We start from the raw sequence: 115,343 nt of genomic DNA, 5'->3' as shown, positions 1-115,343 counted from the left end.
CAAGGTGCCGCGGTTCGCCTTCGAGAAGTTCCCGGCCGCCGACGCCACGCTGACCACCACCATGAAGTCGGTCGGCGAGGCCATGGCCATCGGCCGCAACTTCCCCGAGGCGCTGCAGAAGGCGCTGCGCTCCCTGGAGAAGAAGGGCAGCCAGTTCGACTTCGCCGGCGAGCCCGGTGACAAGGCCGCCCTCCTGGAGAAGGCCAAGGTCCCCACCGACGGCCGGATCAACACCGTCATGCAGGCGATCCGCGCCGGCGCCACCCCGGAGGAGGTCTTCGACGCCACGAAGATCGACCCCTGGTTCGTCGACCAGCTCTTCCTGGTCAAGGAGATCGCCGACGAGATCGCCGGCGCCGAGAAGCTCGGCCCGGAGATCCTCGCGGACGCAAAGCGCTACGGCTTCTCCGACGCCCAGATCGCCGCGGTCCGGGGCCTGCGCGAGGACGTCGTGCGCGAGGTCCGGCACGCCCTCGGCGTCCGCCCGGTCTACAAGACCGTCGACACCTGCGCCGCCGAGTTCGCCGCGAAGACCCCGTACTTCTACTCGTCCTACGACGAGGAGAGCGAGGTCGCCCCGCGCGAGAAGCCGGCCGTGATCATCCTCGGTTCCGGGCCCAACCGCATCGGCCAGGGCATCGAGTTCGACTACTCCTGCGTCCACGCCTCGTTCGCGCTGTCCGAGGCCGGCTACGAGACCGTCATGGTCAACTGCAACCCGGAGACCGTCTCGACGGACTACGACACCTCCGACCGCCTGTACTTCGAGCCGCTGACGCTGGAAGACGTGCTGGAGATCGTGCACGCCGAGACCCAGGCCGGGCCGGTCGCCGGCGTCATCGTCCAGCTCGGCGGGCAGACCCCGCTGGGCCTGGCGCAGGCGCTCAAGGACAACGGCGTGCCGATCGTCGGCACCTCGCCCGAGGCCATCGACCTCGCCGAGGAGCGCGGCGCCTTCGGCCGGGTGCTCACCGAGGCCGGCCTGCCCGCCCCCAAGTACGGCACCGCCTTCTCCTTCGACGAGGCCAAGCGGATCGCCACCGAGATCGGCTACCCGGTCATGGTCCGGCCGTCCTACGTCCTCGGCGGCCGCGGCATGGAGATCGTCTACGACGAGCCGTCGCTCGGCGAGTACCTCACCCGCCACGCCGGCCTGATCGACCGCCACCCGGTCCTCATCGACCGGTTCCTCGACGACGCCATAGAGATCGACGTCGACGCGCTCTACGACGGCCACGAGCTCTACCTCGGCGGCGTCATGGAGCACATCGAGGAGGCCGGCATCCACTCCGGCGACTCCGCCTGTGCGCTGCCCCCGATCACCCTCGGCGGCTTCGACATCAAGCGGCTGCGCGCCTCCACCGAGGCCATCGCCAAGGGCGTGGGCGTCCGCGGACTGATCAACATCCAGTTCGCGATGGCCGGCGACATCCTCTACGTCCTGGAGGCCAACCCCCGCGCGTCCCGCACCGTCCCCTTCACCTCGAAGGCGACCGCGGTGCCGCTGGCCAAGGCCGCCGCCCGGATCTCGCTCGGCGCCACCATCGCCGAACTGCGCGCCGAGGGCCTGCTGCCGAAGACCGGCGACGGCGGCACCCTGCCGCTGGACGCGCCGATCTCCGTCAAGGAGGCCGTGATGCCGTGGAGCCGGTTCCGCGATGTCCACGGCCGCGGCGTGGACACCGTCCTCGGCCCGGAGATGCGCTCCACCGGCGAGGTCATGGGCATCGACTCGGTCTTCGGCACCGCCTACGCCAAGTCGCAGGCCGGGGCGTACGGCGCACTGCCCACCAAGGGCCGGGCGTTCGTCTCCGTCGCCAACCGCGACAAGCGCTCGATGATCTTCCCGGCGCGCGAGCTGGTCGCGCACGGCTTCGAGCTGCTCGCCACCTCCGGCACGGCCGAGGTGCTGCGCCGCAACGGCATCAACGCCACCGTCGTGCGCAAGCAGTCCGAGGGCGAGGGCCCGAACGGCGAGAAGACCATCGTCCAGCTGATCCACGCCGGCGAGGTCGACCTGATCGTCAACACCCCGTACGGCACCGGCGGCCGCCTCGACGGCTACGACATCCGTACGGCGGCGGTGGCCCGCTCCGTGCCGTGCCTGACCACGGTCCAGGCCCTCGCGGCCGCCGTCCAGGGCATCGAGGCGATGAACCGCGGCGACGTGGGCGTCAGGTCACTCCAGGAACACGCGGAACACCTGACCGCGGCCCGCGACTAGCAGCCCGTGAGGGGGACACAGCGAACCGCCGCTGTGTCCCCCTCTTCGTGAGGACACACCACCATGTACCAGCTCTTCTTCCGGCTCTTCTTCACGCGCATGGATCCCGAGCGGGCCCACCACCTGGCCTTCGGGTGGATCCGGCGGGCCGCGCAGGTCCCCGTGCTGCGCACCTTCCTCGCCGCCGCCCTCGCCCCGCGCTACAAGGAACTGCGCGTCGAGGCCTTCGGCCGCCGGATGCACGGCCCGTTCGGCCTGGCCGCCGGCTTCGACAAGAACGCGGTCGTCATCGACGGCATGACCATGCTCGGCTTCGACCACGTCGAGATCGGCACGGTCACCGCCCAGCCGCAGCCCGGCAACCCCAAGAAGCGCCTGTTCCGGCTCGTACCGGACCGCGCGCTGATCAACCGCATGGGCTTCAACAACGACGGTTCCGCGTCCGTCGCGGCCCGCCTGGCGGCCCGCAACCCGGTCTTCCCGACCACCCTCGGCGTCAACATCGGCAAGACCAAGATCGTCCCGGAGTCCGAGGCGATCGGCGACTACGTCACCTCCACCGAGCGGCTGGCCCGCCACGCCGACTACCTGGTCGTCAACGTCTCGTCGCCGAACACCCCCGGGCTGCGCAACCTCCAGGCCGTCGACCATCTGCGGCCGCTGCTGACCGCGGTCCGCGAGGCCGCCGACCGCACGGTCACCGACCGCCGGGTCCCCCTCCTGGTCAAGATCGCCCCCGACCTGGCCGACGAGGACGTCGACGCGGTCGCCGACCTCGCCGTCGAACTCGGCCTGGACGGCATCATCGCCACCAACACCACCATCGCCCGCGAGGGCCTGGGCCTCACGTCCGACCCGGCCGTGGTCAAGGAGACCGGCGGCCTCTCCGGCGCGCCCGTCAAGCAGCGCTCCCTGGAGGTGCTGCGCCGCCTCTACGCCCGCGTCGGCGACAAGATCACCCTGATCGGCGTCGGCGGCATCGAGACCGCCGAGGACGCCTGGCAGCGCATCCTCGCCGGCGCCACCCTCGTCCAGGGCTACAGCGCGTTCATCTACCAGGGCCCGTTCTGGTGCCGCTCGATCCACAAGGGCCTGGCCGCGCGCCTGCGCACCAGCCCGTACGCCACCCTCGCCGACGCCGTCGGCGCCGAGCACAAGAAGGTGACCGCATGACGGCCGGCCCCTCGCCCGACCACCACCCCTCGACGAGGCCCTCCGGGCCGCTGGCCCCCTTCGGCGCGCGGCTGCGCCGCGCCATGGACGAGCGCGGCCCGCTCTGCGTCGGCATCGACCCGCACGCCTCGCTGCTGGCCGACTGGGGCCTGAACGACGACGTCGCGGGCCTGGCCCGGTTCACCCGCACCGTCGTCGAGGTGCTCGGCGAGCACGTCGCCGTCTTCAAGCCGCAGTCCGCGTTCTTCGAGCGGTTCGGCTCGCGCGGCCTGGCCGTGCTGGAGACCGCCGTCGTCGAGGCCCGTGAGCGCGGCGCACTGGTGCTCATGGACGCCAAGCGCGGCGACATCGGCTCCACCATGGCCGCCTACGCCGAGACGTACCTGCACCCGGACTCGCCGCTGTTCTCGGACGCCCTGACGGTCTCGCCGTACCTGGGCTACGGCTCGCTGAAGCCGGCCGCCGACCTGGCCCGGGAGAGCGGCGCGGGCCTGTTCGTGCTGGCGCTGACCTCCAACCCGGAGGGCGCGGAGGTCCAGCGCGCGGTCCGCGAGGACGGCCGCACCCTCGCGGCGACCATGCTCGGCCACCTCGCCGCCGAGAACGCCGGCGCCGAGCCGCTGGGCTCCTTCGGCGCGGTGGTCGGTGCCACCCTCGGCGATCTCTCCACGTTCGACCTGGCGATCAACGGCCCGCTGCTGGCCCCCGGCATCGGCGCGCAGGGCGCCACCCCGGCCGACCTGCCGACCGTCTTCGGCGCCGCGGCCGAAAACGTCCTCCCGAGTGTCAGCCGGGGGGTGCTGAAGCACGGTCCGGACGCCGCCGGACTGCGCGCGGCGGCGGACCGATTCACCGAGGAAGTGCGCACCGCGCTCGATCAGGCACCGTAAGACGGGGAGTTTGGTCCCGAATTGTCCTGGTCAGCAGAGTCTGACCAGGACTTTTCGTCTGTTCTCGCTGACTCCGGCGCCCTCGGCCGCTAGTCTCCGTCGAGAGCAGTGCACGTAAGCGCGTTGCTCGTTGCTCCGCAAGTGCGGGGCGACTAGGTTCCACACCGGTCCGTATCCGACAGTTCGACATCCGAGGTGACGTAGGCGTGGCTCTTCCGCCCCTTACCCCTGAACAGCGCGCAGCCGCGCTCGAGAAGGCCGCCGCGGCTCGCCGGGAGCGCGCCGAGGTCAAGAATCGGCTCAAGCACTCCGGTGCTTCTCTCCACGAGGTCATCCAGCAGGGCCAGAAGAACGACGTCATCGGCAAGATGAAGGTCTCCGCTCTCCTGGAGTCCCTGCCCGGCGTCGGCAAGGTCCGCGCCAAGCAGCTCATGGAGCGGCTCGGGATCTCCGAGAGCCGCCGCGTCCGGGGCCTTGGCTCCAACCAGATCGCGGCACTGGAGCGCGAATTCGGCGGCAGCGCTTCCGGCTGAATTTTCCGGCATCGCCGGGAAGCTGGAATAATCGCTGCATGAGTTCTGCAGTCTCCCGGGGGACGACCCCCGCCGGCCCCCCGGCCAGACAACCGCGACTGACCGTGCTCTCCGGCCCCTCGGGGGTCGGCAAGAGCACGGTCGTCGCGCATATGCGCAAGGTCCACCCCGAGGTATGGCTCTCGGTCTCGGCCACCACCCGCACCCCGCGACCCGGGGAGCAGCACGGCGTCCAGTACTTCTTCGTCGACGACGAGGAGTTCGACAAGCTGATCGCCAACGGTGAGCTGCTCGAATGGGCCGAGTTCGCCGGCAACCGCTACGGCACTCCGCGCAAGGCGGTCCTGGACCGCCTGGAGGCCGGCGAACCGGTCCTGCTGGAGATCGACCTGCAGGGCGCCCGCCAGGTCCGGGAGTCCATGCCCGAGGCCCAGCTGGTCTTCCTCGCCCCGCCGAGCTGGGAGGAGCTGGTCCGCCGGCTCACCGGCCGGGGCACGGAGGCGCCCGAGGTCATCGAGCGCCGCCTGGAGGCGGCCCGGGTCGAGCTGGCCGCGGAGAAGGAGTTCGACGTGACGTGCGTCAACACCTCCGTCGAGGACGTGAGCCGTGAGCTGCTAGCCTTGATGCTGCATCGATCCGGGGACAAGAGCACCAGCGGCTGACCCCGCGGAGCCGCTCCGGCTCCGGACGCACAGACTTTGCGCCGGCCCGTACGACGGCCGGGTGCATGCCACCCAGGCTTCATCCCCTTTCGGAAGGTAGAGAGTGTCCTCTTCCATCACCGCTCCCGAGGGCATCATCAACCCGCCCATTGATGAGCTTCTCGAGGCCACCGACTCGAAGTACAGCCTCGTGATCTACGCCGCCAAGCGCGCGCGCCAGATCAACGCGTACTACTCCCAGCTCGGCGAGGGCCTGCTGGAGTACGTCGGCCCGCTCGTGGACACCCACGTCCACGAGAAGCCCCTGTCGATCGCGCTGCGCGAGATCAACGCGGGTCTGCTGACCTCCGAGTCCATCGAGGGCCCGGCCCAGTAAGCAGCGTCAGTTCATCCAGGGCCCGGCGGCACGTCCGCCGGGCCTTTGGTGTGTCATAGGGGCATACAGACGCTACGGACGTAGCGCGGACCGGGAGCTCGGGGAGCGGCGAAGCGATGGACAAGCGGGAGCGGGAGCGGCCCAGGGTGGTCCTGGGGGTCAGCGGCGGGATCGCCGCGTACAAGGCGTGCGAGCTGCTGCGCCGGCTGACCGAGTCCGGGCACGACGTCCGGGTGGTGCCGACCGCCTCGGCGCTGCACTTCGTCGGCGAGGCCACCTGGTCCGCGCTGTCCGGCCACCCGGCCACCACCGAGGTCTGGGAGTCCGTCCACGAGGTCCCGCACGTCCGCATCGGCCAGGCCGCGGACCTCGTCGTGGTCGCCCCGGCCACCGCCGACATGCTGGCCAAGGCCGCCCACGGCCTCGCCGACGACCTGCTGACCAACACGCTGCTGACCGCCCGCTGTCCGGTGATCTTCGCCCCCGCGATGCACACCGAGATGTGGGAGAACCCGGCCACCCAGGAGAACGTCGCCACGCTGCGCCGCCGCGGTGCGATCGTCGTCGAGCCCGCGGTCGGCCGGCTGACCGGCGTCGACACCGGCAAGGGCCGCTTCCCCGACCCGGTGGAGATCTTCGCCCTCTGCCGGCGGGTACTGGCCCGCGGGGCCCAGGGGGCCGCCGTGGCGGACCTCACCGGGCGCCACGTCGTGGTCAGCGCCGGCGGCACCCGCGAGCCCCTGGACCCCGTCCGCTATCTGGGCAACCGTTCCTCCGGGAAGCAGGGCTACGCGCTCGCGGCCACGGCGGCGGCGCGCGGCGCCCGGGTCACCCTCGTCGCCGGCAACGCCGAGCTGCCCGACCCCGTGGGCGTGGACGTGGTCCCGGTCGGCACCGCCCGGCAGATGCGGGAGGCCGTGCTGAAGGCCGCCGCGGACGCCGACGCCGTGGTCATGGCGGCCGCGGTCGCCGACTTCCGGCCCGCCGTCTACACCACCGCCAAGATCAAGAAGGTGGAGGACCAGGAGCCGGAGCCGATCGTGCTGGTCCGGAATCCGGACATCCTCGCCGAGCTGTCCGCCGACCGCGCCCGGCCCGGCCAGGTGGTGGTGGGATTCGCCGCGGAGACCGACGACGTGCTCGCCAACGGGCGCGCCAAGCTCGCCCGCAAGGGCTGTGACCTGCTCGTCGTCAACGAGGTCGGCGAGCACAAGACGTTCGGCTCGGCCGAGAACGAGGCGGTGATCCTGGCGGCCGACGGCACCGAGACCCCGGTCCCGTACGGCCCGAAGGAAGCCCTCGCGGACACGGTGTGGGACCTGGTCGCCCCCCGGCTGGCCGAGAATCGCCGCTGAATCCGCGCACCCTCTCCTCTTTCACCCCATCGGCCCCACAAAATCGGGCGTGTTCCCTTGACCATGTCGCCCCCGCGCGGTGATCGTCCTACCGTGAGGTGTGGTGTCCCAGGTCACGAGGGGTCCAGAAATCGAGACCGCGTGCCCGAACGCCACATACGACCGATAAACTGGCGAGTGGATCGGGCCGAGCGCAGCTCTCGGCCCTTCCGCCAATGATCAGCCAGCAGCCGCTGCAACCCCAGGGAGCGATGTGTCCCGCCGCCTGTTCACCTCGGAGTCCGTCACCGAGGGCCACCCCGACAAGATCGCTGACCAGATCAGCGACACGATCCTCGACGCGCTCCTGAAGGAGGACCCGACCTCCCGGGTCGCCGTCGAGACGCTGATCACCACCGGCTTGGTCCACGTGGCCGGCGAGGTGACGACCAAGGCGTACGCCGACATCCCCAACCTCGTCCGCAACAAGATCCTCGAGATCGGTTACGACTCGTCCAAGAAGGGCTTCGACGGCGCGTCCTGCGGCGTCTCGGTCTCCATCGGCGCGCAGTCCCCGGACATCGCGCAGGGCGTCGACACCGCGTACGAGAACCGCGTCGAGGGCGACGACGACGAGCTGGACCGGCAGGGCGCGGGCGACCAGGGCCTGATGTTCGGCTACGCCTGCGACGAGACCCCGGAGCTGATGCCGCTCCCGATCTACCTCGCGCACCGCCTCTCGCGCCGGCTGTCCGAGGTCCGGAAGAACGGCACCATCCCCTACCTCCGCCCCGACGGCAAGACCCAGGTCACCATCGAGTACGACGGCCACAAGGCCGTCCGCCTCGACACCGTCGTGGTCTCCTCGCAGCACGCCAGCGACATCGACCTCGACTCGCTGCTCGCTCCCGACATCCGCGAGTTCGTCGTCGAGCACGTCCTCAACCAGCTCGTCGAGGACGGCATCAAGCTGGACACCGACGGCTACCGCCTGCTGGTCAACCCCACCGGCCGCTTCGAGATCGGCGGTCCCATGGGCGACGCCGGCCTGACCGGCCGCAAGATCATCATCGACACCTACGGCGGTATGGCCCGCCACGGCGGCGGTGCCTTCTCCGGCAAGGACCCGTCCAAGGTCGACCGCTCGGCCGCCTACGCCATGCGCTGGGTCGCCAAGAACGTGGTCGCGGCCGGCCTCGCCGCCCGCTGCGAGGTCCAGGTCGCCTACGCCATCGGCAAGGCCGAGCCGGTCGGTCTCTTCGTCGAGACCTTCGGCACCGCCACCATCGACACGGACAAGATCGAGCAGGCCATCACCGAGGTCTTCGACCTCCGCCCGGCCGCGATCATCCGCGACCTCGACCTGCTCCGCCCGATCTACTCGCAGACCGCCGCCTACGGCCACTTCGGCCGTGAGCTGGAGGACTTCACCTGGGAGCGGACCGACCGCGTCGAGGCGCTCAAGAAGGCCGCGGGCCTGTAAGCAGCTTCACCGTCCCGGCCCCGGCCCCGTACCGCCCCGCGGTACGGGGCCGGCGGCGTTCCCGGCCCGGCGGCGGCCGCGCCCGGGCCCGGGCCCGTTGTCGGTGCGGTCTGCTAAGACTGGTGCTGTGAGCAGTGAGAACGGGCGGGATCCGGGGGAGCGGGGCGAGCAGCTGGCCCTCATCAGGGAGACCGTCCGGGAGACCAGGGCGGAGCGCGCCAAGCCGCGGACGTGGCGGGGCGCGCAGCTCGCCGATGCCCTGCCGGTGGCCCGGGTCCTGGTCGACAAGGGCCCGGTCCATCTCGACAAGCTGTGGGACTACGCCGTCCCCGCCGCCATGGACGCCGACGCCCGCCCCGGCGTCCGGGTCCGGGTGCGGTTCGGCGCGGGGACCGGCCGGGTGCGCGAGGGCCGGCGCGAGGGCGGCGGACTGCTCGACGGCTATCTCGTCGAGCGGATCGCGGAGTCCGACTACCGCGGCCCGCTGGCCGCGCTCGCCCAGGTCGTCTCGCCCGAGCCGGTGCTCAGCCCGGAGCTGCTGGCGCTCTGCCGGGCGGTGGCCGACCGGTACGCCGGTTCGCTCGCCGACGTCCTCCAGCTGGCCGTTCCACCGCGCCACGCCAAGGCGGAGGCGGAGTGCTTCCCCGAGCCGCCGCCCCCGCCCGCGCCGCCCGCCCCGGGCAGTTGGGCGCGCTATCCGGACGGCCCGGCGTTCCTGGACGCCCTCGCGCGCGGTGGCGCGCCGCGGGCCGTGTGGAGCGCGCTCCCCGGGCCGCGGTGGCCCGGGGAGCTGGCCGCGGTGGTGGCGGCGACCCTGGCGTCCGGCCGTGGCGCCCTGGTCGTGATGCCCGACGGACGGTCGGCGGCGCGGGTGGACGCGGCGCTGACCGAGCTCGTGGGGCAGGGGCTGCACACGCTCCTGGTGGCCGATTCCGGCCCCGAGGAGCGGTACCGCCGCTGGCTGGCCATACGCCGCGGCGCGGTCCGGGCCGTCATCGGCACCCGTGCCGCGATGTACGCCCCGGTCGCCGACCTCGGCCTCGTCGCCATCTGGGACGACGGCAACTCCAGCCACAGCGACACCAACGCCCCGCATCCGCACGCCCGGGACGTCCTCCTGCTCCGCGCGGTGCACGAGAAGGCCGCCTGCCTGGTCGGCGACCTGGGCCGCACGGTCGAGGCCACCCAGCTCGTCGAGAACGGCTGGGCCCGGCCGCTGGAGGCCGGCCGCGAACAGCTCCGCACGGCCGCCCCGTTGATCCGTACCGTCGACGACGTGCAGGCCGCGCGCGACGAAGCGGCACGGGTGGCCCGGCTGCCGACGCTCGCCTGGCAGACGGCCCGCGCCGGGCTGGCCCGCGGCCCGGTGCTGGTGCAGGTGCCCCGGAGGGGCTACGTCCCCCGGCTGGCCTGCGAGCGCTGCCGGGAGCCGGCCCGCTGCCGGCACTGCGCCGGACCACTGGAGGCGCGGAGCAACGACACCGCGCTGTGCTGCGGTTGGTGCGGCCAAGAGACCCCGGACTGGCACTGCGCCGAGTGCGGTGGCACCCGGCTGCGGGCGCAGATCGTCGGCGCCCGCCGTACGGCCGAGGAGCTGGGCCGGGCCTTCCCGGAGGTGCCGGTGCGCACCTCCGGCCGGGACCACGTCCTGGATTCGGTCCCGGACCGCCCCGCCCTCGTCGTCTCCACCCCCGGTGCCGAGCCGGTCGCCGAGGGCGCCGGGTACGCGGCGGCGCTGCTGCTCGACGGCTGGGCGCTGCTGGGGCGGGCGGACCTGCGGGCCGGGGAGGAGGCGCTGCGCCGCTGGCTGGGCGCCGCGGCGCTGGTGCGCGGCCAGGCGGAGGGCGGCACGGTCGCGGTGATCGCGGAGCCGACGCTGCGGCCGGTGCAGGCGCTGGTGCGCTGGGACCCGGCCGGGCACGCGCTGCGCGAGCTGGCCGAGCGGGCCGAGCTGGGGTTCCCGCCGGTGTCCCGGATGGCGTCGGTGACCGGCCGGCCCGAGGACGTCGCCGAGCTGCTGCGGGCGGCCGAACTCCCTTCGGGCGCCGAGGTGTTGGGGCCGGTGCCGCTGCCGGTGCCGGACCCCGGGCGGCCGCGTCGGCCGGGCGATCCGCAGCCCGGCGAGCAGTGGGAGCGGGCGCTGGTCCGGGTCCGGCCGGGCCAGGGCGCGGCGCTCGCCGCGGCGCTCAAGGCGGCGCGGGCGGCCAGGCTGGTCAAGCGGGAGGGGGCGGCGGTGCGGGTCCGGATCGATCCGCCGGACCTGGGGTGATCGCGCGCGGGGCGCCGTAGTTGAGGGGCCCGTGCCTGCGCTGCGGGGTGCCGGGGCCCGCGGTACGGAGGCGGGCATGACGCCGCCCCGGAACCGAGGTCGGCGGGCGGTCCCGGGGCGCTGGCGAGGATGCCGGGCGGCCGGCGTGGGGGAGGGTTTCAGCCGTTGCGCGGGCCGGGGAAGGCGCCCGGACGGGTCGGCTCTTCGCGGGCGGCCGCGGAGGACTGGCCGGGCATGGAGCGAGCGGCGGGCACGGACGGCGCGCCGGACAGCCCGCTGGTCACGCTCACCGCGCGGGTCGCGGAGGACTCCGGCGTACGCACCGCGGGCTCGGCCGCGCCGTCCGCGGCGGGCTGGGCGGCGGCCCGGCGGGCGCCGTAACGGCGGTGCACCGCCTGCTTGGTGACGCCGAGCGCGGAGCCCACCGCGTCCCACGAGAACCCCAGCGAACGGTCGAAGTCGACCGCGGCCGTGACGAGCGTCTCGACGCTGTCCCGCAGTTCCTGGGCAAGGCGCACGGTCGGCGCCGGCGCGCGTCCGTAGACGACGAAGCCCGCGGACGGACCCGTGCGCCGCGGCCGGTAGACGTTGCCCAGCTGAGCGGTCAGCGTGCGCAGTGCGTCCACCTGCCGGCGGACCCGCTCGATGTCCCGCACCAGGAGATGCAGGCTGGCGCGTGCCTGGGCGTCGTGGGTTGCGTGGTCGGCCATGAGCAAGCCTCTCGAACCGGCGTGGAATGAAGAAAAGGAAAACGATCGGGCCGCCTCGGCGGCCCGCTTCGGGTCAATGCTGTTTGACCAACGCGACAGGAGCGGCTCTGGTCACGGTATGGGGGCGTACGAGCTTCCGTGCGAGGCGCGGGAAATGTCGTACGCCCCCTGAAGCGGCGCTCCCGGGCCGGGGCAAGGCCCCTAGACTGGTGCGTCGTTCCGCTGCGTGTGAGAGGTAGTCCGCCACCCATGAGGCTTGTCTTCGCCGGCACCCCCGAGGTCGCCGTCCCCTCCCTCGATGCCCTGATCGCCTCCGACCGGCACGAGGTCGTGGCCGTCGTGACCAGGCCCGACGCGCCCGCGGGACGCGGCCGGAAGCTGGTCGCCAGCCCGGTCGCGGAGCGTGCGGAGGAGGCCGGCATCGAGGTGCTCAAGCCCGCCCGCCCGCGGGACGAGGACTTCCTGGCCCGGCTGCGGGAGATCGCCCCGGACTGCTGCCCGGTGGTCGCCTACGGCGCCCTGCTGCCCAAGGTGGCGCTCGACGTTCCCGCCAGGGGGTGGGTGAATCTGCACTTCTCGCTGCTGCCGGCCTGGCGCGGCGCGGCACCGGTGCAGCACGCGGTGCTGGCCGGTGACGAGGTCACCGGCGCCTCGACCTTCCAGATCGAGGAGGGGCTCGACTCCGGCCCGGTCTACGGGGTGTTGACCGAGGAGGTCCGGCCGACCGACACCAGCGGTGATCTGCTCACCCGGCTCGCGTTCGCCGGCTCCGGTCTGCTCGTCGCGACCATGGACGGCATCGAGGACGGCAGCCTGACGCCGGTGCCGCAGCCCGCCGAGGGCGTCTCCCTCGCGCCGAAGATCGAGGTCGAGGACGCCAAGGTGGACTGGGCGGCGCCGGCCCTGCGGGTCGACCGGGTGATCCGCGGCTGTGCGCCGGCGCCCGGCGCCTGGACGGTCTTCCGCGGCGAGCGCCTGAAGCTGATGTCCGCCACCTCCGCCGCGGGCCACGCCGAACTCTCCCTCGCACCCGGCGCGCTCGCCGTCACCAAGAAGGCGGTGTACGTCGGCACCGGCAGCCACCCGGTCGAACTGGTCTGGGTGCAGCCGCAGGGCAAGAAGCCGATGCGGGCCGCGGACTGGGCGCGCGGCGTACGCATCGAGGCGGGCGAACGGCTCGGCGGCTGACGCCCACGGGGCCCGGCGTGGCCCCGTGGATCCCAGTGGGTGGAATTCCCGGGCCGGTCGTCCGGGGCGGTTTGTATCCTCGGCGGCGCCACCTGAACGACGCGCCGCCCCCGCGGTGCGGCCCCTGGGAAAGGAAGCACCATGACCACCGAGCTGAGCCCCGACGCGCCGGCCGGTCTCGTCGAGCGGGCCCGCCAGGACTACCAGGAACTCGCCGGACGGGGGCTCTCGCTCAACCTCACCCGCGGCAAGCCGGCCCCGGAACAGCTCGACCTCGCCACGGACCTGCTGAGCCTGCCCGGCGGACGGCACACCTCCGCCGACGGCACGGACGTGCGCAACTACGGCGGGCTGCAGGGCCTGCCCGAGCTCCGGGAGATATTCGCCGGGCTGCTCCAGGTCCCGGCCGGGCAGCTGCTCGCGGCCGGCAACTCCAGCCTGGAGCTGATGCACGACTGTCTGGTGCACGCCCTGCTGGGCGTGCTGCCGGGCGCCGCGTCGCGCTGGGCGGACCAGGAGCGGATCGCGTTCCTGTGTCCGGTGCCCGGCTACGACCGGCACTTCGCGCTCTGCGAGCGGTTCGGGATCGAGATGATCCCGGTGCCGATGACCGACGAGGGCCCGGACATGGAGACCGTGGAGCGGCTGGTCGCCGAGGACTCCGCGATCAAGGGCATCTGGTGCGTACCGAAGTACAGCAACCCGACCGGCGTCAGCTACAGCGACGCGACCGTGGCGCGGCTCGCCGCCATGCCCACCGCCGCCCCCGACTTCCGGATCTTCTGGGACAACGCGTACGCCGCCCACCACCTCACCGACGAGCCGGTCGAGATCGCCGACCTGCTCGTCGCCTGCGCCGAGGCCGGCCACCCGGACCGGGCGTTCGTCTTCGGTTCCACTTCGAAGATCACCGCGGCCGGCGCCGGTGTCGCCTTCTTCGGCTCCTCGCCCGCGAACGTGACGTGGCTGCTCGGCCACAACGCCAAGCGGTCGATAGGCCCCGACAAGGTCAACCAGCTGCGGCACGTGATGTTCCTGCGCGACGCCGACGGGGTGCGCGCCCACATGGAGCGCCAGCGCGCCCTGCTCCGGCCCAAGTTCGAGGCGGTGGGCCGGATCCTGCAGAAGGAGCTCGGCGGCACCGGGCTCGCGACCTGGACCACGCCCCGGGGCGGGTACTTCGTGACCCTGGAGGTGCCGGACGGCTGCGCCAAGGAGGTCGTCCGCAAGGCCGCCGAGGCGGGCATCGTGCTCACCCCGGCCGGCGCCACCCACCCGTACGGCGACGACCCGCGCGACGCGGTCATCCGGATCGCGCCCAGCTACCCCGGCCTCGCGGAGCTGGAGCAGGCGATCGAGGGGCTCGCCGTCTGCGTCCGGCTCGTGGGCTACGAGCGGCGGGCCGCGTAGCGAAGGCGTACCGCCGGGGTCCCGGGGCCGCGCAGGGAGGCGTGCTGCGCGGCCCGGGCCCGGGCAGGGAGGCGTTCTGCGGCAGCCCCGGGCCCGCGTAGGCTGGGACGGATCCCTCATCCGGGACCCCCAGACCGCATGTCGTATCCGGAGCACCTTTTCTGTGAGCCAGCCCCAGCCCCGCCGCCGTCCCGGCAAGCCGCACCGCCGTCCGAAGAAGGACCCGGTCAGGATCCTCGCGTTCGAGGCGCTGCGGGCCGTCGACGAGCGGGACGCCTACGCGAACCTCGTCCTGCCGCCGCTGCTGCGCAAGGCGCGCGAGGGCGGGGACTTCGACGCCCGGGACGCGGCGCTGGCGACCGAGCTGGTCTACGGCTCGCTGCGGCGGCAGGGCACGTACGACGCGATCATCGCCCAATGCGTGGACCGGCCGTTGCGCGAGGTCGACCCGCCGGTCCTGGACGTGCTCACGCTCGGCGCCCACCAGCTGCTCGGCACCCGCATCCCCACGCACGCCGCGGTCAGCGCGAGCGTCGAGCTGGCACGGGTGGTGCTGGGTGACGGGCGCGCCAAGTTCGTCAACGCGGTGCTGCGCAAGGTCGCGGCGGACGACCTGGACGGCTGGCTGGCGCGGATCGCCCCGGACTACGACGAGGACCCCGAGGACCACCTCGGCCTGGTGCACGCGCACCCCCGCTGGATCGTCTCGGCGCTGTGGGACGCCCTCGGCGGCGGCCGCGCCGGCATCGAGGACCTGCTGGAGGCGGACAACGAGCGCCCCGAGGTGACGCTGGTGGCGCGGCCCGGCCGGGCCACCGCCGAGGAGCTGCTGGCCGCGGCCGGCGAGCGGGGCGCGCTGCCGGGCCGCTGGTCGCCGTACGCGGTCCGGCTCGCCGAGGGCGGTGAGCCCGGCGCGCTGGACGCGGTGCGCGAGAACCGTGCCGGCGTGCAGGACGAGGGCAGCCAGCTGGTCGCCCTGGCCCTGGCGAACGCGCCCGTCGAGGGCACCGACCGGGCCTGGCTGGACGGCTGCGCCGGCCCCGGCGGCAAGGCCGCGCTGCTGGCCGCGCTGGCAGCCGAGCGCGGCGCCGCCCTGCTGGCGTCGGAGAAGCAGCCGCACCGCGCCCGCCTGGTCGCCCGGGCCCTGGCCGGCAACCCCGGCCCGTACGCGGTCGTCACCGCCGACGGCACCCGCCCCGCCTGGCGCCCCGGCAGCTTCGACCGGGTCCTGATGGACGTCCCGTGCACCGGCCTGGGCGCGCTCCGCCGGCGCCCGGAGGCCCGCTGGCGCCGTAGCCCCGAGGACCTCGACGGCTTCGCCCCGCTCCAGCGCGAGCTGCTGCGCCAGGCGCTCGCCGCGGTGCGCGTCGGCGGCGTGGTCGGCTATGCGACCTGCTCGCCGCACCCGGCCGAGACCCGGGCCGTGGTGGACGACGTCATCAAGGGCCGCGGCGGCCCGGCCGTGGCGGTCGAATGGGTCGACGCCCGCCCGCTGATGCCCGGCGTCCCCGCCCTCGGCGACGGCCCGGACGTCCAGCTCTGGCCCCACCTGCACGGCACCGACGCGATGTACCTGGCCCTGCTGCGCCGCACCGGCTGACCCGGTCGCGCCTGCTGCGGCGTCCCATCGTGGACTAAGGAGAGGTGGCAGCGGGACGAGCGGGGAGTCCGGACGGCGCGAACGCGCCGAGGAACTGCGGAACTCCCTTGCCGGCGGGGCGCGTTGAGAGATCCATCCGCTGGACAGCGAGGAGGCGCGCCCGCCGGTACGGAGCGGAGGGTTCGAGTCCACCGCCGGGATCCGGGGAGCGGGGTGGGCCGGGGGCCGGCCGGCCCCCGGCGCCGCCCGCCTCCGCCCGCTCCGGGGCGGGGCGCCATACTGGGGGCATGGCCTTGATCAACCCCAGCATCCTGTCCGCAGACTTCGCCCGGCTCGCCGAGGAGGCGAAGGCCGTCGAGGGCGCCGACTGGCTGCACGTCGACGTGATGGACAACCACTTCGTGCCGAACCTCACGCTCGGTGTGCCGGTCGTCGAGTCGCTGCGCAAGGCGACGGAGACCCCGCTCGACCTGCACCTGATGATCGAGGACCCGGACCGCTGGGCGCCGCAGTACGTCGAGGCCGGGGCCGGGTCGGTGACCTTCCATGCCGAGGCGGCCGCCGCGCCGGTGCGGCTGGCGCGGGAGATCCGGGCCAAGGGGGCGCGGGCGTCGATGGCGCTCAAGCCGGCCACCCCGATCGAGCCGTACGAGGACCTGCTCCCCGAGCTCGACATGCTGCTGATCATGACCGTGGAGCCCGGCTTCGGCGGCCAGGCGTTCCTGGACATCATGCTGCCCAAGATCCGCCGCACCCGTGAGCTGATCTCCCGGCACGGCCTCGAACTGTGGCTCCAGGTGGACGGCGGGGTCTCCGACGCCACCATCGAGCGGTGCGCGGAGGCCGGCGCCGACGTCTTCGTGGCCGGTTCCGCGGTCTACGGCGCGGACGACCCCGCCAAGGCGGTGCGGGATCTGCGTGAGAAGGCCGAGGCGGCGGCCGCGGGGGCCGGCTGGGCCTGCGCCCACTGAATTCCGGCCAACGGGGGCGGGCGGCAAGGCCGTTGCCGGCCACGGGAAGGGCCCCGTGGCGTGGCCGAGCCGCCAATTGTCCGTGGCGCCACCGAGCGTTCACGAGGGTCGCGGCGGTCAAGGTCCCCGTTGCCGCCGGGTTTCTGAAAGGATGAGCAAAGACTCGATCAGATGCGCAAAAGGGGAGAATTTCGTGGTAGCCAGCCGCCCACAGTCCGGAATGGGCCCTGCCGAGCTGGTGCAGGCCGCGGCCATGGCCCGCCGTTTCTATCTCGAGGGCAAGTCGAAGATCCAGATCGCGGAGGAGTTCGGCGTCAGCCGGTTCAAGGTCGCCCGGGTGCTGGAGACCGCACTGGAGCGTGATCTCGTACGGATCGAGATCCGGGTGCCCTCCGAGCTGGACGCCGAGCGCTCCGACGCGCTGCGGGCCCGCTACGGCCTGCGGCACGCGGTGGTCGTCGAGTCGCCCGCGGACGCTCCCCCCGCCTTCGGTGGCCAGACCGCGCCCGAGGACGCCGCGGACCCGGAGAACCTCGGTGAGGTCGCCGCCGACCTGCTCGGCGAGCTGGTCACCGAGGGCGATGTGCTCGGGCTCGCCTGGGGCCGTTCGACCATCCACATGGCGGCCGCGCTGCACCGGCTGCCGCCCTGCACGGTCGTCCAGCTGACCGGCGTCTACGACGCGGGCACCGCCGACCGCGGCTCGGTCGAGGCGGTGCGCCGCGCGGCCGACGTCGCCGGCGGCGAGGCGCACCCGATCTACGCGCCGATGCTGCTGCCCGACTCGGCGACCGCCGAGGCGCTGCGCCGGCAGACCGGCATCGCCCGCGCCTTCGACTACTTCGACAAGGTCACCGTGGCCTGCGTCTCCATCGGCTCCTGGGAGCCGGGCGTCTCCACGGTCTACGACATGCTGTCCGAGGAGGAGCGCGAGCACTACGCCTCGCTGGGCGCGGCCGCCGAGATGTCCGCGCACCTCTTCGACGCCGAGGGCCGGCGGATCGGCCGGGACCTGGGCGAGCGGTGCATCACCGTCGAGGCGGACCGGCTGCGCCGCATCCCGGAGGTCGTGGCCATCGCGGGCGGCCGGCGCAAGGCCGCGGCGATCGGCGCCGTGCTGCGCTCCGGGCTCGTGACGAGCCTGGTCACGGACACCGCGGCGGCCGACCACCTGCTGCTGGAGACCGGCCCCGGCCCGCGCCCCGCGCTGGACCGGGCGGATCCCGACGGGACCTGAGCCCGGCCGCCGCCGGGCGGCCGTACCACCCGGCGGTCACCGGCGGGCGGCCCGGGCGGGCCTGTGACAGCATCGGCCCATGGTGATCCGCCCCGCCCCGCGCCGTGCCGCCGCCGTCCTCGGCGCGCTGCTCGCCGGGCTGCTGCTCGTGCTCACCGGATGTACCACCGGCCGGGCCGGGCAGGGGAGTTCGGCCGGCCCGCCGCACTCCACCACCGCCGGCACCTCCCGCGGGGCCGCGCCGTCCCGCGTACCGGCCCGGGCGTCCGGCATGCCGGTCGTCACGGGCGCCGGGCTCCCCGCCCAGGCGCGTGACACGCTGCGGCTCGTCGACGCCGGCGGGCCGTTCCCGTACCCGCAGGACGGGACCGTCTTCGGCAACCGCGAACGGCGGCTGCCGCCGCACCCGCGCGGCTACTACCACGAGTACACGGTCCGCACCCCGGGCTCGCCGGACCGCGGTGCCCGCCGGCTGATCACCGGCCGCGGCCACGAGACGTACTACACGGCCGACCACTACCGGACCTTCGAGGCGGTGCTGCGATGACCGGGCCGGAGCCGGCGGCCGTGCCGCGGCCGCTCGCGGCGGTGCTCGACGGGCGGACGCCGCCCGGGGTGCTGCCCTGGCCCGCCGACCGGCCGGTGGCCGAGGCGCTGGCCGCCGCGCGGGAGGCCGGCTGGACCGGTGCCGTGCTGGACCTGGAGGGCGTCGCGGACAAGGCCGCCTTCATGGACCGGTGCGCCGGCGCGCTGCGGCTGCCCGGCTGGTTCGGCCGCAACTGGGACGCGCTCGCCGACTGCCTGACCGACCTGTCCTGGTGCCCGGCCGACCGCGGCCGGCTGCTGGCCCTCACCGGCTGGCAGGGCTACGCCGCCGCCGTGCCCGAGGACTGGGCCGTGGTGGAGTCCGTCCTGGCCGACGCGGTGGGCTTCTGGCGCGACAGCGGCACCGGGCTGGCGGTGGTCCTGGCCAGGGGCCGCGGCCGCCGGCAGGCGCCCTGAGGCCGGACCCGGGCGGTCCCTCCGCGGCCCTCTTGGCGGATCGCACACATGGCCCAGCAGGGGCTAGGACAATCGTATGAGCCCTGGTCAGGGCCCGTATCCTGGGCTATATGCGATTCCTGAATCCGAAGAACGGCGCGCTCGAAGAGAGTTCTTCGGTGCCTTACGACCTGACCTACGACGATGTGTTCATGGTGCCCGGCCGCTCCGCCGTGGGCTCCCGCCAGGGCGTCGACCTGGCCACGCCCGACGGGACGGGAACCACCATCCCGCTGGTGGTCGCCAACATGACGGCGATCGCCGGCCGCCGGATGGCCGAGACCGTCGCCCGCCGTGGTGGCCTGGTCGTCATCCCGCAGGACATCCCGATCGACGTCGTCACCGACGTCGTGACCTGGGTCAAGCGCCGTCATCTGGTACTGGACACGCCGATCGTGCTGTCCCCGGTGGCGACCGTCGCGGACGCCCTGGCGCTGCTGCCCAAGCGGGCGCACGGCGCGGGCGTCGTCGTCGAGGGCGGCCGCCCGGTCGGCATCGTCACCGAGCACGACCTGGCCGGGGTGGACCGCTTCACCCAGGTCGCCGAGGTCATGACCAAGGACCTGCTGGTCTTCGACGCGGACATCGACCCGCGGGAGGCCTTCAACCGCCTCGACGCCGCCAACCGCAAGCTCGCGCCCGCGGTCGACGCCGACGGCATGCTGGTCGGCGTGCTGACCCGCAAGGGCGCGCTGCGCGCCACGCTGTACACCCCCGCCACCGACGCCGACGGCAAGCTGCGGATCGCGGCCGCGGTCGGCATCAACGGCGACGTGGCCGGCAAGGCCAAGGCGCTGCTGGAGGCCGGTGTGGACACGCTCGTCGTGGACACCGCGCACGGCCACCAGGAGAGCATGATCAGCGCGATCAAGGCCGTCCGGGCGCTGGACCCGCAGGTCCCGATCGTGGCGGGCAACATCGTCGCCGCCGAGGGCGTGCGCGACCTGATCGAGGCCGGCGCGGACATCATCAAGGTCGGGGTCGGCCCCGGCGCGATGTGCACCACCCGGATGATGACCGGTGTCGGCCGGCCGCAGTTCTCCGCGGTGCTGGAGTGTGCCGCCGAGGCGAAGAAGTACGGCAAGCACGTCTGGGCCGACGGCGGTGTGCGGCACCCCCGCGACGTCGCCATGGCGCTGGCCGCCGGTGCCTCCAACGTCATGATCGGCTCCTGGTTCGCCGGCACGCTGGAGTCGCCCGGCGACCTCCAGCACACCGCCGACGGCCGTCCGTACAAGGAGAGCTTCGGCATGGCCTCCGCCCGTGCGGTGCAGCGCCGGACGAGCGAGGAGTCGTCCTACGACCGGGCCCGCAAGGCGCTCTTCGAGGAGGGCATCTCGCACTCCCGGATGTTCATCGACCAGGCCCGGCCGGGCGTCGAGGACCTGATCGACTCGATCATCGCGGGCGTCCGCAGCTCCTGCACGTACGCGGGCGCGGCCACGCTGGAGGAGTTCGCCGAGAAGGCCGTGGTCGGCGTGCAGAGCGCCGCCGGCTACGCCGAGGGCAAGCCGCTGCACGACAGCTGGAGCTGACCCGCCACGGGCCGTTCACGGCCCTGGGGAGCGCCTGACCGGCCCCGCACCGACCGGTGCGGGGCCGGTTTGCGTTTCCGGGGTCTCGCGGGGTTTCCTGGCGCAACGGCGCAACGATCCACCGCACGGGTCGCCGGTGCGCAACGATCAGCCGTGGTTGCGCAAGGAACCTGCATTACGGCAGCTCAGCGGCGCCCCGTAAGGTCTGCGTCAGTACGTGGAGTGGCGGAGACCGCCTGCTCGGCGGTCTCCCGCACGGGACGCTTCGGCATGCCCGTTTCCTGACCGCCGTCGGTCGCCGTCACCTGACAGGCAGCGATGAAGGAGCCTCCCCAGTGTTGGAGCACGGCGCAGCCCCGCCCGCAGGGGCCAGCGACACCCGGCCGCCCTCTCCCGGCGGCCCCGGCGGCCTCGGCACCCGGCTGATGCGGCGCAAGCCGGTCGAGCGGCTGGTCGCCGAGGGCGGCAAGGGGCAGGGCGGTGAGCTCCGCCGCTCGATGGGCGTCTGGCAGCTGACCATGATCAGCATCGGTGCCACCCTCGGCACCGGCATCTTCGTGGTGCTCGGCAACGCGGTCCCGGCCGCCGGCCCCGCCGTCGTGATCTCCTTCGTGATCGCCGGCATCACCGCGCTGTTCTCGGCGCTGTCCTACGCGGAGCTGGCCGGCACCATCCCGGTCTCCGGCTCCTCGTACTCCTACGCCTACGCCACCCTCGGCGAGCTGGTCGCCTGGGTCTGCGGCTGGTGCCTGATCCTGGAGTACGGCGTCTCGGTCGCGGCCGTCGCGGTGGGCTGGGGGCAGTACCTCAACGAGCTGCTCGCCGGCACGATCGGCTTCACCCTCCCCGACGCGCTGTCCCAGCCGCCCGGCGACGGCGGCTACTTCAACCTGCCGGCGCTGCTGGTGGTCCTGCTGGCCATGGCGTTCCTGCTGGGCGGTGCCAAGGAGAGCGCCCGGGCCAACACCATCATGGTGCTGGTCAAGATAGCCGCGCTGCTGCTGTTCTGCGGCGTCGCCTTCCAGGGCATCAAGTCCGGCAACTACGCCAACTTCATGCCGATGGGCATGGCCGGTGTGAGCGCCGCGGGCGCCACCCTGTTCTTCTCGTACATCGGCTTCGACGCCGCCTCCACGGCCGGCGAGGAGGCCAAGAACCCGCAGCGCGACCTGCCCCGCGCGATCATGCTCTCGCTGGTGATCGTCACCGCGCTGTACTGCCTGGTCGCGGCGATCGCCGTGGGCGCCATGCCGTGGCAGAAGTTCAAGGGCTCCGAGGCCGCGCTGGCCGGGATCATGAAGGCGGTCACCGGGCAGAGCTGGTGGGCCGTGCTGCTCGCGTTCGGCGCGGTCATCGCCATCGCCAGCGTCGTGCTGACCGTGCTCTACGGCCAGACCCGCATCCTGTTCGCGATGTCCCGCGACGGCCTGGTGCCGAAGGCGTTCGCCAAGGTGCACGCCAAGACCGGGGTGCCGCGGGTCAACACCGTGATCGTCTCGCTGTTCTGCGGCGTGCTCGCCGCCGCGGTGCCGCTGGGCCAGCTGGCCGACGCCACCAGCATCGGCACGCTGTTCGCCTTCGCGCTGGTCAACGTGGCGGTGATCGTGCTGCGCCGGACCCGCCCGGAGATGAAGCGCACCTTCCGTACGCCGCTCTCCCCGCTGTTCCCGGCGATCGGCTTCCTGCTCTGCCTCTGGATGATGTACAGCCTGGAGCCGGTGACCTGGGTGGTCTTCGGTGTCTGGATGGTCGTGGGCCTTGTGGTCTACTTCGGTTACGGCTTGCGCCGCTCCCGATTGGCCACGTCAGAGAAGTGATCCACCCGCAGTGCGACTGAACGATCTCGACGAACGCATCGTCCACGCCCTCGCCGAGGACGCCCGCCGCAGCTTTGCCGACATCGGCCAGGAGGTCGGGCTGTCCGCCCCGGCCGTCAAGCGCCGGGTGGACCGGCTGCGGGCCGACGGCGCGATCACCGGCTTCACCGTACGGGTGGACCCGGCCGCGCTCGGCTGGGAGACCGAGGGGTTCATCGAGATCTACTGCCGCCGGAACACCTCGCCCGAGGCGATCCACCGCGGTCTGTCGCGCTACCCGGAAGTGGCGTCCGCCTCCACCGTCACCGGTGAGGCGGACGCCTTGGTCCAGGTCTTCGCCTCCGACATGCGCCACTTCGAGCGGGTGCTGGAGCGGATCGCCGGCGAGCCGTTCGTGGAACGGACCAAGTCCGTCCTGGTGCTCTCCCCGCTGCTCCGCCGGTACGGCTCGGGCGCACCCCGCTAGCGCCGGTCCGACGGATCGGGGTCGGGACGGCCCTGGCCCTCCCGGACCGCTGCGCCCGGGTCCGCCGGCACCCGCGGCGGGGTGCCGCGGGTCCGGACGATCCGCTGTGCCGAGGCGGCGATCCGCCAGCCGTCCGCGGTCCGCACCAGGGTGCTGTCGGTGTGACCCGCGGAGACGAACACCTCCTTGGAGCCGTCGGCAAGGACATGGGTGCTCAGCCGAGCCTGCTACCTCTGGCGGACTTGAGGTCAAACGCCGGGGTGAGCGGAGCGCGCCCGGGTCCGCAGACCGGCCACCGCGGCGATCCCCGCCACCAGCACCACGCCCGCCGCGATCCGGTACCCCAGCGCGGTGGCCTCGGTGAACGCGGTGGTCACCGCCGCGCCGTGCCCGGTGCCCGCGGCGAACCGCACCGACAGCACGGTCCCGACCACGGCGATCCCCAGCGCCGCCCCCAACTCCCGTGCCGCGCCCTGGAGTCCGGAGCCCATCCCCGACCGGTGGGCCGGCACCGACGCCACGATCGCATGCGACAGCGTCGGCATCGCCAGCCCCGCACCCACCGACATCACCAGCAGGAACACCAGGTACAGCGGATACGGGGTGCCGGCGCCCGCGGTGGACAGCAGCAGCAGGCCCACCACGATCAGGCCCAGCCCCGTACCCACCGCCGTGGCCTCACCGGCCTGTTGCGCCCAGCGCATGCCGTACCGCGTCACCGCCATCATCCCGAAGGCCAGCGGCACGATCGCGAACCCGGTCTGCAGCGGCGAGTAGCCCTTCACGTACTGCAGGAACTGGGCGTTGACGTAGAACAGCGCGAACATCCCGAAGAACGTCACCGCGATGCCGAGGGTGCCGGCCCGCAGCCGGGGCAGCCGGAACAGCCGGGGGTCCAGCACCGGGTGCGCGGCCCGCAGACCGTGCCGGACGAACACCGCGAACACCACCAGCGCCAGGGCGAAGGCCCCCGTCACCGCGGCCGAACCCCAGCCCAGCCCCGGGCCCTCGATGATGCCGAAGAGCAGCGCGGCCGCCCCGAGGACCAGCAGCACCGAGCCCGGCAGGTCCAGCGCGGCGGTCTGCCTCGGGACCCGCGGCGCGGCCGCGGCGACCCAGACCAGCAGGCCCAGCCCGAGCGGCACATACGCCCAGAACAGCCCCTGCCAGGGCAGGTACTCGAGGATCAGCGCGCCGCCCGCGTTGCCCGCCATGCCGCCGATGCCGAGCGCCGCGCTCCAGGCGGCGACCGCCCCGGACCGGCGGTCCGGCGGTGTCGCGTGCAGCAGGACGGACATGGTCGCCGGGACCAGCAGCGCGGCGCCCGCACCCGAGACGGCCCGGCCGGCCAGCAGCACCGGCAGGGAGCCCGCCAGCGCGCTGAGCAGCGCGCCCGTCGCGAAGACACCGAGCCCGGTCAGCAGCACGCCCTTGCGGCCGTAGCGGTCGCCCAGCGCCCCGGCGGGGATCAGCAGCCCCGCGAAGACCAGCACGTAGGTGTCGACGATCCACAGCAGCTGGGCGGCGGACGGATGCAGTCCGCTCGCCGCGATCCGGGGGATCGCGAGGTTCATCGCGGCCACCAGCGACTGCGCGACCAGCACGCAGACGCACATCGCGGCCGTCACCGACCGCCGCCGGGAGGACCTGCCGGGCGGCGTGCGAAGGGAATCGGACGGCGGGGACGGAGACAGGGTCGAGGTCATGGGCGGGACGCTAGGGTCCCCGTGGATTAACCTCAACTGCAAGGTGTGCACTCCATGATTGCGCGAAACGCAAATGTCGACCTCAACCTGCTGACGGCCCTCGACGCGCTGCTCGAGGAGGAGAGCGTGACCGCGGCCGCCGACCGCCTCGGGCTCTCCGGACCGGCCATGAGCCGCGCCCTCGGCCGGATCCGCCGCACCCTCGGCGACCCGGTCCTGGTCCGCGCCGGCCGCCACATGGTCCCCACCCCGCGCGCCCTGGAGATCAGGGCCGAGGTGCGCCGGCTGGTGGAGGGCGCCCACGGCGTGCTCACCCCGGCCACCCCCGCCGACCCGGCGCAGCTGGCCCGGGCCTTCACCATCAGCGCCAACGACCTCTTCGTGACCGCCGTCGGCCCGCGCCTCGTCGCCCGGGTCGCCGAGGAGGCCCCGCAGGTCGTGCTGCGCTTCCTCGGGGAGAGCCACGTGGACCTGCCGCTGCTCCGGGACGGCGCCGTGGACCTGGAACTCGGGGTGATCGACAGCACCGAACCGGAGATCCGTACCGAGGAGCTGTTCACCGACCGCGGGATGGCGGTGGTCCGCGACGGCCACCCGCTCACCGAGGGCCGGCTCACCGCCCGCCGCTACGCCGACGCCCCGCACCTCAACTTCACCCGCCGCGGCCGGCTCACCGGCCCCATCGACACCGCGCTGGCCGCCCTCGGGCTGCGCCGCAAGGTGATCGCCACCGTCCCCACCTTCGCCGCCTCGCTGATGATGGTCCGCGACACCGACGCGGTCGGCTTCGCCAACGAGGTGATCGCCGCCTCGACGGTCCGCGCCCTGGGCCTGCGCACCCTCCCCATCCCGCTGGACCTCCCCGACATGACCATGGAAATGGCCTGGCACCCCCGCCAGGAGGCGGACGCCGGCCACGTCTGGCTGCGCGGACTCGTCCGCCGGGTGGTCAGGGAAACCATCGCCGCCGGGCCCCCGCCGGAGGCCCGGTGACCTCCGGCGCAATGAATCGCCGCGGAGGCGCTTGAACGCGCAATGAATCGTCCGGCCGCACGCAACGGTGGCGCCTTGTCCGGAATCGTCACCGCCCCGTACCGTCAATGCGTCCCGCCCGAACCGTCCGCCGAGGGGTCCCATGACATCGCTGCACACCGCCCTGCTCCAGAGTTCGGGCCGGCCCGGCGATGTCGCCCACAATCTGCAGGTGCTGGCGGACGCGGCCCGCGCGGCCGCCGCGCAGGGCGCCGGGCTGCTCGCCGCGCCCGAGATGTTCCTCACCGGCTACGCCATCGGCGCCGACGTGCCCAAGCTCGCCGAGCCCGCCGACGGCCCGTCCGCTGAGGCCGTCGCCCGGATCGCCGCCGACCACGGTCTGGCGATCGCCTACGGCTTCCCCGAGCGGGACGGCGACACGGTCTACAACGCGGTCCAGCTGATCGACGCCGGGGGCGAGCGCCTCGCCACGTACCGCAAGACCCACCTCTTCGGCTGCTTCGAGCGCGAGTGGTTCACGCCGGGCGACCGGCCGGTCGTCCAGGCCGAGCTCGGCGGCCTCCGCGTCGGCCTGATGATCTGCTACGACGTGGAGTTCCCGGAGAACGTCCGGGCGCACGCGCTGGCCGGCACCGATCTGCTGCTGGTGCCCACCGCGCAGATGCACCCGTTCCAGTTCGTCGCGGAATCGCTGGTCCCGGTCCGCGCCTTCGAGAACCAGATGTACATCGCGTACGTCAACCGCACCGGTGCGGAGGGGGAGTTCGAGTTCGTCGGGCTCTCCACGCTCGCCGGCCCGGACGGCGTCGCCCGGGCCCGCGCCGGCCGCGGCGAGGAGCTGGTCTCCGCCGACGTCGACCCGGCGTTCCTCGCCGCCTCCCGCGAGACCAACCCCTACCTGCGCGACCGGCGCCCGGAGCTGTACGCGTCCCTGGTCTGACCCTCCCCCCACCGCCCCGCCCACGCCGCATCGTCAGCTTTTCCCTGCAAGGAGTCCGTACCCCATGACGTCCACGGTGCCCCCCGCCGTCCCGCACACCGAAGCGCAGCCGCCGATCACCATGTTCGGCCCGGACTTCCCGTACGCGTACGACGACTTCCTCGCCCACCCGGCGGGCCTCGGCCAGATACCGGCGACCGAGCACGGCACCGAGGTCGCGATCATCGGCGGCGGCCTCTCCGGCATCGTCACCGCCTACGAGCTGATGAAGATGGGCCTCAAGCCCGTCGTCTACGAGGCGGACCAGATCGGCGGGCGGCTGCGGACCGTCGGCTTCGACGGCTGCGACGAGAGCCTGAACTGCGAGCTGGGCGCGATGCGGTTCCCGCCGTCCTCGACGGCGCTGCAGCACTACATCGACCTGGTGGGCCTGACCACCAAGCCGTTCCCCAACCCGCTGGCCGAGTCGACCCCGTCGACCGTCGTCGACCTCAAGGGCGAGTCGCACTACGCCGAGACCCTGGACGACCTGCCCCCGGTCTACCGCCAGGTCGCCGAGGCGTGGAACGCCTGCCTGGACGAGGGCGCCGACTTCTCCGACATGAACCAGGCCATGCGCGAGCGCGACGTGCCGCGCATCCGCGAGATCTGGGCGAAGCTCGTCGAGAAGCTCGACAACCAGACCTTCTACGGCTTCCTCTGCGACTCCGACGCCTTCAAGTCCTTCCGCCACCGCGAGATCTTCGGTCAGGTCGGCTTCGGCACCGGCGGCTGGGACACCGACTTCCCGAACTCCATCCTGGAGATCCTGCGCGTCGTCTACACCGAGGCCGACGACCACCACCGCGGCATCGTCGGCGGCTCCCAGCAGCTGCCGCTGCGCCTCTGGGAGCGCGAGCCGGCCAAGATCGTGCACTGGGCGCCGGGCACCTCGCTGTCCACCCTGCACGACGGCACGCCGCGCCCGGCCGTGACCCGGCTGCACCGCACCGCCGGCAACCGCGTCACCGTCACCGACGCCTCCGGCGACATCCGCTCCTACAAGGCGGTCGTCTTCACCGCCCAGTCGTGGATGCTGCTCTCCAAGATCGCCTGTGACGACGAGCTGTTCCCGATCGACCACTGGACGGCGATCGAGCGCACCCACTACATGGAGTCGTCCAAGCTCTTCGTCCCCGTCGACCGGCCGTTCTGGCTGGACAAGGACGAGGACACCGGCCGCGACGTGATGTCCATGACGCTGACCGACCGGATGACCCGCGGGACCTACCTGCTGGACAACGGCCCGGACCAGCCGGCCGTCATCTGCCTCTCGTACACCTGGTGTGACGACAGCCTCAAGTGGCTGCCGCTGGACGCCAACGAGCGGATGGAGGTCATGCTGAAGTCGCTCGGCGAGATCTACCCGAAGGTCGACATCCGCAAGCACATCATCGGCAACCCGGTCACCGTCTCCTGGGAGAACGAGCCCTACTTCATGGGCGCGTTCAAGGCCAACCTGCCCGGCCACTACCGCTACCAGCGGCGGCTGTTCACCCACTTCATGCAGGACCGCCTCCCCGAGGACAAGCGCGGCATCTTCCTCGCCGGCGACGACATCTCCTGGACCGCCGGCTGGGCCGAGGGCGCGATCCAGACCGCGCTGAACGCGGTGTGGGGCGTGATGCACCACCTCGGCGGCACGACCGACGCCACCAACCCGGGCCCGGGCGACGTCTACGACGAGATCGCCCCGGTCGAACTGCCGGAGGACTGACCCCCGGTTCCTCCCCCGGGGGCTTCCCCCGCCACGAGCCCGCGCGGGCGGCCGGTCAGACCCCGGCCGCCCGCGCAGCCGCGTAGACCTCCGCCGCGAGGTCCTTGAGCTCCTCGGCGTCCCGGGCGTGGCCCTGCAGATCGATCAGGATCTCCTCCACGCCCACCGCGGCGTGCGCGGCCAGGTCCTCCACGATCTGCGCCACGCTGCCCTGGAACGGCCTGCGGTCCGGGCCCTCGTACGGAGCGCCGGTGTGCGTGGTGTTCACCCGCAGCACGCTCTGCACCGGCTCCTTGCGGCCCCGTTCGGCGGCCACCTCCTGCAGCCGCTTCCACTGCCCGGCGAGCTGCTCCGCGCCCATGCCGACCGGCATCCAGCCGTCCGCCCGGTCCACCAGCCGGCGCAGCGCCCGCGGGCTGTTGGCGGGCAGCAGGATCGGCAGCGGCCCCTTCGGCTTGGGCCCGACCTCGGACGGGGCGATGGTGGTCAGCTCGCCGTCGTACGCCACCGGGTCCGGGCCCCACACCGCGCGGCAGACGTCGATCAGCTCGTCGAGGACCTTTCCGCGCTTCTCGAACGGGGCGACCGCGGCGGCCGCGTACTCGTCCAGCGACCAGCCGGTCCCCAGGCCCGCGACCACCCGGCCGCCGCTCGCCGCGTCCAGCGAGGCCAGCCCGCGGGCCAGCTGGAACGGCACGTGCAGCGGGGCGATCAGCACGCTCGTGCCCAGCCGGGCCCGCCGGGTGGCGCCCGCGGCCAGGGCCAGCGTCACCAGCGGGTCGGCGACCGAGCGGTACTGCTCGGGCCAGGGCAGCCCCGGGATGTTGTACAGGCCCTGGGTGGCGGGCTCCGGGAACAGGATCCGCTCGAAGACCCACAGGCTCTCGTAGCCGGTCTCCTCCGCGGCCCGGGCCACGTCGGGCACGTCCCGTCCGATGTCGTACTGCCGCATCTGCGGAAGGCTCAGACCGAGTCGGATGGCCATGCAGCGCACTCCTTCGTGGGGGTGTCAGGTGTCGCGTCGTTCCGTTCCGCTGTCCCTCTGCACCGTCAACCTACCTTCCAGGCAAGGGAGTTCACAGGCGTTGACCAGGGGGACGGCGGGCGGGGTCAGCCGGGCAGCGGGGTCAGCAGCATCCGGCCCACCAGGCCGACGCCGGCGTCCAGCCGCTCGGTGAACTCCTCCGCCACCTCCGGCAGCCGGCGCACGCCCCACAGGGCCCGGGCCGCCACCCAGGCGCCGTCCCGGGCCTTGTCCAGGCTCCAGGATCCGATCAGATGGGTCAGCGGATCGGCGATGTCGAGCAGGTCGGGGCCGGGCATCAGCTGCTCGCGGATCCGCTCCTCCAGGCTCGTCAGCACTCCGCCCACCCGGTCGAAGTCGCCCTCCAAGGCCGCCGGTTCGCACTCCAGCGCCCGGCAGGTGTCCAGCACGGCGAGCGCGAGGTCGTGGCCGATGTGCGCGTTGATCCCGGCCAGGGCGAACTGCAGCGGGTGGACATCGGGGTGGCGGCGCAGCTGGAGGAGCGGACGCCAGCAGGCCGGTGGCCGCAGCCCGGCGGCCGCGGCGTCCACCGCGGCGAAGTAGCGCCGGGCGAACCGGACGTCGAGCTCCCCGGCGGCCGCCGGGTCCCGGAAACCGCCGTCACCGAGGCGCCGCGCCACCGCCTCGGTGACGGTCAGGTACACACCGTTGAAGACGGCCACCCCGTCCCCGTCGGGCAGCGCCGCGTCCAGCGCCCGCATCCGCGCCAGCACCCCGGCCACGTCGCCGGGCGGCGCCTGGCGGGGCGCCGCGGAGCCGATCCGCCCCGGTTCGCCGGATTCCTGAATCGTCGTCATCCGCCCAGCGTGGCAGCTGCCTTGCGGATATCCGCGTTTCCCGGGCGGCGTTGACCGGAACGGGGTAATAATCGGCGCGCCCTCTTGTGGCTCTCCGGAGAGCCACAAGAGCGGCAACGGCCTTTGAGAAACCCATATCTTTCGCGATCCAGGAAGCGCCGCGGTGAACGTGGTGCAGAATTCCGGAGGTTGGCGCATGTCCCGAAGACGTTCCGCAGTACTCACCGCCCCGCTCCTGGCGATAGCGGCGCTGCTGACCGCAGCCGCCCCCGCCCCGGCCGCGCCGGCCGTGCCCGCCGACAAGTCCCGGGTACTGGCGAACTGGACCCAGACCAGCGCGGCCAGCTACACGCAGTGGTCCGCCGCCCGGGACCACCGGTCGAAATGGTCCGCCTACCGCTTCGACTGGAACACGGATTACTGCTCCAAGTCGCCCGACAACCCCCTCGGCTTTCCCTTCCACCTCCGCTGTGCGCGCCATGACTTCGGCTATCGCAACTACAAGCGGATGGGCACCTTCAAGGCGAACAAGGCGCGACTGGACAAGGCGCTCTACGAGGACCTGAAGCGGGTCTGCGGGGGCTACTCGGGCGCCCGCAAGGCCTCCTGCAAGGCGCTGGCCTGGACCTACTACCAGGCGGTCAAGAAGTACGGCCGCTGAGGCCCGGGGTGCCCGGGGACCTCGTGGTACGGCGCAGCGCGGCTCCCGGGGGCGTTCTTCCCCCCGGTCCTCGCCGTGCGGCGAGGTCCCCTCGCCCGGCAGCGGTGGCCCGGTCGGCAGACGCGGTTTGTCCTGACGCAGCCGTTCGACTATGAATCACCTCGGCTCTGTGACGTGCAGGGCGTCGCGGAAGTGGAGAGTGATCATGGCCGGCTTCGGGTGGAAGCTTCACGGGGACGGGCGGCACCTGAAGCCGGGGGAGGTGGTCCGGCCCGACGAGCGCCTGACCTGGGGCCGCACCATCGCGCTCGGCGCCCAGCACGTCGTCTCGATGATCGGCGCGTGTTTCGTCGCACCCGTGCTCATGGGGCTGGACCCCGGCCTCGCCCTCATGGCGTCGGGCGTGGCCACGGTGCTCTTCCTGGTGATGACCCGCGGACGCATTCCGAGCTACCTGGGTTCGTCGCTCTCCTTCGTCGGGGTGTCCGCCGTGATCGCCGGTCAGGGCGGAAACGCCGGCACGCTGACGGGCGCGATGCTCGTGGTGGGTGCCTGTCTGGCGGGCTGCGGAATCGTCATTCACCTCCTCGGCGCCCGGGTGATCCACGCGGTGCTGCCGCCCGTGGTGACCGGCGCGGTCGTGATGCTCATCGGCTTCAATCTCGCCCCGGTGACGGCGTCCACGTATTGGCCGCAGGATCAATGGACGGCTCTGGCGACCATGCTGTTCACTGGTCTCGCCCTCGTCGTCCTGCGGGGGTTCTGGTCGCGCATTGCCATTTTCCTGGGCCTGGTTTTCGGATACGTCCTGTCCTGGGTTCTCGACCGCACCGCGGGAATGATTCATTCCGCGAACGGCGCGGGGAAGGTGACCGATCACTGGCGCATTGATTTCTCCGGTGTGCAGAAGGCCGACTGGATCGGCCTCCCGACCTTCCACGCCCCGAATTTCTCGGCCTCCGCAATTCTCGTGGCGCTGCCCGTCCTGGTGGCACTGGTCGCGGAGAATGCCGGACACGTCAAGGCGGTCGGGGAAATGACCGGCGACCCCCTCGAGGACAAGATGGGCATGGCCATCGTCGCCGACGGCACGGCCACCGTTCTCTCCACCGCGGTCGGCGGCCCCGCCACCACGACGTACGCCGAGAACATCGGCGTGATGGCGGCCACCCGGGTCTATTCCACCGCGGCCTATTCCGCGGCCGCGGCCTTCGCGGTGCTGTTCGGCCTCTGCCCGAAGTTCGGCGCCGTGGTGGTCGCGATCCCCGGCGGGGTGCTGGGCGGCATCACGGTCATCCTCTACGGCATGATCGGCCTGCTGGGCGCCCAGATCTGGATCCGGAACGGGGTGGACTTCACGGTGCCGCTGAACCTCATCCCCGCGGCAACCGGCGTCATCATCGCCATCGGCGGCGTCTCGCTGAAGTTCACCGAGCACTTCGAACTCGGCGGCATCGCCCTCGGGACGCTCATCGTGCTGACCGGCTACCACTCCCTGCGCTGGCTCTCCCGGGCCGCCGGTCAGGGCCGCATGCCGCTCCTCGACGCGGGGACCAGCGGCTACGACGGGTCCGCCGACCGGAACGACGGGTCCGCCGACCGGAACGACGGACAGGCGCCCTGACCGTCCGGGGGCCGGCCGGCGTCGAACGGAGATCCGGAAGCGTAAGAGGTGCCGGAAGAGGTGCCGAAAGAGGGGAGTTAGCTCCCCTGTGTCCGCGGTGTGCCTCAGGGGATGCTTGATCCTCCTACCGCTGACAGGAAACGAGGCGACGATGAACGAGCTTGCTGCCGAGGCGGGCCCGCGGCCCGGATGGGGCGGGTCCGCCGCCCTGTTAGGGCGAGGCGTGGTGCTGACCGGACTGGCGCTGACCGAGGCCCTGCTCCTGGTCTGGGTCACCCTCGTGGTCTGTCTGGCCTGCGTCGGCGTCGGGATCCCGCTGCTGCCGGGGGCGTTGGACACCGTGCGCGCCGACGCGCGGCTCCAGCGCAGGCTCGCGCTGGGGTGGACGGGGGTGCGGGTGCCCGAGCCGTACGCGCCCGAACCGCCGGTTCAGGCCCGGCTGTCGGGCCTGCGCCGGGTGCACCGGATGATCGGCGATCCGGCCACCTGGCGTGATCTGCTCTGGCTGCTGATCAACCCCTGCATCGGGCCGGTGCTGGCGCTGCTGCCCGCGGTGGCCCTGGCGCACGGACTGTTCGGGCTGATCCTGCCGTTCATCTGGCAGCCGGTGGTGGCGAGTTGGGACAACACCTGGTTCCTCTTCCTGCCGGTCGCGAGCCTGCCCGCGGCGATCGGGGCGGCCGCCCTGGGCGTGGTGGAGATCGTGGTCTCGCTGCGGTACCTGCCCCGGCTGATGCTGCCGCTGCACGGCCGCTGGGTGCGTGCCGTACTCGGCACCTCCCGGACGGTGTTATCGGCCCGCGTCGACCACCTGACGCACTCACGGTCGGACGCGATGCGCATGCAGGCCGGGGAGATCCGCCGCATCGAACGGGACCTGCACGACGGGGCGCAGGTGCGGCTGGTCGCCCTCGGCATGACGCTCTCGGCGGCCGAGTCCCTGCTGGAGGAGAACCCGCAGGCGGCGCGCGCCCTGCTCCTGGCGGCCAAGCAGGATTCCACCAAGACGCTCAACGAGATCAGGGACCTGGTCAACGGCGTCCACCCGCCGGTGCTCGCCGACCGCGGGCTGGTCGACGCGGTGCGCACCCTCGCCCTCGGCATCCCGCTGAAGATCCAGGTCGCCGGTTCCCTGCCGGGACGGCTGCCGGAACCGGTCGAGTCCGCCGCGTACTTCTCCATCGCCGAACTCCTCGCCAACGTCACCAAGCACGCGGGGGCCCGTGAGGCGCACGTCGACATCCGGCACGCCGACGGTGCGCTGCGCGTCGCGGTGCACGACAACGGCGGGGGCGGGGCCGACCTGAGGAAGGGCAACGGTCTGAAGGGGGTCGAGCGCCGGCTGGCGGTCTTCGACGGCCCCCTCGCGATCACCAGCCCCGACGGCGGACCCACCACGGTGGCCTTCGAGATCCCCTGCGACATCGCCGACCCGACCGACGACCGAGCGGCGACGATGTGACGGTCGCGCCGCGGGGAGCGGCCCCTGCGTACCGCGGGGGGTGCTCCCCGCCGGCCCGAGGGAAGGGTGGCATGCACATGGCGTTACCTTGGCGGGGATCCGTCCGTGCGGCGCGGTGGGCCGCGGGGGATCCGGCACGGGCGGTCCGCGGCTGGCTGGTCGTCATCGGTCTGGCGGTCTCCTTCGGCACCCTGGTCCGGCCGTTCGGGGTGGCCGGCAGGTTCGGGCCCCCGGTGGCGCTGCTGGCCCTGGTCACCGGTGCCCTCGCCACCGCCGGCGGTGCGCGCCCGCGGCACCTGGCGACGCTCGGCTGGGGCGGGGGACTGGCGGCGCTCGGCTGTCTGGTGACGCCGGGCGGCGCCCCGGCCGCCGCGGTGGTGGCCCTGGTCGGCCTGGTGCTGGGCCTGGACCTGGTCCCCGCCCACATCCGCCGGTACCGGGAGGAGACCGCCCGCGGATACCGTCCCACCGCGGCGCTCACCATCGCGGCCGGCACCTCCGGGCGGGCCGTGGTGCGCTGCGCCGCACTGGTGCTGCTGACCGCGGCCGGGCTCGCGGTGACCGGAGCGCCGGTGCCGCCCGGCGTCGCGGTCGGGACGGCGGTGGTGGCCGTGGTGGCGACGGTGACGGTGACCGTCGCGGTGCCCGCCGTCGTCGTGCTCGGCGAACAGTCCCGCCGTGCCGCCCCGCGCCGCCCGTCCCGCCGGGCCGGGTCCTCCCGGGTGTCCCGGCTGCGCCGTGCGGTGATCGGCCGGGTGACGGACCGCGCGCCGGCCGCCCTCGGCCTCACCGCCGGTGTGTTCGCCGTCCTCGCCGGGGCGTTGCCCCACGCGGCCGCCGGGCCGCCGTGGCCCTGGTCGGCCGGGGGAGCGGTCCTGCTGGCCCTCACCGCGGCCGGCGCCGCGCTCGCCCTGCGCTCCTGGGTTCTCGGTCCGCTGGTCGTCCTCTCCCAGGCCCTGCTGTTCTCCGTGACGTGGGCGGTGCTCGGCGAGTCGGCGCCCGCGCTCGTCGCACCGGTCGGTCAGGGCGCACCGGCGGACCGGTGGGCACCGGTGGCCGGTTGGCTGGTGCTGTCGGCGCTCGCCCTGCCCCGGTACGTCCGGGCGGCGGGACGGATCCGGGAGAACCGGCGCCTGGGCATGCCGGCCGGCGCCGCCGCCCAGGACGGCTGCTGCCGCGCCGGGTTCCCCCTCGCCCCGGTGGCCGCCGTCCTGATGGCGGCCGGGTGCCTCCCGGGTGACGGGCCGCTGGCCCCGATGCGGTCGGCGGCCGTGGTGGCCGCGGTCTCCGCCGTCGCCGTCGAACTGCTCGTCGGCATGGTCGCCCTGCCCGCCTGGTGCGCCTGGCGCGGGGAGTACGGCGATTGCGGGGAGTCGGGCGGCGGCCCGGCGGGCTTCCTCGGACGGATCACGGGCCGGCCCACCGCGACGCGCCCCGACCGGCTGTTCTCCGGGCGGACCCGGCCCGCGTACCCGGTGAGCGGACCGACGGCCGTGCTCAGCCGTTCGTCAGTCCCGCGTCAGCGCGCTTGAGCATAGTGAGGAGGACCACGCCGGCAGGCGAGAGAACGAGGGGCGGCTCATGAGTAACCCGTTCGACGACGCAGAAGGCACCTTCCACGTGCTGGTCAACGACGAGAACCAGCACAGCTTCTGGCCGGCGTTCGCCGAGGTCCCGGAGGGCTGGCGGCCGGTGCTCTCCTCGGTGACCCGGCAGGAGGCCGCCGGTTACGTGGAGGAGCACTGGACGGACCTGGACCCCGCCCGCCTCGGTTCCCGGGGAGCCTGACGACGTGCCGGACACGACGGCGGCCATCGAGGTCGAGGGGCTGCGCAAGAGCTACAAGGACGTCGAGGTGCTGCGCGGGGTGGACCTGCGGGTGCCGGCCGGCACCGTACTGGGGCTCCTCGGTCCCAACGGCGCGGGGAAGACCACCACCGTGCGCGTGCTCAGCACCCTCGTGCGGCACGACGCCGGCACCGTCCGGGTCGCCGGGTACGACGTGGCGGGCGAGGCCCGGCAGGTGCGGCGCCGGATCGGGCTGTCCGGCCAATACGCCGCGGTGGACGAGCAGTTGACCGGCTGGGAGAACCTGACGCTGCTCGGGCGGCTGCTCGGGATGGGCCGCCGGGACGCCCGGGCCCGGGCCGGGGAACTGCTGGAACGCTTCGGCCTCGGCGCCGCGGCCGGGCGGGCGCTCGGCACCTACTCCGGCGGTATGCGCCGGCGCCTGGACCTGGCCAGCACCCTGGTGGGCCACCCGGAGGTCATCTTCCTCGACGAACCCAGCACCGGCCTCGACCCGGCCAGCCGGATCGCCCTGTGGGAGGTGGTCAGGGAACTCGTGGCGCAGGGCGTCACCGTCCTGCTGACCACGCAGTACCTGGAGGAGGCCGACCAACTGGCCGACCACATCTCGGTGATCGCGGACGGCGTGGTGGTGGCCGAGGGCACCGCCGACGCGCTCAAGCGCAAGGTCGGCCAGGAGCGGCTGGAGATCACCCTCGCCGACGCGGCGGGCCTGGCCGCGGCCCGCCGGACCCTGCGCACGGTGGTGACCGGCGAACTGACACAGGACGCGCAGCGCGGCGTGCTCGGGTGGCAGCTCGACGACGGGCTCGCCGGCATCGCCGCCGCCGCGTCGGCGCTCCACGAGGCCGGGATCGAGGTGGTCGACTTCGCGCGGCGGCGCCCGTCGCTGGACGACGTGTTCCTCGGCCTGACCGGCCGGCAGGCCGTCGACCGGCAGGGGTGAACCGGGCCGTGGCCGAAGCCCCCGTGTGCCGGGTGTGGTGGTCCCCGGCGGTCGACGATCCGGCGACCCGGGCCCTGCTCGACGCGGACGAGCGGGCCCGCCGCGAACGGCTGCACCAGGCGGCGGACCGGGCCCGTCTGACGACCGGACGGGCGCTGATCAGGACGGTGATCGGCCGGATCACCGGGACGCCGCCGCGGCGGGTGCCGTTGCACCGCCGGTGCCGGCACTGCGGCGGCCCGCACGGCAAGCCGTTCGTGCCCGGTGCCGGGGTGCGCTTCTCGCTCGCCCACGCCGGTGGCCGGGTGGTACTCGCCGTCACCGAGGGCGCGGAGCCCGGGGTGGACGTCGAGCCGGTCCCCGGCCGGTCCGTGCGGCGGCTGGCCCCGCGGGTGCTGGCCGAGGACGAGTACCGCGCCTTCCAGGCGCTCCCCGACCATCGGCGGGACCGGGCCTACGCGGTGTACTGGACGCGGAAGGAGGCGCTGCTGAAGGCGGTCGGCCTGGGCATCGTCGTGCCCAAACGCGACATCACGGTGTCCGGCCCGGGCCGTTCGGCGGCGCTCGTGGAGTGGCGGGGACCGTACGCGGCCGGGCCGTTCGCCCTGTTCGACCTGGAGCCGGGACCCGGCTACGCCGGGGCGCTGGCGGTGTGCGGCCGCTCGGCGCGGGTCGAGCAGCGGTTCCTGGAGCACCCTCTCGACGACGGCTGAGAGGCGGTCGGGCGACGCCGGCCGCCCCCCTGACGACGCCGCGTCATCCGCCGGCCAAGTCCCTTGTAGTGAAGACAGTTTGACGGTACGTCACGTGACCGATGTCTGGGGCAGGCGCGCGTCGATGGCCACGTCCTGGGTGAGGATCGCCCGCTGCAGGCTCCGCAGCTTCCGGCCCGGTTCCACGCCGAGTTCGTCCTGCAGCCAGGAGCGGACCCGCTGGAAGGTGGCGAGGGCCTCCTGCTGCCGCCCGGAACGGTAGAGCGCGACCATCAGCAGCTCCGTCAGGCGCTCGCGTTCGGGGTGTTCCAGGGCGAGCTGCTCCAGCCCGTTCACCACGCGGTAGCCGCCGCTGAGCAGCTTGGCCTCGTAGAGGTCCTCAAGGGTGCTCAGGCGCTGACTGGCCAGCCGGCTCATCTGGTTCTGACAGCGCAGGCCGCCCAGCACGTCGAGCAGCGCGTCCCCGCGCCACAGGGCGAGCGCCTCCTCCAGTACGGCGACGGCCTCGTCGGGCGCGTGCGGGAGCAGGGCCGCACCCTGGGCGGCGAGCGTGTCGAAGCGGTGGGTGTCGACCCGGGCCGGCGGGACGTCCAGCAGGTAGCCGTTGGCCGAGGTGCGCACCATCAGGGTGCCCGGCGTCCCGGTGATCCGTTCCAGGGCGTCGCGCAGGCGGTGGACCCCGGCCTGCAGCGCGTTCTTCGGGTTCTTCCAGGGCCGGTCGGTGAGGAGTTCGTCGATGAGGAAGTCGATGGAGACGACCTCTCCGGCGGAGAGGGCGAGCACGGCGAGCAGGGCCCGGGCGCGGTTCGGCCCGACGCCGTAGGACCTCCCCCGATGGGCGACCTGTAAGGGGCCCAGTAATCCGACCGACACCTCGCCCGTGTCCATGTTGTCCCCGTTCAGGATGTGCGGAGCCATCTGTCTTCCATTCTTCTTCTCCCGGTGGTCAGCGTTCGGCGCCTACTCCCTGTACTCGGCATGCGGCGTCTTCCCCCTGTACTCACTTCGGTGTCGCCGGACGGGCGCAAACGCGTGTTCTCGCCTGGTCGTTGCGGGTGCAGAACGGCGCATGCGCGGGGCATGCGACCAAGAACCACTACTTCCCCCGGAAAAACGGACGGGAGAATTCCGTGCGAGGGGCGATGAGGTCAGGCTCGCGAACGAGCGAGCCTCCGGGAGATTCCCCACTGGACAACGGTCCGGCATTGCTGCATGAGCTGGTCCCCCCTGGGCCTGAGCTGCTGACCATCACCGTGCGCGTACTACGTGCTGAGCGTGGGTCCATGCTTTTCGGCCACGCCAAGCTAACACACGCCGTACTGGTCAGTGATATCGCGAGAGAGGTGCTTTTGCCTTCCCCTTACGGAAAATCCCGGGGCGGCCGCCGCCGGGGGTGACGGGACGGACCGGTCCGTCCGGGGCCGGGGAAGGCGGGGGCGACGGACCCGGGCGGGGCCCGGGCGGGAGCGCCGGCGCCCCGCACGGCGGGGAGGTTGCGGAAGGATGGATTCTCCTTGGCCGCGGCCTTTCCCCGTCCCACGGAGGGAAAAGGCGCGGGGTGGCTCGAAATGGGTCCGGCACGGCAGGGGTGCCGGACGATCACCCGGAATACCACCGGCCGTTGATCGGCGTGGTCAGTGCTCAGTCAGTGCCTCGTCAATCGGCGCGATTACTTTGGGCGCCGTTCCCCGCACCCAATTCGGGGACAGTCGGGCTCGAAAGGAGTCGGCGGGCTGTGACCTCAATAGCCGAGGTATCCACGCACTGGCCGTCACCGGTTTCCCTCGCGGAGCGCCAGCACGACCTGGGACTGACGGACGCGGAACTGCGCCGCTACATCCGGGGGTTCGGACTTTCCCGGATCTGCTGGGACGAGGAGGTCACGGAGAAGGAGTTGCTCCTCTCCGCCCTGGAGAAACTGCCGTCGCTGCGGGGCGCGGAAGAGCGGGTGCGTTTCCTGATACGCGCCAGGACCTTGCGCGCGCCGTCGCCGTATCCGCACAGCGTGCTCCAGGAGATCCGGCGCGAGGCCGGTCTGCGGCACGCCCGCACCTTCGCGCTGACCGAGCACGCCTGCGCCTCCGGCCTGCTGGCGGTGGAGGTCGCGGGGATGCTGCTGGAGGAGGAGGGCGACCCCGAGGCGCTGGCGCTGATCCTGACCGGGGAGAAGGCGCTGACCCGGGAGACCCAGTTCGTGCCCGGGGTGGGCACCACCGGCGAGGCGACCGCCGCGGTACTGGTGGCGGCGTCCGGGACCAGGGACCGGGTCCGCGGCTTCGCCACCCGGACCGTGTCCACCGGCCACCCGAAGATGGTGATGACGCCGGAGGCCGCCCGGGCCTTCCGCGGGATGTACGCCGACGTCCTCACCGAGGTCATCGGCGAGGCGGTCGACGCCGCCGGGCGGACCATGGACGAGATCGCCCTGGTGCTGCCGCACAACGTGAACCGGGTCGCGTGGACGAAGCTCGCGGACCGGCTGGGCACCCGCACCGAACGGGTGCTCCTGGACAACGTCCCGCGCACCGGGCACTGCTTCGGGGCCGACCCGTTCGTCAACTACGTCACGGCCTGCGAGCTGGGCAGACTCCGCCCCGGTGACCACTACCTGATGGTGGCCGTCGGGCTCGGGGCGTGCTTCGCCGCGATGGTCGTGGAGCACTGAGCACCCCGGGTGTACGGGGAGGACGGAGAAGCGGTGGAGGAGAACTTCAGCCGGCGGCTGAAGACCGCGGTGGCCGGTGACCCGGGCGCGTCCCTGGTGTTCCTGGGCAACTTCGAGGTCGAGGAGGAGTGGGCCCGCGGCGAGACCGGACTGCCCCGGCTCTCGTCGGCGGGGAACAGCGCCGTGGTCAACCGCATGGAGGAGTTCGCGCTGCTGCTGGGCGGCGCCGACGACCACGTCGTCCTCAAGACCCGGCCCGACGAGGACTACCTCGACCACCTGCGCCGACTGGGGCTGGCCCTGCCCACCGTGCACGTGGTGGCCGGCCAGCGGCCCGACCACATGGTCACCCGGGACGCCCTGGCGGACGACGCGCTGATCGCCACCCTCGGCGAACTGGCGGACCGGGGCGCGCTGCTGGCCCCGCACGGCGTCTCCGCCCTGGAGGAGGAACTCGCCACCCGGTCCCGGCTCCCGCTGGCCGCCCCGCCGGCGCCGCTGTGCAAGGCGGTCAACAGCAAGGTCTACAGCCGGCGCGCCGCGGACGCGGCCGGGCTGCGGCAGCCGCGCGGCTGGGCCTGCGAGACCCTCGACGCACTCGACGCGGCGATGGCGCACGCCGCCGAACTGTGCGAGCAGGGCGTCACCTTGATGGTCAAGGAGGCGTTCGGCGTCTCCGGCAAGGGCATCGCGGTCGTCGACAGCCGGCGTCGGCTCGACCGCCTGCACACCATGATCACCCGGGCCGCCCGCGCCGCCGGCTCCGACCGCGCCGCCTTCGTGATCGAGGAGAGGGTGGCCAAGGACCGGGACCTCAACTACCAGATCACCGTGGGCCGGGACGGCGCCGTGCGGCTGGACTTCGTCAAGGAGGCCCTCACCGAGGGCGGGGTGCACAAGGGCCACCGCTTCCCACCCGACCTGACGACACGTCAGCTCGATGACATCCGGCACGCCGCCCGGCTGCTCGGCAAGCAGCTGGCGTCCGACGGCTTCTTCGGCGTGGCCGGCATCGACGCGATCGTGGACACCGACGGCGGCGTCTTCCCGGTGATCGAGATCAACGCCCGCAACAACATGTCGACCTACCAGGTCCGGCTCCAGGAACGGGTGCTCGCCCCGGGACAGTCGGCACTCGCCCGCCACTACCCCCTCCGGCTGCGCCGGGAGCTGCCGTTCGCCGCCGTGCGCCGGCTGCTGGACGGCCTGCTGCTGCGGTCGCCGGGCGAGGAGGGCCTGGTCGTCAACAACTTCGCCACCGTCAACGCCGGCGCCGGCTCCGGGCCCTACCAGGGGCGGCTGTACGGACTGCTGGTCGGCGCCCCCGAACGGCTCCCCGCGCTGGACGAGGCCGTCTCGGAGCAACTGGCCACCCTTACCGAGGAGCCCGCCGATGCCCGCTGAGTTCACCGTGCAGAACCTGGGGATCACCTCCCTCGCCGAGCGGTTCGGCACCCCGCTGTACCTCTACGACGGCGACCGCCTGACCGGCCGCATGGACGCCCTCCGCGAGCTGCTCCACCCCCGGCTGGAGATCTTCTACTCGCTCAAGGCCAACCCGAACGTCTCCGTCTGCGCCCTGCTGCACGCGCACGGCGCCCGGGCCGAGGTCTCCTCGCTGACCGAGCTGCTCACCGCGCGGGCGGCCGGGGCGGCCGCCCGCGACATCGTCTTCCTCGGCCCCGGGAAGAGCCGCGAGGAACTCGGCGCCTGCCTCCGCCAGGGCGTGTACGCGGTCATCTGCGAGTCCTTCCAGGAACTGGCGGCGATCGAGGAGCTGGCCGGCGAACTCGGCCTGACCGCTCCGGTCGCGCTGCGCGTCAACCCGAGCTTCACCGTGAAGGGTTCGGGGCTCACCATGGGCGGCAAACCCCGCCAGTTCGGCATCGACGAGGAACAGCTGCTGGGGTCCGAACCGCTGGGCAAGGGACTGGCACACGTGCGGCTGATGGGCGTGCAGGTGTACATGGGCACCCGCATCCTCAGCGAGGAGGCCGTCGTGCTCAACACCGAGCGCATCCTCGACCTCGCCGAACGCGTCGCGGCGCACCACGGCTTCCCCCTGGAGACGGTCGACGTCGGCGGCGGCCTCGGCGTCGCCTACTTCGACGGCGAGCGCGACCTGGACCTGGCGCGCCTGGCCGCCGGCGTCAACCCGGTCCTGGACGCCTTCGCCGAGGCCCACCCCGACACCCGGCTGATCATGGAACTCGGGCGCTACCTGGTGGCCGAGAGCGGGACGTACGTGGTCCGGGTCGGCTACACCAAGACCTCGGCCGGGGAGAACTTCGCGGTCGCCGACGGCGGCACCAACCACCACATGGCCGCCGTGGGCATCGGGTCGTTCGTCAAGCGGAACTTCCCCATCGAACTGCTCAACCGGCCCGGCACCGGCGCCACCGAACCGTGGAACATCACCGGACCCCTGTGCACGCCCAACGACACCCTCGGCAAGAAGGTGCCGCTGCCGCCGCTGCGGACCGGTGACCTCCTCGGCGTGCGGCGGTCCGGCGCGTACGGCCCGAGCGCCTCACCGGTGTTCTTCCTCTCCCACGGCCACCCCGCCGAGGTGCTGGTCCACCGCGGGCGGGCGCACCTCGTCCGGGACGCCGACACCCCCAGGGACCTGCTGGCCCGCCAGCACCTGTACGACCCCGCCTCGTCCGCCGTGCGCTCCCCGCTCGACTCGCTCCCCACCGCCTAGGCCCGGCACCCGGGCCGGCCCCCTACCGAAGGACACGGACATGACCGAAGCGACCATCCAGCAGCCCACGACCGAGCAGGACCGGGTCACCGCCGCCGTCACCGAAGCCCTCGGCGACGTCCTCCAGCGCGAGCTGACCGGCCTGGAGCCCGGCACCAGGCTCTTCGACGAACTCGGCCTCGACTCCACCGGCGTGCTCGACCTGCTGCTCGCCCTGGAGGAGCTGCTGGACTGCGAGTTCGACACGGAGAACCTGGAGATGAGCCACTTCGCCACCGTCGGCTCGCTGGCCGACCACCTCACGGGCGAGCTGAGAGCGCAGCGGTGACGCTCGCCCTGACGGTGTCCGCGATGGCACACCGCCGCTTCCCGGCCGGGGCCACCCGCCCCGGCGCCGCCGACGACGACCGGTACCACGCCGAGGTCGCCGCGGTGGCCGGTGTGCCCCTGCGGGACGGCATCCGGCCGACCGTCACCGGGTCCACCTTCGAGGAGATGGCGGTCGCCCTGCTGGACCCGCTCGGCGCCCAGGACCACCCCGTCGACCTGCTGTTGCTGGCCTACGCGACGCCCGACCTCACGCCCCTGACGCTCACCGGGCCCACGCTGGCCGCCCGCCTGCCCGGCCGGCCCCGGCTCTTCGGGATCACCGACACCGGCGTCTCGGCGCCCTTCACCATGCTGGCGCTGGCCCGCTCCAGCGTGCTCCGCCACCGCCTCCGGCGGGTGCTGGCGTTCGCCTTCGACCAGTCGGACCTGCCGTACGACGTTCCGCTGCCACCGGACCGGCGGGTGGCGGGCGACGCCGCGGTGGCGCTGGTCGTCGAGCCGGCGCCGGACGGCGCCCCGGACGCGCTCCGGGTGCGCCAGCGGTCGGGCGTCCCCGCGAAGGAGGTGCCGCGCACCCTCGACGCCCTCGCGGCGGAACTCGCGGCCGACGGCGCCTCCACGATCCTGGTCGGCGCCGGGGTGGGGGAGCGGTGGCAGCCGCGGATCCCGCACTCCGTGCTCCGGCACACCCCGCGGGGATGGCCGTGCACCGCGTTGTTCGGCGCGCTGGCCCGCCTGCGCCCGGCCCCGGACGACGCCCCGGTGCTGCTCGCCGAGTACGACCGGTCCCTCGGTGACCTGTCGGTCTGCCGCATCGGCCCGGTGGCCGCATGAGCGCCGCGACCGGCGTGAGCGCCCCGCCCGGCCACCAGCGGCTGTACGCCGCGGCCCGGGACGAGGGACCCGCGGCGGCCCTGCGCGCCCTGCTGGCCCGGCACGGCCCGCACGCCCTGGACGGCGGCGCCGCCGGCCACGCCGTCCTGCCGGAGCCCGCGGGCCCGGTGGACGGCCGGGTGCTGCGCCACTACCCGCCGCCCGCCGGACCCGTGATCCTGGTACGGCGGGTACCGGACGCCGCCCCGCCCGCCCCGCCCGATCCGCCGGCCCTGCTCTGGATCCGGCTCGGACTCACCGCCGGACTCCGCACCGCCACTCTGGCCCGGCTGGGCGAACGCGCCAGCGGGGACGGCACGATCCTCATGCACCAACTGGTCAAGGCCCAGGCCGCGGAGGCGTACGCCGGGGAGCTGGAGCTGACGGCACACGCCGCCTCGCTCGCCCCGGCCGGCGCGACGACCGCGCGGCTGCGGCACCTGCACTCCCAGATCACCCGCACCGACCGGGCGTGGCTGCGGCTGCTGGGTGCCCACGGATTCCTGCGCACGGGCCCCGGCGGCGTCGCCGAGGTCTCGGAACTGCTGGCCGATGTCTACCTTCCGGCGGAGGAGGAACGGTGAACGGTGACGCACGGCTGGCCGCGCTGCGCGACCGGGCCCGCGAGTGGGGCGACCAGTTCCGCGCCGCCGCACCGGAGCTCGACCGGGACCCGGACGCCGTCCACCGCTACCTTGACCTGCCCGGGGTCCGCCACCTCAGCACCTACGGCACACCGCGCGAGTACGGCGGCCGGCCGCTGCGGGTGGGCCCGTACGCCTTCGAGGGCACCGGCGCGGTGGAACACGTCGTGGTGCTGGAGGAACTGGCGCGCGGCGACGCGGGGCTGACCCTCGCCGCGCCCGGGCCGTCGATGTCGGGCGTGCTGGTGGACAAGCTGGCCGACCCGGCGCAGCGCGCGGAGTACTACACCCGGATCGTGGGCGAACCCACCTGGACCTGCTTCGCGTTGACCGAGCCCGGCCACGGTTCCGACGCCTCGGCGATGGAGACCACGCTGCGCCCCGGCGCCGACGGCCGGCTCGTCCTGAGCGGCCGCAAACGCTATGTGGGCAACGCCGCCCGTGCCCAGCTCGCCGTGGTCTTCGCCCGCACCGGCAGCGGGCCGCTCGGCGTGACCGCCGTCCTGGTGGACACCGGGTGCGCCGGCTACCGGGCCGAGCCGCTGGACACGCTCGGACTGCGCGGCGCGCAACTGGGCGCGGTCACTCTCGACGACCTCCCCGTCGAGCCCGAGCGGGTGCTCGGCCGGCACCTGTCGCCGGTCCGCCGCGGCATGTGGGCCTGCGTCCAGGTGTTCAACCGGCTGCGCCCCGGGGTGGCGGCGCTGGCCCTCGGCATCGCCGGCGCGGCCCACGCCTACGTCGTCGAGCAGCGGCCGGCCGCCCGGGGTGCCGCCCGGGACCGCATCGAGGAGCTGGGCCACCGGATCGAGGCCACCCGGTCCCTGGTGCTCCGGGCCGCCGCGGAGGTGGACGCCACCGGCGACGGGCACCTCGCCTCGGCCGCCAAGGCGCGGGCCTGCGCCCTGGCAGAGGAGGTGACGCTGGCCGGCTGCGAGCTGCTGGCGCCGGCCGCCCGGGCGAGCCATCCGCTGCTGGACAAACTGGCGCGGGACGCACGGGGCGTCGAGTTCATGGAAGGCACCCGCAACATCCAGCACCTCAACCTCTTCCCGGGGCTGCGCGCCGGTCGGGCCACGGGGTGACCGCCGCGGTCAGGAATGGTTGAGATAGGTCAGGACGGCCAGCACCCGGCGGTTGTCGTCCTTGGACGGCGGCAGATCCAGTTTCTGCATGATGTTGCCGATGTGTTTGGTGACCGCCTTCTCCGTGATGACGAGCAGGGCGGCGATCGCGGCATTGGACCGGCCCTCGGCCATGCCGTGCAGGACGTCGCGTTCCCGGTCGGTCAGGCGCGTGACCTTCTCGTCCCGCCCGCTGCCGGACATCATCGCGGTGACCACGTCCGGGTCCATCACCGTGCCCCCGCCGGCCACCTGGCGCAGCGCCGAGACGAACTGCGTGGCGTCGAAGACCCGGTCCTTGAGCAGATAGCCCACGCCGCCCTCGCCGTCCGCGAGCAACTCCCGCGCGTAGAGCTGGTCGACGTACTGCGACAGCAGCAGTGACGGCTGGCCGATGTGGCGGCGGCGGGCCTCCAGCACCGCGCGCAGCCCCTCGTCGGTGTGGGTCGGCGGCATCCGGATGTCCGCGAGGACCAGGTCGGGGCGTTCCACGTCCAGCGCCCGGACCAGCTCCGGGCCGCTGCCGACGACCGAGACGACCTCGAAACCGTGCGGTTCCAGCAGCCGGATCAGACCCTCGCGCAACAAGAACTGGTCCTCGGCGAGCACGATGCGCATGGCTGCCTTCCCCCCCCATTCGGCCACCACCCGGACCACGGCGTCGGGCCGGGCCGCCCAGAACCTAGCAACGGCCTTGCAAGAGCGGCAAGTTGGCAAATTCCGGTCAGCGGGCGGTCAACCGGTAGTCAGTGCGATTTGGCAGGATCGCGCACGCATCTGAAGAAGCCCATTCCCATCAAGGCGGCAGGTGTCCCATTCACATCATCACCGCTCCCCACGAATTCAATGCCGACGACCTCTTCGTCGATCTGGAACCCCTCGTCGGTGAACCGTTGATGCTGAAATGCGAGGGATTCAATTTCGCCGGTTCCATCAAGCTCAAGGCCGCGCGCGCGATGGTGGACGCCGCCGAACGCCGGGGGCGCCTACGTCCCGGCTCCACCCTGGTGGAGAGCTCCTCGGGGAACCTCGGCGTGGCACTGAGCCTGCTGGCCGCCGCCCGGGGCTACCGCTTCCTGTGCGTGACCGACTCCCGCTGCACCCTCGGCGCCCGTCAGCTCATGCAGGCGCTGGGCAGCGAGGTGCACGTCATCACCACCCCGGACCCGGTGGACGGGCTGCTCGGCGCGCGCCTCGCGCACGTCCGCGAACTGTGCGCCGGCAACGAGGACTTCCTCTGGCTCAACCAGTACGCCAACCCGGACAACGGGCAGGCCCACTACGACAGCACCGGCCCGGAGATCCTCAAGGCCTTCCCCGACCTGTCGGTCCTCTTCGTCGGGGCCGGGACCACCGGCACCCTGATGGGCTGCGCCCGCTACCTGCGCGACCACAAGCCGTCGGTCCGGGTGGTCGCGGTGGACGCGGAGGGGTCGGTCACCTTCGGCGGCCCCGCCCGGACCCGCATGATCCCGGGGCTGGGCACCGGCGTCCGACCGCCGCTGCTGGACGAGTCGCTCGTCGACGACGTGGTGCTGGTCGCCGAGCCCGACACCATCCGCAGCTGCCGCCGGCTGGCCCGCCGCGGCTTCCTCTTCGGCGGGTCCACCGGCACCGTCGTCAGCGGCGCCCTCGCGTGGCTCGCGCGGCATCCGCTGCCGCCCGGCGGCCGGGCCGTCGCCATCGCCCCCGACCTGGGTGAGCGCTACCTGGACACCGTGTACCAGGAGCAGTGGGTCCTCGACCTCTACGGCCCGCGGGCCCTGGACGACGACGTGCCCGCCCGGGTCGGCTGAGCCGCCCCCGCCCAGGCTCCCGCCGCCCCGCTCCCACCCTCGCCGGCGCCCCCGTAGCAGCGGCCCCGCCCTTCCACCGTGACGCGTGCAGGAGACACCATGACCCCACCCGCCGACACCGCCCTGCCGTTGACGGGCGCCCAGTCCGGCATCTGGTTCGACGAGCGGCTCTCGCAGGGGCGACTGGCCTACAACATGGCCGACTACCTCGACATCTCCGGGCCGCTCGACGCGGCCCTGCTGCGCCGGGCGCTGGAGACGGTGCTGGACGAGGCCGAGTGCACCAGGGCGCGGTTCTCCGAGACGGACGGCGTCCCCGTCCAGCACGTCCGGCCGCTCGGGGAACTGCCGCTGCGGCACCTGGACCTCAGCGGCGCCGCCGATCCGGTCGCCGAGGCCCTGCGGCTCTTCGACGAGGATCTGCACCGGCCCTTCCGGCTCACCGGGAGCCTGCTGTTCCGGTTGACGCTGGTGCGGGTCGCCGCCGACCGCCACCTGCTCCACCTGGCCATGCACCACCTGCTCGCCGACGGATACAGCCGGCTCGCGGTCTACCGCAGGCTCAGCGAGGTCTACGGCGGCCCGGCCGCCGACGGGAGCGGACTGCCGGGGACGCCGCTGCCCCCGCTGCGGGTGCTGCTGGACGCCGAGACGGCGTACCTGGCCTCGCCCGCCGTCGAGCGCGACCGGCTCTTCTGGGAGCGCCACCTGCCGCGGGACGCCGAACCGACCGGCCTGGCCACCGGGGACCCCGCACCCGGCACCGCGTTCCTGCGGGTCACCCGCACCGTCGACGCCGCCGCCGCGGCCACCCTGCGCGCCGCCGCGGCGGACGCCGGGGTGACCTGGCCGACCTTCGCCATCGCCGCCACGGCCGCCTACGTCGCCAAGGCCACCGGCAACCCCGAGGTGCTGCTGACCCTCCCGGTGACCGCGCGGCAGTCCGCGCTCGCCCGCACCGTGCCCGGAATGGTCGCCAACTACCTCCCGTTCCCGGCCCGGCTCCCCGCCTCCACGACGGTGGCGGAGCTGCTCACCGCGACCTCCCGGACCCTCGCCCGGTCGCTGCGGCACCAGCGCTACCCGGCCGAGCGGCTGCGCCGGGCGATGGGCCTGACGGCGGGCGACCGGCGGCCGTTCGGGCCGTTCGTCAACGTCCTGCCGCAGAACCCGGAGATCCGCCTCGGCCCCTGCCGGGCGACGCTGCACAACCTCTCCACCGGCATCGTCGACGACCTGATGATCACCGTCCTGGACGCCGCCGGCGGCGGCCTGGAACTCCACATGAACGGCAACCCCGCGCTCTACCGGCCCGAGGAGATCCGCGGCCACCTGAGCCGGTTCGAGGCGTTCCTGCGCCGGCTGGCGTCGGCCCCGGCCCACACCCCGCTCGGCCGGCTGGAGACGGTCACCGAGGACGAACGCGCCGAGCTGCTCGCCGCCGGCACCGGACCCACCGGCCCGGTGCGCGGCGGCGTGGTGGAGCGGATACGGGAGCGCGCCGAGCGGGACCCGGCGGCCACCGCCCTGGCGGAGGGCGAACTGGCGGTCTCCTACGGGCAGTTGGTGACCTGGGCCGACGCGATGGCGCGGCGGCTGACCGAGGCCGGTGTGGGACCCGGCTCACTGGTGGGCGTGCTGGCCGAACCCGGCGCGGTCTTCCTCGGCACGGTGCTGGCCGTCCTGCAGGCCGGCGGCGCCTGGGTCCCTCTGGACGTGCGGGCCCCGGCGGCCCGGGCCGCCGGGCTGCTCACCGACGCCCGCGTCGGCCACCTGGTCGTCGGCCCCGGATGCGCCGCGCCCGCCGACGAGGTGACCGCGCTGACCGGCCACCCGGTCCGGCGGCTGGCCGCGGACCGGGACTTCACCGCGGCGGCCGCGCCCATCGCGCTGTCCGCCCCGGCGGGCGCGGAGCGGGACCCCGCCTACGTGATCTTCACCTCGGGATCGACCGGCCGGCCGAAGGGCGCGATCGTCGAACGCCGCGGGATGCTCAACCACCTCCTCGCCAAGATCGAGGACCTCGGCCTCGGGACCGGCGACACGGTGGTGTGGAACGCGCCGGTGACCTTCGACGTGTCGGTGTGGCAGATGCTGGGCCCGCTGCTGGCCGGCGGCGTCGTGCAGATCGTCCCGCACGACGTCGCGGCCGACCCCGAGGCGCTGTTCGGCACCGTCGCGGACCACGCGGTGACGGTGCTGGAGGTCGTCCCGTCGCTGCTGCGCGCCGCGCTGGACCTCTGGCAGGTCTCGGACACCGGCCCCGACACCGGCTCCCTCCGGTGGCTGATGGTCACCGGTGAGGCGCTCCCGGCGGACCTGTGCGCACGCTGGTGGCGGATCGCCGGGGTGCCGATGGTCAACGCCTATGGACCCACCGAGTGTTCGGACGACGTGACCCACGCCGTGCTGCGGCCGGGGCAGGAGCTGGGCGCCCGGGTCCCCATCGGCCGCCCGGTGCGCAACACCGTCCTGCACGTGCTCGGCGGCGATCTGCGCCCGGTCCCGGTGGGTCAGGTGGGCGAACTCTTCGTGGGCGGCGCCGGGGTGGGCCGCGGGTACCTCTCCGACCCGGTCAAGACCGCCGCCTCGTTCGTCGCCGACCCCTTCGCCGGGGGCGGGGCACGGATGTACCGCACCGGCGACCGCGTGGTGCGCCGCCCGGACGGCCAGCTGGAGTTCGTCGAGCGCCTGGACCACCAGGTCAAGGTGCGCGGACACCGGATCGAACTGGGCGAGGTGGAGGCCGCGCTGCGCGAGGTCGAGGGGGTGGCCGACGCGGCGGTGCGGGCGGTCGCCGGCCCGTCCGGCGCCACCCGTCTGATCGCCTACGTCGTCGCGCCGGACCTGCCCACGGACGCGGTGCGCGACGCGGTCGCCGCGGCGCTGCCGGAGTACATGGTGCCGTCGGGCTGGGTCGCGCTGGAACGGATGCCGCTGACCGCGCACGGCAAGGTGGACCGCCGGGCGCTGCCCGACCCCGCCCGCGTCCCCGCCCCGGCCACCCGGCGGCGCCGCGGACCGCGGCCGGGGGCCGAGACGGTGCTCTGCGAGACCTTCGCCGAGGTGCTGCACCTGCCCGAGGTCCGGGCCGACGACAGCTTCTTCGCCCTCGGCGGCGACTCCATCACCGCGATCCAGGTGGTGAGCCGGGCGCGGACCCGCGGGGTGACGCTCACCCCCCGGGCGATCTTCGACCACCGCACCCCCGCCGCCCTCGCCGCGCACCACCCCGTGCGAGGGGACCAGGACACCCCCGAAGGCTCAACGCCCCGCACCACGGCGGCCGACGACGGCGTGGGGGACGTCGAGCCCACCCCGATCATCGCCCAGCTCTGCGAGGACCTGACCACGCTCGACGGGCCGGCCGCGCAGTACAGCCAGTACGTGGTCCTCCGCACACCCCCCGGACTGACCGCCGAACGCCTGGCCCCCGCGCTGCAGGCCCTCGTCGACCGGCACGACGTGCTCCGGCTGCGGCTGCACGAACCGGTGCCCGGCGTCTGGACGCTGCGCACCGGGGAGCCCGGCACGGTCGACGCCGCCACCCTGGTCCACACCGCGCACGGCGCCCCGACCGACCCGGCCGCCCTCGAACGGGCCGTGGCCGCGCAAGGAGAGGCGGCCCGCGCCCGGCTCGACCCGCGCGGCGGTGTGATGCTCCAGGCGGTGCTGCTCGGCCGCGGCCCGGACGGCACGGGCCGCCTGCTGCTGCTGGCGCACCACACGGTCGTCGACGGCGTCTCCTGGCGCATCCTCCTGGCCGACCTGCGCGCCGCCTGCGAGGCGGTCGAGGCCGGGGAGCCCCCGGAGCCGGCGCGGGTGCCCACCTCCTACCGGCGCTGGGCGTCCCTGCTGGCCCGCGAGTCCCGCTCCGGCCGGCGGATCGCCGAACTCGACCACTGGCGGCGGCAGACCGGCGACCCGGCCGCCGGTCTCGGCCGGCGCCCCCTCGACCCGGCCCGTGACACCTACGGCCGGGCCGGCCGGCTGCGGCTGCACCTGCCCGAGGACACCACCGCCGCCCTGCTCACCTCCGCCGTCACCGCCTTCCACGGCGAGATCAACGACCTCCTGCTGGCCGCGCTCGCCCTGGCCGTCGGCCGCTGGCGGTCCCGGCACGACCCGGACGCGGGCCCGCGGGTCCTGGTCGAACTGGAAGGCCACGGACGCGAGGAGCTCGACGCGCCGGCCGACCTGTCCCGCACGGTCGGCTGGTTCACCTCCGTCTTCCCCGTCCTGCTCGACCCCGGGGAGTTCGACGCCGCCGAGGCCTGGGGCGCCGGGCCGGCCCTGGCCACCGTCGTCAAGCGGACCAAGGAGCAACTGCGCGCGGTGCCCGACCGCGGCCTCGGCCACGGCCTGCTGCGCCACCTCAACCCGCAGACCGCCCGGCTGCTGGCGGCCGGCGGCACCCCGGAGATCGGCCTCAACTACCTCGGGCGGTTCACCGTGGACGGCGCGGCCGGCCCGTGGACCATGGACGGCACGCACGCGGTCGTCGGCACCGGCGTCCACCCCGGCATGCCGCTGCGCCACCCGCTGGCGGTCACCGCCGTCACCGAGGACCTCGGGACCGGACCGCGGCTGGCCGCGGACTGGCTGTGGGCCGACGGCGTGCTGACCGCCGCGGACGTCGAGGAGATCGCCCGGGGCTGGTTCGAGGCGCTGCGGGCCGTGGTGCGCCACCTCGCGCTGCCGGACGCCGGCGGACCCTCCCCGTCGGACTTCCCGCTGGTCACCCTGACGCAGGAGGAGACCGACGCGCTGGCACGGGAGAGCGCCGGCGCCCTGACGGACGTGCTGCCGCTGACCGCGTTCCAGCGCGGCCTGCTCTTCCAGGCCCAGCTGCGCGGCGAGGGACCCGACCTCTACACCCTCCAGATCACCGCCGACCTGACCGGCCCCCTCGACACCGCGGCACTGGAGCGGTCGATGGCCGCCCTGCTGCACCGGCACCCCCAGCTGGCGGCGGGCTTCCGCTACCGCGACGCCGGCGACCCGGTCGCCGTACTGCGCGAGGGCGTCACCGTGCCGCTCACCCGGGTCGACTGCCGCACCCTGTCCGCCGGGGAGCGCGAGGCGGAACTGTCCCGCCTCGCCGCGGCCGACCGGGAGCGCCACTTCGACCTCGCCCACCCGCCGCTGATGCGCTGGACGCTGGTCCGCCTCGACGACCGGCGGCACCGGCTGATCTGGACCCTGCACCACATCCTCGTCGACGGCTGGTCCATGCCGGTCCTCGTCCGGGAACTGCTGACCTGCTACGCGGACGGCGGCGACGCCCGGGACCTGCCCGCCCCGGTGCCGTTCCGCGCCTACCTCTCCTGGCTCGCCGCACAGGACCGGGAAGCGGCCCGGGCCGTCTGGCGGTCGGCGCTGGAGGGCGCCACCGGACCGGTGTACCTCTGCGCGGCCGAACCGGGCCGGGAACCGGTCGAGCCCGCGTCGGTGCCGCTGCTGCTGACCGGGGCCGAAACGGCCGCGCTCACCGGCTTCGCGGCGGCGCAGGGGCTCACCGTCAACACCCTCCTGCTGGGCGCCTGGGCGGCGCTGCTGAGCCGCACGACCGGACGCGACGACGTGCTGTTCGGCTCGATCGTCTCCACCCGTCCCGGCGCGCTGCCCGGTGTGGAGTCCATCGTCGGACCGTTCCTCAACACCCTCCCGGTGCGTGCCGTGCTGCGTCCCGGCGAGCCGGCGACCGACTTCCTGCACCGGTTGCAGAAGGAGCAGTCGGCACTGCGCGACGCCGACCACCTGGGGCTCGGCGAGATGCTCGGGGGCAACCCCGCGCTCGCCGCGGCCGGTGAACCCTTCGACACGGTCCTGGTCTTCGAGAACTTCCCGACCGTGACCACCGACGACCTGCCCGCCGGGGCCGGTCTGCGGGTGGCCGGCGCGGGCGCCCGCGACGCCCGCCACCACCCCCTCAGCCTCGTGGTGCGGACCGGCGCCCGCATGGAGATCCGCTTCGACCACGCGCCCGACGTCCTGGACCGGGCCGCCGTCGAGGCGCTCGCCACGGCCTTTCGCCAACTGCTCCTGGGGCTGGTGGAGCACCCCGGCCGGCCCGTCGCCGGACCGGGGGCCCCGGTCCCCGACGAGGACGTGCCGCGGCGCGGCGGTGTCCCGGCACCCGCCGGCGGGACGGACCGGGCCGACACCGGACCGGCCCCGGGCGCGACGGCCGCCGAGGTGGCGCTGCTGTGCGGACTGTTCGCGGAGGTCCTGGGGCTCGAACAGGTCGGCCCGCAGGACAACTTCTTCCTGCTGGGCGGGGATTCGATCAGCGCGATCCAGGTCGTCGGGCGGGCCCGCGCGAAGGGGCTGCCGCTGACCGCCGGGCAGGTCTTCCGGCTGCGCACCCCCGCCGCCCTCGCCGCCGCACGGCAACCCGCCGGGGAACCCGCCCCCGGGGCCGGCACCACCGCGGACCCGGCGGACCTCCTCGACCTGGACGGCGACGAACTCGCCGCACTCGAAGGCGAGTTGGCGGAACTCGACACCGAGCTGGAGTCATGATGGCGACCACTTCCACGACCCGGCCGGGCAGTGATTTCCTGCCGCTGTCGCCGCTGCAGCGCGCCTTCCTCTTCCACGCCGACCTGGTGCAGGACGGCCCCGACATCCACGTCCTGCAGTTCACGGCCGACCTCGCCGGCCCCCTCGACGAGGACCGGCTGCGCGCCGCGGTGCGCACCCAGTTCGTACGCCACCCCAACCTGCGGGCCTGCTTCCGCACCCGCCGGTCGGGCGAACCGGTCCAGGTGCTGCCCGCCGCCGTGCCGCTGCGCTGGACCTCGCTCGACCTCGGCCACCTGCCCCCCGACGGGCAGGCCGCCGCACTGGAACGGATCACCGAGGCCGACCGGACCGAACGCTTCGACCTCACCCGCCCGCCGCTGCTGCGGTGCACCCTCGTCCGCCGCGCCGACGGTCTGTACCGCTTCCTGCTCACCGCGCACCACATCGTGGTGGACGGCTGGTCCATGCCGCTGCTGCTGTCCGGCCTCTTCGAGGACTACGCCGCCGCGTCCGGCACCGCCGCCCCCGCCGTACGCCCGGGGACCGGCTACCGGGACCACCTGGCCTGGCTGGCCCGCCAGGACGGCCGGGCGGCACGCCGGGCGTGGCGCGAGGCGCTGTCGGGGCTGTCCGAACCGTCCCTGGTCGCGCCGGACGACCCGGGCCGCACCGCGGTCGTCCCGCACACCGTGCGCGGCCACCTGTCCCCACCGGCCGCCGGACGGCTGGCCGGCTGGGCGCGCGGCCACCAGCTGACCACCGGCACGGTGGTCCAGGGCGGATGGGGACTCCTCGTCGGCCAGCTCACCGGCCGCAACGACGTCACCTTCGGGGTGGTGGACTCCGGCCGGCCGGCCGAACTGCCCGGTGTCGACTCGCTGGTCGGGATGTTCGCCAACACCCTGCCCGCCCGGCTGCGGATCGACCCGGCCCGCTCCCTGACGGAGGTGTTCACCGCCTTCATGGACCGGCAGGCGGACCTGCTCCCGCACCGGCACCTCGGCCTCGTCGACATCCAGCAACTCGTCGGCGGCGCGACCCTCCTGGACACCGCGGTCCTGTTCCAGAACTACCCGCGGACCGGCGAGGACGCCTTCACCGAACTGACCGGCCTGCGCCTGCTCGCCTCCGACATCCGCAACGACACCGAGTTCCCGCTCAGCCTGGTCGTCCTGCCCGGCGACGGCCTCGAACTGCGCCTCCAGCGCCACCCCGGACTCTTCACCGAGCAGGCCGCCCGCCGGCTGCTCGGCCGGGCCACCCGGCTGCTGGAACGCCTCCCCGACGTCGCCGACGAACCGGCCGGCCGCCTCGACCTCCTCGTACCCGAGGAACGGGAACGCGTACTGGCCGGGTACAACGACACCGCCCGGCCCGCCCCCGGCCGGCTCCTGCCGGACGCCCTCGCCCGGCGGGCCGCCCAGGACCCGGACCGGGTCGCCGTGGAGAGCGACCACCGGAAGCTGACCGCGGGCGCGCTGGAAAGCCGCGCCAACCGGCTCGCCCGGCACCTGCTCGACCACGGCGCCGGGCCGGGGTCCGTCGTCGCCGTGGCGCTGCCCCGCACCGGCGACCTGCTGGTCGCCGTGCTCGCCGTCCTCAAGACCGGCGGCGCGTTCCTCGCGGTCGACCCCGACCACCCGCGCACCCGCATCCGGTACATGCTGGACGACGCCCGCCCCGCCGTGCTGCTGAGCGCCACCGCCGAGGCCGCCGCCATCGGCTGGCCGGGCCCCACCGTCCTGATGGACCGGCCCGCCGTCGGCGACCTGCTGGACACCCTCGCCGACGGCGACCTCACCGACGCCGAGCGGGGCGGCCCGCTCCACCCCGCCCTGCCCGCCTACATCCTGTACACCTCGGGCTCGACCGGCCGGCCGAAGGGCGTCGTGGTCCCGCACGGCGCCCTCGCCAACTTCCTCGACGACCTGCCGCGCAGAGTGCCCCTGACCAGGGACGACCGCACCCTGGCGACCACCACCTTCGGGTTCGACATCGCCCTGCTGGAGCTCTTCCTGCCGCTGCTGACCGGCACCGGGCTGGTCCTCGCCGACCGCGCCACCACCCGCGACCCGGCGGCCCTCGCGGCGGCGGTACGGGCCCACGGCGCGACCGTCCTGCAGGCCACCCCCAGCCAGTTGCAGGCGCTGCTGACCGCGCAGCCCGGCTGCCTGGCCGGACTGCGCCTGCTGTCCGGGGGAGAGGCGCTGAGCGCGGCGCTCGCCGAGGGGCTGCTCCGGCACGCCGGATCCCTCGTCAACTTCTACGGGCCCACCGAGGCCACCGTCTACGTCACCGCGCACGAGGTCCGGGCCCCGGTCGACCGCACCCCGCCCATCGGCACCCCGCTGGCCAACACCCGCGGATACGTCCTGGACGCGGCGCTGCGACCGGTGCCGCCCGGCGTCGTGGGCGAGCTCTACCTGGCCGGGGCCCAACTCGCCGACGGCTACCTCGGCCGCCCCGCGCTGACCGCCGAGCGCTTCGTCGCCGACCCGCACGGCGCTCCGGGCACCCGCATGTACCGCACCGGCGACCTGGCCCGCTGGGACGCCGACGGACGGCTGGAGTACCTCGGCCGGACCGACCACCAGATCAAGGTGCGCGGCCACCGCATCGAACCCGGCGAGATCGAGGCGGCCCTCGTCGCCCAGCCCGGCGTGACCCACGCCGTGGTGGTGCCCCGCACGTACGGGGCGGACGACGTACGGCTGGTCGCCTACCTCGTCACCCCGGACCCGGACCCGGACACCGCGCGGATCCGCGAAGGGGTGGCCGCCGCGCTGCCCTCCTACATGGTCCCGGCGGCCTTCGTCCGCCTGGACGCGCTGCCGCTCGGCACCAGCGGCAAGGTCGACCGCACCCGGCTCCCGGAGCCGCCGGCCGCCACCCCGGCCCGGCCGCTGCCGGCCTCCGGCACCCCCGCGCTGGACATCCTGCGCGGCCTGTTCGCCGATGCCCTGGGCTGCGCCGACGTCGGCCCGGACGACGACTTCTTCGTCCTGGGCGGCCACTCCCTCCTGGCGACCCGGCTGGTCAGCCGGGTCCGGGCCGCACTCGGGGCCGAACTGTCGGTCCGCGCCCTCTTCGACCACCGCACGCCGGCCGCCCTCGCCGGCCACCTCACCGCCGCCCCGGCCGCCCGGGAACCGCTGCGCCCGCAGGAACGGCCGTCCTTCGTGCCGCTGTCGCACATGCAGCAGCGGCTGTGGTTCCTCAACCGCCTCGCCCCCGGCGGCGGCGCCTACCACGTGGCGTCGGCGGTCCGCCTCACCGGCGAGCCGGACACCGGGGCGCTGCGCGCCGCGCTGGGCGACCTCACCGACCGCCACGAGGTGCTCCGCACCGTCTACCCCGAACTGGCCGGCGTCCCCGGCCAGGTGGTGGTGGACGCCGCCGAGGCCCGGCCGGACCTGCCGCGGTACGAGGTGACCGGGGGCGAGCGGGAGCTGACCGCCCGCCTGGCGGCCGAGTGCGCCGCCGACTTCGACCTGGCCACGGAACTCCCGCTGCGCGCCCGGCTGTTCCGGCTCGGGCCGACGGAGCACGTACTGCTGCTGGTGATGCACCACATCGCCGTCGACGGCTGGTCGCTGGAGGTCCTGGCCGGTGAACTCTCCGCGGCGTACCGGGCACGGGCCGCCGGCCGCGCCCCCGAGCTCCCCGAACTGCCGGTGAGCTACGCCGACTTCACGCTGTGGCAGCGGCGCCTGCTCGGCACCGAGGACGACCCCGGGAGCCTCCAGAACCGGCAACTCGACTACTGGACCACCACCCTGCGCGGCATGCCCGAGGAACTGGAGCTGCCCACCGACCACCGGCGGCCGCAGATGGCCGGGTACGCCGGTGACGCGGTCGGCTTCACCGTGCCCGCCGAGATCCACCGCCGGCTGGCCGCGCTGGCGGTCTCCGCCGGGGTCAGCCCCTTCATGGTGCTCCAGGCCGCCCTCGCCGTCACGCTCACCAAGCTGGGCGCCGGCACCGACATCCCCCTCGGCACCCCCGTGGCGGGCCGCACCGACGCCGCCCTGCACGACCTGGTCGGCTTCTTCGTCAACACCCTCGTACTGCGCACCGACACCGGCGGCGACCCGGCCTTCGTCGAACTGCTGCACCGGGTCAGGGAGGCGGACCTCGGTGCCTACGCGCACCAGGAGCTGCCGTTCGAGCGCCTGGTGGAGGCGCTCAATCCCACCCGCTCCCTGGCGCGCCAGTCCCTGTTCCAGGTCATGCTCATCCTCCAGAACACCGAGCGCTCCCGGTTCTCCCTGGACGGGCTGGAGTGCGCCCCGGTGGAGGTGGGCCTGGGCGTCAAGTTCGACCTCGCCTTCGAGATCGCCGAGGAGCACGACGCCGACGGACCGGCGGGCCTCACCGGCCGGCTGGAGTTCGCCACCGATCTGTACACCCGCCCCACCGCCGAGCGGCTCGCGGAGCGCTTCGTCCGCCTGCTGACCGCCGCGGTCACCCGGCCCACGGAACGGCTGAGCTCCCTAGAGGTCCTGGCGCCCGGGGAGCGCCGGCAGATCCTGGAGCGGTGGAGCGCCGACCGGCAGTGGACCGCGCCCCCGCCCGTCACCCTGCCGGACCTGTTCGAGCAGTGGGCGCGGCAGCGGCCCGGCCATCCCGCGTTCGTCTCCGACCGGGACCGGCTGACCTACCGCGAACTGGACGAGCGGGCCGGCCGGTTCGCCCGCCATCTGCGGGACCTCGGCGCCGGCCCGGGCACCCTGGTCGCCCTGGCGCTGCCCCGCTCGGCCGACCTGGTGGTCGCGCTGCTCGCGGTGCTCAAGACCGGCGCGGCCTACCTCCCGGTCGACCCCGGCTACCCCACCGCGCGGATCACGCAGATGCTGACCGACGCCCGGCCCGCGCTCCTGGTGACCCGCACCGCGGTGCGGGCATCGGGCGCGCTGCCCGGCGACGTGGTGGCGGAGGACCGGACCGTGGTGCTCGACGACGCCGCGACCGCGGAGTCCGTCGCCGCGCGCCCCTCGCGGCCGCTGACCGACGACGAGCGGACCCGGCCCCTGACCCCCGCGGACCTCGCGTACGTGATCTACACCTCCGGGTCCACCGGGCGGCCCAAGGGCGTCGCCGTCAGCCACGCCACGGCCGCCGATCTCGCCCGCGACCACCGGGCCCGCCTCGGGCTCGGCCCGCACACCAGGGCCCTGCAGTTCGCGTCCTTCGGCTTCGACGCGGCCGTGTGGGAACTGTGCGTGTCGCTGTTCAGCGGCGGCACCCTGGTCCAGGCCGACGACGACCGGCGGGCCGGGGAGCCGCTGGCCGACACGATCGGCCGGCACGCGGTCAACCTCGCGGTGCTGCCGCCGGTCGTGGTGGCCTCCCTCCCGCCGGACGCCTGGCTGCCCAAGGACATGCTGCTGGCGGTCGCCGGCTCGGCCTGCCCACCGGAACTCGTCGACCGCTGGGCCGGGGCCACCCGGATGGTCAACGCCTTCGGCCCGACCGAGACCACCGTCTGCTGCACCCTCGGCGACCGGCTCCAAGGAGGCCGCCCACCCATCGGCCGCCCCGTCGCCGGGCACCGCACCTACGTCCTCGACGACGCGCTGTCCCCGGTTCCGGCCGGCGTCACCGGAGAGCTCTACGTGGGCGGCACCGGCCTCGCGGTGGGCTACCTCAACCGCCCGGAGCTCACCGCGGAACGCTTCGTCGCCGACCCCTTCGGCGCCCCCGGCTCCCGCATGTACCGCACCGGAGACCTGGTGCGGTGGCTCCCCGACGGCAACCTGGACTACGTGGGCCGGGCCGACCAGCAGGTCAAGATCCGCGGCTTCCGGGTCGAACCCGGCGAGATCGAGAGCGCGTTGACCGACGAGCCCGGGGTGGCCCAGGCGGCCGTCGTCGCGCGCGAGGACCGCCCCGGCGACCTGCGGCTCGTCGGCTACCTGGTGCCCGAGGCCGGGACCGAGCCCGATGTCGCGGCGCTGCGTGCCGCGCTGGCCCGCAGGCTGCCCGGCCACCTGGTGCCCGCGGCCCTCCTGGCCCTGCCGGAGCTGCCGCTGACCGCGCACGGCAAGCTGGACGTCGCCGCGCTGCCGGCGCCCGAGCGGCGCGGCACGCCGTCCCGGCCGCCCGAGCACGGGACCGAACGGCTGGTCGCCGACGCCTTCGCCGAGGTGCTCGGGGTGGCCGGGGTCGGCGCCGAGGACGACTTCTTCGCCCTCGGCGGCAACAGCATCGGCAGCGTCCAACTGGTCTCCCGGCTGGCCAAGGACGGCCTGCGGATCGCCGTCGCGGAGGTCTTCACCGCGCGCACCGTCGCCGCCCTGGCCGCGCTGGCCCGCCGCGGCCCGACGGCCCCGGGCCAGGCCACGGTCCGGCACCTGGAGGAGCAGTGGACGGCCGGCGGGCTCGACGCGGGCACGCTCGACCCGTTCGCCCCCCTGCTGCCCATCCGCCCCACGGGTGAACTGCCGCCCTTGTGGTGCCTCCACGGCGGGTTGGGCCTCAGCCTCCCGTACGTCGGCCTGGCCGCCCACATCGATCCGGCCCGCCCCCTGTACGGCCTCCAGGCGCCGCAGGCGAGCGGCGGCGCACCCCCGGCCACCCTGGAGGCGCAGGCCGACGCCTGCCTCCGGCTGATCCGGCGGATCCAGCCCGAGGGCCCCTACCACCTGATGGGCTGGTCCTACGGCGGACTGCTCGCCCACCAACTGGCCGTCCGGCTCCGGCACGCCGGGGACCGCGTGGCGTACCTGGCCAACCTCGACGCCTATCCGCACGACCCCGCCCACGACGGGCCGCTGGCGGGCGAGCGGGAACTCCTGGTGCGGTTCCTCGCGTACCTCGGGCACGAGGACGCGGCCGGGGCGGCCGACGGCGGCGCCGAGTCCGTCGCGCGCACGCTCCGCCGGCACGGGGGGACGTTCGCCCGGCTCGCCACCGAGGACGTCGAGCGGCTGATGGCCACCATGCGGCACCACGCCGACCTGGCGACCCGCTTCCGGCCCGGCAGTCACGAGGGCGCGATGACCCTGGTGGTCGCCGCCGCCGAGCGCTCCGCGGAGGCCACCGCGCACTCCGTCCGGCGCTGGCGGCCGCACGTGACCGGCGCGGTGCACCGGCACGACGTACCGCACGAGCACGAGTACCTGATGCACCCCGGACCGCAAGCGGCCATCGGGAAGATCATCGACGACGACCTGCGCCGCCTCGCGTCGCGGCGCCCCGGAAGGCAGGCATGAGCACCCTCACCGTCGACACCCCCGCCGGACCGTCCGCCGCAGCCGGCGTCGTCAGGGAGACCCTCGCCCTGGCCGGCCGGCGGCTGCGCCACCTCCGCCGGGCCCCCGGACGCACGGTGGGGCTCGTGATGAACCCGCTGGTGATGCTGCTCGCCGTGGGCTACCTGTTCAAGAACGCCATCGTGTCCCCGCACGGCGGTGCCTACCAGGAGTACCTGATGGCCGGCATCACCGCGCAGGTAGGTCTGGCCGGGGTGGGACCCACGGCGGTCAGCGTCGCCCTGGACCGGCGCGCCGGTCTCATGGACCGCTTCCGGTCGCTGCCCATCTCCCGGGCGGCGGTGCTGACCGCGCACGCGCTGGGTGACCTGCTGATCGGGCTCGGGGTCCTGGTGGTGATCAGCCTCGTCGGCCTGGGCATCGGATGGCGGGTCCACGGTGACCCGCTGTCGGTCCTCGCCGGGTTCGGCGTCGCCGCCCTGTTCATCCTCGCCACCGTGTGGGTGGGCATCGCGCTGGGGATGACCGTGAGCAACATCGAGTCCGTCGACTCGATCGCGGCCCTCGGCCTGGTCGTCTGCACCTTCCTCTCGGACGCGGTCTTCTCGGCGTCCGCCATGCCCGCCTGGCTCCGCCCGGTGGTGGAGTGGAACCCGGTCACCGCGGTGGCCGACGCCATCCGCCACCTGTGGGGCAACCCGGTCCAGCCCGGCTCGGGCTTCCCCGGCCAGCACCCCTTCCTGGTCGCCGGCTGCTGGCTCGCGCTGCTGCTCGCCGGGGCGATGGCAGCCGCCCTGACCAGCTTCCGGTCGCGGGAGTGAGCCACGTCGTGCGGTGCGGTCACCGGGCCCCGGGGCACCCGGCGGGCGAAGCGTACTGAGCAGTCGCTTACGATGGGTCGGCATGTCCGCAACAGCACCAGGAGCCCCGTCCGTGACCGTCGAAACCCTGCCGGCCGCCGCCGTCCCGTACGGCCGGCTCGTCCCCGTCACCGTCCACTTCGACGACCTCGACGCCCTGGGCATGCTGCACAACTCCCGCTACCCGTTGCTGGTCGAACGCGCCTGGGCGGAGTACTGGCACGGCCAGGGCTTCGGCTTCGACGGCGACTGGGCCGCGGCCGGCGACATGTGCAACGTCATCAAGGAGATGCGGGTCTCCTACGAGCGCCCGGTCACCCGCCCCGGCCACTACGCCGCCCACCTCTGGATCGAACGCCTCGGCCGCACCGGCCTCACCTACGGCTTCCGGCTCTGCTCGGCCGACGGCAGCGAGACCTATGCCCACGGCCACCGCGTCCTGGTCCGGATCGACTCCGCCACGCTGCGGCCCACGCCGTGGTCGGACCGGGCCCGCGCGGTGGCCGGTGAACTGATCCGGCCGGAGACGGACGAGCGGGAGACGGCGGCGGACGCGGCCTGATCCGCCGGAGCGCGAGCGGGCCCCGGCCGGGACCGCTCCCGCTCAGGACCGCTCCCGCTCAGGACCGCTCCCGCTCAGGACCGCTCCCGCTCAGGACCGTTCCAGGTCGTCCGCCACCGCGGGCGCGCCGCCCGAGGCCCTACGGGCCGGGACCCGCAGTACCCGGGCGCCCACGACCAGACCGCAGGCCAGCGCCGTGACCAGCCCGAACGACACCGTCAGCGAACTCGCCTGGGCGATCCCGCCGATCGCGGACGGGGCGATCAGCCCGGACGTGTAGGTGATCGTGGCGACCCCCGCGATGGCCTGGCTCGGCGCCGGACCGCTGCGCCCGGCGGCCGCGAAGGCCAGCGGGACCACCACCGCGATGCCCAGGCCGATCAGCCCGAACCCGGCCATCGCCGTCACCGGGTGGCGGGCCGCGACGATCAGCAGCCCGCCGGCCGCCGCCAGCACGCCCCCGGCCCGCACCGTGCGCACCGCGCCGAAGCGGGCCACCACCTTGTCGCCGGCCAGCCGCGCGGCCGCCATGGTGCAGGAGAAGGCGGTGGTCGAGGCGGCCGCCAGGCCGGCGTCCGTGCCCAGCCGGTCGCGGAGGTAGACCGCCGACCAGTCCAGCCCGGCGCCCTCCGCGAACACCGCACAGAATCCGATGGCCCCGATGATCACGGCCGACCTCGGCGGCAGCGCGAAGCGCGGCGGCGGATGCTCCTCGGGGGCGCTGCGCAGGTCCAGTACGCCCTGGCAGGCGGCCGCGCCCAGCAGGGTCAACACCAGTGCGGCAGCGGCGAGATGGAGCCGGGCGTCCCATCCGTCGTGGGCGGCGAGGGTGCCGGCCGCCGAGCCGAGTAGGGCGCCCGCGCTCCACATTCCGTGCAGCCCCGACATGATGGGCCGTCCGAGCCGGTCCTCGGTCTCCACGCCGAGGGCGTTCATCGCGACGTCCGACATTCCGGAGGCCGCGCCGTACACCAGCAGCGCCGGGCAGAGCGCGTACAGGCCGGGGGAGAGGGCGGGCAGGACCAGCGAGAGGGTCCACAGCGCGAGCAGGGCGCGCAGCGCCGTCCGGGCGCCGAAGCGGTGACTGATCCGGCCGGCCAGCGGCATGGCCAGCGACGCGCCGATCGCCGGGAAGGCGAGGGCCAGGCCGAGTTGGCCGGGGGGGATGCCGGTGTGGTCCTGGATCCAGGGGATGCGGGTGGCGAAGTTGCCGGTGACCGCGCCGTGGACGAGGAAGACCAGCGCGACGGACCGACGGGCGCGGCGCAGCCGGTCCCGGGGGAGCGGGGGGACGAGGGGGAGGGAGCCGTCGGGGGTACCGGTGCCAGCCATGGGCGGTAAATTATCAGGAACCCTGCCTGATAATAAGGGCGTCGGCCCGACCGGATGGAAGAATCCCGCCATGCATCCACCGCGCGCGGCAGCCGCCGGCCGCACCGCCTCGCCGGCCACCGCCCGGCTGATCAACGACCGACTGGCCCTCCAACTCCTGCAGTCCGACGGGCCGTTGACGGCCGGTCAGCTCAAGACGCTGACCGGACTGTCCCGGCCGACCGTGGCCGACCTCGTCGAACGCCTCCAGCAGGCCGGGCTGATCGCCGTCGTGGGGGAGAGCGGCGCACAGCGGCGCGGACCCAACGCCCGCCTCTACGGCATCGTCGCCGACCGGGCCCACCTCGTCGGCCTCGACCTGCGCACCCACAGCGTCACGGTCGCGGTCGCCGACCTCCTGGGGCGGGTGCGCGCCGAACGCACCGCCCCCGTCGGCGCGGACGACACCCACGACGCGGCCGTCGCCACCGCCCTCGCCGTGGTCGACAAGGCGCTCGCCGCGGCCGGCGCCGACCGGCCGCACACCCTCGCGGTCGGCGCGCCCGGCCTGGTCGACCCCGCCACCGGCCGGCTCGGCGGCACCGACCGGATCCCGTCCTGGCACGCCACCCTGGTCGGCGAACTGCGCACCCGGACGGCCGCCCCGGTCCTGCTGGAGAACGAGGTCAACCTCGCCGCCCTCGCCGAACAGCGCGAGGGCGCGGCCCACGACCACGACACCTTCGTCCTGCTCTGGCTCGGCCACGGCACCGGCGCCGCGGTCGTCCTGGACGGCGCGCTGCGACGCGGCGCCTCGGGCGGCACCGGCGAGATCGGCTTCCTCCCCGTCCCCGGCACCGGCGCACTGCCCTCCGCCACCGGCTGCGACGGCGGTTTCCACTCCCTCGCCGGCTCCGCGGCGCTCTGCGCCCTCGCGGCCGAGCACGGCCTCGCCGCCCCGCCCGGCGACGGGGCCGGCCGGCCCGGCCCCGCCGACGCCCCGCCCGCCGAGGCCCTGGTCCGCGCCGCCGTCACCGCCGAGGAACGCGGCGCCGACCCGGCGGGCGCCGCCTTCCTCGACGCCGTGGCCGACCGGGTCGCCCTGGGTGCGGCGGCCGTCTGCGCGGTCCTCGACCCCGGCTGCGTGGTCCTCGGCGGCGAGATCGGCCTGGCCGGCGGCGCCGCGCTCGCCGACCGGGTCGCCGGCCGGCTCGCCCGGCTCTCCCCGCTGCGCACCGACGTACGGGCCGGCGCGGTCGGCGGCCGGGCGGTACTGCGCGGCGCGGTCCTCGCCGCACGGGACGCGGCGCAGGACGAGCTGTTCGCCCCGGCGGGCTGAACCCGCTCCGGACGGACCCGGGCCGCACCCGGCTCCGGGCCGCCCGGCCCCGGCTCAGTGCGACGCCCCGCCGCCCGCCCGTTCCGCCAGGAACTCCGCGTAGGTCCGCTCCCCGACGGCGTGCTCCGGAGTGAGGTTCTCGCCCCGGCGCAGCGCCGCGCCCACCTTGCCCGGCACCCGCACCGGCACCAGCAGCCGGCGCCGCCCGCCCGCGTCGAGCGTCGCCCGCACCAGCTCCCGCGCCTGGAGTACCTCGGGCCCGCCCATGTCCGCGACCCGCCCGGCGGGCTCCCGGGCCGCCAACCCGGCCAGCCGCGCGGCCACTTCGCGGACCTCCACCGGCTGGATCCGGATCCCGGTCGGCACCGGCACCACCGGCGACCGGGCCCCCGCCTTGACCATCTGGAGCACCAGATCGTGGAACTGCGTCGTCCGCAGCACCGTCCAGCCGATGCCGGAGTCCTCGATCAGCCGCTCCACCGCGTGCTTGGTCCGGTAGTAGCCGAGCGGCACCCGGTCCACCCCGACGATCGAGATGTAGACCAGATGCGGCACCCCCGCCGCCGCCACCGCGTCGAGCAGCGGCCGGGCCGCCTCCAGGTCACCACCGGACGGCGCCGAGGCGCAGTGCACCACGGCGTCCACGTCCGCGAGCGCCACGTCCAGGCCGGTGCCCTCGCGCAGATCGACCGCGTACGACCGCAGCCGCGGCCGTTCGGTGCCGGTGTGCGGCCGCCGGCTCACCGAGCGGACCTCGTGCCCGTCGCCGAGCAGCCGCTCGATCAACGGCCGGCCGAGCGTGCCGGTACCGCCGGTCACCAGAATTCTCGCCATCGTCGTTCAGTCCTTGCGTGCGGGGGGACAACCGCGTCCCCGGGTGCGTACCGTCCCCTCATGACGGAGCAGCCGCCCCCGTTCGTGACACCGCGGCGCGCCGGACGCTGTGAGACAGCCCACAGCGGTTCGCCCGCATGGGCGACGATCGGCCGTGGCAGACTGAAGCTGTACTGACATAAGAGCAGCAGCGCACTCCGGGGTCGGTGTAATTCCGAACCGGCGGTAACAGTCCGCGACCCGTCCGCATCCAGCGGCCGGTTGAGCAGGTGGAATTCCTGCACCGACGGTGAAAGTCCGGATGGGAGGCAGTGCGCGGCGGGCGAGCTTCGGTACACCGCCGTCGGCGGCGCGTCCGGTCGTATCCGGACGGGCGCTTCCTTTTCCGGCGCGGTGCTCCCGTTGTGTCGTTCCGCTTCCTGTCGTCCAGACAGCCCCGGAGTCCGTGCCCGAAGAGGCAGGAGGACCCGGTGGCCACCGCAGCCCCCGTCGAGACCGCGGCGATGCGCCGAGCCATCGAGCTCGCCGCCCGCGGCCTCGGGCACACCAGCCCCAACCCCGTGGTCGGCTGTGTCGTCCTGGACTCCCACGGCCGCACCGTCGGCGAGGGCTGGCACCAGCGCGCCGGCGGCCCGCACGCCGAGATCCACGCACTGCGCGCCGCGGGCGAACAGGCCCGCGGCGGCACCGCCCTGGTCACCCTCGAACCCTGCAACCACACCGGCCGCACCGGCCCCTGCGCCCAGGCACTGATCGACGCCGGGATCGCCCGGGTCGTCTACGCGGTCTCCGACCCCACCCCGACCGCCACCGGCGGCGCCCTCACCCTGGCCGAGGCCGGCATCGACGTCGAGGGCGGACTGCTCGCCGACGAGGCCGCGGCCGGCAACGAGGCGTGGCTGACCGCCGTCCTGCGCGGCCGCCCCTTCGTGCTGTGGAAGTACGCCGCCACCCTCGACGGCCGGATCGCCGCCGCCGACGGCACCAGCCGCTGGATCTCCTCGCCCGAATCGCGCGCCGACGTGCACCGGCTGCGGGCCGCCGCGGACGCGGTGATCGTCGGCTCGGGCACCGCCCGCGCCGACGACCCGCAGCTCGGCGCCCGGATCAGCGGGCTCACCGACGACGAGATCAGCCAGCCGCTGCGGGTCGTCGTCGACTCCGGCGCCACCGCCGTCAAGCCCGGCGCCCGCGTCCTGGACGGCACCGCGCCCACCCTGATCGCGGTCGCCGAGGACGCCGACGCCGCCCACCTCGAAGGACTCGCCCCGCTCGTCCGGCTGCCGCGCGCCGCCGGCGGGCCCGGCCTGTCCATCCCCGCCCTGATGAAGGCCCTGTACGAGCGGGACGTCCGCTCCGTCCTTCTCGAAGGCGGGCCCACGCTCGCCGGGGCCTTCCTCGCCGCCCGGGCCGTCGACAAGGTCGTCGGCTATCTCGCACCGGTGCTGCTCGGCGCCGGCCCGGCCGCCGTCGGCGACGCCGGAATCACCACCCTCGCCCAGGCGTTGCGGCTCGACGTGACCGACACCCGACGGCTCGGCCCCGATCTGCGCATCACCGCCACGCCCCTTAGCCCCGCCCTCCCCGAGGAGAACTGAAGTGTTCACCGGAATCGTCGAAGAACTGGGAGAGGTCGTCGCCGTCGAGGACCTCGGCGACGCCTCCCGGTTCCGCCTTCGCGGCCCCGTCGTCACCGAAGACGCCAAGCACGGCGACTCGATCGCGGTCAACGGTGTCTGTCTGACGGTCGTGGACACCGCCGACGGTGCGTTCACCGCCGACGTGATGGCCGAGACGCTGAACCGCTCCAGCCTCGGCGCGCTGGCCCCCGGCTCCCGGGTCAACCTGGAGCGCCCCATGGCGCTCGGCGGACGGCTCGGCGGACACCTCGTCCAGGGCCACGTCGACGGCACCGGCACCATCGTCGGGCGCACCCCCGCAGAACACTGGGAGATCGTCAAGATCGCGCTGCCGGCCGCGCTGTCCCGCTACGTCGTCGAGAAGGGCTCCATCACCGTCGACGGCGTCAGCCTCACCGTCGTCGAGGCCGCCGACGACTACTTCACCATCAGCCTCATCCCGACCACCCTCGCGCTGACCACCCTGGGTATCAAGCAGGCCGGCGACCCGGTGAACCTCGAGGTCGACGTCCTCGCCAAGTACGTCGAGCGGCTGCTCGGCCGGGGCTCCGCGGACGCCGCGGACCTCCACGACATCGATGAGATCAAGGAGATGGACCGGTGAGCGTCCTCGACCCGCTGAACGGTGTGGCGTTCACGGCCTTCGGCCAGCACGTCATCTGGTCGGACATGATCGGCAACACCATCGGCCTGGCCGCGCTGGCGCTCGGCTGGCGGCGCTCCATATGGACCTGGCCGGCCCAGTTCCTCTCCGGCCTCATCCTCGTCGCCGCCTACGCCTCGGCCCACCTCAGCGGCGGCGTCGGCAAGCAACTCCTCGTCATCGGCGTGGCGTTGTGGGGCTGGCGGCAGTGGCAGCGCGGCCGCCGGCAGGCGCAGGACGGCTCCATCGCCGTACGCTTCGCCGGCTGGCGCGAGCGCGGACTGCTGCTCGCCGGCACCGCCCTGGGCACCGCCGCCGTCGGCGGCCTGTTCACCCTCCTCCCGCAACTGTCCTGGAACCCCTGGCCGGACGCCTACATCTTCGTCGGCACGCTCGCCGCGATGGTCGCCCAGGCCCGCGGCCTGGTCGAGTTCTGGTTCGCCTGGCTGCTGGTCGACGTGGTCGGCGTCCCGCTCGCCTTCAGCAGCGGCCTCGCCTTCTCCGGCCTCGTCTACGTCGTCTACCTCGCCCTCGTCGTGTGGGGCATGCGCGACTGGTGGCTGCGCTCGCGCGTCACCACTGATCGCCCCGTCCTGGAAGGAGCAGCGGCATGACCGCCCTCAAGAGCTGGTACGACGCGGACGACGCCCTCGTCCTGGATCCCGTCGAGCGGGCCATCGCCGACATCGCCGCCGGCCGCCCGGTCGTCGTCGTGGACGACGAGGACCGCGAGAACGAGGGCGACCTCGTCATCGCCGCCGAGAAGGCCACCCCCGAAGTCGTCGCCTTCATGATGAGCGAATGCCGCGGACTGATCTGCGCGCCCATGGAGGGCCCGGAGCTGGACCGGCTGGAACTCCCGCAGATGGTCGACCACAACACCGAGTCGATGCGGACCGCCTTCACCGTCTCCGTCGACGCCACCGCCGCGCACGGCGTTTCCACCGGGATCTCCGCCGCGGACCGCGCCACCACCCTGCGCCTGCTGGCCTCCGGTGACTCCACCCCCGGCGACTTCGTCCGGCCCGGCCACGTCTTCCCGCTGCGCGCCCGGCCCGGCGGCGTCCTCGTCCGCAACGGCCACACCGAGGCCGGCGTCGACCTCGCCCGGCTGGCCGGACTGCGCCCGGCCGCCGCGATCGTCGAGATCGCCGGTGAGGACGGCGCGATGCTGCGGCTGCCCGAGCTCGTCCCGTTCGCCCGCAAGCACGGTCTGGCGATCATCTCCATCGAGGACCTGATCGCCTACCGCCGCTCGTCCGAGCCGACCGTCCGCCGCGAGGCCGCCACCCGGCTGCCCACCGCGCACGGCGAGTTCACCGCGTACGGCTACCGCTCCACCGTCGACGGCGTCGAGCACATCGCGCTGGTCGCCGGCGACCTCGGGGACGGCGAGGACGTCCTGGTGCGGGTCCACTCCGAGTGCCTGACCGGCGACATCTTCCACTCCCTGCGCTGCGACTGCGGCCCCCAGCTTCAGGCCTCGCTGCAGCGGGTCAGCGACGCCGGCCGCGGTGTGGTGATCTACCTCCGCGGCCACGAGGGACGCGGCATCGGGCTGATGTCCAAGCTGCGCGCCTACGAACTCCAGGAGCGCGGCCGGGACACCCTCGACGCCAACCTCGAACTGGGCCTGCCCGCCGACTCCCGCGACTACGCGGCCGGCGCGCAGATGCTCAAGGACCTGGGCGTGCGCTCGCTGCGCCTGATGACCAACAACCCCGACAAGACCGCCGCCCTGGTGCGGCACGGCCTGAAGGTCACCGGCCGCGAGCCGATGCCGGTCCAGGCCGGCGAGCACAACCTGCGCTACCTGCGCACCAAGCGCGACCGCATGGGCCACGACCTGCCCTGGCTTGATGCCGATCACGCCGGCACCTGCCACAACCAGTAATTCCCCCCACACCTGTTACGTCACCACCAACCGGCACCACCACCCGTACGAGGAGAACCGTGAGCGGCAAGGGCGCACCCGAACTGACCGTGAAGAACTGTGGCGACCTGCGGGTGGCCGTCATCGCCGCGCAGTGGCACGAAAAGGTGATGGACGGCCTGGTCGACGGCGCGCTGCGGGCGCTGACCGAACTCGGCATCGACGAGCCCACCCTGCTGCGGGTCCCCGGCACCTTCGAGCTGCCGGTCGTCGCCAAGGTCCTGGCCGGCCGCGGCTACGACGCGGTGGTCGCGCTCGGCGTGGTCATCCGGGGCGGCACCCCGCACTTCGACTACGTCTGCCAGGGCGTCACGCAGGGCCTGACCCAGGTCTCGGTGGACACCGGCGTACCGGTCGGCTTCGGCGTGCTGACCTGCGACACCGAGGAGCAGGCGCTGGACCGCGCGGGCCTGGAGGGCTCCGCCGAGGACAAGGGGCACGAAGCGGTCACCGCCGCGGTCGCCACCGCCGCCACCCTGCGCACCGTGTCGGAGCCCTGGCGCTGAGGAGGCCGCCCGTCTCCCGCCACCACCCTTCGGCCGAGGCGCTGCGCGCCGCTGTGACATCACCGCGTAGGGTAGTCACCATCATGTCCAAGAAGACGTTCGAGGAGCTGTTCGCAGAGCTCCAGCAGAAGGCCGCCACCGGCGACCCCGCCACCTCCCGTACCGCCGAGCTGGTGCAGGCCGGTGTCCACACGATCGGCAAGAAGGTCGTCGAGGAGGCCGCCGAGGTCTGGATGGCCGCCGAGTACGAATCCCACGAGGCCGCCGCCGAGGAGATCTCCCAGCTCCTCTACCACCTCCAGGTCATGATGGTCGCCAAGGGCATCTCCCTCGACGACGTCTACGCCCACCTCTGAACCACCCCAGGCACCCAGCCCAACTCCGCTAGCTGCAAAGGAAATCGCTCTCATGCTGCGCATCGCTGTCCCCAACAAGGGTTCACTGTCCGAGCCTGCGTCGGCGATGCTGCATGAGGCCGGCTACCGCCAGCGCAAGGACCGCAGGGAACTGGTCCTGGTCGACGCCGAGAACGAGGTCGAGTTCTTCTTCCTGCGGCCTCGCGACATCGCGGTCTACGTCGGCTCCGGCAAGCTCGACATCGGCATCACCGGCCGCGACCTGCTGCTGGACTCCGGCTCGCCGGCCGAGGAGATCCTCCAGCTCGGCTTCGCCGGCTCGACCTTCCGCTACGCCACCCGCCCCGGCACCGCCAAGGACGTCAGCGAGTTCGGCGGCATGACGGTCGCGACCTCCTTCGCGGGCCTGGTCAAGCAGCACCTCGCCGAGAACGACGTGGACGCCTCGGTCGTCCGTCTCGACGGCGCGGTGGAGACCGCCATCCAGCTCGGTGTGGCGGAGATCATCGCGGACGTGGTGGAGACCGGCACCACCCTGCGCAACGCCGGCCTGGAGATCATCGGCGAGCCGATCCTGAAGTCCGAGGCCGTGGTCATCCGCGGCACCGGAGCCCCGGACGACGACCCGAAGGTGCGCCAGTTCCTCCGCCGTATGCAGGGCGTCCTGGTGGCCCGCCGGTACGTGATGATGGACTACGACATCCGGGTCGAGCACGTCGAGAAGGCCGTCGCCCTGACCCCCGGTCTGGAGTCGCCGACCGTCTCCCCGCTGCACCACGAGGGCTGGGTCGCGGTCCGCTCCATGGTCCCGTCCAAGGACGCCCAGCGCATCATGGACGAGCTCTACGACCTCGGCGCCCGGGCGATCCTGACCACCGGCATCCACGCCTGCCGGCTCTGACCGGCCCGTACCGCCTCACCCCGCCGACGAAAGACCGACGACGTGTCCGCGCCCCTGCCCAGCCTCCCGGTGACGTTCCGCCCGACCCGCACCCGGGTCGTGCTGTACGCGGTCGGCACCGCCCAGCTCGCCGCCCTCACGGCGATCGCGCTGGCGCTGCCGAAGCTGACCGGCGGCGAGCGGATCAGCTTCGTCGTCACCGGACTGCTGGTGGGTGCCGTTCTCCTGCTGCTCGGCCGCCCCAAGGTGGTCGCGCGGCAGGAGGGCGTCACGGTCGTCAACCTCACCACCCGCCGCGAACTGGCCTGGGCCCAGATCGTCCGGGTCAACCTCCGGCAGGGTGATCCCTGGGTCCACCTCGACCTGGCCGACGGCACCAGCCTGCCCGCCATGGGCATCCAGCCCGGTATCGCCAGAAATCAGGCAATTCGGGACGCCCGTGCGCTGCGTGACCTCACCGAGAAGCACGGTGCGCTCGACCACACGGCCGGGTGAGCCTGCCCTAACACGGGCCCCGCTGTTTACTCTGTTCTCCGGGACGCACCCCGCGCCCCGCCCCTTCGTGGGCCCAACCCGACCCGAGGAGTGACTCCCTCCGGCAATGGACGGATCGTCCTGTAGTACCTGCGCCGCCCCTCCGCATACCACGGGGGCGGCGGCATGACCGGCCCCCTGCTGCTGCTCGCCGCGGCCCTCGTCCTGATCCTCGCCAACGGATTCTTCGTCGCCGCCGAGTTCGGCCTCGTCACCGTCGAGAAGGCGGACGCCGAACGGGCCGCGGCCGACGGCGACCGCCGCGCCGGCACCGTCGTCTCCGCACTGCGCGAACTCTCCTTCCAGCTCTCCGGCACCCAACTGGGCATCACCATCACCTCCTTGGTGGTCGGTATGCTCGCCGAGCCCGCGCTGGCCGACGTCCTGTCCGGCCCGCTGCTCGCCACCGGGCTGCCCAAGGGCGCGGTCCCCGGCATCGCCGTCGTCCTCGGCATGCTGCTGGCCTCCGCCGTCCAGATGGTCGTCGGCGAGCTCGTGCCCAAGAACTGGGCGGTCTCCAAGCCGCTGCCGGTGGCCCGCTTCGTGGCCGGCCCGCAGCGGCGCTTCTCCCGGTTCTTCCGGCCGGTGATCACCCTGCTGAACACCGTCGCCAACCGGCTCGTCCGCGCCCTGGGCGTGGAGCCGACCGACGAACTGGCCTCCGCCCGCACCCCCGGCGAACTGGTCTCGCTGGCCCGGCACTCCGCCCGGGCCGGCGCCATCGAGCAGGACACCGCGGACCTCTTCGTCCGCACCCTCTCGCTGGCCGACCTGACCGCGGAGAACGTGATGACCCCGCGGGTGAGGGTCAGCGCCCTGCAGGCGTCCGCGACCGCCGAGGACGTGGTGAACCTCACCCGCGCCACCGGCCTGTCCCGCTTCCCCGTCTACCGCACCCGGCTCGACGAGGTCGTCGGCATGGTCCACCTCAAGGACGCGCTGGCCGTCCCGGCCGACGAGCGGCTGCGCACCCCGGCGGCCCGGATCGCGGTGCCGCCGCTGCTGGTGCCCGAGACGCTGCCGGTGCAGCCGCTGCTGGAGCGGCTGCGCAGCGAACAGCCGATAGCCGTCGTCGTCGACGAGTACGGCGGCACGGCCGGCGTGGTCACCCTCGAGGACATCATCGAGGAACTGGTCGGCGAGGTCCGTGACGAGCACGACCGGGTGGACCTGCCCGAACTCGGGCAGGCAGCGCCCGAGGAGGGCCGCCCCGCCTGGGACGCCGACGGCGGCTGCCGGGTGGACACCCTGCGGCGGATCGGCCTGGAGGCCCCCGAGGGGCCGTACGAAACGGTGGCGGGACTGGTGGCACACATACTCGGGCGGATCCCGGCACCCGGCGACACCGCCGAACTGGAGGGCTGGCGGCTGCGGGTGCGGCTGGTCGCGCACCACCGCGCCGAGCGGATAAGGATCGTCCGGACCGTGCCCGCCGCCCCGGTCACCCGTGAGCCCGTCGCGGCCGGTGCGGAGGTGGCCCGATGACCCTGGCCCAGCTGCTGTTCGCGGTGCTGCTCGTGCTCGCCAACGGCTTCTTCGTCGGCGCCGAGTTCGCCCTGGTCTCGGTGCGGCGCTCCCAGATCGAACCGCTGGCCAACGAGGGCTCCAAGCAGGCCCGCCGGGTGCTGCACGGTCTGGAGAACCTCCCGCAGATGATGGCCGCCGCACAGTTCGGCATCACCGTCTGCTCCCTGACGCTCGGCGCGGTCGCCGAACCGACCGTCGCCCGGCTCCTGGAACCCCTGTTCGAGGCGGTCCGGATGCCCGCCGCCCTGATCCATCCGCTCGGCTACGTCATCGCCCTGGCGCTGGTGGTCTTCCTGCACCTGGTCATCGGCGAGATGGTCCCGAAGAACCTGGCCATGGCGGCGCCCGAGAAGACCGCCCTGTGGTTCAGCCCCGGCCTGGTGGCCTTCGCCCGGCTGTGCCGTCCGGTGACCGCCCTGCTCGGCGCCTGCGCCCACGGGGTGCTGCGGCTCTTCCGGGTCGAGCCGAAGGACGAGGTCGAGGCGGCCTTCACCAGCGAGCAGCTGACCCATCTGGTCGAGGACTCCGGCCAGGCCGGCCTGCTGGAACCGGCCGAGCAGGAGCGCCTCTCCGACGCCCTGGAGCTGGGCAGCCGCCCGGTCACGGACGTCCTGCTGGACCGGGCGGCGCTGATCACCGTCGAGCCGACGGTGACGCCCCGCCAGGTCGAGGAGCTGACCGTACGCACCGGCTACTCCCGCTTCCCGGTGTGCGCCCCCGGCGGCGCCTACATGGGCTATCTGCACGTCAAGGACGTCCTGGACCTGGAGGAACGGGACCGTGCGGTGCCGCAGCGGATCTGGCACGCGATGACCACGCTGCGCGCCGAGCTGCCCCTGGACGACGCCCTGACGGCGATGCGGCGGGCCGCCTCCCACCTGGCGGCGGTCGCCGACCCCAGCGGCCGGGTGCTCGGCCTGGTCGCCCTGGAGGACGTGCTGGAAATGCTGGTCGGCGAGGTCCGCGACCCGGCCCACCGCCGGACCCCGGCCTCCCGCACCCCGCACGACCGGCTCGCGGAACCCCGCGACGAGACGTCCCTGCCGGCGGAGGACCGGGCGATGGCGCGCTAGGGGAGGAGACTCCCGGCCGCGTCAGAAGCCCGGTGACTCCGGCCCCCGCCCCGACAGCACCTCGCCGTACGCCTGCATCAGGTCCGGCAGCCGCAGGGTCGCGAGGTCGTCGCGGGTGGGGGTGCCCTGCCAGGTGGACAGCCGCAGGTCGCGGTAGGCGCAGCTCTTCTCGTAGAGGGTGCGCAGGAAGCGGCCGTTGCCGAGCTCGTCGATCCAGCCCTGGTCGACGACGTGGCCGCTGATGCTGCACAGCTCGTCGCGGGCCTCCGCGTCCCAGTGGTCGCCGTTCTCCGCGGCCAGGACCTCCCCGATGGCGGTCAGCTCCAGCGGCCGGTAGCTGGGGAAGTCGACCCGGGTGGTGAACCGCGAGGACAGCCCCGGGTTGGCGGCCAGCAGCCGGTCCATGCCCTCCGGGTAGCCGGCGAGGATGACCACCAGCCGGTCCCGGTTGTCCTCGGCCCGCTTGAGCAGCACCTGCAGCGCCTCGTCGCCGTAGGCGTCGCCCTTGCTGTAGCCGGAGTTGGACAGGCTGTACGCCTCGTCGACGAAGAGCACACCGCCCAGCGCGGAGTCGATCAGTTCATTGGCCTTGACGGCGGTCTGCCCGAGGAACTCGCCCACCAGATCGGCGCGTTGGGCCTCCACGAGATGGTCGCCGCCGAGCAGCCCCAGCGCGTAGAAGACCCGCCCGAGTATCCGGGCAACGGTGGTCTTGCCGGTGCCCGAGGGCCCGGAGAAGACGAAGTGCCGCTTCGGCGGCTGCACCGGCAGGCCCTGGCCCGCCCGCAGCCGGGCCATCCGCAGCTGGGCCGACAGCGCCCGCACCTGCCGCTTGACCGGCTCCATGCCGACCATCCGCTCCAGCTCCGCCAGCGCCTTCTCCAGCAGCACCGGATCGGCCGGCCCGGCGGGCAGCCGCTCGGTGCCGCGCGGTCCCGGCACCGCGGCCTTGGCCCGGGCCGCGGAGAGATCGCCGCCGGCCGGGGCGGCGCCGAGCGGATCGCCGTCCGGCCCGTCCGCCTCGCCGGTCGCCAGCAGCTCCCGGCCGTCGACGGGATCGAGCGGCGCCAGCGGGTCCGGGTCGCCGCCGGCCTCCTGGCCGAACCCGGACGCGGAGACCGCCGCCAGGTCGGAGCCCTCGTCCAGCCCGTCCACCTCGGCGATCGCGGCGAGCCGGGCCGCGGTGTCCATGAATGCCGGGTCCACCCGGTGCACCGCACGGTAGAGGGGGAGCGCCGCGGCGCTGCGGCCGGTGCCCTCGTGGGCGCGGGCGAGCCAGTAGCGCAGCTCCTTGCGCTGCGGCTGCTCGCTGCGGCACCGCATCAGCGCGGCCGACAGCAGCGGCTCGGCCTGCCCGTACATCTCCAGCCGCACCCGCGCCATCCCGCCGAACAGCCCGGCCTCGATGCCCAGCACCGGGTCGCCCAGCAGCGGGTCGGTGTGCCGGACGAGCTGGTCCCAGTCCTTGACGAGATAGGACCGGCAGGCGTGCAGGAAGCGCACCTGCGGATCGGTGTCGACCGGCGGGCAGCCGGCCAGCGCCTGGTCGAGCTCGGCGACGTGCCGCCCGTCGAGCCAGTGGGAGGCGTGCGCCAGCAGCAGGTCGCGGCCGGTCTCCAGCACCGGCTGCACCCACCAGCCCAGCCAGTACCAGGAGTTGAGGGTGCGTCGGTGCCGGCTGCGCATCTCGCCGAAGCGGTCGCGGTGGCGGTGCATCCGCAGCAGGGCGATGGAGGTGTCGGCGCGCAGCGCGTGCAGTCCCAGCCAGGCGTCGGCCATCGACGGATCGAGCCGTACCGCGGCCCGGAACTCCTCCTCCGCCTGCGGATAGGCGCCCACGGTGTAGGCGTCGACCGCGCGCAGCCAGGCGAGCTCGGCCGGGGCGGGCGAACCCTGAGTTCCGAAATCCATCCGTCCCCCCACAAAGCGTCCCCCGTGTGTGCCGCCGGGCCGGTGCCCGCCGCGGGGGCCCGTCCGAACCGGCGTGCGGCGTACGGGAGTTGACCCTCGCCGCGGCGGCTTCCGGTGCGTGGCCTGCGGTGGCACAGACCCGCATGGTACCTGCGGGAACGGCATGGGCCGTAGAGGGCGGTACGGGGCAAGAGCGGACGAGCGGTACGGCGCGGCGGCGCGAAGAATGCGATGACCCAGAGTGACGGGAGAAGGCGGCGCACGCCGGGGGCGCGAGGTGGTTTTACGCAGAACGAAGCCCCCGATCACGGGGGAACAACCGGGGGCTTCGCATCTGCGGGCGGTCCGTTGAACCGCACATTGAGAACGTAAGTCCTGTACGCCCCCCAGGTCAAGCCGAGTTGGGGCACTCGGCAAGACCCTGTCGTCGGCGCGCCCCCTGCCGGCCGCGGTCTGCTACGCAGAGTGAAACACGGGGCCGATCAAGGTGCCGATGTGGGCCCCATCCGTACCTCGTACCCCAACTTCCCCTGGTGCACCAGAAAATCGGCATAGGGGCGCGAAGGATCCGCCGCGAAGTGCGCGCGCTCCGCCGGAATCCAGCCACTCCAGAACGCCGAGAGGCCCGGCCCGTCCCGGAGTTGGCCCCTTTCCCAGGAATGTTCGCGCGCCAGTTCCATCCACAGCAGACAGCTCAGGTACGGCCGCAGCGTCCGCCGTCCGGTGCCGACCCCCTCGACCAGGACGACCGGCGCGGGCGCCAGCGCACGCTCCTCGGTGAACTCCCCGCGCACCCAGTCGTAGACCCCGTACCGCGCCGTCCCGCCCCGGGACAGCGGCTCCACCACCTGGCTCCGGAACCGCTCGTCCCACGCGAACAGCTCCTCATGGGTGGCGAGGTCGTCGGTGTGCACCACCGGGGCATCTCCCAGCGCCCCGGCGAGCCGCTCGGCGAAGGTCGTCTTCCCCGAGCCGGCGTGGCCGTCCACCGCGATCAGCCGCACCGGTCCGCAGGCGGGCGGCAACGTGCGCAGCCGGGCGGCGAGCGGGGCCAGATCGTGAACCATCGCGCCAGCGTACGCCCCGGTCCGGCGCCCTCCCGCATGCCACTGGTGTGGACCAATATTCCCCGGGCGACGCGCGCCGCAGCGCCTTCCGAAGCAGGTCCGGAACAGCAATAGTTGAGCCACTGCCGTCCACCGCGGCCCGCCCGCCGCCCCGGCCCGGCCCGCCCACCCGATCGCACGCATCCGACTGGGGGACCTCCACATGACCAGCTCCGCGCCCCGGCGCACCGTCCTGGCCGCCGCGCTCGCCGCCGCGGCCGGCGCCGCCACCCCCTTGGCCCTGGCGCACGCCGCCGACGAACCCCGCAGAACCGCCGCCGGTACGGCGGCCCGGGACGCCACCGCCGACACCACCGCGCGCCGATCGAAGAGCCTCGTGGACTATCACGCCTGGACCACCGCCGCCGACTGGGGCCGGGGCCACGCCGACGGCACCGCCGTCGCGCACGGCCCGCGCCCCGGCGTCCGCATCGCCCGCCCGGCCGGCACCGCCGACTACAAGGACCCGCACACCGGCCGGACCGCCGCCTGGGAGTACGCCACCTGGACCTCCCCGGTGCACGCCCTCGACGTCCCCGCCACCGAGGTCGTCGCCTCCTGGAACGCGCACACCCCGCCCGGCACCTGGATCACCGTCGAACTGCGGGGCACGTACAGCGACGGCACCGCGACGCCCTGGTACGTCATGGGCCACTGGACGGCCGGGGACGGCGACGCGGACATCCGGCGGACCTCCGTCGACGGCCAGAAGGACGGCAAGAGCAGCATCTCCACCGACACCTTCGCCGTCGACGACCCCGCCGGCGGCCTCCGCCTCGCCTCGTACCGCCTCCGCCTCACCCTCCACCGCAAGCCCGGCACCCCGCTCACCCCCACGGTCTGGCGGCTCGGCGCGATGGGCTCGGACCTCCCCGACCGCTTCGAGGTACCGGCGTCCACGCCCGCCCGGGCCGGCCGCGAGCTGGTCGTCCCGCGCTACTCGCAGGAGATCCACAAGGGTCAGTACCCGCAGTACGACAACGGCGGCGAGGCCTGGTGCAGCCCCACCTCGTCCCAGATGATCATCGAGTACTGGGGCCGCCGGCCCACCCGGCAGCAGCTCTCCTGGGTCAACCCCGACTACGCCGACCCCCAGGTCTGCCATGCCGCCCGCTACACCTTCGACTACCAGTACGACGGCTGTGGCAACTGGCCCTTCAACGCCGCCTACGCCGCCACCTACCACGACCTCCAGGCCGTCGTCACCCGCCTCTCCTCCCTCAACGACGCCGAACGCCTGGTCCACGCCGGCATCCCGGTCATCACCTCCCAGTCCTTCCTGAAGACCGAACTCGACGGCGCGGGCTACGGCACCGCCGGCCATCTGATGACCGTCATCGGCTTCACCAAGGACGGCGACGTCATCGCCAACGACCCGGCCTCCCCCGACGACCAGGCCGTCCGCCACATCTACCGCCGCCGGCAGTTCGAGAACATCTGGCTGCGGACCAAGCGGAAGAACGCCGACGGCAAGACCGTCGGCGGTAGCGGCGGGGTCTGTTACCTCTACTTCCCGGCGCGGCCCAGTGCCGTGCAGCGCAGGGCGCTGCGCGCGGTCGGGGTCGTCTGACGGCGGTCCGACGGGAAAGCCCCGAAAGCGCAAGGGCACGGCCAACTCCCGTTTCCCGGGGCGTTGGTCGTGCTCCTTCTGCGTTTCCGGAGGAATACCAGAGCCCGTAATGGGTGGCAAGGCAGGAGTTTTGGACAAGATGTGAACGAGCCTTGCCCCGGCCGGCGGTCGGCGCGTTCAATCGATCTTGATCACGGCAGTCAGGTACCTGGCTGCCGTGCGCCATGAGATCGAGGAGCGATTGCGTGATGTCCGAGAACGACCGGTCCGTGAGGCCGCACCCGTCCGCCCTTTCCGCGGACCGGCCGGAGAGCCCGGTGTGTTCCTACACGGAGTGGGACCCGCTGGAGGAAGTGATCGTCGGCATCGTCGACGACGCCAGTTTTCCGACCTGGCACATGGCCTTACCGCCGGTGCTCCCCGGAAACCAGCACGAGACCTTCCGGCGGAACGCCGGGAAGCCGTTCCCGCCCGAACAGGTCGCCGCGGCCCGCGCCGAACTGGAGGAATTCGTCCGCATATTGGAGGGCGAGGGGGTCACGGTACGCCGGCCGGAGCCCATTCCGCAGCGCACGCCCTACACCACGCTCGACTGGACCAGCACCGGAATGTACGCGGCGATGCCCAGGGACGCGATTCTCGTCGTCGGTGACGACATCATCGAATGCCCGATGGCCTGGCGCTCCCGCTACTACGAGAACCTCGCCTACCGTCCGCTGCTCAAGGAGTACTTCCGCGACGGCGCGAAATGGACCGCCGCGCCCAAGCCCGAGCTGACCGACGCCCAGTTCGACCAGGACTGGACCGATCCGGGCGAGGACGGCCCGCAGCGGCTGGTGGTGACGGAGTTCGAGCCGACCTTCGACGCGGCCGACTTCACCCGCTGCGGTCGCGACATCATCGCGCAGAAGAGCAATGTCACCAATGACTTCGGAATCGAGTGGCTGCGCCGCCACCTCGGCGACGAATACCGCATCCACGTCTTCGAGTTCAACGACTCGCACCCGATGCACATCGACGCCACGCTCGTTCCGATGGCACCGGGCAAGTTGCTCATCCACCCCGAACGGGTGCCGGAGGTGCCGGAACTGTTCAAGGGCTGGGACGTGATGGCCGCACCCCAACCGGTCATTCCGGATGGGCATCCGCTCTACATGACCAGCAAGTGGATCAACATGAACATCCTCATGCTGGACGAACAGCGGGTCATCGTCGAGCGGCAGGACGAGCCGATGATCTCGACGATGAAGAAGTTCGGTTTCACGCCGATTCCCTGCAATTTCCGCAATTTCAACAGCTTCGGCGGATCGTTCCACTGCGCCACCGTGGACGTCCGCCGCCGCGGAACCCTGCAGTCCTACTTCTGAGCGGCAGCGGCCGTGCGCATCCGGGGGTTCCAGGCAGAGCAGGCGGGGCGTCAGGCGAGCCGCAGGTCGATCCAGGGGATGGTGTCGCCCGGCAGGAGGTAGCGCTCCACTTCCTCGAAGCCGTGCTGCAGCGCGAACCGCAGGCCGTCCTCGTTCGACGACAGGACCACGGTCTCGATCGTCCCGGCGCCCAGCGCGCGGGCCTGCTCCAGCCCGCGCGCGTACATCTCGCCGCCGAACCCCTGGCCGCGGTGGGCGGCCAGCACCCGGGCGATCACCGTGGCGGTGCCGTCCTCCGGCGGCCGGACGGTGCTGCACCCGATCAGGGCGTCGTCGAGGTACGCGACCTCCAGGTGGTTCCGCCCGGAACGCTCCCGTATGCCTCCCACGTACTTGGCTTTCCCGCCGCGGGGCTTGCTCGCCGTTGCGCGCTTTGCGGCGCCTCCCACGTACCTGTCTGCGGCGCCGCGGGTGGTCTCGCCGTTGCGCCTGCGGCGGGCTGGGTGGTTTGTGGGTGCGGTGACGGGCCTCCGGGGCCGGTTGTGTGGACTGCTGACGCTTTACGTCCACACAACCGGCCCCTCCGGCCCGTCCCCTCCCGTTGAGGGGGAAGAAAACGGTGGTGGGGGTGCACGTGACCTCCACATGCGCGCAGCCAATGGACCACGCTCGCCCCCAACCAGCTCTCACCTCCCACTCACGGGAGGGGCTGGACCGGAGGACGAAGTCTGGAGGGCCGGCACCGCACCCGAAAACACCACGCCCGCCGCCAGGCGCAACGGCGAGCAAGCCCCGCGGCGGGACGGCGAGGTACGTGCGGGGCGCCGCAAAGCGCGCAACGGCGAGCAAGCCCCGCGGCGGGACGGCGAGGTACGTGCGGGGCGCCGCCAAGCGCGCAACGGCGAGCAAGCCCCGCGGCGGGACGGCGAGGTACGTGCGGGGCGCCGCCAAGCGCGCAACGGCGAGCGAGCCCCGCGGCGGGACAGACGGGTACGTGGGAGGCGCCGCAAAGCGCAACGGCGAGGCGACCCGCGGCGCCGCAGACAGGTACGTGGGAGGCACAGCCAAGCGCAGCGCCCCGCGGGGTCCTGTCGAGGGGGAGGGGATCACGAGATATCTTGATGTCGAGCAATGTTGCAGACGTGGAGCGGAGCACCCGGTGACTGACTCGACCATCATTTACACCCACACTGACGAGGCCCCGGCCCTCGCGACGTATTCCTTCCTGCCTGTGATCCAGGCCTACGCGTCGCAGGCCGGCGTCAACGTGGAGACCCGTGACATCTCCCTGGCCGGTCGCATCATCGCGAGCTTCCCCGAGCGTCTCCAGGAGGGGCAGCGCATCGAGGACGCCCTGGCCGAGCTCGGCCGGCTGGCGAAGACGCCCGAGGCCAACATCATCAAGCTGCCCAACATCTCGGCCTCGATCCCGCAGCTGAAGGCCGCGATCGCCGAGCTGCAGGAGCAGGGCTACGCGCTTCCGGCCTACCCGGACGACCCGAAGACCGACGAGGAGCGCGACATCCGCGCCCGCTACGACAAGGTCAAGGGCAGCGCCGTCAACCCGGTCCTGCGCGAGGGCAACTCCGACCGCCGCGCCCCCGCCTCGGTGAAGAACTACGCCAAGTCCAACCCGCACCGCATGGGTGCGTGGACGGCGGGCTCGAAGACCAACGTCGCCCACATGACCAACGACGACTTCCGCTCCACCGAGAAGTCCGCGGTGGTCGGCGAGGCCGGTGCGCTGCGCATCGAGCTCTCCGGCGACGACGGCTCCACCACCGTCCTGCGCGAGTCGGTACCGGTCCTCGCCGGTGAGGTCGTCGACGCCTCCGTCATGCGGGTCGCCGCCCTGCGCGAGTTCCTCACCGCCCAGGTCGCCCGCGCCAAGGCCGAAGGCGTGCTGTTCTCCGTGCACCTCAAGGCCACGATGATGAAGGTCTCCGACCCGATCGTCTTCGGCCACGTGGTACGGGCCTTCTTCCCGAAGACCTTCGCCAAGTACGGCGAGGTCCTCGCGACCGCCGGCCTGACCCCGAACGACGGCCTCGGCGGCATCTACAAGGGCCTGGAGTCGCTGCCCGAGGGCGCCGAGATCAAGGCGTCGTTCGACGCGGAGCTCGCCGAGGGCCCCGAGCTCGCCATGGTCGACTCCGACCGCGGCATCACCAACCTGCACGTCCCCAGCGACGTCATCGTCGACGCCTCCATGCCGGCCATGATCCGCACCTCCGGCCACATGTGGGGCCCGGACGGCCAGGAGCACGACACCCTCGCGGTCCTCCCGGACAGCAGCTACGCCGGCATCTACCAGGTCGTGATCGACGACTGCCGCGCGCACGGCGCCTTCGACCCGTCGACCATGGGCTCGGTGCCCAACGTCGGCCTGATGGCGCAGAAGGCCGAGGAGTACGGCAGCCACGACAAGACCTTCGAGATCCCCACCACGGGCACCGTGCGGGTCCTCGACGAGTCCGGCAACGCCGTCCTGGAGCAGGTCGTCAGCGCCGGCGACATCTTCCGGATGTGCCAGACCAAGGACGACCCGATCCGCGACTGGGTCAAGCTCGCCGTCACCCGTGCCCGCGCGACCGGCGACCCGGCCGTCTTCTGGCTCGACGCCGAGCGCGCCCACGACGCCCAGCTGATCCAGAAGATCAAGCAGTACCTCCCCGAGCACGACACCGAGGGCCTGCAGATCGAGATCATGGCGCCGGTCCACGCGATCAAGTTCTCCCTCGACCGCATCCGCCGCGGTGAGAACACCATCTCGGTCACCGGCAACGTCCTGCGTGACTACCTGACCGACCTGTTCCCGATCCTGGAGCTGGGCACCAGCGCCAAGATGCTCTCGGTCGTCCCGCTGATGAACGGCGGCGGCCTGTTCGAGACCGGCGCCGGCGGCTCCGCGCCCAAGCACGTCCAGCAGCTGGTCAAGGAGAACTACCTGCGCTGGGACAGCCTGGGTGAGTTCCTCGCGCTCGCGGTCAGCTTCGAGCACCTCGCCCAGAAGACGGGCAACGCGCGCGCCCAGGTGCTCGCCGACACCCTCGACCGGGCCACCGGCTCCTTCCTCAACGAGAACAAGTCGCCCAGCCGCCGGCTCGGCGGTATCGACAACCGCGGCAGCCACTTCTACCTGGCGTTCTACTGGGCCCAGGAGCTGGCCAAGCAGACCGCGGACGCCCAGCTCGCGGAGGCGTTCAAGGGCCTGGCGGCGACCCTCGCCGAGCAGGAGAAGACCATCGTCGACGAGCTGATCGCGGTGCAGGGCTCGCCGGCCGACATCGGCGGCTACTACCAGCCCGACCCGGCGAAGGCCGCGGCGGTCATGCGCCCGTCGCAGACCTTCAACCAGGCCATCGCCTCGCTCGGCTGACCCGGCCACCCCGGGCCCCACGGCCCGTCCCGCCCCGGCCGGCATCGCGCCCGGCCGGGGCGGCGCCGTAGAGGAGCAGGGGGACCCCCACCCTCGTCGAGGCCGCCGCCGGCCCCCCGTTCGCCTGGGTGGACGACGGGATCGGCCCGCCCGACCTCATCTGGATCGCCCGCCACCACCCGGGCCCCGCCCTCCCGCACCGCGCCGATCCGGCCAAGGGACTCCTTCCGGACGACTTCGCCACGCTCGGGAATTCGCCACGCTCCGGACACGGGCCGCCGACCGCGCCCCCGGAACGGGTGGTGGCCAGGGGAGGTGCCCCGACCGCACGGCGGCCCCCGGCGCGGTAGCGTCACCCCGTCGGCACCGCCGCCCACGACCGCGCACACCGGTCACGGCGGCTCGGTCAGCACTTCTCACGGGGGAACACACGGATGGAACTCGCCCAGGTCCGCCTGCTCGTCACGGACTTCCGCGGCTGCTACCGCTTCTACCGGGACGTGCTGGGTCTCACCCCGCAGTTCGAGGCCGAGGACGGCCCGTACGCCAAGTTCACCTGCGACCGGGGCTCCGCGGGCATCGCCCTCCAGGACCGCGCGCAGCTGGCCCAGGTCCTCGCCGACCTGGCGGCACCCCCGGCCGGACACCGCGCCCTCGTCGCGTTGCGCGTCGACGACCTCGACGGCTACTGCGCCGAGCTCACCGGGCGCGGCGCGGTCCTGGACCACGGCCCGGCCCCGATGACCGACCGGATGCGGGTGGCCCACCTCAGGGACCCCGAGGGCAACCTCCTCGAACTCCAGCAGTGGCTGGCGCCGCGCACCGCCGGCTGACCCGGCCCGGGCCCGGTGCCGCTCACCCCACCAGGTCCAGCACCGGGCGCAGCCCGTCCGGCCGGCGCTCCACCGGCAGATGGTCCACCGGCAGGTAGGCGCAGCCGAGCGCGGTCGCCCCGCCGTCCGCCGTACGGTCGTCGCCCACCATCAGCACGGTCGACGGGTCCAGGCCCAGCTCCCCGCAGGCCACCGCGAACAGCCGCGGATCCGGCTTCTGCAGGCCGTGCTCGAACGACAGCACACAGCTGTCCAGATAACGGGCCAGGCCGTGCGCGCGCAGCACCGGCCGCAGGTCCCAGCCGATGTTGCTCAGCACGCCGGTCCGGATGCCCCGCCGGCGCAGCTCCGCCAGCACCTCGGCGGCGTCCGGGTAGGGCCGCCAGGCCGCCGCCGTCATATGACGTGCGTAGAGCGCGTCGTACAACTCCTCGGCCGGCAGCGGGACTTGACGGGCCAGCCCGGTGTACAGCGCACGGTGACGGGCGGCGTCCCGGTCCCGGATCTCCCACAGCCCGGCCAGTCCGTCGGGCAGCGCGACGGGGGAGGAGCCGCCGGGCAGCGCCCCGGCCCGCTCCAGCTCGGCCGCCCGGCGGGCCAGCTCCGCCTCGTCCATGGCGACCCCGGTCGCGGTCAGCGCGGCACGCAGCCAGGACTCCGCGGGCTCGATCCGCAGCAGCGTCCCGGAGAAGTCGAAGAGCACACCCTTGATCGTGGTCATGGCCCCATCGTGTCCCGGAACGGCGCGCGGGGCGACGGGCGGGCACGGAGCACGCGGCCCGCCCAGGGCCTTTCCGGCCATCGTGCCCGGCCCCCGGCCCCCGGCACCCGGCCCGGCCCTCAGGTCAGCGCGGACAGCCCGGGGATGAACGTCACCAGCAGCGGTACCGCCGGGACCAGGACGGCGCAGGCCGTCATCCGCAGCCGGCGGCCCGGCGTGAAGCGCGGGGCGGGGGCGAGCAGCCGGTCCACCCGCTGCGGGACCTGGGCGAGCTGCGTCGGGCAGGGGCCGAACACCCCGCGGTCCTCGTTGAGTTCGACCAGGGCCAGGGCGACCGTCAGCCGGCCGAAGCGGCGCGAGGCCACGTCGTCGGCGGCCAGTTCGACCAGCCGGTGCACCTGGTCGCGGAACGCCGCGAACACCGGGATCTGCGGGAAGCCGGCGGCCAGCGCCGAGGCGCAGTAGAGCAGCAGATCGTGCCGGGCCCGCAGATGGCCCTGCTCATGGGCGATCAGCGCATCGAGCTGACGGCCCTTCAGTCTCCGCAACGCCGCGGTGGTGAGGACCAGTTGGGGCGAGGAATGGTGCAGCCACCACGCCTCCGGGCGGTCGCCCTCCAGGACGACCAGCCGCTCACCGGCCGGTTCCTCGCCGGGCAGCAGCGGGACCCGCCGCCGCAACTCGTCCCGGCTCCGGCGCCGGCGGGCCCGTGCGTCGCGCACCTCCCGGGTCAGCGCGAGGCCCGTCCAGGCACCGCCGCCGGCGAGCAGCAGGGCCAGCACACCGGCCCAAGGCCCGTAGCCCTGCAGGGCGTACGCCTCGACGACCACCCGGGGCGCCGGGCCGAACACCGGGCTGCGGACGGATTCCCAGGCGGCCGCCGCGCTCAGCGACATCGCGAGGATGCAGCACAGCAGAACACCGGCCACCACGCACTGCCACACCCACAGGGCGAGCACCGGTTCGCGGTCGGGCCAGTCCGAACGGGCCATCAGCCGCGGCGCCATCGACGCGGCCAGCGCGCCGAGAATCATCAGCGCGAGAGGGACCATCATGGCGTCAGCCTATGAGCGCGCGACTACTCGTTGGTACAGGCATGCATCGGAAGTGACGTACGCCACCCCGGCCGGAGGTGTGGAACGGAGGCGGCCGTACCGGCCCGTGGGCGCGCCGCCGGGCTCACATCATGAGCAGCATCGCCAGCATGCCGATGCCCATCGCCACCCGGCAGGCGCGCAGCACGTCGGCCGTCCCGGCCCCGCCCGCCCCGGCGGGCGCCCCGGCCACCGCCGGCCCGCCCGCCGCCGGCACCAGCCGGACACCCGCGCCGATCACATAGACCGTGTAGTAGACGAGCAGCAGACCCGTCACCCACGGCACCCCGCCCGGCGCGGAGTGCGTCATCGCGCCCAGGTGGTCCATCCCGGCCATGCCGTGGCCCGCCCCCGGCCGGCCCGCGGGACCGCCCGGCCACACCATCGCCAGCGCCATGTACACCATCGTCAGTGCGCCCACCGCGTGGTGCAGATGCCGGCGCACCAGTGCCGCCACGGCCGCCGCCCCGAAGCCCGCGGTGAACAGCCACGGCGACCACGGCGGCGGCGCCACGGACGCCGGCACGGCCATCGCCGCCATCCCCAGCGCCATCACGCCTTCCCCGCGGGCCGCCGCCCGCTGCGCCGCCGGTACGCCGCCGGCCCGGGCCAGGCAGTACGCCCCGGCGCCCGCGCACAACAGGACCAGCAGCCAGCCGACCAACGGTGGTGCGTGCACGAAGCGCCTCCCTGCGGCCGTCGCCACCCGTACGCGTCGGCTGCAGGATGCCCGCGGGACAGGCCGCACACGGGAGCGCACGGGCGCAAACCGGGAGCGCGGAAGCGAGCGGGAGACGCTCCTAGGGCCGGTAGCGCAGCGGATGGTCCGCCGGGACCTCGGTGAGCACGATGCGGTGCCCGTCCGGGTCGGCGATCCACATCTCGATCAGCCCCCAGGGCTCCTGCACCGGCGGCCGCAGCACCTCGACCCCGCGCTCCACCAGCTTCCGGTGCGCGGCCTGCGCGTCCGCCACCTGGAGCCACAGCCGGAGGGAGTCCGTGGCCGGCTCCGTGGCGCGACCGGAGACCTCCAGGTAGCCGCCGCCGAGGAAGTAGACCGTGCCGCGCTCGGGACCGGTGCCGAACTCCCGGTAGATCTCCAGCCCCAGCGCCTCGCCGTAGAACGCCCGCGACCGCTCCGGATCGGACGGCCGCAACAGCACCCTGCTGCTCAGTACATGCACCATGCCGGCGACCCTACGCCGCCCGCGCAGCGGCCCCGACACGGCGCGCGCACCTCTTGTTAGCCTCGGATCCGCCAGCCGCCCGGCTCCGCCCCGCCCGGCCCGAGAGGACCCCGCCCGCCATGCCCACCACCGAGCTGATCTTCCGCACCGCCGTCGACTCCGACGTCCCCGGCCTCGTCGACCTCATCGAATCGGCGTACCGGGGCGACGCGAGCCGGGCCGGCTGGACCACGGAGGCCGATCTGCTGGAGGGCCAGCGCACCGACCCGGAGGGCGTCGCCGCCGTGGTGCGGCACGAGACCGGGCTGCTGCTGGTCGCCGAGCGGGACGGCGCGCTGACCGCCTGCTGCCAGCTCGAACACCGCGGCGACCACGCGTACTTCGGGATGTTCGCGGTGCGCCCCGCGCTCCAGGGCGGCGGCTTCGGCCGGACCATGCTCGCCGAGGCCGAGCGGACCGCCCGGGAGACCTGGGACGCCCAAGAGATGCGGATGACCGTCATCCGGCAGCGCACCGAACTGATCGCCTGGTACGAGCGCCGCGGTTACCGCCGCACCGGCGAGTTCAGCCCGTTCCCGTACGGCGACGAGCGGTTCGGCATCCCGCAGCGCGACGACCTGGAGTTCGAGGTGCTGGCCAAGCCGCTGGGCTGACCCGTCCCCCGCGGGGCGCGCTACAGCCGCCCCGCCTGGATGATCCGCTGCAGGAACTGCCGGGTGCGGTCGTGCCGCGGCTCCCCGAAGACCTGCCCGGGCGTGCCGCGTTCCAGCACCACCCCGCCGTCCAGGAAGCACACCTGGTCGGCGACGTCCCGCGCGAAGCCCATCTCATGGGTGGCGATGACCATGGTCATGCCCTCCTCCTTGAGGTCGCGGACCACGCCGAGGACCTCGCCGACCAGCTCCGGGTCGAGCGCCGCGGTGATCTCGTCGAGCAGCAGCAGCCGGGGCCGCCCGGCCAGTGCCCGGACGATCGCGACCCGCTGCTGCTGGCCGCCGCTGAGCCGGTCGGGATACTCCCCGGCCCGCCCGCCGAGCCCCAGCCGGTCCAGCAGTTCCCGGGCCCGCTCCTCCGCCTCGGCGCGCGGCACCCCGTGCACCCGGCGCGGCGCCAGCGTGATGTTGTCCAGCACGGTCATGTGCGGGAAGAGGTTGTACGCCTGGAAGACCACCCCGATCCGGCGCCGCACCGCGTCCGCGTCGGTCCGCGGATCGGTGATCTCCGCGCCGTCCAGGAAGATCGCCCCGTCGTCGATCTCCTCCAGCAGGTTGGCGCAGCGCAGCAGCGTCGATTTGCCCGACCCGGAGGCCCCGATCAGCGCGGTCACGGTGTGCGGGGGCACCTCCAGGTCCACGTCCCGCAGCACGACCGTGCCCCGCCCGTACGTCTTGCGCACCGATTCCAGCCGCAGTACGGGGCCGTCCCCCGAAGCCGCCGCGGCCTTCTCGGCGGCGGGCCGCGGTGTGCGGTCCGTCGTGCTCATACCAGCCCTCCCTGGGCGCGCCGGCGGTCCATCCGGGCCGTGACCCAGTCCGTGAACCGGGTCATCGGGATCGTCAGCGCGACGAAGACCAGCCCGGCCACGACGTAGGGCGTGAAGTTGAAGTCCTTGCCGGCGATGATCTGCGCGGCGTACACCGCGTCCACCGCGCCGGCGATGGACACCAGACCGGTGTCCTTCTGCAGCGAGACCAGGTCGTTGAGCAGCGGCGGCACCACCCGCCGCACGGCCTGCGGCAGCACCACGAACCGCAGCGCCTGCCCGCTGGAGAGCCCCAGCGACCGGGCCGCGGCCCGCTGCGAGGGGTGCACCGATTCGATCCCGGCCCGGAAGACCTCGGCCACGTACGCCGAGTACGTCAGCACCAGCGCGGCCCCGCCGAGCACCACCGGATCGGTGGTGACGCCCTGCAGCCGCAGCGCCGGCACCCCGAACACCACCATCAGCAGACAGATGATCAGCGGCAGCCCGCGGAAGAAGTCGGTGTACGCGGTGGCCAGCGCGCGCAGCGGGAAGAACACCGGGCCGCGCAGCGTGCGGGCCACCGCCAGCAGCAGCCCGAGCACCAGCACCGCCGCCCCGCACACCACCAGCAGCCGCAGGTTCAGCAGCAGCCCGTCCAGCACCTGGGGCAGCGCCTTGCGGGCGTACGCGGCGCTGAAGAACGTGTCCCGGGTGCGTGGCCAGCCCGGGGAGCCGGTGATCACGACGAACAGCACGACGGCGGTGACCAGGGTGCTCAGCGCGGCGACCGCCGCCGCCCGGCGGGCCCTGGCCCGCTTGAACCGCTCCCGCTCGATCCGCCGCGCGGACGGCACATAGCCGTCCCCGTCCGGCTCCTCGCCTCGCTCCGGGGTCTTCAACACCCCCTCTTCGTACGTCACTTGAGCACCGGAACGTCGACGGCGTCGGTCAGCCACTTCTTCTCCAGCGCGGCGAGCGTGCCGTTCTTCCGGAGCGCGTCGACCGCGGCCGTCACGCACCCGGTGATCCGGCTCTCCTTGTCCAGCACCAGCCCGAACTGCTCCTTCGCGCTGCCGCTGTCCGCGAACTGGCCCACCACCTCGGCGTCCTTGACCTCGGCCGAGGTGATGTAGAACGCCGTCGGCAGGTCGGTGACGATCGCGTCGACCTGGCCGTTCTTCAGGGCCGTCTTCGCGTAGTCGTTCTTCTGGAAGACCGCGGCGGTCCGGTCCGGGTGGATGGTGTCGTTGACGACGTCCAGGCTGGTGCTGCCGACCTGGGCACCGAGCTTGACGTGCCGGAGGTCGGCGATGCTCCTGGCACGGGCGGCCTTGGAGCCCTTGAGCGCGATGACCGCCTGGCGCACGTCGTAGTAGCCGGAGGAGAACGCCACCGCGTGCTTGCGCTGCGCGCTGATGGAGATCTGGTTGATGTCGAAGTCGAACTTCTTCGCGCCGGGCGCGAAGGCGTTGGTGAACGGCACGGTCTGCCAGTCCACCGCGGCCTTGCCGTAGCCCAGCTGCCGGGCGACGGCGTAGGCGACGGCCGATTCGAATCCCTTGCCGCTGGCCGGGTCGTCGTCCTGGAACCACGGCGCGTAGGCCGGTTTGTCGGTGCCGACGGTGAGCTTCCCGGCCTGCACCGTGGCGAGTTTGCCGCGGTCGCAGCTCTGCTTGCCCTGCCCGGTGGCCCGCGGGCCACCGGGGGACTCGTCCTGCGGGGCGCAGCCGACGGCCGCGGTGAGCAGCACGACGGCGGCGCAAGTGGCCAGGCGAAGAGGGCGGTTGACGAGGCGCATGGCGGGAGAGTGGCAGTGCGCAGGGCCGTCTGTCGAGATCATCGGGGAAAACGTCCGCATGCTGGAAGCCTGTTGCGCGGCGGTGAACTGCGGATTTCCCCGTCCGGCGGTCCGTCAGGCGGTGAAGCGCACCGCGCGCCGGATCTCCGGGAGGTCGGTCACCACCCCGTCCAGGCCGAGGCCGCGGGCCAGCCGGAGCTGGTCGTGGGTGTTGACCGTCCAGGCGACGACCTTCAGCTGCGCGGCGTGCGCCCGCTCGACCAGCTCCAGGGTGAGCCGGCGGATGTTCAGCGACAGCATGTACGCGCCGACGGCCTGGGCGCGGTCGACGACGTCGGCGCCGTAGCGGCTGCCGACCAGGGCGGTGCGCACCCCGGGCAGCAGCGTGCGGATCGCCGCGAGCGCCTCGTCGTGGAAGGAGATCACCTCGACCCGGCCGGTCAGATCGCGCGCCCGCATCACCTCGGCCAGCGCCTGCGCGGCCGCCACGTCCTTGATCTCGGCCTGGAGCGGTGCCTTCACCGCGTCCACGACCTCCTCGAACACCGGGATCCGCTCGCCCTGGCCGGCGTCCAGCTCGCGCAGCTCGGCGAGGGTGCGCTCGGCGATCGGCCCGGCCCCGTCGGTGGTCCGGTCCACGTCCGCGTCGTGCATGACGACCAGCGCGCCGTCCTTGCTCAGATGCAGGTCCAGCTCGATGACGTCGACGCCCTCGTGCTCGGCACGTACGAAGGAGCGCAGGGTGTTCTCCGGCTCGACGCCCATGATCCCGCGGTGCCCGATGGTGAGAAAGGACAAGGCTGCCTCGCTTCTGTCGGCTCGGTAGTGCTGTCGGCTCACTGCCGGTGTCGACCGTCGACCGTCGGCAACGGCGTGCGAAACGGCGCTCAGCCTAACGGCCCGTACGTCCCGAAACCGGTTGCCGAACGACCCCGCGGTGTGTCCAGTACGCGTACCCGCCATATCCGCCTCCACCCCTCGTCACCCACACGTGGGCGCGCCCCCGCCCCGCTGACGCGACAGCCACCGGGCCGCCCCCGGAAGCCCTCACTCCGTTCACCGGCGACGGCGGGGGAGTGTGGCATATGCCACACCGGCCGCAACCGGAGAAAGTGCCAAATCCCTTGCCGCTACGGGCAGTAAGTGTCGCGGGATCGCGCTCCGACAGGAAAAATGAGGGTCGGGACGGGGTGCCGGCCGGATAATTTTCGGATCCCCCACTTGAGCGGACGATCCTTGGCTGGTTACCGTGTGCTGACAACACGATCTACCGCCGGAGGGCAGTCATGACGGAAATTCTTTCGCCTGTGGGTGTCCCGGGAGGCACTGGGACCGCGGAGCGCGTGGTGGACCACCCGGCGTGGCCCGTGCTCAAGGACGCCGTCGAGACCATCCGGCCCTGGCAGTCCAAGGACGGTGCGATCGACCTCGCGGCCGACGGCGCGCCCACCGCGGACGCCGTGCGCGCCGAGGTCGAGCGGGTGATAGCGGCCGTCCGGGAGCTCGCCCCGCTGGTCCCGCACGACGCCGCCTACCACGAGGCGCTCGTCGCCGACCTGCGCCGCTGGGCCGACGACGGCTTCGGCGTGCCGGACTTCCTGGACTCGCTGCTCGCCTTCCAGCCCGCCCGGCAGCGCGCCGACGGCCTCCAGCACCTGGTGCTGTTCCCCATGTACACCCAGAACGGCAACCCGGACCGCAACTTCGAGGCCGTGGTGCTGCGCATGGTCTGGCCGGACTGGCTCGCCGAGCTGGAGCGCACCCGCTACGACAACCCCCTCTTCTGCGGCATCACCTTCGAGGACTTCACCGCCGGCTACGACACCAACTCCGCGGTCCTCTTCCCGGAGACCATCGCGGTCCGCGAGGCCCCCGCGCGGTTCACCTGGGGCGGCATCTTCTGCGACCGCGAGGCCGCCCGCTTCCGCCGGGTCACCGAGGCCGCCGTCGAGACGCTCGGCCTCGAAGTACCCGAGGACATCAGCGAGATGCTCACCGACCAGGAGCGCTGCCAGGAGGCGTTCGTCCTGTGGGACATGGTCCACGACCGCACCCACAGCCACGGCGACCTGCCGTTCGACCCCTTCATGATCAAGCAGCGCCAGCCGTTCTGGATGTACGGCCTGGAGGAGCTGCGCTGTGACCTCACCGCCTTCAAGGAGGCCGTGAAGCTGGAGGCCGAGGGCTACTCCCAGGCCCGCGACGTGCAGTTCGCGGTGATCTTCGACCGGATGTTCCGCTTCCCGGTCACCGGCGACCGGGTCCGCAACTACGACGGCCTGGGCGGCCAGCTGCTCTTCGCGTACCTGCACAAGCACGACGTCGTACGCTGGACGGACAACACACTGCACATCGACTGGGAGCGGGCGCCCAAGGTCACCAACGAGCTGTGCGGCGAGATCGAAAAGCTCTACCGCGACGGCATCGACCGGCCCAAGCTGGTCCACTGGTTCGCCGCGTACGACCTCGTCTCGACCTATCTCGCCCCGCACCCGGGCTCGGTCTGGGCCAAGGGACCGGACGCCCTCGACCTGGACCAGCCGCCGCGCAAGCTCGTGGACGACGTGCTCCCCGACGAATTCCCGCTGAGCATGTTCTACGAGGCGCTCGCCAAGAAGCTGCGGTCCGTGATCGCCTCGACCAAGGGCATCACCGCCCACAGCGACACGCTGGCGGCGGCATGAGCACCGACCGTGACAACCGGCCCACGGCCGTCCAGGAGCAGGACGAGGAGGCGACGGAGATGGTGAATTCGACGGGCGGTCGCGGGCCGCTGGAGGGTGCGGTCATCGCGGTGGCGGGAGCGGCCGGTCCGGCCGGCCGGGCCACGCTGCTGCGGCTGGCCGAGGCGGGCGCCGTGGTGGTCGGCTCGGACGCCAACCCCGAGCGGCTCGCCGAGGCCGTGGACGCGGCCCGTTACGCCCACGGCGGCGCCACGGTGATCGGGGACACCGTCGACCTCCTGGACCCCGAGCAGACCCGCGAATGGGCGGACCGCACGGAGAAGGAATTCGGCCGGATCGACGGTCTGGTGCACCTCGTCGGCGGCTGGCGCGGCTCGTCCACGTTCGCCGAGACCGACCTGGCGGACTGGGACGCCCTGCACCGGCTCCTGATCCGCACCGTCCAGCACACCTCGCTCGCCTTCCACGACGCCCTGGAGCGCAGCGGCAACGGCCGCTTCCTCCTGATCAGCGCGGCCGGTGCCAGCAAGCCCACCGCGGGCAACGCCGCCTACGCCGCCTCCAAGGCCGCCGCCGAGGCCTGGACGCTCGCCATGGCGGACGGCTTCCGCAAGTCGGGGGGCGAGCAGGGACCGCGCGCCGCGGCTGCCATCCTGGTCGTCAAGGCGCTCGTCAACGACCAGATGCGCGCCGAGCGACCGAACGCCAAGTTCGCGGGCTTCACGGACGTCTCGGAGCTGGCCGAGGCCATCGCCGGGGTCTGGGACCGGCCCGCCCAGGAAGTGAATGGACAGCGTCTGTGGCTGACCCCCGAGCCGTGACCGGAGCGAAGACCGACGCCCGGCAGCACCACGATCCGCAGATCCGCGGCTTCGCCAGCGACAACTACGCCGGCGCCCACCCCGAGGTGCTGGCCGCGCTCGCCCTCGCCAACGGCGGTCACCAGATCGCCTACGGCGAGGACGACTACACCGAGCACCTCCAGCGGGTGTTCCGCAGCCACTTCGGGCAGCGGGCGCAGGCGTTCCCGGTGTTCAACGGCACCGGCGCCAACGTCGTCGCCCTCCAGGCCGTGACCGACCGCTGGGGCGCGGTGGTCGCCGCCGAGACGGCACACATCAACGTCGACGAGTGCGGTGCGCCCGAGCGGGTCGGCGGGCTGAAGCTGCTCACCGTGCCGACCGAGGACGGCAAGCTCACCCCCGAGCTGATCGACCGCCAGGCCTGGGGCTGGGACGACGAGCACCGCGCCATGCCGCAGGTCGTCTCGATCACCCAGAGCACGGAGCTCGGCACGGTCTACACCCCCGACGAGATCCGGGCCATCTGCGAACACGCCCATGAGCGCGGCATGGTGGTCCATCTGGACGGTTCGCGGATAGCCAACGCCGCGGCGACGCTGGACGTCCCCATGCGGGCCTTCACCAACGCCGTGGGCGTCGACATCCTCTCCTACGGGGGCACGAAGAACGGCGCGGTCTTCGGTGAGGCCGTGGTCGTGCTCAACCCCGACCGGGTGCGCGCGATGAAGCATCTGCGCAAGCTGTCCATGCAGCTGGCCTCCAAGATGCGCTTCGTCTCCGTCCAGTTGGAGGCACTGCTCGCCAAGGACCTGTGGCTGCGCAACGCCCGGCACGCCAACACCATGGCGCAGCGGCTGGCGGCCGGCGTCCGGCAGATCGACGGGGTGGAGATCCTCTACCCGGTGCAGTCCAACGCGGTCTTCGCCCGGCTGCCGCACGACGTGAGCGAACGCCTCCAGAAGCGCTACCGCTTCTACTTCTGGGACGAGCAGGCCGGCGATGTGCGCTGGATGTGCGCGTTCGACACCACCGAGGAGGACGTGGACGGCTTCCTCGCCGCGCTCCGGGAGGAAATCGCCCGCTGACGCCGGACCCGACGGGCCCGCGCCCGGCCGGAGGTCATGACGTGACCACCGGCCGGGCGCGGCCCTTTTCCGGCACACTCGCGGCGCCGCCGCCGGTACACCACAATGAACTCCCCAGTACGGTTTGCTTTACCGCGCCGGGTCGTGCTGCAATGCCGCCGGACGGCCGCCGACCGGCCGCGCCGCCGGCAGCCACCGCCACGACCTGCGAGGAACGGCCCATGCCCACATCCCTGTACGTCTCCGACGAGGTACGCGCCCTGGCGCCGGGCTTCGCCCACCTCGCCGTCGAAGCCCACGGCCTGACCAACGGGCCCAGCGACGCGTCGAGCGCCGCACTGCTGGACGAGGCCACCCGCCGGCTGGTCCGGCGCCTCGACGGGCGCGCCCCGCAGGACGACCCGCACCTCGCCGCCTGGCGCGCCGCGTACACCGCCTTCGGCGCCAAGCCCTCGCGCACCCGCAACTCCGCCGAGGCGCTGGCCCGGCGCGCCCTCGCGGACGGCGGGCTGCCGCGGATCAACCGCCTCGTCGACCTCTACAACGCGATCAGCGTCGCCCACCTCGTCCCCGTCGGCGGCGAGGACCTGGACCGCATCCAGGGCGGTATGCGACTCGTCCGGGCGGCCGGCGACGAGCCGTTCGCGACCGCGGCCGGCGGCACCGAGGTGATCGAGCACCCCGACGCCGGCGAGGTGGTGTGGTGCGACGACGAGGGCGTCACCTGCCGCCGCTGGAACTGGCGTCAGGGCGTCCGCACCCGGCTGACCGAGGACTCCGTCAGCGCCCTGTTCCTGCTGGAACGGATGGCTCCGATGTCCCTCGACGACCTCGCGGCCGCGGGCGAGGAACTGGCCGAGGCGCTGCAGAAGAGCTGCCCCGGCGCCCGGGTCGAGCTCGGCGGGATCCGGACCGCATAGCGGCGGGCCGACGGAGCCCGGCCCGGCCGCGGGCCGGCGTCACGCGCCGGGCGCCGCCGGTGCCGTGCCGCCGAGGTGGGCCGGGATCCACCAGGTGTCGTCCGGGCCCTTGGGCCGTACCGGGTAGGCGCGCTGGGCGGCCTCCAGCAGGTCCTGGACGCGGGCCCGCAGCCGGTCGGTGATCTTCTCGGCCGGCTCGGCCGGATCGGCCGCCACCGGCTCGCCGACCCGGATCGTGATCGGGATGTGGTTCCGCCCCAGGTCCCGCTTGTGGCCCTTGGTCCACAGCCGCTGGGTGCCCCACAGCGCCACCGGCAGCAGCGGCACCCCGGCCTCCTGCGCCAGCCGCGCCGCGCCCGACTTGAAGGACTTCAGGGTGAACGACTCGGAGATGGTCGCCTCCGGGAAGACCCCGATGATCTCGCCCGAACGCAGCGCCGTCAGCGCGTGCTTGTAGGCGTGCATGCCCTGCGCGCGGTCCACCGGGATGTGCTTCATCGCCCGCATCAGCGGCCCGGACACCTTGTGCCGGAACACCGACTCCTTCGCCATGAACCGCACCAGCCGCTTCGCCGGACGCGCGGCGAGCCCCGCGAAGACGAAGTCCAGGTACCCGATGTGATTGCTCACCAGTACCGCCCCGCCGCGGCGCGGAACGTTCTCCGTCCCGGCGATGTCGAATTTCAGGTCGAGCGCCTTGAAGAGCGTGCGCGCGGCACCGATCACGGGCGGGTAGACGAGCTCTGCCATTGTCCGGAGGACCCCTTTTTCCATGCCTGGGGAGGGTTCTCCCGGCGGAAACCTACGCCGTCGTCACTGCGGCTTTCGGGAGATCGTGCCCGATTGCGGCCGCCGCGGCCAGCGCGCCGACCGTCCCGGGCGGGAGATCCTCGTCACGTACCGGACCGGCTCAGCCGGCCGCCCGCCGCAGCAGAAGGTACATTTCGCACCCCAGGCAGTACCCGAAAGCGGCATTGAGGAAGGCCGCCGCGAGGGCCGCCGCCGTGGCCGCGAGGCCCAGCCACGGCGCCCCCGCGGCGAAGCTGGCCAGACCCACCAGCGCGAAGAACAGCCCGACGCTCTGGGCGAAGCGCGGCGGGGCCGGGTCCTCGAACGCCGTCGGCGCGGACAGCCGCGGCCGCACCGCCACCCTGAACAGCCAGGCGTAGGGCGACCGCTGGACCCCGGCCACCGCCCCGACGGCGAAGACCAGCGCCTGGCAGGCCAGCAGCCATCCGCTCCCGCTGATCAGCGCCGCCGCCAGCACCACGGCCGTCAGCGCCGCCCCGAACCGGGGGCCGCGTACGTCGATCCGGTCGTCGATCCCGTCGCTCGTCATGCCCCCTACCTTCCCCCGGAAAAGCCCGTGCGGAGCGCCGGGAATCTTTGCGGTCCTGTGAACGCTGCACCCCTCGATGACCGGACTCATGGTGTGCCTCGCGGTGCTCGCGGCAGCGAGCCTCTTCGGCGTGTGGCACCAACGCCGCAACGGGAGACTGTCGGTGCGCAAGCGGGACGAAACGGCGCGGCTCGGTGCCGCGGAGATCGGTGCTGCGCTGGGGGAGCGGGCCACCCTGCTGCAGTTCTCCAGCGCCTTCTGCCAGCCCTGCCGGGCCACCCGGCGCACCCTCGCCGAGGTCGCCGGCATGGTCGAGGGGGTGGCCCATGTGGAGATCGACGCCGAGGCCCACCTCGACCTCGTACGGGAGCTGAACGTGCTGCGCACCCCGACGGTGCTGGTGCTCGACGCGGACGGCGCGATCGTCCGCCGCGCCTCCGGGCAGCCCCGCAAGTCCGACGTCATCGCGGCGCTCGGGGCGGCCGTCCGTGATTGATCTCCCAGATACCGGGCCGCCCTTGACGCTACGGGTCGCGCATCGTCAGTCTGACGTGATGCGGCCAGGAACCCTTCTCTACGGACGCGCCCACGTCGACCTTCTGCGGACCTCCAGCGCCCGCTGTCCGGGCGTGTGAGCAACGACGACGTAACCGCCGCAGGGCGCCGTACGGGCGCCGGCGGCCCCGCCCCGGCTCGTCCGCCCCAGCAGAAGGACAACTCCATGACGGTCTCGCCCGACCTCGGCACGCCCCGCACCGCCTCGCCCGACCTCCTGCGCTCCGTCTTCCGCCGGCACGCCGCCGGCGTCGCGGTGATCACCGCCCGGGGCTCCGGCCCGGTGGGCTTCACCGCCACCTCCCTCACCTCCGTCGCCGCCGAGCCGCCGCTGCTCTCGTTCGGCATCGGCACCGGCGCCTCCAGCTGGCCCGCCGTCTCCGTGGCCGACCACATAGGCATCCACGTACTCGGCGAGCACCAGGCCGACCTGGCCGCCACCTTCGCGCGCAGCGGCGCGGACCGCTTCGGACCCGGCACCTCCTGGCGCACCGGCCCCGAGGGCGTGCCCCTCCTGGACGGCGTACTGGCCTGGATGGTCTGCAAGGTCGTCGCCCGGGTGCCGGCCGGCGACCACCGCATCGTGATCGCCCAGCCCGTCGTCGGCGACCCCGCGGGGCCCGGCCGCCCCCTCCTCTACCACCAGGGCCGCTTCAACGCGCTGCGCGACTGACGCGCCGTCCGCGGCCTGCTGCTCACCCGCGCTCCTCACCCGATCAGGGCCGTTGGGAAGGTCACATTTCGACGGCCTTGATTCGGGGCACGAGACTGGATGTACTGGCGAGTAATATGACGGTCGGCGTGGGGAACCGCATCCGACCGGGAGCCGCCCCGAGAGGCGCCTATGCTGCCAGCACGAGGCAGTTCTGAAGAGACCAAGCAGGTAGGAGAGCCGGCGTGAGCTTGAGGATCGTTGTCTGTGTGAAGTACGTGCCCGACGCCACCGGCGACCGGCACTTCGCCGAGGACCTGACCGTCGACCGTGACGACGTGGACGGTCTGCTCTCGGAGCTCGACGAGTACGCCGTCGAGCAGGCCCTGCAGATCAAGGAAGCGGCCGACGACGCGGAGATCACGGTCCTGACCGTCGGCCCCGAGGACGCCAACGACGCGCTGCGCAAGGCCCTGTCCATGGGTGCCGACAAGGCCGTCCACGTCGAGGACGACGACCTGCACGGCACCGACGCGCTCGGCACCTCGCTCGTGCTCGCCAAGGCCATCGAGAAGACCGGCTACGACCTGGTCGTCTGCGGTATGGCCTCCACCGACGGCACGATGGGCGTGCTGCCCGCCCTGCTCGCCGAGCGGCTGAACGTCCCTCAGGTCACCCTGCTCTCCGAGGTGTCCGTCGCCGACGGCAAGGTCACCGGCCGCCGGGACGGCGACACCGCCAGCGAGCAGCTGGAGGCCGCGCTGCCGGCCGTCGTGTCCGTCACCGACCAGTCCGGTGAGGCGCGTTACCCCTCCTTCAAGGGCATCATGGCCGCCAAGAAGAAGCCGGTGGAGTCCCTGGACCTGGACGACCTGGACATCGACGCGGACGAGGTCGGCCTCGAAGGCGCCTGGACCAAGGTCGAGGACGCGGCCGAGCGCCCGGCCCGTACGGCGGGCACGATCGTCAAGGACGAGGGCGAGGGCGGCAAGCAGCTCGCCGAGTTCCTCGCGGGCCAGAAGTTCATCTGAGCCGCAGCCCTTCCCACCGCCCTCATTCTTCCCGCAGGAGAGCAATCCCATGGCTGAAGTCCTTGTCTACGTCGACCACGTGGACGGCGCCGTCCGCAAGCCCACCCTCGAGCTGCTCACCCTGGCCCGCCGCATCGGTGAGCCGGTGGCCGTCCACCTCGGCCCGAACGCCGAGGAGGCCGCGAAGGTCCTCGCCGAGCACGGCGCCGTGAAGGTGCTGGCCGCCGACGCGCCCGAGTTCACCGAGTACCTCGTCGCCCCCAAGGTCGACGCGCTGCAGGCCGCCTACGACGCGGTCTCCCCGGCCGCCGTGCTGCTGCCGTCCTCCGCGGAGGGCAAGGAGATCGGTGCCCGCCTCGCGGTGCGCATCGGCTCCGGCATCATCACCGACGCCGTCGACCTGGAGGCCGGCGACGAGGGCCCGGTGGCCACGCAGTCCGTCTTCGCGGCCTCGTACACCACCAAGTCCCGTGTCTCCAAGGGCACCCCGGTCATCACCGTCAAGCCCAACTCCGCCGCTCCGGAGGCCGCGCCGGCCGCCGGTACGGTCGAGCCGCTCGCGGTGACCGTCGCCGACTCCTCCAAGGGCACCAAGATCGTCTCGCGCACCCCGCGCGAGTCGACCGGCCGCCCGGAGCTGACCGAGGCCGCGATCGTGGTCTCCGGTGGCCGCGGCGTCAACGGCGCCGAGAACTTCCCGGTCATCGAGGCGCTCGCCGACTCGCTCGGTGCGGCCGTCGGTGCCTCGCGCGCCGCGGTGGACGCCGGCTGGTACCCGCACACCAACCAGGTCGGCCAGACCGGTAAGTCCGTCTCGCCGCAGCTGTACATCGCGGCGGGCATCTCCGGCGCGATCCAGCACCGTGCCGGTATGCAGACCTCGAAGACCATCGTCGCCATCAACAAGGACGCCGAGGCGCCGATCTTCGACCTGGTCGACTACGGCGTGGTCGGCGACCTCTTCGACGTCGTCCCGGCCCTCACCGACGAGGTCAAGTCCCGCAAGGGCTGAGCCTCTCGGGCGCTTCCGGGCGCCGCCGGATCCGGCAGAACCGCACGAGGCCCCGTACGCGTGGTGCGTACGGGGCCTCGTGCGTGCCGGGCCCAACCGGGGCCGGGCCTTCAGGTGTTCGGCAGCCGGTCCTTGCCCAATTCCCCGGACGGCACCGGCTCGACGACGGCGACGTCCAGCGGCGCGGCGAGCGCCTCGGCGATCTCCGCGCCCAGCGCCGCGAGGGCCGGGCCGGCCGAGTGGGCGTCGAGGGACGCCTGGTCGGCCCAGTTCTCGATGACGGTGACCCGGTCCTCGCCGGCGTGCACCGCGTAGAGCAGACAGCCCGGCTCGGCGTGCACGGCCGGGGTGTGCCGCCGGAACGCGGCGAGGACGTCCTCGCGGCGCCCTGGCTTGGTCCGGATGGTGGCGACGACGACGGGCACGGGGCCTCCTGGGGCGTGACGGACGGATGTGATCACCGGTGAGTGATCTTGAGGAGAATAATCCGCTTCAGTCGCCGGTCACCCCGTCGATCCGCTCGCGCAGCAGGTCCGCGTGGCCGTTGTGGCGCGCGTACTCCTCGATCATGTGGACGTAGACCCAGCGCAGGTTGAGCCGGACGCCGCGCGGGGACGTGAAGGTCTCGTCCAGCCCGCGGTCCGCCACCGCCTTGTCGCAGGCCTCGGTCTCGGCGCGGAAGGCCGCGACGTCGGCCTCCGCGGCGGCCGGGTCGGCGTCGTCGAAGTCGGCGTCCGGATTCTCCTCGGTGATGTGCACGTCGGGGATCTGCTCGCCGAGGAAGCGCTGGCGGAACCAGGTGCGTTCGACGTCGGTCAGGTGGCGCACCAGGCCGAGCAGGGTGAGGGTGGACGGCGGGTTGGCCGCCTCGGCGAGCTGTTCGCCCGTGAGCCCGGTGCACTTGGCGAGGACGGTGTCGCGATGGTGGTCGAGCCAGCCCTGCAGCATCTCCCGCTCGCCGGCCACGGTCGGGAAGTCTCTGCGCTGGATGGAGGGTGCGGTCCACGTCATGCCGCGAGTCTGGCGGCGATGCGCGGCGGGCGCCACGGGGTTTCGCGGGCCGGTGCCGGCGGCCGTGACCTGCGCCGCCTCCCGCGGCGGGGTGTTGACCTCGGCAATCTCCCCCGTTAACTTCGCTCTACGGATTGTTGATTCCATTAAGCGGAAAACGCCCGGCGACAGTATCGGGCGAAAGCACCGGGAGGGTAACGAATGGGGCAGCAGGAGACCGTGGCGACGAGCCTCGCGGACACCGTACGCGAGGGGATCGGCGCCGCGCTCGCCCAGGTGGACGCGGATCTGGCCCGGCGCTACCCCGGTGACCCCGGCACCCGCCAGCCGGTGCACACGGTCTACGTCCCCGGCGACGTCTTCGCCGCCGACACCCTGCGCTCCTGGGGTGACCAGGCACTCGCCGCCCTCGACGAGCACGCCCCCGACGCCGCCGCCCTCGCCGCCGTACTGGACATCCCGGACGAGCTCGCCACCGACGTCCACGACCGGGTCCGCGCCAAGCTGACCCGCGAGCCCGTCGAGGACCTGCGGATCGACTTCGAGGACGGCTACGGCCCGCGCCCGGACGCCGAGGAGGACGAGGCCGCGGCCCGCGCCGCGGCCCTGGTCGCGGCCGCCTACCGCGGGGGCACCGCCGCCCCGTACATGGGCATCCGGATGAAGTGCATGGAGGCCGCCGTCCGGGACCGCGGCATCCGCACCCTCGACATCTTCCTCACCGGCCTGATGGCGGCCGGCGGGCTGCCCGACGGCCTGGTGCTGACGCTCCCCAAGGTGACCTACGCCGAGCAGGTCACCGCCATGGTGCGACTGCTGGAGGCGTTCGAGAAGGCGCACGGCCTGGAGAGCGGCCGGATCGGCTTCGAGATCCAGATCGAGACCACCCAGGCGATCCTGGGCGCCGACGGCCGGGCCACCGTCTCCCGGATGATCGAGGCCGCCGAGGGCCGCGCCACCTCCCTCCACTACGGCACCTTCGACTACAGCGCCTCCTGTGGTGTCAGCGCCGCCTACCAGTCCCTCGACCACCCGGTGGCCGACCACGCCAAGGCCGTGATGCAGGTCGCCGCCGCGGGCACCGGGGTGCGGCTGTCCGACGGCTCGACGAACGTCCTGCCCGTCGGCCCGACGGCTCGGGTGCACGACGCCTGGCGGCTCCACCACGGCCTCGTACGCCGCTCGCTGGCCCGCGCGTACTACCAGGGCTGGGACATGCACCCGGCCCACCTTCCGACCCGTTACGCGGCCGTCTACGCCTTCTACCGCGAGGGCCTCGAACAGGCCGCGGCCCGGCTCGCGGCGTACGTGGCCAAGGCGGGCGGCGACGTCATGGACGAGCCCGCCACCGCCAAGGCCCTCAGCGGCTACCTCCTCCGCGGCCTCGACTGCGGCGCCGTCGACACGGCCGAGGTCGCCCGCCTCACGGGCCTGACGCGCACGGACCTGGACTCGCTGGCGGGCCGGGTGGGGAAGGCGGGCTGAGGGGGGAGGGGGCGGGGCCCGGGGCGCGTCGTCGGGGGCACCGAACCTGCCTGTGGGCGTCGTGTGCTGCTGAACGCCTGTGCGCGTCCCCTGCCCTCGACTTCGCGCGTGCGCATCCGCCTGCCCTGGATTCGCCTGTGCGCGTCCCCTCGCTCCGCCATCGGATTCGCCGGTGGGTGTCGCCCGGCCCCGAATCCGCGCGTGCGCATTCCCGGGTCCCGAATTCGCCCGTGCGCATCCCCCCACCCCCGAACCCACCCCCCGCCCCCTCCCCCGAAGGGGGAGAGGGGGAGGGGGCGGGGGAGAGCGCGGAGCGTCCGCTTGCGCGGCCTCTGCCCCTGCTCGTGCTGCCCCTGCGCGCACTTCCCCTACACGCACTTCCCCTACGCGCGCCCCCGCGCGCGTCGCCGCTCGTACGGCCCGCCTCCCCGCTGGCTCCCCCCGCCCCCTCACCGCTCCTGCTCACAGCCCGAAAGGCCCTCCTCCGCCCCGGCGTTGTCAGTGGCTCGTGCGAGCATGACTGTGCGTTGAGGAACGACCGGGACGACACGGCGGGAACGACCGCGGCCGGAAGCGACCACAGCGGGAGTAGCCACCGTGGCGCACCGCGGGGGAACGACCGCAGCGGAGCGAGCCGTGGGCAGGGAACGAGTGCAGCGGGGGAAGCTGATGAGGCGAGGGCGCGGGGCGGCCGCCGGACGGGTGGGGTGCTCGGGTGCCGGCCCCAGGGGGCCGGCACACCTGCCGTCACGCCTCGGCGGGGGTGGTCGATCAGCCTTCCGCCGGGGGGATTTCGCCGGAGCCGCGGGGGATCAGGCGGGTCGGGATCTCCGTGTGGTGCGGTGGCTCGGTGATGCCGTCGAGGCGGCGGAAGAGCAGCGTGGCGGCCGTACGGCCCATCAGGGCCGGGTCCTGGGCGACGACCGTGACCGCCGGCCGTACGAGATCGGCGAGTTCGAAGTCGTCGAAGCCGACGAGCGCGACCGGCCGCGGCGATGCGCCGAGGACCCGCACGGCCGTGACCGTGACGCGGTTGTTGCCCGCGAAGAGCGCGGTGACCGGCTCCGGCGCGTCCAGCATGGCCGTGGCGGCGGAGCGTACGCGCTCGGGGGCGGTGGAGCCGAGCGACACCCAGGAGTCGTCAACGGGCAGCCCCGCGGCGGCCATTGCGCTGCGATAGCCGCGCAGCCGCTCCCGCGCGGTGTGGATCCGCGGCTGGTCGCCGATGAAGCCGATCCGGCGGTGGCCGTGCGCGATGAGGTGGGCCACCGCGTCCCGCGCGCCGCCGAAGTTGTCGCAGAGCACCGCGTCCGCGTCGATCCGGCCCGCCGGGCGGTCGACGAACACGGTCGCTATCCCGGCCGTGATCTCCGGCTCCAGATAGCGGTGGTCGTCCCCGGCCGGGATGATGACCAGCCCGTCCACCCGCCGTGCGCACAGTGCCAGCACCAACTCCTGTTCGCGGGCGGGGTCTTCGGCGCTGGAGCCGTTGATCAGCAGCGCGCCGTGACTGCGGGCGACCTCTTCCACGGCGCGGCTGAGCGGGCCGTAGAAGGGGTCGGCGAGGTCCTCCAGGACGAGACCGATGCTGGCCGTGCGGCCCTTGCGCAGGATCCGCGCCGAGTCGTTGCGCCGGAAGCCCAGGGCCGTGATGGCTTCCTGGACGCGGCGTTCGGTGTCGGGGGTGACCCCCGCCTCGCCGTTGACCACGCGGGAGACCGTCTTGAGGCCGACCCCGGCGCGCGCTGCGACATCCTTCATCGTGGGACGGGTGCCATAGCGGCGGGACGTGCCCCGCGCGGTGTCGGTCACGGTTCGCGGTCCTGTTTCTCTCGGCGCCTGGGTGTGGCGTCGAGCATAGCCTCTAGACAACGTTGTCAAACGAGGGAAGACTGGCGTTCTCACGCCGGGCCGGCAGCCCCGGCCCCCGGGCCCACCAGGAGATTCCACACCGATGCAGACGGACCTCAGCGCAGCGCTGGACATTGGCGGTACGAAGATCGCCGGCGCTCTGGTGGACGGCCGCGGCAGACTGCTCGTACGGGCCGCCCGGCCCACCCCGGCCGACCAGGACGGGGCGACGGTGATGCGTGCGGTGGCCGAGGTGGTCGGCGAGCTGGCCGCGGCCCCTGACTGGGGCCGGGTGGCGGCGGTCGGCATCGGCAGCGCCGGCCCGGTGAACGCCCGGGCCGGCGCGGTCAGCCCGGTCAACATCCCCGGCTGGCGCGACTTCCCGCTCGTCGCCGGCGTACGGGCACTCGTCGGCGGGCGCCCCGTCGTGCTGGTCGGTGACGGCGTCGCGATGACCGCGGCCGAACACTGGCAGGGCGCCGCGCGCGGCCACGCCAACGCGCTCTGCATGGTGGTCTCCACGGGAGTGGGCGGCGGACTGGTCCTCAACGGGCAGCTGCACCCCGGTCCCACGGGCAACGCCGGCCACATCGGCCACATCAGCGTCGACCTCGACGGCGACCCCTGCCCCTGCGGCGGCCGGGGCTGCGTCGAGCGGATCGCCAGCGGCCCCAACATCGCCCGCCGGGCCCTGGCCAACGGCTGGCGTCCGGGCCCCGACGGGGACACCAGCGCCGCCGCCGTCGCCGCGTCCGCGCGGACGGGGGACGAGGTCGCCCTGCGCTCCTTCGAGCGAGCCGCGCAGGCGCTGGCCGCCGGGATCGCCGCCACCGCCACGCTCGTCGAGATCGACATCGCGGTCATCGGCGGGGGCGTCGCGGGCGCCGGAGACATCCTGTTCGCCCCGTTGCGCTCGGCCCTGCGGGAGTACGCGACGCTGTCGTTCGTCGCGGACCTGACCGTGGTACCTGCCCAAATGGGCACGGACGCCGGGGTGGTGGGCGCCGCCGCGGCCGCCGCGCAACAGTCCCGTCTCGATGCCTTCGCCGCCGCACCCTGACCTCACCACAGGCCCCCGCGCGCCCCTTAGTCTGGTGCCGACCGCGCCGGACGACGACGTGCCGGCGGCCGTGCGCCGGCATGCGTGAGGTGCCCGGCGTACGGAACGGACACGGGTACCGAGGGGATTGGCGACGGTGACATCGGGGGAGCGTGAGCAGCGCGGGCCGGACGAGGTACCAGGGGCGGGCGGGGCACAGGGGACGGAGGGGGCGAACGTCCCCGGGGAGCCCGGCGGAGCCCGGTCCCAGGACGCGGGTGACGCGGCCGGCGCGGCACCGGCCAGCCCGGCCGACAACCCGGCCGCCAGCCCGGCCGGCGGCGCCCCGGGTGCGCCCCGCGCCGCCGAGGCGAGCGGTCCCCGGCGCGGCACCGACGCCGATCTGACCGGACGGCTGCTCGGCGGCCGCTACCGCGTCAGCGACCGGATCGGCCGCGGTGGCATGGGCGTGGTCTGCCGGGCCGTGGACGAGGTGCTGGGCCGCGAGGTCGCGGTCAAGGTGCTGCGCGCCTATACGGACGCCTCCGCGCCGGAGCTCGCCGATCTGCGCACCCGTATGCAGCGCGAGGCGCGCGCCGCGGCCCGGATCCGGCATTCCGGTGTGGTCACGGTCCACGACGTCATCGACGAGGACGGCCGGCCGGTCATCGTCATGGAGCTGGTGGACGGGCCGTCGCTGGACGACGCCCTGGAGGAGCGCGGTCCGCTCGACCCGCGGGAGATCGCCCGGATCGGTGCCCAGGTGATGGACGCGCTGGACGCCGCCCACCAGGTCGGCGTGCTGCACCGCGATGTCAAGCCGGGCAATGTGCTGCTCGACCGCACCGGCCGGGTGGTGCTCACCGACTTCGGCATCGCCAGCATCGAGGCCCCGGGCGACGGCGCGTCCACGAACATCACCCGCAGCGGCGAACTCGTCGGCTCGCTCGACTACTTGCCCCCGGAGCGAGCACAGGGCCAGGCCCCCACCCCCGCCTCCGACATCTGGTCGCTGGGCATGACGCTGTACGCGGCGGTCGAGGGCGGCGGCGCGCCGTTCCGCCGTACGTCGGTGTGGTCCACGCTCACCGCGATCGTGACCGAGGCGCTGCCCGAGCCGCGCCGGGCCGGCCCGCTGACGCCCGTGCTGCACGCCCTGATGGCCAAGAACCCGGCCGACCGGCCGTCCGCCGCGGAGGCCCGGAGCATGCTGCGGGCGGTGGCCGAGGGACGGGACCCCGCGCCCGCCCCGGCGCCCGGCGCACCGCATCTGCCCACCGCGACCGATCTGCGGCCGCTCACCCCGCCGGCCCCGCCGCAGGAACTCCCGCCACCACCACAGCCCCAGGGACCGGCCCGGGGGCAAGGGCAGCACCCCCCGTCCCAGGCCCCGGGCCCCACCCAGGCGCACCCCCGCCCCCACGCCCCGGCCCCGCCCCCGGCCGCCCAGCAGCCCGGCTTCTCCTACTCGGCCCCGGGTGCGGCCTTCGACCCGCCCGGTGTGACGGCCGGCCCGTCCGTGGGCAGTACGGGCACCCACCCGTACCCGGCGAACTCCGGTGAACGGGACACCGAGCGGCTGCCCGCGCGGCGCCGCCGTCGGGTGGCGCTGGCCGTGGCGGCGGTGCTGGCGGTGCTCGCCGCCGGTGGCGGGGTGACGTACGCGCTGGTCGGCGGCGGCCCGAGCGATGCGGTCGCGGACCGCGGCCGGCGGTCGCCGGATCCGGCGCCGACGCCCGGCGGACCGGGTGCGCCGAGTACGGCCACCGGCAAGGACGACGCCAAGGACAAGGGGAAGGCGCAGGACGCGGGGGCGGACGGCGGGGCGGGCGCGTCCTCGTCGGCGTCCGGCCGGCCCTCGGACGGTCCGACGTCCCGGGGAAAGGACTCCAAGCCCGGTGGAACGGGCGGGAGTTCGGGTGACGACGGGAGCGGCGGCACGGACGGCGGCCACGACGGCAGCGGTGGCGGAAGCGGTTCGGGCGGGACGCACGGCGGGGCGTCCGGCGGTGGTGACGCCGGAGGCGGCGGCGACCCGACCCCGGCGCCGACGTCCTGCGCGTCCGCCGGTGGCGGCAAGACCAACTGCGACGTCTGGCGCACCGCGAATTCCTACACCGCGTCGTTCCAGCAGGTCGGCACGTTGAACATGGGCACCAACTACTTCTACTGCCAGGCGAAGCTGGGCCGTCGCGAGACCTACGGGAAGTGGACGAACGTCTGGTGGGCCAAGACGGACGACGACAGCGGCAACGCGGGGGTCTACGTCAGCGTCGTCTACCTCAAGGGCGGGGCGAACGACCAGCCCGTCCCCGGGTTGCCGGTCTGCTGACGGCCGTTCGCGGAGCGTGGAGGGCGGGCGGGGCCCGGTGGCGGAGCCCGGGAACCCGCCCGCCCGTGAGCGCCGGTCGGGCGCTCAACTGCCGCCTCAGCAGCTGAACTTGGCGTCCGCCCAGTCGGCGTGGTCGTAGTCGATGCCGTCCCCGCCGTCGGTGACGACGAGGCGCACGGTCTCGGCCCCGGCGACCGCGGCGGACAGCTCCCGGGCGGTGTCGGTGCCGGTCACGGTCCCGCTCCCGGCGACCCGTTCGCCGTCCGCCCAGACCTCGAAGCCGGCCGAACCCCGGTCACCGACCTCGTCGTCGATCCCGGCCCGCGCGCTGAACGCGGAGCACCGCCCGCCGGTGTAGAAGGTGATCTCGCTGGGCGCATGCACGCCCAGGCCCTTGGTGAAGCCGGTGCCGCCGATCCGGAGCGGGCCGCCGTCGCCGGCCGCGTCCTCCCCGACGCTGGTGTTCTTCTCGACCGGGCCCCAGCCGTTGGTGGCGGTCAGCCAGGGCAGTTCGGCGGCGTCCGTGGTGCCCGCGGGTGGTGGCACCACGACGTGGCCGGTGCCGGGCAGGGTGGTGGTGACCCGTTCGCCGCGCGGTGAGCGGTAGTCGGCGGTCAGCGGCAGGTCGTACGCGCCGGGGGTGGCGCCGGCCGGGGCGGTGATCCGCCAGGTGGTGGTGAGGGTCCGGCCGCCGGGCAGGGCGCGGGCGGTGGCGGGGGTGGTGGCCGTGGCGTGCCAGCCCTGCGGGGTCTTGAGCGTCACGGTCAGGTTGCGGGCGGGGGTGCCGCCCAGGTTGCGGACGGTGGAGTGGAGGTCCGTGGACGCTCCGGCCTCGACCAGGGGCGCGCGGTCGGTGCCGGTCTCGACGGCCGGCGGGTAGGCCGACCAGTTCGTGTCGGCGGCGACCCGGTAGACGGTGGTGCCGTGCGCGGGGACGGTGGCGGCGATGGTGCCCGTGGTGTGGGTGTCGCGGTGCTGCCACAGGTCGCGCAGCCGGTAGCCGGCGGCCTGGGGGAGGCCGACGGCCCGGGCGGTGGTGGCGATCCGCTGCGGCCGGTCGGTCTCGTTGAAGAGCGCCACCGCGCGGTCGCCGTTCGCGAGTTGCTTGACCAGGGTCCAGCGGCCGGACTCCGACGCCAGCACGGTGGCCTGCTTGCCCAGGGCGTCCTGGTCGAGGGCGATGACGTCCTTGTTGGCCAGGATCTCGAACGTCTCCGGGCCGGCCTTGCGCAGATCGGAGCCGATCAGCAGCGGTGCGGCCATCATGGACCAGAGGGAGAAGTGGCTGCGGTACTCGGTGTCCGTCATCCCGCCGTTGCCGACCTCCAGCATGTCCGGGTCGTTCCAGTGTCCCGGGCCGGCGTACGGCGCCAGCGGCAGGTTCTGCCGGGCGATCGCCAGCATGCTCGACCAGGAGTCACTGATGTCGCCGGTCGTGCGCCACAGATGTCCTACGTCCGACGCCCACTCCCAGGGCTTGTTCTCGCCCCATTCGCAGATGCTGTAGACGATGGGGCGTCCGGTGGCCCGCAGCGCGTCCCGCATCGCGCGGTACCGCTGCCGGGCGTCCACGCCCTGGTTATTGCAGTTGTCGTACTTGAGGTAGTCCACGCCCCAGTCGGCGAACTGCTGGGCGTCGGACTTCTCGTGTCCGAGGCCGCCGGGGAATCCGGCGGAATTGCAGGTCTTGGTGCCGGCGCTGGTATAGATGCCGAACTTCAGGCCCTTGGCGTGGACATAGTCCGCGACCGCCTTGATGCCGTGCGGGAATCGCCGGGGGTCCGGTACGAGCTTGCCGTTCGCGTCGCGTGTGGGCAGCGCCCAGCAATCGTCGAGATTGACGTACCGATATCCCGCGTCCTTGAGTCCCTTGGCGAGGAAGAGGTCGGCGATGCCCTTGACCATGTCCTCGGTGAACTCGGCGCGGCAGTGCGTGGAGTTCCAGTTGTTGAACCCCATCGGGGGCGTCAGGGCGAGCCCGCCGGGGAGCCGCGGCGCGGGGCGCGTGGCGGCGGCCGGGGCCGCGGCGGGGGTGTCCGCGGTACGGGCCGCGGCGGGCGGCGCCGTCGCCCCCGCCGCGCAGAGCAGGGCGAGGGACAGTGCTCCGACGATTCTTCGGTGGCCTGTCCGGCGGATGGAGCGGATACGAACGCGCATGGTTCGCGTCCTCCGTCTTCGCGAGAGGTGGGGTGAGGTCGAGTACCTGCCACTGGCGAGTGTTTACGGTAGGGCTTGTTGGAGTCTGTTGGAAGAGGGGCGGTAACGGTTGGTGCTCCGCGCGCCAAAGCCCTTGACGCACCCGGCAGTTCGGAGTGAGATCCCACCACTCGCGTTCGTTTCTGTTTGGTTCCACCCCTGAGGAGGGGGACATGGCCCAGTCACCGTTCAGCGGTTCGGATGCGTACGGGGAAGTGGCGGGACGTCGGATGTCCCGCCGGACGCTGCTCCGGGGCGCCGCGCTCGGCGCCGGGGCGGTGGCCCTGCCGGCCCTGCTCACCGCCTGCGACAGCGGCCCCAGCGGTATCACGATGGGCTCCAACGCCTCGGACGCCGTACCGAAGAAGGCCTTCGCCGCGGCCTTCACGGCGTACGAGAAGAAGTCCAAGAAGACGGTGAAGGTCAACACCGTCAATCACGAGAACTTCCAGGAGAACATCAACCGCTATCTCCAGGGCACGCCCGACGACGTCTTCATGTGGTTCGCCGGGAACCGCATGCAGTACTTCGCCCGGAAGGGCCTGCTGACCGACATCAGTGATCTGTGGCGGGACTTCGACGGATTCACCGAGGCGTTGAAGAAGCAGTCGACGGGACGGGACGGCAAGCAGTACCTCGTGCCGTACTACTACTATCCCTGGGCCGTCTTCCATCGTAAGAGCGTGTTCCGGGAACGGGGCTACGAGATACCCCGGACCTTCGACGAATACCGGGCGCTCGCCAAGAAGATGCAGAAGGACGGGCTGGTGCCGTTCGCCTTCGGCGACAAGGACGGCTGGCCGGCGATGGGCACCTTCGACTACCTCAACATGCGCGCCAACGGCTACGACTTCCACATCGCGCTGATGAGCGGCCGGAAATCCTGGAACAGCCCGCAGGTCAAGCAGGTCTTCGACCTGTGGCGCGGGCTGATGCCGTACCACCAGAAAGGCGCCAACGGCCGCACCTGGCAGGAGGCCGCACAGACGCTCGCGCAGAAGAAGGCCGGCATGACCGTCCTCGGACTTCCCCACCCCGGCCAGCAGTTCAGCGCCGCCGACCGCCCGGACCTCGACTTCTTCCCCTTCCCGGAAATCGACCCGGTGCACGGCCAGGACGCGGTCGAGGCACCGATCGACGGATTCCTGATGTCGCGCAAGGCCAAGGACGAGGACGGCGCCAGAGACCTGCTGAAATTCCTCGCCACCCCGGAGGCGGAGAACACCTATCTCAAGTACGACCCCAACAACATCGCGGTCAACAGCGGCGCCGATACGGCCACCTACACCGCACTGCAGAAGAAAGCCGTGCACCTCGTCGCCGGCGCCCGGCAGATCTCGCAGTTCATGGACCGCGACACCCGGCCCGATTTCGCCTCGACCGTGATGATCCAGGCGATCCAGCAATTCCTCAACAATCCGGATGACATCGACGGCCTGGTCAACGACATAGAACGCCAGAAGAAGCAGATCTTCGCCGCCGGGTGAACCCCGGTCACCGACAGAGCGACCCACCGCGAGACATGACGGGGAGCGAACCGCCGTGGTCACAACCCGTGCCCGGCACGCCGGAAGACCGGGGCCGCGGCGGCACACCCGCCGCGACCTCGCCGTCCTCGGCGTGCTGCTGGGCCTGCCGATCCTGCTCGATCTCGCCCTGATCTGGGGCCCGACGCTGGCCTCCGTCGGACTGTCCTTCACCACCTGGGACGGTGTCGGCGACATCAAAGGGGCCGGGCTGGACAATTACCGGAACCTGTTCACCGACTATCCGCCGTTCTGGCCGGCGGTCCGCCACAACCTGCTGTGGCTGGCATTCCTCGGCCTGCTCGCCGCCCCTTTCGGACTGCTGCTCGCCGTCCTCATCGACCGTGGCGTCCGCTTCAGCCGCTTTTACCAGTCCACCCTCTATCTGCCGGTGGTGCTGTCGCTCGCCGTCGTCGGCTTCATCGCCCAGTTGATCCTCTCCCGGGACCAGGGCGCGCTCAACGCCGTAATCGGTGGGAAGGACCCCACCGACTGGCTGGGAGATCCCGGACTCAACATCTGGATGGTGTTGCTGGCGGCCTGCTGGCGGCACACCGGATACGTCATGATTCTCTATCTCGCCGGCCTGAAATCCGTCGACCCCGGCCTCAAAGAGGCCGCCGCACTCGACGGCGCGAGCGAACGGCAGGCGTTTTTCCGGGTGGTGCTGCCGACCCTGCGGCCGGTGAACGTCATCGTCGGCGTCATCACCGTCATCGAATCGCTGCGCGCCTTCGACATCGTCTACGCCGTCAACAAGGGCCGCAACGGCCTGGAACTGCTGTCCGTGCTCGTCACCGACAACATCATCGGGGAGGCCGGCCGGATCGGCTTCGGGTCGGCCATCGCCGTCGTCCTGCTCCTCGTTTCGCTCGGATTCATCGTGACCTATCTCGTCCAGGAACTCCGAGGGGAGCAGCAGCGATGACCGTATCGACCGCGCCGCGTCCGGCGCCGACGCGTACCGGCCCGGCCCGCCGCGGCCGGTTCGGCGTGCACCTCTTCCTCACCGCCGTTTCGCTGGCCTTCCTCGCCCCGCTGCTGCTGGCCGTCTACGCCTCCCTGCGCCCCTACGAAGAGACCGCGCGCTACGGCTATTTCTCCCTCCCGCGCCACCTCTCCTTCGCCTATTACCGCCAGGCATTCGTCGACTCCGGAATGAGCAGGTACTTCCTGAACTCGCTCGTCATCGCCGTCCCCGGAGTCCTGCTCACCCTCTTCCTCGCGTCGTTCGTGGCGTTCGCGGTGTCCCGGCTCCGGATCCGCGGCGGTACGGCCCTGCTGATGGTTTTCACCGCCGGGAATCTGCTGCCCCAGCAAGTGCTCGTCACCCCGCTCTACGTGCTGTTCAACAAGGTCCCGCTGCCGTACTGGATGTCCGACTCGATGACGCTCTACGACTCCCTCTGGGCCGTCATCGCCGTGCAGATCGCCTTCCAGCTCGGATTCTGCGTCTTCGTCCTGGCGAACTTCATGCGCACCCTGCCACGGGAAATCCTCGAAGCCGCGATCGTCGACGGGGCCGGCGTCTGGGCGCAGTACCGGCGGGTCACCCTCCCGCTGTGCCGGCCCGCGCTCGCCGCACTCGGCACCCTGCAATTCACCTGGATGTACAACGACTTCCTGTGGGGCCTGGTCTTCCTCTCGGACGGCGACAAACTCCCGGTCACCTCCGCCCTCAATAACCTGCGCGGCCAGTTCTTCACCGACTACAACCTGCTCGCCGCGGGCTCCGTCCTCGTCGCCCTCCCCACCGTCCTGGTCTTCCTCCTCCTGCAACGGCATTTCATCGCCGGCCTGACCCTCGGCGCGAGCAAGGGCTGACCCGCCGTACGCACCACCGCACTCCCGGCCCGATGCGCCCCCGTCATATGCGGATTCCGGTGGTTCCGCGCAGGTACGCGCACCGGGTGTGCGGGTGAGGGTTTCGGTGCTGGAGGGGCTGGGGAGCGCTTGTTTGCCGGGGCCTCCCCGGCCGGACCGGCGGTCGAACAGGCAGCGTTCCCGGCCGTGCGCGCGGCCCGTGACCCCGAGCGTTTCCGTGGCAGGGTGTTGCGGGCAACTCACCTGGGTCTAGGGAAGAGGGGAAACCGTGATCGTCTGGCTGAACGGCACGTTCGGTG

98 protein-coding genes and 1 riboswitch (2 of these 99 cut by a window edge) are annotated in these 115,343 nt (G+C 73.3%); of the genes, 72 read left to right on the top strand and 26 right to left on the bottom strand.

Going from position 1 to position 115,343, the window contains the following annotated elements; translation table 11 throughout:
- The 9 genes from carB to V2J85_RS11395 form a co-directional block, all read left to right on the top strand.
- Positions 1-2,224, top strand: partial view of a carbamoyl-phosphate synthase large subunit gene (carB, locus tag V2J85_RS11435; RefSeq protein WP_261952580.1) — the 3' portion only. The gene continues 1,085 nt to the left of window position 1, outside the view; 2,224 of the gene's 3,309 nt are visible here — the last part of the coding sequence; the start codon falls outside the window, past its left edge; the stop codon is at positions 2,222-2,224.
- 63 nt (positions 2,225-2,287) lie between these two features.
- Positions 2,288-3,397 carry a quinone-dependent dihydroorotate dehydrogenase gene (locus V2J85_RS11430; RefSeq protein WP_261952581.1) on the top strand — a complete coding sequence of 370 codons (1,110 nt, stop codon included), beginning with the start codon at positions 2,288-2,290 and terminating at the stop codon, positions 3,395-3,397.
- Positions 3,394-4,287, top strand: a complete 894-nt coding sequence (pyrF, locus tag V2J85_RS11425; RefSeq protein ID WP_261952582.1) for an orotidine-5'-phosphate decarboxylase — start codon at positions 3,394-3,396, stop codon at positions 4,285-4,287. Before V2J85_RS11430 ends, pyrF begins: the two co-directional genes overlap by 4 nt.
- Positions 4,288-4,493: 206 nt before the next feature.
- Positions 4,494-4,820 (top strand): integration host factor, actinobacterial type, encoded by a 327-nt coding sequence (gene mihF, locus V2J85_RS11420; protein ID WP_030412015.1) that lies wholly within the window; start codon positions 4,494-4,496, stop codon positions 4,818-4,820.
- Between the two features lie 38 nt (positions 4,821-4,858).
- Positions 4,859-5,482, top strand: a complete 624-nt coding sequence (gene gmk / locus V2J85_RS11415) for a guanylate kinase (RefSeq protein WP_261952583.1) — start codon at positions 4,859-4,861, stop codon at positions 5,480-5,482.
- Positions 5,483-5,585: 103 nt separating this feature from the next.
- Entirely contained in the window at positions 5,586-5,858 is a 273-nt protein-coding gene (rpoZ, locus tag V2J85_RS11410) for a DNA-directed RNA polymerase subunit omega (RefSeq protein ID WP_030412017.1), read from the top strand.
- 116 nt (positions 5,859-5,974) lie between these two features.
- Positions 5,975-7,213 carry a bifunctional phosphopantothenoylcysteine decarboxylase/phosphopantothenate--cysteine ligase CoaBC gene (gene coaBC, locus V2J85_RS11405; protein WP_261952584.1) on the top strand — a complete coding sequence of 413 codons (1,239 nt, stop codon included), beginning with the start codon at positions 5,975-5,977 and terminating at the stop codon, positions 7,211-7,213.
- A 253-nt stretch (positions 7,214-7,466) separates the two neighbouring features.
- Entirely contained in the window at positions 7,467-8,675 is a 1,209-nt protein-coding gene (gene metK / locus V2J85_RS11400) for a methionine adenosyltransferase (RefSeq protein WP_261952585.1), read from the top strand.
- A 127-nt stretch (positions 8,676-8,802) separates the two neighbouring features.
- Positions 8,803-10,944, top strand: a complete 2,142-nt coding sequence (locus tag V2J85_RS11395) for a primosomal protein N' (RefSeq protein ID WP_330821524.1) — start codon at positions 8,803-8,805, stop codon at positions 10,942-10,944.
- A gap of 158 nt (positions 10,945-11,102) precedes the next feature.
- On the opposite strand, the gene V2J85_RS11390 is transcribed toward V2J85_RS11395, so the two are convergent.
- A complete protein-coding gene (locus tag V2J85_RS11390) occupies positions 11,103-11,654 on the bottom strand; it encodes a hypothetical protein (RefSeq protein ID WP_261952587.1) in 552 nt (183 codons plus the stop codon).
- Positions 11,655-11,903: 249 nt separating this feature from the next.
- Here V2J85_RS11390 and fmt point away from each other — a divergent pair, with 249 nt between their 5' ends.
- The 10 genes from fmt to V2J85_RS11340 all read left to right on the top strand — a co-directional run bounded on the left by fmt (position 11,904) and on the right by V2J85_RS11340 (position 22,919).
- Positions 11,904-12,842 carry a methionyl-tRNA formyltransferase gene (fmt, locus tag V2J85_RS11385; RefSeq protein ID WP_261952588.1) on the top strand — a complete coding sequence of 313 codons (939 nt, stop codon included), beginning with the start codon at positions 11,904-11,906 and terminating at the stop codon, positions 12,840-12,842.
- 141 nt (positions 12,843-12,983) lie between these two features.
- Entirely contained in the window at positions 12,984-14,252 is a 1,269-nt protein-coding gene (locus V2J85_RS11380; RefSeq protein ID WP_330821523.1) for an aspartate aminotransferase type Ic, read from the top strand.
- A gap of 163 nt (positions 14,253-14,415) precedes the next feature.
- Entirely contained in the window at positions 14,416-15,852 is a 1,437-nt protein-coding gene (locus V2J85_RS11375; protein ID WP_261952590.1) for an RsmB/NOP family class I SAM-dependent RNA methyltransferase, read from the top strand.
- A 287-nt stretch (positions 15,853-16,139) separates the two neighbouring features.
- On the top strand, positions 16,140-16,823 hold the full coding sequence (gene rpe / locus V2J85_RS11370; protein WP_330821522.1) for a ribulose-phosphate 3-epimerase: 684 nt from the start codon (positions 16,140-16,142) through the stop codon (positions 16,821-16,823).
- A gap of 220 nt (positions 16,824-17,043) precedes the next feature.
- A complete protein-coding gene (locus V2J85_RS11365; RefSeq protein WP_261957210.1) occupies positions 17,044-18,060 on the top strand; it encodes a sugar-binding transcriptional regulator in 1,017 nt (338 codons plus the stop codon).
- Between the two features lie 79 nt (positions 18,061-18,139).
- Positions 18,140-18,607, top strand: coding sequence for a guanyl-specific ribonuclease (locus V2J85_RS11360; protein WP_330821521.1), 468 nt, complete (start codon positions 18,140-18,142; stop codon positions 18,605-18,607).
- On the top strand, positions 18,604-19,062 hold the full coding sequence (locus V2J85_RS11355; RefSeq protein ID WP_261952593.1) for a barstar family protein: 459 nt from the start codon (positions 18,604-18,606) through the stop codon (positions 19,060-19,062). Before V2J85_RS11360 ends, V2J85_RS11355 begins: the two co-directional genes overlap by 4 nt.
- Positions 19,063-19,172: 110 nt before the next feature.
- Positions 19,173-20,636, top strand: coding sequence for a GuaB1 family IMP dehydrogenase-related protein (locus V2J85_RS11350; RefSeq protein WP_030412029.1), 1,464 nt, complete (start codon positions 19,173-19,175; stop codon positions 20,634-20,636).
- A 335-nt stretch (positions 20,637-20,971) separates the two neighbouring features.
- Entirely contained in the window at positions 20,972-22,453 is a 1,482-nt protein-coding gene (locus V2J85_RS11345; protein WP_261952594.1) for an amino acid permease, read from the top strand.
- Between the two features lie 10 nt (positions 22,454-22,463).
- Entirely contained in the window at positions 22,464-22,919 is a 456-nt protein-coding gene (locus tag V2J85_RS11340; RefSeq protein WP_261952595.1) for an Lrp/AsnC family transcriptional regulator, read from the top strand.
- Here the strand turns inward: V2J85_RS11340 and V2J85_RS11335 are convergent.
- Entirely contained in the window at positions 22,916-23,101 is a 186-nt protein-coding gene (locus V2J85_RS11335) for a hypothetical protein (protein ID WP_261952596.1), read from the bottom strand. The two genes, V2J85_RS11340 and V2J85_RS11335, sit on opposite strands and share 4 nt — an antisense overlap.
- 66 nt (positions 23,102-23,167) lie before the next feature.
- The gene (locus tag V2J85_RS11330) at positions 23,168-24,625 is read right to left on the bottom strand and encodes an MFS transporter (RefSeq protein ID WP_330821520.1); all 1,458 of its coding nucleotides are present in this window, start codon (positions 24,623-24,625) and stop codon (positions 23,168-23,170) included.
- 54 nt (positions 24,626-24,679) lie between these two features.
- Here V2J85_RS11330 and V2J85_RS11325 point away from each other — a divergent pair, with 54 nt between their 5' ends.
- The 3 genes from V2J85_RS11325 to V2J85_RS11315 all read left to right on the top strand — a co-directional run bounded on the left by V2J85_RS11325 (position 24,680) and on the right by V2J85_RS11315 (position 28,314).
- Positions 24,680-25,618, top strand: a complete 939-nt coding sequence (locus tag V2J85_RS11325) for a LysR family transcriptional regulator (RefSeq protein WP_261952598.1) — start codon at positions 24,680-24,682, stop codon at positions 25,616-25,618.
- Positions 25,619-25,760: 142 nt separating this feature from the next.
- Complete coding sequence (locus V2J85_RS11320; protein WP_330821519.1) at positions 25,761-26,558, top strand: carbon-nitrogen hydrolase family protein; 798 nt, start codon at positions 25,761-25,763, stop codon at positions 26,556-26,558.
- Between the two features lie 64 nt (positions 26,559-26,622).
- The gene (locus V2J85_RS11315; RefSeq protein ID WP_261952600.1) at positions 26,623-28,314 is read left to right on the top strand and encodes a flavin monoamine oxidase family protein; all 1,692 of its coding nucleotides are present in this window, start codon (positions 26,623-26,625) and stop codon (positions 28,312-28,314) included.
- A gap of 55 nt (positions 28,315-28,369) precedes the next feature.
- Here V2J85_RS11315 and V2J85_RS11310 read toward each other — a convergent pair whose 3' ends face one another.
- Both V2J85_RS11310 and V2J85_RS11305 read right to left on the bottom strand, forming a co-directional pair.
- A complete protein-coding gene (locus V2J85_RS11310) occupies positions 28,370-29,299 on the bottom strand; it encodes an LLM class F420-dependent oxidoreductase (RefSeq protein WP_261952601.1) in 930 nt (309 codons plus the stop codon).
- Positions 29,300-29,424: 125 nt separating this feature from the next.
- Complete coding sequence (locus V2J85_RS11305) at positions 29,425-30,156, bottom strand: DUF5995 family protein (protein ID WP_261952602.1); 732 nt, start codon at positions 30,154-30,156, stop codon at positions 29,425-29,427.
- A gap of 196 nt (positions 30,157-30,352) precedes the next feature.
- On the opposite strand from V2J85_RS11305, the gene V2J85_RS11300 reads away from it, so the two are divergent.
- The 7 genes from V2J85_RS11300 to V2J85_RS11270 all read left to right on the top strand — a co-directional run bounded on the left by V2J85_RS11300 (position 30,353) and on the right by V2J85_RS11270 (position 37,371).
- Positions 30,353-30,817 carry a phospholipase gene (locus tag V2J85_RS11300; protein ID WP_261952603.1) on the top strand — a complete coding sequence of 155 codons (465 nt, stop codon included), beginning with the start codon at positions 30,353-30,355 and terminating at the stop codon, positions 30,815-30,817.
- Positions 30,818-31,022: 205 nt separating this feature from the next.
- Entirely contained in the window at positions 31,023-32,441 is a 1,419-nt protein-coding gene (locus V2J85_RS11295; protein ID WP_330821518.1) for a uracil-xanthine permease family protein, read from the top strand.
- Positions 32,442-32,592: 151 nt separating this feature from the next.
- On the top strand, positions 32,593-33,903 hold the full coding sequence (locus V2J85_RS11290) for a sensor histidine kinase (protein WP_261952605.1): 1,311 nt from the start codon (positions 32,593-32,595) through the stop codon (positions 33,901-33,903).
- Between the two features lie 77 nt (positions 33,904-33,980).
- Complete coding sequence (locus tag V2J85_RS11285) at positions 33,981-35,435, top strand: MMPL family transporter (protein WP_330821517.1); 1,455 nt, start codon at positions 33,981-33,983, stop codon at positions 35,433-35,435.
- 49 nt (positions 35,436-35,484) lie between these two features.
- Positions 35,485-35,691, top strand: coding sequence for an MbtH family protein (locus tag V2J85_RS11280; protein WP_261952607.1), 207 nt, complete (start codon positions 35,485-35,487; stop codon positions 35,689-35,691).
- Positions 35,692-35,695: 4 nt separating this feature from the next.
- Positions 35,696-36,658, top strand: coding sequence for an ATP-binding cassette domain-containing protein (locus tag V2J85_RS11275; RefSeq protein ID WP_261952608.1), 963 nt, complete (start codon positions 35,696-35,698; stop codon positions 36,656-36,658).
- A gap of 8 nt (positions 36,659-36,666) precedes the next feature.
- Positions 36,667-37,371: a 4'-phosphopantetheinyl transferase family protein gene (locus tag V2J85_RS11270; protein ID WP_330821516.1), complete on the top strand. Its 705-nt coding sequence runs from the start codon at positions 36,667-36,669 to the stop codon at positions 37,369-37,371.
- Positions 37,372-37,461: 90 nt separating this feature from the next.
- Here V2J85_RS11270 and V2J85_RS11265 read toward each other — a convergent pair whose 3' ends face one another.
- Positions 37,462-38,289: an AfsR/SARP family transcriptional regulator gene (locus tag V2J85_RS11265; protein ID WP_330821515.1), complete on the bottom strand. Its 828-nt coding sequence runs from the start codon at positions 38,287-38,289 to the stop codon at positions 37,462-37,464.
- A gap of 817 nt (positions 38,290-39,106) precedes the next feature.
- On the opposite strand from V2J85_RS11265, the gene V2J85_RS11260 reads away from it, so the two are divergent.
- Genes V2J85_RS11260 through V2J85_RS11230 form a run of 7 tightly spaced genes read left to right on the top strand, consistent with a single transcriptional unit; the run spans position 39,107 to position 45,672 of the window.
- Complete coding sequence (locus V2J85_RS11260; protein WP_261952611.1) at positions 39,107-40,036, top strand: 3-oxoacyl-[acyl-carrier-protein] synthase III C-terminal domain-containing protein; 930 nt, start codon at positions 39,107-39,109, stop codon at positions 40,034-40,036.
- A gap of 33 nt (positions 40,037-40,069) precedes the next feature.
- On the top strand, positions 40,070-41,440 hold the full coding sequence (locus tag V2J85_RS11255; protein ID WP_330821514.1) for a preATP grasp domain-containing protein: 1,371 nt from the start codon (positions 40,070-40,072) through the stop codon (positions 41,438-41,440).
- Positions 41,430-42,740, top strand: a complete 1,311-nt coding sequence (locus tag V2J85_RS11250) for a type III PLP-dependent enzyme (protein WP_330821513.1) — start codon at positions 41,430-41,432, stop codon at positions 42,738-42,740. Before V2J85_RS11255 ends, V2J85_RS11250 begins: the two co-directional genes overlap by 11 nt.
- Before the next feature lie 40 nt (positions 42,741-42,780).
- Entirely contained in the window at positions 42,781-43,068 is a 288-nt protein-coding gene (locus V2J85_RS11245; protein ID WP_261952614.1) for a phosphopantetheine-binding protein, read from the top strand.
- Entirely contained in the window at positions 43,065-43,904 is an 840-nt protein-coding gene (locus tag V2J85_RS11240) for a hypothetical protein (RefSeq protein ID WP_330821512.1), read from the top strand. Before V2J85_RS11245 ends, V2J85_RS11240 begins: the two co-directional genes overlap by 4 nt.
- A complete protein-coding gene (locus V2J85_RS11235) occupies positions 43,901-44,527 on the top strand; it encodes a hypothetical protein (protein ID WP_330821511.1) in 627 nt (208 codons plus the stop codon). Before V2J85_RS11240 ends, V2J85_RS11235 begins: the two co-directional genes overlap by 4 nt.
- Complete coding sequence (locus tag V2J85_RS11230) at positions 44,524-45,672, top strand: acyl-CoA dehydrogenase family protein (RefSeq protein ID WP_330821510.1); 1,149 nt, start codon at positions 44,524-44,526, stop codon at positions 45,670-45,672. Before V2J85_RS11235 ends, V2J85_RS11230 begins: the two co-directional genes overlap by 4 nt.
- A 9-nt stretch (positions 45,673-45,681) precedes the next feature.
- Here V2J85_RS11230 and V2J85_RS11225 read toward each other — a convergent pair whose 3' ends face one another.
- The gene (locus V2J85_RS11225; RefSeq protein WP_261952618.1) at positions 45,682-46,329 is read right to left on the bottom strand and encodes a response regulator transcription factor; all 648 of its coding nucleotides are present in this window, start codon (positions 46,327-46,329) and stop codon (positions 45,682-45,684) included.
- Between the two features lie 197 nt (positions 46,330-46,526).
- Between V2J85_RS11225 and sbnA the strand changes: the two genes are divergently transcribed.
- The 5 genes from sbnA to V2J85_RS11200 all read left to right on the top strand — a co-directional run bounded on the left by sbnA (position 46,527) and on the right by V2J85_RS11200 (position 62,671).
- Positions 46,527-47,507 (top strand): 2,3-diaminopropionate biosynthesis protein SbnA, encoded by a 981-nt coding sequence (gene sbnA / locus V2J85_RS11220; RefSeq protein WP_261957211.1) that lies wholly within the window; start codon positions 46,527-46,529, stop codon positions 47,505-47,507.
- A 99-nt stretch (positions 47,508-47,606) separates the two neighbouring features.
- Entirely contained in the window at positions 47,607-54,032 is a 6,426-nt protein-coding gene (locus tag V2J85_RS11215) for an amino acid adenylation domain-containing protein (protein ID WP_330821509.1), read from the top strand.
- On the top strand, positions 54,032-61,249 hold the full coding sequence (locus tag V2J85_RS11210; protein ID WP_330821508.1) for an amino acid adenylation domain-containing protein: 7,218 nt from the start codon (positions 54,032-54,034) through the stop codon (positions 61,247-61,249). The genes V2J85_RS11215 and V2J85_RS11210 overlap by 1 nt, the downstream gene beginning before the upstream one ends.
- Positions 61,246-62,070: an ABC transporter permease gene (locus tag V2J85_RS11205; protein WP_261952621.1), complete on the top strand. Its 825-nt coding sequence runs from the start codon at positions 61,246-61,248 to the stop codon at positions 62,068-62,070. The genes V2J85_RS11210 and V2J85_RS11205 overlap by 4 nt, the downstream gene beginning before the upstream one ends.
- A gap of 112 nt (positions 62,071-62,182) precedes the next feature.
- Complete coding sequence (locus V2J85_RS11200) at positions 62,183-62,671, top strand: acyl-CoA thioesterase (RefSeq protein WP_330821507.1); 489 nt, start codon at positions 62,183-62,185, stop codon at positions 62,669-62,671.
- Positions 62,672-62,761: 90 nt separating this feature from the next.
- Here the strand turns inward: V2J85_RS11200 and V2J85_RS11195 are convergent, their stop codons facing one another.
- Positions 62,762-64,003 carry an MFS transporter gene (locus V2J85_RS11195; RefSeq protein WP_330821506.1) on the bottom strand — a complete coding sequence of 414 codons (1,242 nt, stop codon included), beginning with the start codon at positions 64,001-64,003 and terminating at the stop codon, positions 62,762-62,764.
- Positions 64,004-64,073: 70 nt separating this feature from the next.
- Here V2J85_RS11195 and V2J85_RS11190 point away from each other — a divergent pair, with 70 nt between their 5' ends.
- On the top strand, positions 64,074-65,321 hold the full coding sequence (locus V2J85_RS11190; RefSeq protein ID WP_330821505.1) for an ROK family transcriptional regulator: 1,248 nt from the start codon (positions 64,074-64,076) through the stop codon (positions 65,319-65,321).
- Positions 65,322-65,375: 54 nt separating this feature from the next.
- Here V2J85_RS11190 and V2J85_RS11185 read toward each other — a convergent pair whose 3' ends face one another.
- The gene (locus V2J85_RS11185; RefSeq protein WP_261952625.1) at positions 65,376-66,155 is read right to left on the bottom strand and encodes an SDR family oxidoreductase; all 780 of its coding nucleotides are present in this window, start codon (positions 66,153-66,155) and stop codon (positions 65,376-65,378) included.
- Positions 66,156-66,343: 188 nt separating this feature from the next.
- Positions 66,344-66,474, top strand: a riboswitch (FMN riboswitch).
- 151 nt (positions 66,475-66,625) lie between these two features.
- On the opposite strand from V2J85_RS11185, the gene ribD reads away from it, so the two are divergent.
- From ribD to V2J85_RS11135, 10 genes are all read left to right on the top strand, one after another.
- On the top strand, positions 66,626-67,753 hold the full coding sequence (gene ribD, locus V2J85_RS11180; protein ID WP_261952626.1) for a bifunctional diaminohydroxyphosphoribosylaminopyrimidine deaminase/5-amino-6-(5-phosphoribosylamino)uracil reductase RibD: 1,128 nt from the start codon (positions 66,626-66,628) through the stop codon (positions 67,751-67,753).
- 1 nt (position 67,754) lies between these two features.
- Positions 67,755-68,399 carry a riboflavin synthase gene (locus tag V2J85_RS11175; RefSeq protein ID WP_261952627.1) on the top strand — a complete coding sequence of 215 codons (645 nt, stop codon included), beginning with the start codon at positions 67,755-67,757 and terminating at the stop codon, positions 68,397-68,399.
- Positions 68,396-69,052, top strand: a complete 657-nt coding sequence (locus V2J85_RS11170) for a nicotinamide mononucleotide transporter family protein (protein ID WP_261952628.1) — start codon at positions 68,396-68,398, stop codon at positions 69,050-69,052. Before V2J85_RS11175 ends, V2J85_RS11170 begins: the two co-directional genes overlap by 4 nt.
- Positions 69,049-70,332 carry a bifunctional 3,4-dihydroxy-2-butanone-4-phosphate synthase/GTP cyclohydrolase II gene (locus V2J85_RS11165; RefSeq protein WP_261952629.1) on the top strand — a complete coding sequence of 428 codons (1,284 nt, stop codon included), beginning with the start codon at positions 69,049-69,051 and terminating at the stop codon, positions 70,330-70,332. Before V2J85_RS11170 ends, V2J85_RS11165 begins: the two co-directional genes overlap by 4 nt.
- A 59-nt stretch (positions 70,333-70,391) precedes the next feature.
- On the top strand, positions 70,392-70,877 hold the full coding sequence (ribH, locus tag V2J85_RS11160; protein WP_261952630.1) for a 6,7-dimethyl-8-ribityllumazine synthase: 486 nt from the start codon (positions 70,392-70,394) through the stop codon (positions 70,875-70,877).
- 83 nt (positions 70,878-70,960) lie between these two features.
- Positions 70,961-71,233, top strand: coding sequence for a phosphoribosyl-ATP diphosphatase (locus V2J85_RS11155; RefSeq protein WP_030412067.1), 273 nt, complete (start codon positions 70,961-70,963; stop codon positions 71,231-71,233).
- A gap of 52 nt (positions 71,234-71,285) precedes the next feature.
- Entirely contained in the window at positions 71,286-72,134 is an 849-nt protein-coding gene (hisG, locus tag V2J85_RS11150; RefSeq protein ID WP_261952631.1) for an ATP phosphoribosyltransferase, read from the top strand.
- Positions 72,135-72,176: 42 nt separating this feature from the next.
- Positions 72,177-72,629 carry a PH domain-containing protein gene (locus V2J85_RS11145; RefSeq protein WP_261952632.1) on the top strand — a complete coding sequence of 151 codons (453 nt, stop codon included), beginning with the start codon at positions 72,177-72,179 and terminating at the stop codon, positions 72,627-72,629.
- A gap of 165 nt (positions 72,630-72,794) precedes the next feature.
- Positions 72,795-74,153 carry a hemolysin family protein gene (locus V2J85_RS11140; RefSeq protein WP_330821504.1) on the top strand — a complete coding sequence of 453 codons (1,359 nt, stop codon included), beginning with the start codon at positions 72,795-72,797 and terminating at the stop codon, positions 74,151-74,153.
- Complete coding sequence (locus V2J85_RS11135) at positions 74,150-75,268, top strand: hemolysin family protein (protein WP_261952634.1); 1,119 nt, start codon at positions 74,150-74,152, stop codon at positions 75,266-75,268. Before V2J85_RS11140 ends, V2J85_RS11135 begins: the two co-directional genes overlap by 4 nt.
- A gap of 21 nt (positions 75,269-75,289) precedes the next feature.
- Here the strand turns inward: V2J85_RS11135 and V2J85_RS11130 are convergent, their stop codons facing one another.
- A complete protein-coding gene (locus tag V2J85_RS11130) occupies positions 75,290-77,179 on the bottom strand; it encodes an AAA family ATPase (RefSeq protein WP_261952635.1) in 1,890 nt (629 codons plus the stop codon).
- Between the two features lie 482 nt (positions 77,180-77,661).
- Complete coding sequence (locus tag V2J85_RS11125; RefSeq protein ID WP_261952636.1) at positions 77,662-78,246, bottom strand: uridine kinase family protein; 585 nt, start codon at positions 78,244-78,246, stop codon at positions 77,662-77,664.
- Between the two features lie 202 nt (positions 78,247-78,448).
- Here V2J85_RS11125 and V2J85_RS11120 point away from each other — a divergent pair, with 202 nt between their 5' ends.
- Positions 78,449-79,855 (top strand): peptidase C39 family protein, encoded by a 1,407-nt coding sequence (locus tag V2J85_RS11120; protein ID WP_330821503.1) that lies wholly within the window; start codon positions 78,449-78,451, stop codon positions 79,853-79,855.
- A gap of 248 nt (positions 79,856-80,103) precedes the next feature.
- Positions 80,104-81,222 (top strand): amidinotransferase, encoded by a 1,119-nt coding sequence (locus tag V2J85_RS11115; RefSeq protein ID WP_261952638.1) that lies wholly within the window; start codon positions 80,104-80,106, stop codon positions 81,220-81,222.
- Positions 81,223-81,272: 50 nt separating this feature from the next.
- Here the strand turns inward: V2J85_RS11115 and V2J85_RS11110 are convergent, their stop codons facing one another.
- A complete protein-coding gene (locus V2J85_RS11110) occupies positions 81,273-81,611 on the bottom strand; it encodes a GNAT family N-acetyltransferase (RefSeq protein ID WP_330821502.1) in 339 nt (112 codons plus the stop codon).
- Between the two features lie 770 nt (positions 81,612-82,381).
- On the opposite strand from V2J85_RS11110, the gene V2J85_RS11105 reads away from it, so the two are divergent.
- Positions 82,382-84,601 carry an NADP-dependent isocitrate dehydrogenase gene (locus V2J85_RS11105; protein WP_261952639.1) on the top strand — a complete coding sequence of 740 codons (2,220 nt, stop codon included), beginning with the start codon at positions 82,382-82,384 and terminating at the stop codon, positions 84,599-84,601.
- A 434-nt stretch (positions 84,602-85,035) separates the two neighbouring features.
- On the top strand, positions 85,036-85,434 hold the full coding sequence (locus V2J85_RS11100) for a VOC family protein (RefSeq protein WP_261952640.1): 399 nt from the start codon (positions 85,036-85,038) through the stop codon (positions 85,432-85,434).
- A gap of 22 nt (positions 85,435-85,456) precedes the next feature.
- On the opposite strand, the gene V2J85_RS11095 is transcribed toward V2J85_RS11100, so the two are convergent.
- The 4 genes from V2J85_RS11095 to V2J85_RS11080 all read right to left on the bottom strand — a co-directional run bounded on the left by V2J85_RS11095 (position 85,457) and on the right by V2J85_RS11080 (position 88,436).
- Complete coding sequence (locus V2J85_RS11095; protein WP_330821501.1) at positions 85,457-86,155, bottom strand: HAD family hydrolase; 699 nt, start codon at positions 86,153-86,155, stop codon at positions 85,457-85,459.
- A 119-nt stretch (positions 86,156-86,274) separates the two neighbouring features.
- Positions 86,275-87,210, bottom strand: a complete 936-nt coding sequence (locus V2J85_RS11090) for a M56 family metallopeptidase (protein WP_261952642.1) — start codon at positions 87,208-87,210, stop codon at positions 86,275-86,277.
- 124 nt (positions 87,211-87,334) lie between these two features.
- The gene (locus V2J85_RS11085) at positions 87,335-87,928 is read right to left on the bottom strand and encodes a DUF5134 domain-containing protein (protein WP_330821500.1); all 594 of its coding nucleotides are present in this window, start codon (positions 87,926-87,928) and stop codon (positions 87,335-87,337) included.
- A 121-nt stretch (positions 87,929-88,049) separates the two neighbouring features.
- Positions 88,050-88,436, bottom strand: a complete 387-nt coding sequence (locus V2J85_RS11080) for a VOC family protein (RefSeq protein ID WP_261952644.1) — start codon at positions 88,434-88,436, stop codon at positions 88,050-88,052.
- Positions 88,437-88,555: 119 nt separating this feature from the next.
- On the opposite strand from V2J85_RS11080, the gene V2J85_RS11075 reads away from it, so the two are divergent.
- A complete protein-coding gene (locus tag V2J85_RS11075; protein ID WP_261952645.1) occupies positions 88,556-89,089 on the top strand; it encodes a GNAT family N-acetyltransferase in 534 nt (177 codons plus the stop codon).
- Positions 89,090-89,109: 20 nt separating this feature from the next.
- Here V2J85_RS11075 and V2J85_RS11070 read toward each other — a convergent pair whose 3' ends face one another.
- The 4 genes from V2J85_RS11070 to V2J85_RS11055 form a co-directional block, all read right to left on the bottom strand.
- Positions 89,110-89,919: an amino acid ABC transporter ATP-binding protein gene (locus tag V2J85_RS11070; RefSeq protein ID WP_261952646.1), complete on the bottom strand. Its 810-nt coding sequence runs from the start codon at positions 89,917-89,919 to the stop codon at positions 89,110-89,112.
- Entirely contained in the window at positions 89,916-90,821 is a 906-nt protein-coding gene (locus tag V2J85_RS11065; RefSeq protein WP_261952647.1) for an amino acid ABC transporter permease, read from the bottom strand. The genes V2J85_RS11070 and V2J85_RS11065 overlap by 4 nt, the downstream gene beginning before the upstream one ends.
- Positions 90,818-91,699, bottom strand: a complete 882-nt coding sequence (locus V2J85_RS11060) for an ABC transporter substrate-binding protein (protein WP_261952648.1) — start codon at positions 91,697-91,699, stop codon at positions 90,818-90,820. Before V2J85_RS11060 ends, V2J85_RS11065 begins: the two co-directional genes overlap by 4 nt.
- A gap of 114 nt (positions 91,700-91,813) precedes the next feature.
- Entirely contained in the window at positions 91,814-92,497 is a 684-nt protein-coding gene (locus V2J85_RS11055) for a glycerophosphodiester phosphodiesterase (RefSeq protein WP_030413225.1), read from the bottom strand.
- 488 nt (positions 92,498-92,985) lie between these two features.
- Between V2J85_RS11055 and V2J85_RS11050 the strand changes: the two genes are divergently transcribed.
- The 4 genes from V2J85_RS11050 to V2J85_RS11035 all read left to right on the top strand — a co-directional run bounded on the left by V2J85_RS11050 (position 92,986) and on the right by V2J85_RS11035 (position 97,191).
- Entirely contained in the window at positions 92,986-94,383 is a 1,398-nt protein-coding gene (locus tag V2J85_RS11050; protein WP_261952649.1) for a DUF6421 family protein, read from the top strand.
- Positions 94,380-95,204 carry an SDR family NAD(P)-dependent oxidoreductase gene (locus V2J85_RS11045; RefSeq protein ID WP_410011173.1) on the top strand — a complete coding sequence of 275 codons (825 nt, stop codon included), beginning with the start codon at positions 94,380-94,382 and terminating at the stop codon, positions 95,202-95,204. Before V2J85_RS11050 ends, V2J85_RS11045 begins: the two co-directional genes overlap by 4 nt.
- Positions 95,201-96,271: a threonine aldolase family protein gene (locus tag V2J85_RS11040; RefSeq protein WP_410011174.1), complete on the top strand. Its 1,071-nt coding sequence runs from the start codon at positions 95,201-95,203 to the stop codon at positions 96,269-96,271. The genes V2J85_RS11045 and V2J85_RS11040 overlap by 4 nt, the downstream gene beginning before the upstream one ends.
- Positions 96,272-96,492: 221 nt before the next feature.
- Positions 96,493-97,191 (top strand): B3/B4 domain-containing protein, encoded by a 699-nt coding sequence (locus V2J85_RS11035; protein WP_261952651.1) that lies wholly within the window; start codon positions 96,493-96,495, stop codon positions 97,189-97,191.
- Between the two features lie 39 nt (positions 97,192-97,230).
- On the opposite strand, the gene V2J85_RS11030 is transcribed toward V2J85_RS11035, so the two are convergent.
- Positions 97,231-97,941 carry a lysophospholipid acyltransferase family protein gene (locus V2J85_RS11030; RefSeq protein WP_201802411.1) on the bottom strand — a complete coding sequence of 237 codons (711 nt, stop codon included), beginning with the start codon at positions 97,939-97,941 and terminating at the stop codon, positions 97,231-97,233.
- A 160-nt stretch (positions 97,942-98,101) separates the two neighbouring features.
- Positions 98,102-98,530 (bottom strand): DUF4395 domain-containing protein, encoded by a 429-nt coding sequence (locus V2J85_RS11025; protein ID WP_330821499.1) that lies wholly within the window; start codon positions 98,528-98,530, stop codon positions 98,102-98,104.
- A gap of 76 nt (positions 98,531-98,606) precedes the next feature.
- Here V2J85_RS11025 and V2J85_RS11020 point away from each other — a divergent pair, with 76 nt between their 5' ends.
- The 4 genes from V2J85_RS11020 to V2J85_RS11005 all read left to right on the top strand — a co-directional run bounded on the left by V2J85_RS11020 (position 98,607) and on the right by V2J85_RS11005 (position 101,780).
- Positions 98,607-99,026 (top strand): thioredoxin family protein, encoded by a 420-nt coding sequence (locus V2J85_RS11020; RefSeq protein WP_261952653.1) that lies wholly within the window; start codon positions 98,607-98,609, stop codon positions 99,024-99,026.
- Between the two features lie 225 nt (positions 99,027-99,251).
- Positions 99,252-99,758: a flavin reductase family protein gene (locus V2J85_RS11015; RefSeq protein ID WP_261952654.1), complete on the top strand. Its 507-nt coding sequence runs from the start codon at positions 99,252-99,254 to the stop codon at positions 99,756-99,758.
- A 224-nt stretch (positions 99,759-99,982) separates the two neighbouring features.
- A complete protein-coding gene (locus V2J85_RS11010; protein ID WP_261952655.1) occupies positions 99,983-100,768 on the top strand; it encodes an electron transfer flavoprotein subunit beta/FixA family protein in 786 nt (261 codons plus the stop codon).
- Between the two features lie 49 nt (positions 100,769-100,817).
- Positions 100,818-101,780, top strand: coding sequence for an electron transfer flavoprotein subunit alpha/FixB family protein (locus V2J85_RS11005; protein WP_261952656.1), 963 nt, complete (start codon positions 100,818-100,820; stop codon positions 101,778-101,780).
- Positions 101,781-101,890: 110 nt separating this feature from the next.
- Here V2J85_RS11005 and V2J85_RS11000 read toward each other — a convergent pair whose 3' ends face one another.
- Positions 101,891-102,205 (bottom strand): putative quinol monooxygenase, encoded by a 315-nt coding sequence (locus tag V2J85_RS11000; RefSeq protein ID WP_030413214.1) that lies wholly within the window; start codon positions 102,203-102,205, stop codon positions 101,891-101,893.
- 67 nt (positions 102,206-102,272) lie between these two features.
- A complete protein-coding gene (locus V2J85_RS10995) occupies positions 102,273-102,791 on the bottom strand; it encodes a DinB family protein (RefSeq protein ID WP_330821498.1) in 519 nt (172 codons plus the stop codon).
- Between the two features lie 201 nt (positions 102,792-102,992).
- Between V2J85_RS10995 and V2J85_RS10990 the strand changes: the two genes are divergently transcribed.
- Positions 102,993-104,276 carry a DUF6986 family protein gene (locus V2J85_RS10990; RefSeq protein ID WP_330821497.1) on the top strand — a complete coding sequence of 428 codons (1,284 nt, stop codon included), beginning with the start codon at positions 102,993-102,995 and terminating at the stop codon, positions 104,274-104,276.
- A gap of 771 nt (positions 104,277-105,047) precedes the next feature.
- On the opposite strand, the gene V2J85_RS10985 is transcribed toward V2J85_RS10990, so the two are convergent.
- Positions 105,048-106,088 carry a LacI family DNA-binding transcriptional regulator gene (locus V2J85_RS10985; RefSeq protein ID WP_261952659.1) on the bottom strand — a complete coding sequence of 347 codons (1,041 nt, stop codon included), beginning with the start codon at positions 106,086-106,088 and terminating at the stop codon, positions 105,048-105,050.
- 142 nt (positions 106,089-106,230) lie between these two features.
- Here V2J85_RS10985 and V2J85_RS10980 point away from each other — a divergent pair, with 142 nt between their 5' ends.
- A complete protein-coding gene (locus tag V2J85_RS10980) occupies positions 106,231-107,187 on the top strand; it encodes an ROK family protein (RefSeq protein ID WP_330821496.1) in 957 nt (318 codons plus the stop codon).
- A 382-nt stretch (positions 107,188-107,569) separates the two neighbouring features.
- On the top strand, positions 107,570-109,498 hold the full coding sequence (locus tag V2J85_RS10975) for a serine/threonine-protein kinase (protein WP_330821549.1): 1,929 nt from the start codon (positions 107,570-107,572) through the stop codon (positions 109,496-109,498).
- Positions 109,499-109,594: 96 nt separating this feature from the next.
- Here V2J85_RS10975 and V2J85_RS10970 read toward each other — a convergent pair whose 3' ends face one another.
- The gene (locus tag V2J85_RS10970) at positions 109,595-111,655 is read right to left on the bottom strand and encodes an NPCBM/NEW2 domain-containing protein (protein WP_330821495.1); all 2,061 of its coding nucleotides are present in this window, start codon (positions 111,653-111,655) and stop codon (positions 109,595-109,597) included.
- A gap of 269 nt (positions 111,656-111,924) precedes the next feature.
- Here V2J85_RS10970 and V2J85_RS10965 point away from each other — a divergent pair, with 269 nt between their 5' ends.
- The 4 genes from V2J85_RS10965 to V2J85_RS10950 all read left to right on the top strand — a co-directional run.
- The gene (locus V2J85_RS10965) at positions 111,925-113,181 is read left to right on the top strand and encodes an ABC transporter substrate-binding protein (RefSeq protein ID WP_330821548.1); all 1,257 of its coding nucleotides are present in this window, start codon (positions 111,925-111,927) and stop codon (positions 113,179-113,181) included.
- A gap of 55 nt (positions 113,182-113,236) precedes the next feature.
- Positions 113,237-114,148, top strand: a complete 912-nt coding sequence (locus tag V2J85_RS10960) for a carbohydrate ABC transporter permease (protein WP_261952662.1) — start codon at positions 113,237-113,239, stop codon at positions 114,146-114,148.
- Positions 114,145-115,044, top strand: coding sequence for a carbohydrate ABC transporter permease (locus tag V2J85_RS10955; protein WP_330821494.1), 900 nt, complete (start codon positions 114,145-114,147; stop codon positions 115,042-115,044). Before V2J85_RS10960 ends, V2J85_RS10955 begins: the two co-directional genes overlap by 4 nt.
- Positions 115,045-115,312: 268 nt before the next feature.
- Positions 115,313-115,343: the start of an NUDIX hydrolase gene (locus tag V2J85_RS10950; RefSeq protein WP_261952664.1), read on the top strand. Its footprint extends 1,001 nt past the window's final position; the window shows 31 of its 1,032 coding nt (coding positions 1-31); it begins with the start codon at positions 115,313-115,315; its stop codon lies off the right edge, out of view.

Origin of the sequence: Streptomyces bugieae, assembly GCF_036352915.1 — a bacterium.
In the GTDB taxonomy this organism is placed as follows: Bacteria; Actinomycetota; Actinomycetes; order Streptomycetales; family Streptomycetaceae; genus Streptomyces; species Streptomyces endophytica.
Note: the sequence above shows the minus strand (reverse complement) of the source record. Positions and strands in the feature narration are given on the sequence as shown.

What these genes read in the sequence shown, in the direction of transcription:
- V2J85_RS10990 (WP_330821497.1), top strand. Translation starts at nt 102,993, where the DNA reads ATGGGGCAGCAGGAGACCGTGGCGACGAGCCTCGCGGACACCGTACGC.
- V2J85_RS11075 (WP_261952645.1), top strand. Translation starts at nt 88,556, where the DNA reads ATGCCCACCACCGAGCTGATCTTCCGCACCGCCGTCGACTCCGACGTC.
- V2J85_RS11285 (WP_330821517.1), top strand. Translation starts at nt 33,981, where the DNA reads ATGGCGTTACCTTGGCGGGGATCCGTCCGTGCGGCGCGGTGGGCCGCG.
- V2J85_RS11070 (WP_261952646.1), bottom strand. Translation starts at nt 89,919, where the DNA reads ATGAGCACGACGGACCGCACACCGCGGCCCGCCGCCGAGAAGGCCGCG.
- V2J85_RS11325 (WP_261952598.1), top strand. Translation starts at nt 24,680, where the DNA reads ATGATTGCGCGAAACGCAAATGTCGACCTCAACCTGCTGACGGCCCTC.
- V2J85_RS11125 (WP_261952636.1), bottom strand. Translation starts at nt 78,246, where the DNA reads ATGGTTCACGATCTGGCCCCGCTCGCCGCCCGGCTGCGCACGTTGCCG.
- V2J85_RS11380 (WP_330821523.1), top strand. Translation starts at nt 12,984, where the DNA reads ATGACCACCGAGCTGAGCCCCGACGCGCCGGCCGGTCTCGTCGAGCGG.
- V2J85_RS11060 (WP_261952648.1), bottom strand. Translation starts at nt 91,699, where the DNA reads ATGCGCCTCGTCAACCGCCCTCTTCGCCTGGCCACTTGCGCCGCCGTC.
- V2J85_RS11330 (WP_330821520.1), bottom strand. Translation starts at nt 24,625, where the DNA reads ATGACCTCGACCCTGTCTCCGTCCCCGCCGTCCGATTCCCTTCGCACG.
- V2J85_RS11235 (WP_330821511.1), top strand. Translation starts at nt 43,901, where the DNA reads ATGAGCGCCGCGACCGGCGTGAGCGCCCCGCCCGGCCACCAGCGGCTG.
- V2J85_RS11290 (WP_261952605.1), top strand. Translation starts at nt 32,593, where the DNA reads ATGAACGAGCTTGCTGCCGAGGCGGGCCCGCGGCCCGGATGGGGCGGG.
- V2J85_RS11025 (WP_330821499.1), bottom strand. Translation starts at nt 98,530, where the DNA reads ATGACGAGCGACGGGATCGACGACCGGATCGACGTACGCGGCCCCCGG.
- V2J85_RS11120 (WP_330821503.1), top strand. Translation starts at nt 78,449, where the DNA reads ATGACCAGCTCCGCGCCCCGGCGCACCGTCCTGGCCGCCGCGCTCGCC.
- V2J85_RS11015 (WP_261952654.1), top strand. Translation starts at nt 99,252, where the DNA reads ATGACGGTCTCGCCCGACCTCGGCACGCCCCGCACCGCCTCGCCCGAC.
- V2J85_RS10955 (WP_330821494.1), top strand. Translation starts at nt 114,145, where the DNA reads ATGACCGTATCGACCGCGCCGCGTCCGGCGCCGACGCGTACCGGCCCG.
- V2J85_RS11005 (WP_261952656.1), top strand. Translation starts at nt 100,818, where the DNA reads ATGGCTGAAGTCCTTGTCTACGTCGACCACGTGGACGGCGCCGTCCGC.
- V2J85_RS11035 (WP_261952651.1), top strand. Translation starts at nt 96,493, where the DNA reads ATGCCCACATCCCTGTACGTCTCCGACGAGGTACGCGCCCTGGCGCCG.
- V2J85_RS11090 (WP_261952642.1), bottom strand. Translation starts at nt 87,210, where the DNA reads ATGATGGTCCCTCTCGCGCTGATGATTCTCGGCGCGCTGGCCGCGTCG.
- V2J85_RS11130 (WP_261952635.1), bottom strand. Translation starts at nt 77,179, where the DNA reads ATGGATTTCGGAACTCAGGGTTCGCCCGCCCCGGCCGAGCTCGCCTGG.
- V2J85_RS11215 (WP_330821509.1), top strand. Translation starts at nt 47,607, where the DNA reads ATGACCCCACCCGCCGACACCGCCCTGCCGTTGACGGGCGCCCAGTCC.
- V2J85_RS11265 (WP_330821515.1), bottom strand. Translation starts at nt 38,289, where the DNA reads ATGGCTCCGCACATCCTGAACGGGGACAACATGGACACGGGCGAGGTG.
- V2J85_RS11305 (WP_261952602.1), bottom strand. Translation starts at nt 30,156, where the DNA reads ATGACGACGATTCAGGAATCCGGCGAACCGGGGCGGATCGGCTCCGCG.
- V2J85_RS11225 (WP_261952618.1), bottom strand. Translation starts at nt 46,329, where the DNA reads ATGCGCATCGTGCTCGCCGAGGACCAGTTCTTGTTGCGCGAGGGTCTG.
- V2J85_RS11300 (WP_261952603.1), top strand. Translation starts at nt 30,353, where the DNA reads ATGTCCCGAAGACGTTCCGCAGTACTCACCGCCCCGCTCCTGGCGATA.
- V2J85_RS11205 (WP_261952621.1), top strand. Translation starts at nt 61,246, where the DNA reads ATGAGCACCCTCACCGTCGACACCCCCGCCGGACCGTCCGCCGCAGCC.
- V2J85_RS11100 (WP_261952640.1), top strand. Translation starts at nt 85,036, where the DNA reads ATGGAACTCGCCCAGGTCCGCCTGCTCGTCACGGACTTCCGCGGCTGC.
- V2J85_RS11020 (WP_261952653.1), top strand. Translation starts at nt 98,607, where the DNA reads ATGACCGGACTCATGGTGTGCCTCGCGGTGCTCGCGGCAGCGAGCCTC.
- V2J85_RS10970 (WP_330821495.1), bottom strand. Translation starts at nt 111,655, where the DNA reads ATGCGCGTTCGTATCCGCTCCATCCGCCGGACAGGCCACCGAAGAATC.
- V2J85_RS11095 (WP_330821501.1), bottom strand. Translation starts at nt 86,155, where the DNA reads ATGACCACGATCAAGGGTGTGCTCTTCGACTTCTCCGGGACGCTGCTG.
- V2J85_RS11365 (WP_261957210.1), top strand. Translation starts at nt 17,044, where the DNA reads ATGGGCCCTGCCGAGCTGGTGCAGGCCGCGGCCATGGCCCGCCGTTTC.
- V2J85_RS11190 (WP_330821505.1), top strand. Translation starts at nt 64,074, where the DNA reads ATGCATCCACCGCGCGCGGCAGCCGCCGGCCGCACCGCCTCGCCGGCC.
- V2J85_RS11360 (WP_330821521.1), top strand. Translation starts at nt 18,140, where the DNA reads ATGGTGATCCGCCCCGCCCCGCGCCGTGCCGCCGCCGTCCTCGGCGCG.
- V2J85_RS11185 (WP_261952625.1), bottom strand. Translation starts at nt 66,155, where the DNA reads ATGGCGAGAATTCTGGTGACCGGCGGTACCGGCACGCTCGGCCGGCCG.
- V2J85_RS11250 (WP_330821513.1), top strand. Translation starts at nt 41,430, where the DNA reads ATGCCCGCTGAGTTCACCGTGCAGAACCTGGGGATCACCTCCCTCGCC.
- V2J85_RS11430 (WP_261952581.1), top strand. Translation starts at nt 2,288, where the DNA reads ATGTACCAGCTCTTCTTCCGGCTCTTCTTCACGCGCATGGATCCCGAG.
- V2J85_RS11155 (WP_030412067.1), top strand. Translation starts at nt 70,961, where the DNA reads ATGTCCAAGAAGACGTTCGAGGAGCTGTTCGCAGAGCTCCAGCAGAAG.
- V2J85_RS11140 (WP_330821504.1), top strand. Translation starts at nt 72,795, where the DNA reads ATGACCGGCCCCCTGCTGCTGCTCGCCGCGGCCCTCGTCCTGATCCTC.
- V2J85_RS11195 (WP_330821506.1), bottom strand. Translation starts at nt 64,003, where the DNA reads ATGGCTGGCACCGGTACCCCCGACGGCTCCCTCCCCCTCGTCCCCCCG.
- V2J85_RS11310 (WP_261952601.1), bottom strand. Translation starts at nt 29,299, where the DNA reads ATGGCCATCCGACTCGGTCTGAGCCTTCCGCAGATGCGGCAGTACGAC.
- V2J85_RS11245 (WP_261952614.1), top strand. Translation starts at nt 42,781, where the DNA reads ATGACCGAAGCGACCATCCAGCAGCCCACGACCGAGCAGGACCGGGTC.
- pyrF (WP_261952582.1), top strand. Translation starts at nt 3,394, where the DNA reads ATGACGGCCGGCCCCTCGCCCGACCACCACCCCTCGACGAGGCCCTCC.
- V2J85_RS11280 (WP_261952607.1), top strand. Translation starts at nt 35,485, where the DNA reads ATGAGTAACCCGTTCGACGACGCAGAAGGCACCTTCCACGTGCTGGTC.
- fmt (WP_261952588.1), top strand. Translation starts at nt 11,904, where the DNA reads ATGAGGCTTGTCTTCGCCGGCACCCCCGAGGTCGCCGTCCCCTCCCTC.
- V2J85_RS11315 (WP_261952600.1), top strand. Translation starts at nt 26,623, where the DNA reads ATGACGTCCACGGTGCCCCCCGCCGTCCCGCACACCGAAGCGCAGCCG.
- V2J85_RS10995 (WP_330821498.1), bottom strand. Translation starts at nt 102,791, where the DNA reads ATGACGTGGACCGCACCCTCCATCCAGCGCAGAGACTTCCCGACCGTG.
- V2J85_RS11210 (WP_330821508.1), top strand. Translation starts at nt 54,032, where the DNA reads ATGGCGACCACTTCCACGACCCGGCCGGGCAGTGATTTCCTGCCGCTG.
- V2J85_RS11350 (WP_030412029.1), top strand. Translation starts at nt 19,173, where the DNA reads ATGCGATTCCTGAATCCGAAGAACGGCGCGCTCGAAGAGAGTTCTTCG.
- V2J85_RS11045 (WP_410011173.1), top strand. Translation starts at nt 94,380, where the DNA reads ATGAGCACCGACCGTGACAACCGGCCCACGGCCGTCCAGGAGCAGGAC.
- V2J85_RS11080 (WP_261952644.1), bottom strand. Translation starts at nt 88,436, where the DNA reads ATGGTGCATGTACTGAGCAGCAGGGTGCTGTTGCGGCCGTCCGATCCG.
- coaBC (WP_261952584.1), top strand. Translation starts at nt 5,975, where the DNA reads ATGGACAAGCGGGAGCGGGAGCGGCCCAGGGTGGTCCTGGGGGTCAGC.
- V2J85_RS11050 (WP_261952649.1), top strand. Translation starts at nt 92,986, where the DNA reads ATGACGGAAATTCTTTCGCCTGTGGGTGTCCCGGGAGGCACTGGGACC.
- V2J85_RS11295 (WP_330821518.1), top strand. Translation starts at nt 31,023, where the DNA reads ATGGCCGGCTTCGGGTGGAAGCTTCACGGGGACGGGCGGCACCTGAAG.
- V2J85_RS10980 (WP_330821496.1), top strand. Translation starts at nt 106,231, where the DNA reads ATGCAGACGGACCTCAGCGCAGCGCTGGACATTGGCGGTACGAAGATC.
- hisG (WP_261952631.1), top strand. Translation starts at nt 71,286, where the DNA reads ATGCTGCGCATCGCTGTCCCCAACAAGGGTTCACTGTCCGAGCCTGCG.
- V2J85_RS11355 (WP_261952593.1), top strand. Translation starts at nt 18,604, where the DNA reads ATGACCGGGCCGGAGCCGGCGGCCGTGCCGCGGCCGCTCGCGGCGGTG.
- V2J85_RS11320 (WP_330821519.1), top strand. Translation starts at nt 25,761, where the DNA reads ATGACATCGCTGCACACCGCCCTGCTCCAGAGTTCGGGCCGGCCCGGC.
- V2J85_RS11165 (WP_261952629.1), top strand. Translation starts at nt 69,049, where the DNA reads ATGACCGCCCTCAAGAGCTGGTACGACGCGGACGACGCCCTCGTCCTG.
- V2J85_RS11115 (WP_261952638.1), top strand. Translation starts at nt 80,104, where the DNA reads ATGTCCGAGAACGACCGGTCCGTGAGGCCGCACCCGTCCGCCCTTTCC.
- rpe (WP_330821522.1), top strand. Translation starts at nt 16,140, where the DNA reads ATGGCCTTGATCAACCCCAGCATCCTGTCCGCAGACTTCGCCCGGCTC.
- gmk (WP_261952583.1), top strand. Translation starts at nt 4,859, where the DNA reads ATGAGTTCTGCAGTCTCCCGGGGGACGACCCCCGCCGGCCCCCCGGCC.
- V2J85_RS11135 (WP_261952634.1), top strand. Translation starts at nt 74,150, where the DNA reads ATGACCCTGGCCCAGCTGCTGTTCGCGGTGCTGCTCGTGCTCGCCAAC.
- V2J85_RS11390 (WP_261952587.1), bottom strand. Translation starts at nt 11,654, where the DNA reads ATGGCCGACCACGCAACCCACGACGCCCAGGCACGCGCCAGCCTGCAT.
- V2J85_RS11030 (WP_201802411.1), bottom strand. Translation starts at nt 97,941, where the DNA reads ATGGCAGAGCTCGTCTACCCGCCCGTGATCGGTGCCGCGCGCACGCTC.
- V2J85_RS10965 (WP_330821548.1), top strand. Translation starts at nt 111,925, where the DNA reads ATGTCCCGCCGGACGCTGCTCCGGGGCGCCGCGCTCGGCGCCGGGGCG.